Source organism: Novosphingobium clariflavum (assembly GCF_026420865.1).
GTDB lineage: Bacteria > Pseudomonadota > Alphaproteobacteria > Sphingomonadales > Sphingomonadaceae > Novosphingobium > Novosphingobium clariflavum.
In genome coordinates this window covers 1-109,531 of the sequence record NZ_JAPCWC010000009.1, presented here as the reverse complement: position 1 = coordinate 109,531, position 109,531 = coordinate 1, and the positions used below count along the sequence as shown (strand labels likewise).

Here is a 109,531-nt window from a genome sequence, read left to right as displayed (position 1 = left end):
CCGAGTGGCGCACCGCGCCGTCGGCTTCGAGCAGTTCGAAGAACGGGGTGTCCTTCAGCAGCGGCACGCGCACTTCGGCGTAGAGTTCGTCGGTGTTGTAGGAGCCCGAGGCCGCCTGTGCGGGAATGTCGGCGCCGAGACCCGCCTGGATGACCGGGTCGGGCGTGAACGAGCCGTGCTGGTAGCGGTGCTCGTAGCCCATCGCGAAGCCGACCGGCCCCGCGGGCAGGTCGAACAGGTCGCCGGTGAGGTTGGCGGTGTAGTCCTGCATGCTCTGGCTCGAACGGTCATGCTCGGTGAACGAGATGTAGTCGAGCATGGCCTGGGTGATCGAACCGGCGCCGCCGAAGATGTTGAGCGGCACGCAGTCGCCGGTGCAGTTCGCCAGCGGGCCGAGCGCCTGGGCCACCCGGGCGGCGTTGACGTTGCCGGTGAAGGTCAGCTTGGCGTCGTTCCAGCCGAAGGCGGCGTTGACGTCCCAGTAGAACTTGCGGCTGCCGACATGGAAGCTGCCGTCGAGCGAGGCATTGGCGGTCATCGTGTCGACGTGCTGCGTATAAGTGCGCTGCCCGGCCTCGACGAGGCGGCGGCCGATGAAGCTGTAGGTCGCCGGCTGGCCGTTGGTGCCCGAGTTGAGCGTGATGCCGAAGGGGTTGTAGGGGTTCGTCACGTCGATCGAGACGGTGTCGAGCAGGTTGCCGTTGCCCGCGTCGGGGCCGATGAACAGCGGCAGGAACGCCGCCTGGTTCTGCGAGTTGCGGCGGTTGTAGACGAGCTTGGCGCGGAACGTGACGTTCGAGCCCAGTTCCTGCTTGGCGCTGCCCCAGAAGCCGTAGCGTTCGGACGGCGTCAGGAAGTAGTTGTAGGGCGAGAAGTTGAAACGGTCGGCCGCGGTGAAGGCGCGGAAATCGCCGCCCGTCAGCGTCGGATCATAAGTGCCCTGGCCCATGAGCGGGGCGTTGCGCACGGTCACGCTGCCGCCGGCGGGCAGCGAGGGGTTGCCCGGATTGAACACGATGCGCCCGTTCACCGCCGCCGAGGAACAGCCGCCGCGCGGATCGAGGCAGCTGGACTGGCCGGGGTTGGGGAACTGCGAGATATCGCGGTCGGCGGTGCTGACCTTGCCCTGCTTGACGTAGCTGGCGCCCAGCACGACCGAGGTGGTCGGCCCCTTGATGCCGTAGCTGACGTTGTAGTCCTGGGTGTGCCCGTCGCCCTGGCGGAAGCTGCCGTACTGGGCGGTGGCGCGCAGGCCGTCCTGCTCGGACTTGGTGATGATGTTGACGACGCCGGCGATGGCGTCCGAACCGTAGAGCGGCGACTGGCCCGATTGCAGGACCTCGATGCGCTCGATCTGGTTGGCGGGAATGGTGTTGAGGTCGACCGTGGAGGGGATGCCGCTCGCCGCCGTGGCGTTCACGTAGCGCATGCCGTCGACCAGCACGAGCGTGCGCTTGGCGAGCAGGTAGCGCAGGTCGATCTCGCTGGTGCCTGCGCCGACGCCGCCGCCGTCCTGCGGGTTGCCGATGTTGCCCGAGTTGTTGACCTTGGTGTTGAGGCCGCCCGCGGCGCTGGGCAGGCGCTGCAGCACGTCGGCGACCGAGGACAGGCCGGTCTTGGCGATCGAGGTGCTGTCGAGCACAACCACCGGGCTGGCGTTGTCGAGCGGGTTCTGGCGGATGCGCGAGCCGGTGACGACGATGGCTTCTCCCGGTGTCGTCGCGGCGGCATCGGCGTCCTGCGCCTGTACGGTGGCGGGCATCACCAGCGCGCCGAGCGTGAGCGCGGCAATGCTGCAATGCAAATGGAAATTCCCCGTCCTCATGTCACGACCCCCAAGAAAAACACCCGATATCGGGCTCTTGGCAACGTCTCCGGCGGGATGATGCTGCGCAACGAAATTCTGCAACATTGCAAAATTTCTGAAACATTCGTGCAATGATGTTGCTATCTCGCAACAATAATATCGTTTGCGTGCCATTTTTTCGAATGGGGGCAACGCAAAATTAGAGCGCCCGGTCAGGAAATTGCGCGCTCTGCCCCTGCCTGCCCCCCACCCACACGAAAACGGGCGGACACCTCCCGGTGCCCGCCCGCTTGCTCGGGGGGATGCTGTCTGTCGTCAGGCCACTTCGAGCGCGGCGACCGGAGCCTCGTTGCGGATCAGGTAGTCGAAGGCGGAAAGCGCGGCGGTCGCGCCTTGGCCCATGGCGATGATGATCTGCTTGTAGGGCACCGTGGTGGCGTCACCGGCCGCGAAAATGCCCGGCAGGCTGGTCGCCGCCTTGTCGTCCACCACGATCTCGCCGCGGGGCGAGAGGGCGATGCCGCTGTCCTTCAGCCACTCGGTATTGGGCACCAGACCGATCTGGACGAACACGCCTTCCAGTTCGACCTTGTGCTCTTCGCCGCTGGTCCGGTCCTTGTAGACCAGGCCGTTCACCTTCTCGCCGTCACCGGTGACCTCAAGGGTCTGGGCGCTGGTGAGGATCTGCACGTTGGCCATCGATTCGAGCTTGCTCACCAGCACCTGGTCGGCGCGCAGCTTGTCGTCGAACTCGATCAGGGTGACATGGCCGACGATCCCGGCAAGGTCGATCGCCGCCTCGACGCCCGAGTTGCCGCCGCCGATCACCGCCACGCGCTTGCCCTTGAACAGCGGGCCGTCGCAGTGCGGGCAATAGGCCACGCCCTTGTTCTTGTACTCGGCCTCACCGGGGACGCCGAGGTTGCGCCAGCGGGCACCGGTCGTCAGCACGAGGCTGCGCGCCTTGAGCGAAGCGCCGTTGGCGAAGACCACCTCGTGATAGCCGCCGAGTTCGCTGGCGGGCACCAGCTTTTCGGCGCGCTGCAGGTTCATCACGTCGATCTCGTATTCCCCGACGTGGGTTTCCAGCGCGGCGGCGAGCTTGGGGCCTTCGGTATAGGGAACCGAGATGAAGTTCTCGATGCCCATGGTGTCCTGCACCTGGCCGCCGAAGCGTTCCGCGGCGATGCCGGTCGAGAAACCCTTGCGTGCGGTGTAGATCGCGGCCGAGGCCCCGGCGGGGCCGCCGCCGACCACCAGCACTTCGAACGGCTTCTTCTCGGCCAGCTTGGCCGCCGCCCTGGCATCGGCGCCGGTGTCGAGCTTGGCGAGGATCTCCTCGACGCTCATCTTGCCCGAACCCCACATCGCGCCGTTCAGGAACACGGCCGGTACGGCCATGACGCCGCGGCCCTCGACTTCGTCCTGGAACGCGCCGCCCTCGATCAGGGTGGCGGAGACATTGGGGTTGTTGAGCGCGATCAGCGTCAGCGCCTGCACCACGTCCGGGCAGTTGTGGCAGGAGAGCGAGAAGTACATCTCGAACTCGTAGCGGCCTTCGAGATTGCGGATCTGCGCCAGCGTCTCGTCGGAGACCTTGGGCGGATGGCCGCCGGTCCACAGCAGGGCGAGGACGAGCGAGGTGAATTCGTGGCCGAGCGGCAGGCCGGCAAAACGCACGGCGGCATCGGCATCGGCAGCGCGGCGGACGAGGAAGCTGGGCTTGCGCGCGTCATCGCCGTCGAAAGTGGCGGTAACCTTGTCCGAGAGCGAGGCGATGGTGGTCAGCAGCTCGCGGGTCTCGGCAGACTTGGCGTCGCCGCCCAGCGAGGCGACGAGCTCGATCGGCTCGCGCAGCATGGCGAGATATTGCGAGAGCTGTTGCTTCAGGGCGGGGTCGAGCATGAGTCACAGGTCCTTATGAAATGCGTGGGGAGAGAAAGGGGCGGCCCGGGGGTCTGCCAGCCGCGAAGCGCACGGGGGTGCGGCTCCGGGGGAGGGATGCCCCGGGCCGCACACCTTCACCGCGCGACCCGGATGGCCTTACGGCCTGGTCGCGTAAGTCTTAGAGCTTGCCGACGAGGTCAAGCGAGGGAGCGAGGGTTTCCGAACCTTCTTCCCACTTGGCCGGGCAGACCTGGCCGGGGTTGGCGCGGACGTACTGGGCAGCCTTGATCTTGCGGACCAGTTCCGAAGCGTTGCGGCCAACGCCCTCGCAGGTGATTTCCATGATCTGGATGACGCCTTCGGGATCGACCACGAAGGTGGCGCGGTCGGCCAGGCCCGAATCTTCGCGCAGGACGCCGAAGGCATTGGTCAGCGCGTGGTTCTGGTCGCCCAGGAACGCGTACTGGATCTTGCCGATCTTGTCCGAGGTGTCGTGCCAGGCCTTGTGGCTGAAGTGGGTGTCGGTCGAGACGCCGAACACTTCCACGCCCATGCCCTGGAGGGCGGCGTACTGCTCACCGAGGTCTTCCAGCTCGGTCGGGCAGACGAAGGTGAAGTCGGCCGGGTAGAAGAAGAACACGGCCCACTTGCCGGCGATGTCGGCGTCGGTGACGTCGAAGAAGTCCTTGCCGGCCTGGAACGCGGTGTTCTTGAACGGCTTGATGGTGCTGCCGATGATACCCATGGATGTAAGCTCCCTCGATTGGGTGTTGAAACTGACAAGAGCGGAGATAGGCCGCTCGTGTGACGATGTGTAGGGCCTTGATCCGATTGGGTTGATCGGATTGATCGATCAGTGGGCGATGGACTGAGCGATTTCGTCGATAAAACCAGCGCACTTGCGAAAATTCGTGCGGCGGTGCGGCAACTGGGGCAGAGGGGAGGCATGAACATGCTCCGACTTGGCCGTTCGGGCCGGCTTGCGCTGCTGCTCGCCGCCTGCACCTCGCTGGCCGCCTGCAACAGCTGGCCCACTTCGCTGGACAACCGCGCGGCGGGTGACATGACCTTCCGCTACCATCACCGGCTCTACGACCAGTGGTCGCTCTGGGCACCGGTGCGCGAGGGCCATGCCGTGATGTTTGCGCACGAACACCGCATCCGCGACATTTCCGGGTTCGAGATCACCGAGGGCGGGCGCACCTATCGTTATGGCACGCGGGCGCTGGCGCCGGTGCAGAGCTTCTGCGCGGGCAGCCAGAGCTGCGTGCTGGTCTATCGCGGCGAGGGTCGGCTGGAGGCCCGCACCGCGCCGCTGGCGGACGCCAAAATGGATTGAGCGGCGGCGAGGACCGGGGCGGGCGTCGATCCGCCCGCGCCCAGCGGCTCTGGTCCAGCGGCCCTGGCTCAGCAGCCCTGTATCAGCCGCACTGGCCGCGGTGCAGCAGCTTGTGATCCGCCAGCACCAGCGCCATCATCGCCTCGACCACGGGCACGCCGCGAATGCCCACGCAAGGGTCGTGGCGGCCCTTGGTGAACAGTTCGGTCGCCTCGCCGTCCCGGTTGATGGTGGGCTGCGGGGTGAGGATCGAACTGGTCGGCTTGAACGCCACGCGCACGACGACCGGCTGGCCGGTCGAGATGCCGCCGGCAATACCGCCTGCGTGGTTGGCGCTGAACTCGGGGCCATGGGAACCCGGATACATCGGGTCGGCATTCTGCTCGCCGGTCAGGCGCGCGGCGGCAAAACCATCACCGATCTCGACGCCCTTCACCGCGTTGATGCCCATCATCGCGGCCGCCAGATCGGCATCGAGCTTGCCATAGAGCGGCGCGCCCCAGCCGGCCGGAACGCCGGTGGCGACGCATTCGACCACCGCGCCGACCGAGGAACCGGCCAGGCGCGCGTCGTCGACGATCTTCTCCCAGCGCTTGGCGGCCTGTGCGTCGGGGCAGAAGAACGGGTTGTTGCCGATCTCGGCCGCATCGAAGCTCGTCCTGTCGATAGCGTCCCCGCCGATCTCGGAGACATAGGCGAGGATCGTCACGTCCGGGATCACCAGCCGCGCCACGCCGCCCGCCGCCACGCGGCTGGCGGTCTCCCGCGCCGAGCTGCGGCCGCCGCCGCGATAGTCGCGCAAGCCGTACTTGGCGTCATAGGCATAGTCGGCATGGCCGGGGCGATAGGCCTTGGCGACGTCCGAATAGTCCTTCGAGCGCTGGTCGACGTTCTCGATCATCAGGCTGATCGGCGTGCCGGTGGTCTTGCCTTCGAACACGCCGGACAGGATGCGGACCTGATCCGGCTCCTGCCGCTGGGTGGTGAACTTCGACTGGCCGGGGCGGCGCGCGTCGAGGAAGGGCTGGATCAGCCCCTCGTCGATGGCAAGGCCCGGCGGGCACCCGTCGACGACGGCGCCGATGGCAGGGCCATGGCTCTCGCCCCAGGTGGTGAATCGCAGAAGGCGGCCGAAAGTGTTCACGCTCATGCCCCGCGCCTTGGCGCGCAATCTTCGGATTGTCCAGCGTTGGCGGTGCGTCACATGCTTGCGGAATGGCCTGCGAAGGGCCATGAGCGCGGCCATGTTCCTGGTAGTCTTCCGCAATCGCAAGCGCGCCGACATCGACGCGGCCGCCTATTCCGCCGATGCCGAGGCGATGGACGCGCTCGCCCGCGCGCAGCCCGGCTTCCTTTCGTTCAAGAGCTACACCAGCGAGGATGGCGAAGTGATCGCGCTGTCCGAATGGGAGGATGAGGCCGCCGCGCTGGCATGGCGGCGCGTCGCCGCCCATGCCGAAGTGCAGGCCAAGGGCCGCGACCACTATTACCAGAGCTACACCGCCTTCGCCTGCAACGAACCGCGGGTGCGCCACTTCGAGAGGGAAAGCGAATCGTGAGCCTTGAATTCTACGGCATCCCCAACTGCGACACCGTGAAGAAGGCGCGCAAATGGCTGGAAGCGCGCGGCAGCGACTACACCTTCCACGACTACAAGAAGGAAGGCGCCGACGCCGCGCGGCTGGAAAAGTGGATCGCCGTGGTGGGCTGGGAAAAGCTGCTGAACCGCGCGGGCACCACGTTCAGGAAGCTGCCGGATGCGGACAAGCAGGACCTCGATGCGGCCAGGGCGGCGGCGATCATGGTCGCGCAGCCCAGCACCATCAAGCGGCCGGTCGTCGAGTATCCGGGCGGCTTGCTGGTGGGTTTCAAGGAGCCGGAATGGGAAGCCGCGCTTGGCTGAATCCTAAGGAATAACGGGGGCGACAATGGATCCGGTAGAATGGGTCGCGGCGGCACTGGGGCTTGCCAATATCGCACTTCTGGTGCGGCGCAGCGTGTGGAACTACCCGTTCGGCATGGCCATGGTGGCGCTCTACTTCGTGGTGTTCTGGCAGGCCAGGCTCTATGGCGAGGCCGGCCTGCAGATCTTCTTCTTCGCGGCGCAAGGCTGGGGCTGGGCGCTCTGGGTGCGCGCGGGCGGGGGTGAGAGCCGGGTGCCGGTGCAGCGGCTGGGCGGTTTCAGCCGCGCGCTCTGGCTGGTGGCGACGGCGGCGCTGGCGCTGAACCTCGGCTGGGTGATGCACAAGTTCACCGATGCCTCGCTGCCCTATGCCGATGCCGCGATCGCCGGGGCTTCCATCGCCGCGCAAGTCCTGCTGGCCTTCCGCCGGATCGAGAACTGGGTGCTGTGGATCGCCATCGATGTCGCCTCGATCGGGGTCTATGCCTACAAGGACCTGTGGCCGACGGCTGCGCTCTATGTGGTGTTTCTGGTGATGTCGGTGCTGGGCCTGATCGAATGGGCGGCGGCCGAGCGGGGCCAGAATCGGGAACTCAAGGCCGCGTGATCACGGTCTGCCTCCACGGCGCGGAAAGCACGGGCAAGTCGGTACTGGCGGCGCGGCTGGGGCTGCCGTGGGTGCCGGAATATGGCCGTGCCTATTGCGAGGAGCGCGGCACCGACCTGACGATGGCGGACCTCATCGCGATTGCCGAAGGGCAGGCGGAGGAGAACCGCAAGGCGATGGCAGCGGCCCCGGCGGTGCTGTTGCTCGATACCGATCAGTTGATGACGGCGGCCTGGGCGCAGATGCTGTTCGGCGAGGTGCCCGAAGTGCTGATGGGTTATCCCAAGGCCGATCACTACCTGCTGTTCTCGCCCGACGTGCCGTGGCGTGATGACGGGACGCGGTTCTTCGGGACCGGTGACGCGCGGGCCCGGTTCGCGGCGCTGGCGGAGGAGATGCTGGTGCGCGCAGCGGTGCCTTTCACGCGGATCGGCGGATCGTGGGACGCGCGTGAGGCGCAGGTTCGCGCGGCGATTCGTGATTTGAAGCAAAGAGGAAGTCCTGAGGCTCTGCGATAAACTCAGGAAATCCCGCAGAGCTGCAAAATGTTCATGCTGCCCCTCGCCATCTGTAGCGCTCTGCTTGCGGTGCAGCCAACAGGTCTCCCGGCAATGCCATTGAGCACGCAGCGGATAGTGCAAGGAACCACGGAGACGGTAATCGGGGTGCAGGGGGTGTTGACCCCCTGCTGTATCCCTTACTTCTTCTTCGCAGCCGTCACGATGAAGTTCAGCGAGAGATCGTCCGACAGGTGCAGCCCCTTCGTGGGCGACCATGCGATGCCCTTGGGCTCGCCCAGCGTCAGGCCGGCGCCTTCGGCCAATTCACGTAGCTCCTCGGGCGTGGCGAACTGGTGCCAGTCGTGCGTGCCGCGCGGCACTTTGCCCAGCCGCTCGGCCGCCTCGACCAGCAGCAGGCGCGAGGCGGGGGTGCGGTTGGGGCAGGACAGGATCATCAGCCCGTCGTCCGCCAGTGCACCGGCAAGCTGGCCGATGAACAGCGCCTTGTCGATCACGTGCTCGATCACTTCCAGCGAGCAGACGAGGTCGTAGGCCGAGAGCCCCAGCGCGCCCAGTTCGCCGTGTCTGTAATCGATGGGAAGCCCCATCGCTTCGGCATGGGCACGGGCCGCCGCAACGTTCTGCGCCGCCGCGTCCACGCCCGTCACCGCCGCGCCGAGGCGGGCGAGCGGTTCGCAGAGCAGCCCGGCACCGCAGCCGGCATCGAGCGCGCGCTTGCCGGCGAGCGGCTTCAAGGCACGGGAATCGCTACCGAAATGCCGGTCGATCTCGGCACGGATGAAGCCGAGGCGCACCGGGTTGAGCTGGTGGAGCATCGCCGAAGTGCCCTTCGGATCCCACCACTCGGCCGCCAGCGCGCCGAAGTGGGCGGCTTCCTTCGGATCGATTGTTGCGCCGGAAGGCGTGTTCGAAGCAGTTGCATTATCCATGACTCCCCCCTAACAGCCCGCCGAACTCTTATCCACACGCGCATCGTTCATGCGCACAATCTCACGGGGAGCAACGGCACCTTGGCACGTATCGTGATGAAATTCGGCGGCACTTCGATGGCCGGGACCGAGCGAATCCGGCGCGTGGCGGGTATCGTCAAACGTCAGCAGGAAGCCGGCCACGAAGTCGCGGTCGTCGTTTCGGCGATGGCGGGCGAGACCGACCGTCTCGTCAACTTCTGCCGTGAGGCCAATGCGCTTTACGATCCCGCCGAATACGATGTCGTCGTCGCATCGGGCGAGCAGGTCACTTCGGGCCTGCTGGCGCTGACGCTGCAGGCCATGGGCTGCAAGGCCCGCTCGTGGCTCGGCTGGCAATTGCCGATCAAGACCGACGATGCCCACGCCAAGGCCCGTATCGAGGACTTCGATTCGGAAGCGTTGCTGGCATCGATGGCGGCGGGCGAGATCGCGGTGATCCCCGGCTTCCAGGGCGTTTCACCGGACAATCGCATCACCACGCTGGGCCGTGGCGGTTCGGACACTTCGGCGGTGGCCGTGGCGGCGGCGGTCAAGGCCGACCGCTGCGACATCTACACCGACGTCGACGGCGTCTACACCACCGACCCGCGCATCGTCGCCAAGGCGCGCAAGCTGCCGCTGGTGACCTATGAAGAAATGCTCGAACTGGCCTCGGTCGGCTCGAAGGTGCTGCAGACCCGCTCGGTCTCCCTCGCGATGAAGGAGAACGTGCGCGTGCAGGTGCTGTCCTCGTTCATCGACGAGAACGCCCCGGCGGCAGACACTCTCCCCGGAACGATGATCGTCAGCGACGAAGAACTTGAAGGAAGCGATATGGAACGCCAGCTGATCACCGGCATCGCCGCTGACAAGAACGAAGCCAAGGTTACCCTTACCCGCGTGCCGGACCGTCCGGGCGCGGTGGCCGCGATCTTCGCGCCGCTGGCCGAGCAGAACATCAACGTCGACATGATCATCCAGAACGTCGCCAAGGACAAGGGCGAGACCGACGTCACCTTCACGGTGCCGCAGGCCGATCTCGTCCGCGCGCAGGCGCTGCTGGAAGAGCGCAAGGAAACGATCGGCTTCTACCGCATGATCGCCGACAGCAATGTCGCCAAGGTCTCGGTCGTCGGCGTCGGCATGCGCAGCCACGCGGGCGTCGCATCGACCATGTTCAAGACGCTGGCCGATCGCGGCATCAACATCATCGCCATCTCGACCAGCGAGATCAAGGTTTCGGTCCTGATCGACACCGACGAGACCGAACTGGCGGTGCGCGTGCTGCACACGGCTTACGGGCTCGACGCGGCGGCCTGACCCTTCGACACGCTCAGGGTGAGCGGTCGAACAGTCTGAGTCAGGGAAAGGCGGCGCGGTGAGCGCCGCCTTTTTCGTATCAGTCTTCCACAGATGGCTGCGCGAGTTCGAAGACGTGATTGCGCACGTCTGCCGGCCATGCCGCCATGGCGGCGGCGAACGCCTCCAGCCTGTCTGCAAAGAGCAGGCGGCTTGCCTCCTCGAAACCGGGCAGGTCTCCGCCGAGCGCGGACATTACGCGGTAGGCGCGTTCGTGGGCGGCGCGTTTCGCGGTGCGGCCGCCGTCCGTCTTGCGCGCCTCGTCGACAAGCCGGCGCAGGGCCTGCGAGGCACCGCCGGGTTGCTGGGCCAGCCAGTCCCACTGGCGGGGCAGCAAGGTCACCTCGCGCGCGGTTACGCCGAGTTTCGGGCGGCCGCGACGGCGCGGTGCTTCGCTTTCTTGCGGAATGGGCGCAAGGCCCCGCCAGTCGAGATCGACAGGCCTGCCGGTGGCGTCGTCGAACACCAGCACGCCTTGTTCCTGCCCTGAAAGAGTGGCGATCAGCTCGGCGGGCGTGCCGTGCGCCAAGCGGGTGGTGCCGAGGAAGGCGGTGCAGGTCTGCGTCATGTAAGGGGTCCTGAAATATTTTTGCCCGGGTAAATTGAAATCGCGGCCAGGTCAATTTATCCGGGTAAAAATTACTTCAGGGACTCGAATCATGGATCGTGCCGATCGCAAGGCGGCCCTCGCCGAATATCGTGAACGCAAACCCGAACCGGGCGTCTACGCGCTGCGCTGTACCGCCAGCGAAGAGGTGTGGGTGGGGCGCGCGCCTAACCTTCCGGCGATCCGCAACCGGATATTCTTCACCTTGCGGCTGGGCTCCACGCCGCAGCGTTCGTTGCAGGAGGCATGGAACACGCACGGGGCAGCGGCCTTCGCTTTCGATGTGCTGGAAGCGGTGGACGCCGAGAAGATCGGCCTCGGCTGGGAGCGCGAACTCAAGAAGCGTCACGCCGACTGGGTGGAGCGTCTGGGCGCGACGGCAATCTGATCGCGCGCGCCAAGGCTTTCCGCTTTCGGTATCAGAGCGCTTTGGCCAGTTCATCGCGGAACTTCGGATCGGCAAGGCCGATCAGCAGTTCCGCCCGCTGGCGCAAGGTCTTGCCGCGCAAGTTGGCGGCGCCGTGCTCGGTGACGATCCAGTGGACGTCGTTGCGCGGGGTCGTCACCGGGCCGTCGAGGCGCGGCACGATGCGGCTGACGGTGCCGCCCTTTGCCGTCGAGCGGCAGGCGATCACCGAGACCCCGCCTGTCGACGCATTGGCCCCGCGCACGAAGTCGAGCTGGCCGCCTGCGGCCGAGTGCTGGTGTCCGCCCATGAATTCGGAATTGCAGGCACCTTGCAGGTCGACCTGGATGGTCGCGTTGACCGAGACCATCTTGTCGTTCCGAGCGATCACGGCGGGATCGTTCACCACGTCGACCGGCATCGAATAGACATGCGGATTGGCGTCCAGCCAGCGGTAGAAGGGATCGTCGCCCATCGCGAAGGAATAGACGCTGAGGCCCGGCTGCGTCGTCTTCAGGCGATTGGTGACCGCCCCTTGCTGCGCCAGACGGGCGAGGGCCGGAGTGAGCAGTTCGGTATGGATGCCCAGGTCGCGCCGGTTCGCGATGCGGCGGCAGACAGCGCCGGGCAGGTTGCCGATGCCCATCTGCAGGCAGGCGCCATCATCGATCATTTCCGCGATCAGCGCGGCGATGGCCTCGTCCTCGGGGGCGGCCTCGGCTTCTGCGAAGCCGAGCAGCGGCGCATGGTTCTCGACCACGGCGGTGACCTGCGAGATGTGCAGCGGCGCCGGGCAGGCGACGCGCGGCATCGCAGGATTGACCTCGACGATCACCGTCTTCGCGCTATGGGCGGCGGCGGAGGTATAGTCGTTGGCGGCGCCGAAGCTGAAATAGCCGTCGGCGTCCATCGGCGAGACCGCAAGCACGCAGGCATCCATGCCCACTTCTGCGCACATCACCCGCGGAGAGCCGCTGAAGGCGGTGGGCACGAAGTCGATCAAGGCCTCGGCGGCAGGGTCGGCCTTGATGAGCGCACGTTCCACCCCGCTCATGAAAAGGCATTGAGGGCGGATGCGGCCAAGCAGGTCGCGCCGCAGGATCGTCGACCCGGCGTGGGCCTGCGAAAGCAGATACCAGACACGCAGGCCGGTGAGCGTTCCCGCTTCGGCCCGGCGGGCAAGCGCGGCAAGCAGGGCAGGGGGTTCGGCCACGACCATGCCCATGGCAAGGTTGCTGTTGCTGGCGATCGCCTCGACCGCTCTGTCGGCGGTGGTCAGGCGGGCGGCGTAGAGAGTTCTGGCATCCATCTCCCCATGGCTCTCACCATGGGGCGGCCAGATCAAGTGCCACCTAAGTCGTAGGGACGAAGGGGCGCAGTGGCCGGCCCGCTCAGGCCGAGCGGGCGGCCGCCATGCGGGTGCTCAGGTCGTTCAGGATGCGGGCGGCCTCTTCGGTTTCGCCCTGCGCCGCGGCATCGCGCGCACGGGCGATGCCCGCCGCGATCGTCTCGCGCATGGGCGCCGGCACGCCTTGCTCGAGCCCGTCGACCGAGCTGGCGAGCGAGGCAAGCTGGGCGGTGGCCAGGGCGCGGTCTTCATGTTTGTCGTCGAGGCGGGTCGCCGTGCGGGCGGCGGAGACCTCGATGTCGAGAAGGGCGCTGCGTGCGCTTTGCGGCAGGGCTGCGAAGCGCAGCGAGGTGTCCTGGGGGACGGCGATCCCGGCTGCCGGGGTGGCGGTTTGCACGCGCTCGATCGCCAGCCAGGCGATCACCAGGCCGGAAACGGCGGCCAACATGAGGAGGAACAGGCTCGAGGGCTGGAGCAGGGTGCTGCGGCGGGAGGCTTTCGACATAGGGGGGGAGTCCGGAGGTTTTGATCGATCAAAAGGCATTATAGACGGGCGCAAGTGGGCGCGGTGCGGGTGCTGCCGCTTGTGCGGCGGCATTCCTCATCCTATGGCGCAGGCTCGTTTATGACTGCGGGCTATGGGAGCATCGATGGCCGCCACCTCTAAGACCGCCGCGCTGATGGCGCGGGGCCGTGAATTTCTTGGCAGCGAATACGCGATCCTGTGCGGCGCCATGTCCTGGGTTTCCGAACGCAATCTGGTTTCGGCGATCAGCAATGCCGGCGGTTTCGGCGTGATCGCTTGCGGGGCGATGAATCCCGAGCTTCTCGACAGGGAGATCGCCGGGACGCGCGCCCTGACCGACAAGCCGTTTGGTGTCAACCTGATCACCATGCACCCGCAGCTGTTCGAGCTGATCGAGGTCTGCGCAAAGCACGGTGTCAGCCATGTCGTGCTGGCAGGCGGCATTCCGCCCAAGGGCAGCGTGGAAGCGATCAAGGAATCGGGCGCCAAGGTGATCTGCTTCGCGCCGACGCTGGCGCTGGGCAAGAAGCTGCTGCGCTCGGGCGCGGATGCGCTGGTGATCGAGGGCATGGAAGCGGGCGGCCACATCGGCCCGGTCTCGACCTCGGTGCTGGCGCAGGAAATCCTGCCGGCGCTGGCCGAGGAGCATCTGGTGTTCGTGGCCGGCGGCATCGGCCGCGGCGAGGCGATGGCCGGTTACCTCGAGATGGGCGCAGCGGGCGTGCAGCTCGGCACCCGGTTCGCCTGTGCCAGCGAATCGATCGCGCACCCGGACTTCAAGAAGGCGTTCTTCCGCGCCAATGCCCGCGATGCCGTGGCCTCGGTCCAGGTCGATCCGCGCCTGCCGGTGATCCCGGTGCGCGCGCTCAAGAACAAGGGCACCGAGGAATTCACCGCCAAGCAGATCGAAGTGGCGCGTCTGCTCGATGCCGGTGAAGTCGACATGGGCGAGGCCCAGCTCAAGATCGAGCACTTCTGGGCGGGCGCACTGCGCCGCGCGGTGATCGAGGGCGATGTCGAGAACGGCTCGATCATGGCCGGCCAGTCGGTCGGCATGGTCAGCAAGGAAGAGCCGGTGGCCGACATCATCGCCGCGCTCATGGCCGAATCCGAAGCGGCCCTCGCCAGCCGCGCGGCCGCCTGAGGCCTGCCGCGATGCCCGAGACGAAGTCGCAGCCGCTGGTCCTCGCGCTGTCCTGCGCCGATCGCCCGGGCATCGTTGCCCGGGTGACCGGATACCTTGCCCAGGCCGGGGGCAACATCATCGAGGCGCAGCAGTTCAACGACCTCGATGAAGACAAGTTCTTCATGCGGGTCGCCTTCGATCCGGGCACCGCCAACCGCGAGGAATTCAGCGAAGGCTTCGGCCCGATCGCGCATGAATACGGCATGGCCTGGTCGATGACCCGCCGCGACCGGCCGCGCCGGGTGCTGCTGCTGGTCAGCAAGTTCGACCATTGCCTGGCCGACCTGCTCTACCGCCAGCGCATCGGCGAGATGCCGATGGAGGTCGTCGGCATCGTCTCCAACCACCCGCGTGAGGCGATCAGTTCGCTGATGATCGGCGACGTGCCGTTCCATCACCTGCCGGTGACGAAGGACACCAAGGCCGCGCAGGAAGCGCAGATCCGCGCGCTGGTGAACGAGACCCGCGCGGAACTCGTCGTGCTGGCCCGCTACATGCAGATCCTGTCGGACGAGATGGCGGCGTTCCTCTCGGGCCGCTGCATCAACATCCACCACTCGTTCCTGCCCGGCTTCAAGGGCGCCAAGCCCTACCATCAGGCCCATGCGCGCGGGGTGAAGATGATCGGGGCAACGGCGCACTACGTCACCGCCGACCTCGACGAAGGGCCGATCATCCATCAGGATGTGGAAGCCGTGACTCACGCCGACACGCCCGAGGACATGGTGCGCAAGGGCCGCGACATCGAGCGGCGCGTGCTGGCCGAGGCGGTGCGGCTGCATCTTGAGGACCGCGTGCTGCTGAACGGCTCGCGCACGGTCGTATTCAGAGGGTAAGAGGGATTTATGGCGGTCAGCGGTATCGATCACGTCAATGTCCTGACCGACGACCTTGAGGCCACGGCCCGTTTCTACGAGGACGTGCTGGGCCTCTCCCGCAGCCCCAACCCGACCGTTGCCGTGCATATCGCCGGGTACTGGATGCGTGACGGCGAGGGCAACGCGGTTGTCCATCTGGTCGACCGCACGACCGCGCGCGGGCGCTACGACGCCTACCGCCCCGGTGAGCCGACCAATGCGCTTCACCATTTTGCGCTGCGCTGCGCGGGCTACGCGCAGATGCGCGCAAGGATCGAGGCGCTCGGCCTGCCGCACCGGGTGAACGAGCATCCTGCCCTGGGCCTTGCGCAGATCTTTCTCGTCGATCCCAATGCGGTGAACATCGAGCTGAACTTCCACGGCGCGCTCTGACGCTGGCTGCTCGGGGCGGGACTGGCCATCCGCCGCGCCGCGGGCTAGCCTAGACGCCTTTCTCGAACCAGCAGCGGACCCGCCCTGTCGATGTGTGACGATTTCACCGCCGAGGCCGAAGAGGCCAACCTTGCCCGCCGCGGGCTGAACCGCCGCGAATTTTCCGCGCTGGGCGCCAGCATGGCCCTGGCGGGCTGCGCCGCCGGGCTGGGCCCCAAGTCCACCGGCAGCGACGTGCAGGAAAAGATGGTCTCGATCACCACCGACGACGGTGTGGCCGATGCCTTTTTCGTGCACCCGGCCAAGGGCGCCCATCCCGGCATCATCATGTGGCCCGACATTGCCGGTCTGCGCGAGGTGAAAAAGATCATGGCGCGCCGGCTCGCGGCGGAAGGCTACGCGGTGCTATGCGTGAACCCCTATTACCGCGGCGGCCCGGCGCCGACCTTCGAGAGCTTCTCGGACTACCGCACGGCGGAAGGCCAGGCCAAGGTCGCGCCGCTGCGCGCGGCGCTGACCCCCGCTGCTATCACCCGCGATGCCCGGGCCTATGTCGCCTTCTTGCGGGGCGATCCAGCGGTTGACGGCAAGCGCGGCATCGGCAGCCATGGCTATTGCATGGGCGGGCCGTTCACCGTGCGCACCGCCGCGGCCGAGCCTTCGCATGTGCACGCCGCCGCATCGCTCCACGGGGCGGGGCTGGTGAGCGATGCGCCGGACAGTCCGCACCGCCTGATCGCCGGGACGCGGGCCGGGTTCCTCTTTGCCATCGCCCGCAACGACGACGCCAGGCAGCCCGACCAGAAGACCGAACTGCAGAAGGCCGCCGCCGCTGCAAGCCGGCCCGCCGAAGTCGAGGTCTATCCTGCCGACCATGGTTGGTGCGTGCCCGATTCTCCCTCGTGGGATCCGGATGCGGCGGACAAGGCGTGGCAGCGGATGCTGGCGCTCTACGAGACGCTCTGAGATTCCGGTTTCCGCGTTTTCCGGGGCCTCGGGTGATCCCACCTGACTGGAAAGCGCTTTAACGGAAGAACCCGCGCCCCCTGAGGAACAGGAAAGTCGCCAGCGCCGATCCGGCCGCCAGCACCGTGGCACCCACGGTGCCGTGGTGGCCGACCAGCGGCAGGTCGCCGGTGTTCATGCCGAAGATGCCGGTCACCAGCGTGGCGGGCAGCATCAGCGCGGTCATGACCGAAAGCAGGTAGAGGTTCTGGTTGACCCGCTGGTTCGACTGGTCGTTGATCTCGTCGCGCACCGAGCGCAACTGGTTGAGCACGCTGATGATGTCGCCGCCCACGCCTTGTACCCGCTGCGAGAGTTTCTCGACCGTGGGCAGCATGTCGGCGGGCAGGTCATCGTCGATCTCGAGCCGGCGGAACACGCTTTTCATGCCGTCGAGCATCCGGTGGAGCTGGGCGAGGCGGCGGCGCACGTCGAGCAGGCGGTGACTGCCGGGCACCGGGCGGTCTTCGACCAGCGCGTCCTCGGCGGCCTGCACTTCGCCCGAGAGGCGGGCGATCACCCGGCCGAAGTTCTCGAGCATCGCGCTCACCATCATGTCGAGCGCGCGCGGCGGCGTCATCGCCATCTCGCTGCCGCTGAGGCGGCGATGGACGATGTCCGCCGAGCCGACCGGATGATGGCGCGCCGAGACGATCAGATTGCCGGTCAGTGCCATGTGCAGCGCGCCGATCCGGCCGGTGTCCTCGCTATCGAAATCGCGCTCGAAATCGTGCAGCACGCAGGCAACGGTGATGGGATCGACCAGCGCGCGCTGGTGGCGGTCCTGCGAGAGCAGGACCTCGCGCGCGGCGGCGGGCAGTTCGGGCGAGGTCTCGACCCACTGGCGGGTGCCGTGATCGGCAAGGTTGAGATGCAGCCAGCGCAGGCGACCGTCATGCGCGCTGTTGCAGTCTTCCACCGCGCGGTTGCCCTCGGGGGTGAATTCGATGCCCCAGATCAGACCGGGGCCGAGAGCGGGTGGTCCCCCTTCACGCGGTTCGCGCATGGTGTTTCCTCAAGCGATTCCAGACATTCTTCTAGTGGATTGATTTTGGCATTGGCATCCCCTGGCGGATGGATGGGTTTGCAAATGTCAGGATCGACCCACTGGCACAGCGATGTTGCATCGCCATTGAAGGAGACTGGAAAGGCGGGCCCCGCCCTCCCATATGCGCGCACAAGGAGACGCCGATGACCGACAAGATCCATCTCACCGACGCGCAGTGGCGCGAGAAGCTGAGCCCCGAGCAGTATCATGTGCTGCGCGAGGCCGGCACCGAGCGCGCCTTCACCGGCAAGTACGACGGCAACAAGCAGGCCGGGCTCTATACTTGTGCAGGCTGCGGGGCGCCGCTGTTCCAGTCGGACGACAAGTTCAATTCAGGCTGCGGCTGGCCGAGCTACACCGCGCCTGCCGAGGCCGGTGCAATCGACGAGCATGTCGATACCTCGCATGGCATGATCCGTACCGAAGTGCGCTGCGCCAGGTGCGAGGGACACCTTGGCCACGTGTTTCCCGATGGCCCCGCACCGACCGGCCTGCGCTACTGCATCAACAGCGCCTCGCTGGACTTCACGCCCGAGGCGGAAGGCTGAGCCCGGACGACGGGCGCACCAGCGCATAAAAAAGGGGCCGGATTTCCGGCCCCTTTTCGTGTGTCCTTATCGTCTGGCCGATCCGGCGTCAGGCGCCCGGGGTGCGTTCCGGAGCCGGGGTGCGGACGGCGCGCGGGGCGTTGGTGTTGGCCGGGTTCTGGCGCGTGCGCTGGCTTTCCTCCGAGGAGGAGCGCCCGGTGGCACGGTTGAGGAAGTCGGGGCTGGCGGCAGGTGGCACGCTGCCGGAGCCGCCGCCACTGCCGCTGCCGCCGTTACTGGGCGTACGCTGGCCGGGCGCCGATGCCGCACCGGGGCCGTAGTCAGGCATCTGCGGGGTACCGGGGCCGGGGCCCGGACCGACGCTGCCATCCTCGTAGCGGGGCTGGTCGTCGCTCTGCTCGCCATTGGTGCCGGGATGGACGACGTTGCCGTTCTCGTCGACGTAGTAATAGTCGTCCGGGCTGCCCTGCAGGGCTTCGTCGTCGGGTTCCAGCTGCCATTCGGGCAGCTTGACTTCGGTCTGGAACTGCTCGACCGGGCGGGTCGAGACGGCAACCTTCATGTAGTCGGCAAAGGCGCGCGCCGGGGCATGGCCGCCGGAGAGCCCGCGGACGGGCTTGGCATCGTCGCGGCCCATCCACACGCCGGTGGTGATGCCGCTGGAGAAGCCGAGGAACCATCCGTCCTTGTTCGAGCTGGTGGTGCCGGTCTTGCCGGCTACAGGGCGCCCGATCTGCGCGGCGCGGCCGGTACCGGTGGCGACCGTTGTCTGCAGCAGGTCGGTGATCTCGGCAGCAACGTTGGGCGGGACGAGCACCTGGCCGCGCGCCGACTTGTGCTGGTAGAGCACTTCGCCCGAGGTGGTGGTGACCTTGACGATGCCGTAGGGCTCGACCGAGGTACCACCCGCGGAGATCGCCGCGAAGGCGCGGGTCATGTCGATCACCCGCACTTCGGATGTGCCCAGCACCATCGCCGGCTTGGTGTTGATCGGGGTGGTGATGCCGAAGCGGCGCGCCATCGAGGCAACCGTGCCGAAGCCCACTTCGTTGCCGAGCTGGGCGGCGACGGTGTTTTTCGAATAGGCAAAGGCGGTGCGGATGTCGATCTGGCCGGCGAAGTTGCGGCCGTCGTTCTGCGGGCTCCACCCGTCGATGGTGACCGGTTCGTCCATCACCCGGTCGTCGGGGGTATAACCGGCTTCGAGCGCCGAGAGATAGACAAACAGCTTCCACGACGAACCGGGTTGGCGCACGGCATTGGTGGCGCGATTGTAGTTCGAGTTCACGTAGTCGGTGCCGCCGACCATGGCGAGCACGGCGCCGTCGCGGTCAAGGCTGACCAGCGCGCCCTGCGCTCCGCTCGGGGCATTGGCGGTGATCGAATTGGTGGCGGCCTGCTGCATCTTCGGGTCGAGCGTGGTCCAGACCTCGATCGGCTCGTTGGTGTCAGGCAGCAGCATGTCGAGCTGCGGCAGCGCCCAGTCGGTGAAGTAGCGGACCGAATTCTGGCCCTTCTCGTGGACCACGGCAACGTCGGCAATGTCGGCCCGGTCGGCGTCTGCCTGCGTGATCGCGCCGTTCTTGACCATCAGGCCCAGCACCACTTCGCCGCGCGACTTGGCGGCGTCGAGGTCTGCCGTGGGCGAGTAGTTCGAAGGGGCCTTCACCAGACCGGCGATGATCGCGGCCTCGGCAGTCGACAGTTCGGTGGCGGGGTGGCCGAAGAACTTGCGGCTGGCCGCGTCGATGCCATAGGCGCCGCCACCGAAATAGACCTTGTTGAGGTAGAGTTCGAGGATCTGGTCCTTGGAGAACTTGCGTTCCAGCGCCAGTGCCAGCACCGCTTCGCGGGCCTTGCGGGTCATCGAGCGGCTGTTGTTGAGGAACACGTTGCGGGCAAGCTGCTGGGTGATCGTCGAGGTGGCCTTGGCGCGGCCACCGGTGGTCAGCGAGACGTAGACCGCGCGGACCAGGCCAAGCGCGTCGACGCCGATATGCTCGCGGAAGCGGCGATCCTCAACCGAGACCATCGCGCCGCGCATGACCGGCGGGATCTCGTTGTAGCTCAGCCACTTGCCATAGCTCGGCCCGAGCGAGACGAGTTCGCTGCCGTCACGCGCACGCACGACGATCATCTGGCCGTTCTGGCTGCTCTTGAGCGCGTCGAAGGCGGGCAACTGGCTCATCGTCACGGCCACCGCGGTGCCGAGGCCGATCGCGGCCAGCAGGACCAGTGCGCCGCCCCAGATGGCCACGCGCCGCGCAAGACGGCCGAGGAACGACGATTGCTGCGGTTTCGAGCGGTTCGGATTCGAGGAGGGCTCGCCGGGCGAGCGGCTCCGGCCGGTATTCTTGGCCATTGTCTAGGTGCAGATCCCTTTTACGGACCAAGCGGTCCGAGCGCTCTCTAGTGGATTGATTTTGACATTTGCATCCCCTGGCGGATGGGATGGGTTTGCACCTGTCAAAATCGCAAAATCCACTAGGATCACATAAATGCTAGTGGCTCGAAAAGATTCTGACATTTGAGCGCGCCCTTTGCGATAGGGTCGCACATGTCAGAATCGAACCACTAGCCCATGGGCGCGGGTTTTGTAACCCGCCCTTAACAGAAAGCGCCGCCATATTGCGGAGAGTGGCAGGGGCGAGACGCGCCATCGCACTGGAAACACCGTGCGCCGACTGGCACAAGGCGGGCATGGCCAAAGACCTTCCGACAAACCTTGCTTCCGCCGATGTTTCCGCCGAACTGGCGATCCGCGCGCGCCGCGCTGCCTTCAACCGGGCGATTGCCGATGGCGATGCGGCTGCGATCGGCCCGATCCTCGCACGCGACTGCGTGATGGTGACGGGCAGCGACAGCGCGGTGATTGCCGGGCGCATGGGGCAGGTGAAAGTCTGGCGCCGCGAGTTCGCGGACAGCGGGCGCATGGTCTATGTCCGTACGCCCGAACGCCTGGAGATTTCGCAGGCCCTGCCGGTCGCCATGGAATACGGCGCCTGGCAGGGCCGCGATGCAGCAGGCACCACTACCGCTTCGGGCAGTTATGTCGCCAAATGGCGCGAGGCGGGCGGCGACTGGGTGATCGAGGCGGAGATCTTCCTGACGCTGGCTTAGAGGCGGGCTGGCACAGCCATGGAAGTGGCCCTGCGGGCATTCATGGATGAGTTGACGGCCTAGCTTGTCGCGTGTTCGGCAGCGGTCACGTCGTCGGCGGCGGCGCGGGCGCGGGCGGCTGCGGCTGCAGCGGCATCGTCGAGCGGGGGAGAGGCAGGCAGGCGCGCAGCGGGTGAGCGAGAGAGCGGCAGGGCTTGCGGTGTCGGTGTGAACTGGCGCTGGCGGAAGGCCGGCGGGGCATAGGCATTGTCGTCCCGGTCGTCGCCAAGATCGTCGCGATCTGCCCAGCCCATCGGGCGGTAACTTCCGTCCGGCCCCCGCAGGACCATCATCTGGTCCGGTGGCGGCGCCTGCTGGAAGGCCGGAGCGCCGGGCGGCGAGGCATAGGCGAAGTCCTCGCCGCTGCCTTCGAGCGGATAGCCCTGTTCGTCGTCGTAGCCGTGACGGTGCAGGCTGCCGCGATCCTGCGCGGTGTCGCCGCCGGCGCCTTCGAAGCGCACGAAGTCGCTGCCTTGCGCCGTGTCATGTTGGCCGAAGCGCTCGGTCCAGTGGCGCAGCGGCCCGGCGGTGAGGCCGCCGGCGACGACACCCAGTCCTGCGCCCGCGCCGAGTCCCGCCACGAGCAGCAGAACCATCCATTTACCTGCACCCATAATCCCTTGCGTCCCGTCTGCGTGCCCTGGTTTCCGGCAGGGCGGGTAGCCCGCCTGCCCTGTCGGTGCGGTGAATGGAAAGGCGCCATGGCAGGCGCGCTTCCCGAACTCCGCATCGTTCCGCATGCCGCCGATAACCGCGCGGCAAGAGGCCTTGTGAAACGATTAAGTTCAATCCGTGAGGGTATTTTAGAAGATGTACACACGGCGCGACAGCTTTGCGATGACACCTTGCTGGTTCAAGGGCGCGCATCAGCCCGAGGGACGGCGACGGCGGGAGGAAGACGGCTCAGTGCTGTGTACCTGCCGGTTTTGCCGCAAGGAGATCCGCTCGCGCGAGGGCAAGACCTGGAGCCTGGCCGAAGGGCTGGACCTCGATGCCCTGGCGGCGGCCTGCCTGTCGAGCCACTTCAGCGTGGTCGATGTCGTCGATGGGCTGGTGATCGCCCGCTACCCGATCGGCGCGGATCTCGGCGAGGACGAGATCGCCGTGCTGCGGGCCCGGATCGCCGAGACACACGGGGTCGACGACGACGGCGATCTCGAAATTCGCCTCGTCTCCCACAAGGCCCTGCTCGACCGGCGGCATTGAAGCGCGTTTTGTCTTTCGGTCCGGCGCCAGGGGACCGACCGGACATGCAAAAAGGCCGCCGTTCCCAGGGGAGCGGCGGCCTTTTTACAATCAGTGGCTACGCTGGCCTGCCCGGCGGGGCGGCAGCGACGCCTCCCCCTTACTGGGTGAGGGCGGCAGCCTGCTCGGCGGCGAGCGCGTTGCGGGCGTCGGCCAGACGGAAGTCGACGTTGCGCGAGTTGTAGGTGCCGGTCACGCGGTTGCCGCTGACGTAGAGGCGGAACGGAACCTGGCCCGAAGCGGTGCCCGAGATCACGGTCACCTTGCCCTTCTGGGCGGTGGTGTAGTTGTAGTGAACGCCGTCATGCGAGAAGCTGCGGGCGTCTTCGGCCTGGGCAGAGGTGGCGAAAACGGCGGCAAGAGCGGCGGCACCGGCAAAGACAGTCTTGAACATGGCAAAATCCTTTTTCTCAAGAAGCGGGAGATTGCCTTGGGGCATCTCTTATCTTGTTGCAGTGCAACATGTGTCGCGGGCCAGTTGTTCGCAATGGCAACAAATGCCACCAGTGTTGAGAAAAGTGCAACTCAAAGGAAAAACTCCGACAAGTTATGCGCTTAGCCTCCGTGGCCGATAAACCGTGTCATTTCGGGAAATTTCGGCCTCGGTGGCGGAGCCGGGGCTGACCGGAGGGCATTCTTGCAGGATGCAGTCACTGCAATCGGAGGGGGCGCCGGCCGGCTCTTGCCGGGGCTTCCGGGCGCCGGTAGGCTGGCAGGATGCCAATGCGATCCGATACTTGGGAGACCCGGCGCCAGGCTGCGGCCGGGCGCTCTATCGCCTGCGTGCTGGTGCTGACGGCGAGTGTTCTGCTGGCGTCATGTCATGACAGCAGCGGTGCCCATGCGGTCCCCGGCGATCGCGACGACCACCGGCCGTGGAACGGCATCGCGGCGGGTGAGGGGGTGCGAATCATCGGCACGGAACCGTTCTGGAACGCCGAGATTCGCGGTGAGGTGCTGACCTATCGCACTCCCGAATCCCCGGATGGCGAACAGGGCCGGGTCAGCCGCTTCGCCGGACGTGGCGGCCTGTCCTACAGCGGCGAGCTGGAAGGCGGCGCAACCGGCGGCGCCCATGATGGGCAAACGGTGCGCTCCTTCACGCTGGCGATCGGGCCGGGGCCGTGCAGCGACGGCATGTCGGACAAGCACTATCCGTTCAGCGCCCTGCTCAAGATCGGAGACGAATTGCGCAAGGGCTGCGCCGCGAGCGACCGTGCACCTGCCAGATAAGGTTGCCGCCCGTTAAGGCGGCGGAAGCATCGGGGGCGGTCCGTCCACGCCGCTCAGGGCGCCAGCGGAATCCGGGCGCTCGGTTCCTGGCGGGCGGCCGTCACTTCGGGTGCGGCGAAGTGTGTCTGGGGCAACTGTGTTTGGGGCAACTGCGTTTGGGCCGGCTCGGCTGTGGCAGCGGCGCCTCTATGGGTCGGGGCGGGCCGGTCGGCGCGGGCGGAAGCGCGATCGGTTCCGGCGGGCAGGACGGCGCCGGTCAGTGCCCCCAGGGTAATGGCGCCTGCCGCAGCGACGACGGCGCCTGCGGTCAGCGAAGTACGGTGTGCCAAGGGCGATCCTCTGTTGGTTGTCCTCCGCTCTCACAACGCCCGGGGCATTCTCCCGTTCCCTGGGGGGCAAGGTCCCCAGGGGCCGGAGTCCCACGCCGGGACGGCTGGCGCCGCCACGGGCGCCGACCGTCCCGCCGGCCTCAGCTTTCCAGCGACTTCTCGAGTGTGATCTCGCAGTCCAGCAGCTTGGAGATCGGACAGTTCTGTTCCGCCTCCTCGGCGATCTTGGCGAAGTCTTCGGCAGAAATGCCCGGGATCGCGCCCTTGAGCACCAGCGCCGACTTCGTGACCGCGAAGCCGCCATCGGCCTGGTCGAGCGTCACCGTGCACTGGGTGTCGAGCGTGCCGTCCGCATAGCCGGCCTTGGCGAGGCCGAAGCTGGTGGCCATCGTGAAACAGGCGGCATGAGCGGCGGCGATCAGTTCTTCGGGATTGGTGCCGGGCTTGCCTTCAAAGCGGGTGCCGAAGCCGTAGGGCTGGTCCGACAGCACGCCCGAGCGGGTGGTGATCGAACCCTTGCCGTCCTTGCCGAGTCCTTCGTAGCGGGCGGAGGCGGAATTGGTGGTCATCGCAAGGTCCTTTTGCTGCTGCGCCGAAAGCCGGAGCCGGAGCCGGCGTGGGTGGGAGGAAGCTCTCACGAAATGCGGCAACTGTCATGACGGTGCCCGGCCGGACCGGTCGAGGATCGGCGGACAGGGCAGGTTTTGCGGCCGGCGGCGGGACCAGGCGCGGCGGTCACTGCTCCGAACGGATGAGGCCGGGCGCGTCTCTCATGGCAAACAGCGCTTTGGAATCGTGCTGCCGGCTGGTATGGTCGCCGCTCAGGACAAGGCGGTCCGCACGAACGGTACCGCCACTGGAAGAGGATGATGTCATGAAGCGATTCCTGGCAGCATTGCAGGTGGGCCTTGTGGCCTTCGCGCTGGCGACAACCATGTCCGTCCAGGCGCGGGACCTGTCTGCCGCAGTGCCGCTGCCGGCCCTGTCCGAAGGGGCGGCCTCGGAGGTGTCCAATCCCGAAACGGCGATGACCGGCGCCTATCTTCTGCGCGATACCCTGGTTCCCCGAGCGGACGATCTCGCCCTCATCCAGCGCAAGCCCACGCTCTACCTGTCGAGCTTCAACGACGACATGGCGACCGTAGCCTATTCGCTGGAAGGGGGGCGGATCGTCTACCGGGTGGTCTCGGGCACCGTGGCTGGCGCCGCGCGTGATGCGATCGATCGGGCGCTGGCACGCATGCAGCGCAGGGTGGCGCTTTAGAGCGTTTTCCGATCTGATTGAATCAGATCGGGCTCTCCAGAGTCTTTGTTTTCCGCGTTTTTCCGGGTCACGGCGTGTTCCGCTCCGTTCGAAAAACGCTCTAGTTTGCAACTCGCGCACCCGGACAACCGGGGCGCCGGGCCGAGGCTTGGGGAGAAGGACAAGGCGCGGCGGAGAAATCCGGCGCGCCTTGTGGCATCCGGGCCTTTCTTTGGGGGGGCGGCGACCGGGGATATGACGGCGTGTCATGCACAGGGCAGGTTGGCGCGCTCTGGACCGCAATGCTGCTGTGCAGCATAAGCCTGCGCCATGGAACTGGTTCACCAATATGAGCGGCTGATCAGCTGGATCGTCAGCCAATGTCCCTCTCCCGACAAGTTCGCGCATACTTATGCAGGGCTGGCCATCTGGTTGCTGGCGGCGATGATCATGCGCCGCAAGCTGAGTACGCCAGCGCCGTTCCTGGTGGTGGCCCTGGCGGAAGGCATCAACGAATATGTCGACCGCCTTGCCCACGGTTCGTGGAATTGGCCCGATACCCTAGGCGATATCGCGGCAACCCTGTTCTGGCCGCTGGTGATCATGATGGCGCTGCGTTTGCGTCCCGCCATTCGCGGCTGAGGGGCCCGCTTGCGGGTGGACAGCGGCGCCGGCACGGGCTCATAATGGCGCGGGGGCGGGTGAGGGCCCGCGAGGCTGCGGGCTTTCCATCGCATGAGGAAACGATCCGATGCAGCATGTGCGGCAGTTGCAGCGCGAATCCCGGAACCGGCGCGGCATGGCAGGGGCGGCCGTGGTGCTCGCGGTGCTGCTCGCCGTGCTGCTGGGCTTCGCGGGGTGCAGCGGCAAGAGTTCCACGCCCGCACCCACAGCTACGCCGTCACCCACACCGGCACCCACACCGGCACCCACACCGGCACCTGCACTGGCACCTGTACAGGCACCTTCGGCCAATGCCGGACCGGATCTCTCGGTCTATGTCGGTCACAGTCCGCTCGACAAGGTCGGGGACCATGCCTTTTTTGACGATCCCGCCGTTGTCTCCGGCGTGGCGGCGGCGGTGGGCGATCCTGCGGTCGCAGCCGCCATCGCGGCGATGAAGGGGCCGGTGGGACCGGTCAAGCGGATCGGCGCGGCCATCGCCGCCTCGCGCTGCGAACTGCACAACTGCGGCGCGCACAATTATGCCGTGCATGTCGATGCGGCGAGCAACCAGGTTTCCGCGGTCTGCTACTACGACGAGAAGGCCGGGCCGATCGCCACCTGGTACAAGGGGGATGGCACGAGGACGAGCGAAGGCGGCGGCTGCTTGGTCGGCTGATCAGGGTTGCGCCGCAGCGCCCGGCGTCTGCCCGGGCGCCCAGCCCGGAGCGGCAAGTTCGAAGCCGCCGAAGTGAAAACCGGGCGAAACCACGCAGCTCACCAGGGCCCAGCCGCCGATCGGTTCGCTGGCCTGCCAGTGGCCGGTCGGCACCAGTGCCTGTCCGGCCTCGCCGTCGAGGACCTGCGGACCCAGCACGGTGCGCGTGACCGGGCCGGAATCGCCGGGGGCGGTCAGCAGCGCGACCGGGGCCCCGGCATGCCAGAACCACAATTCGGCACCGTCCACCCGGTGCCAATGCGAGCGCTGGTGCTCTTCGAGCAGGAAATAGATCGCCGTGGCCGTGGGGCGACCGTCCTGCCCTTCCGTTGCCGCTTCCGCCCGCCAGGTCTGGCGATACCAGCCGCCTTCCGGGTGCGGTTCGAGGCCGAGGCGCGCGATTATTCGGGAGGGGATTTGGGCGGGATCGGACATGCAATCCTTTCATGCGTGCATTGGCTCGCGGGGCACGATATTGGGAAGCATTGCAGTGCACTGCAAGGTTCACAAGTCTTACGGTCCATGAAGGACGAGAGGATCCGATAATGCCCCATCCGCTCGGTATCGAGTCGCGCACGGTCGCCGGAATGGGACCGGTCGAGCATATCCGGCTGGCTGCCGAACTGGGCTGCACGCGGGTCTCGCTGGGGCTGGCGCAGGATGCCGGCAGCAACACGGGCTATCCCGCCTGGTCGCTGCGCGAGGATGCGGCCTTGCGGCGCGCGGTCAGGGCGGCGCTGGCCGAAACCGGGATCTGCATCAAGGTGGGCGAGGGCGTGGCCGCCTCCGATCTGGTCTCCCCCGCCCAGCGTGCGGGGGACTTCGATCTGTTCGCGGAGATCGGCGCCAAGCGCATCTCGGCGCACGACAACGGGCTCGAGCGCGCGCGCGCGCGGGACCAGTTGGGCGAACTGGCCACCATGGCGCAGGAGCGCGGCATGGACCTGTCGATCATCTTCGCCCCAGTGCTGACGATCCGCAGTCTGCCTGAAGCGCTCGAACTCGTGCATGAGATCGGCGAGGACAAGGCCAGCCTCACCATCGATGCGCTGCACTTCTTCCGTACCGGCGGGACCGTGCGCCAGATCGCCGAGCTGGACGCCGCGCTGGTCGGTCATGCCCGCATCTGCGACGGGGCGCTTTCGGGCAATGCCGAAGGCGATTCGCGCAGCCCGCGTCTGATCCCGGGCGAAGGTGACCTGCCGCTGCGCGAATTCGTCGATGCCCTGCCGCGCAGCAAGACGCTGGGCATCGACGTGACGCTGCCGCAGGCCGCGCTCGGTTTCGAGGCGGCGAAGGACTATGTCGGCGAAGTGGTGGCGCGCACCCGGGCCTTGCTGGCCTGAGAGACCGTTTGGAAATTCGCGAAAAGCGAATTTCGCGGGAGCGGCGCGGCATGATCCGCCTTATCGCCGCGCGTCTTCCAGCAGCATCTCGGCGCCCTTTTCGGCGATCATCATCGTCGGCGCATTGGTGTTGCCCGAGGTGATCGTCGGCATCACCGAAGCGTCGATCACCCGCAGGCTGTCGACGCCGCGCACCTTGAGGCGCGGGTCGACGACACGGCCCATCGCCGCAGTGCCGACCGGGTGGAAAATCGTGGTACCGATCATGCCCGCGGCCTGGCGCAAGTCTTCCTCGCTCTGGAAGCCGATGCCGGGGCGCAGCTCTTCGGGCGTGAAGCGGGCCAGCGCCGGCCGGGTGACGATCGCGCGGGTCAGGCGGATTGCCTGGGCGGCGACACGCAGGTCCTCTTCGGTCGAGAGGTAGTTGGGGCGGATTTCCGGGGCCAGCGCCGGATCGGCGCCGGCGATATGGGTCGAGCCCCGGCTTTCCGGTCGCAAGTTGCAGACGCTGGCGGTGAAGGCGGGGAACGGATCGAGCGCGCCGCCGAAGGCCTCGAGGCTGAGCGGCTGGACGTGGTATTCCAGGTTGGGCGTCGCATAGTGCGGATCGCTGCCGGTGAAAACCCCGAGCTGGCTCGGCGCCATCGCCATCGGCCCGCTGCGGCGGAGCATATATTCGAGCCCGATCAGCGCCTTGCCGAATAGCGTCGCGGCGCGCTGGTTGAGCGTGGACACACCGCTGACACGCCAGGCGCAGCGCAGTTGCAGATGGTCCTGCAGGTTGCCGCCGACTTCCGGCCGGTCGAGCAGAGGCACGATGCCCAGGGCGGACAGCCGCGCCGCATCGCCGAGGCCGCTGCGCTCGAGAATCGCCGGAGAGCCGATGGCGCCTGCCGCCAGCACCACTTCGCCGCGCGCGCGCGCCGAGCGGATGGCACCGCCCAGGGTATAGTCCACCGCGACCGCGCGGCCGTGCTCGAACACCACCCGGTCGACCAGCGCGCCGGTCTCGACCTTGAGATTGGCGCGGCTGCGCACCGGTTTCAGGAAGGCGTCCGCCGCGCTCCAGCGCCAGCCGCGCCGCTGGGTGACCTCGAAGAACCCCGCGCCGTTGTTGTCGCCGGTGTTGAAATCCGCGCTCGCCGGAATGCCCTGTTCGAGGCAGGCGGCGCGGAAAGCCTCGAGAATGTCCCAGCGCAGCCGCTGCCGTTCGACCCGGATCTCGCCGCCGCTGCCGTGGAAGCGGTCGGTGCCGCCGAAGTGGTCCTCCGCGCGCTTGAACAGCGGCAGCACGTCGTCCCAGCCCCAGCCGGGATTGCCCGCCTGCCGCCACCCTTCGTAGTCGGCCGCCTGGCCGCGCATGTAGATCATGCCGTTGATCGACGAGCAGCCGCCCAGCACCCGCCCGCGAGGATAGCCGAGCGCGCGGCCGCCGAGATGGCGTTCGGGCTGCGTCGTATAGCACCAGTCGGTGCGCGGATTGCCGATGCAGTGGAGGTAGCCGACCGGGACCTTGATCCAGATGTAATTGTCCCGCCCGCCGGCTTCGAGCAGCAGGACCCGGTTGTTCGGGTCGGCGCTGAGGCGGTTGGCCAGCACGCAGCCGGCACTGCCGCCGCCCACGACGATGTAGTCGAACTCTCCCATGCCCAAGGGCTAGGCCGCGCCTGCCGGACGATCAAGCCAGGCCGCGAAACCCGCCGGGGCGATGCACATTGGGTGCCATTCGGTTCCCGGATTACATTATTTTAACAGGCCGCCCCTCTTGCCCTGTGCGCTCAGAGTTTTAACCAGTGATCAAGGGAGTGTACCTATAGGTCGATCCGCAAAGGATGGCCGGGGTAAACGGTCTCGAACAGAATTTGTCCTAGGGGATGGCGAGAATTCGCCATTTTACCGGGAGCCGTCGGTGCTTGGTCCGTGTGGTCGTCGGGGGGCGATCCGCGCTGGATAAGGTAGAACGAGAACGGGAGGTCGCGCCCGCCTCGCGCCTTCGCCGACGGCTCCTTTTTCCTCCTGCGGCCGATTTCCCAGTCCGATCAGATATTTTTCGCGTTGCTGCACTTGCACAAACGGCCTGCCTGTCGTTTTCTTCCGCCCAGCCCGCAAGGCACGGGCAGACAGGTCGCAACAGGGGGCAATGATGACAAAGTACCGGAACCTTTGGCTGGCGGGCGTCAGCCTGGCTTCGGCCGCGACGATGTCCGCTCCTGCGGCTCTCGCCGCGCCGACCCCGGAACAGGTTGCCGAGGCTGCCTTGCGCGCCGCGCCGGTATGGGACGGGCACAACGACGTTCCCGAACAGCTGCGCGAACGCCGAAAGGACGTGCTGGCGGGTTTCGACTTTCGTGACACCACCAGGACCGCCGATCCCGCGAAGGACGAGCAGGCCATGCACACCGACCTCGCACGGCTGCGCAAGGGCCATGTCGGCGCGCAGTTCTGGTCGGTCTACGTCTCGGCGGCGCTCGACGATCAGCATGCCGTGCAGGCGACGCTGGAGCAGATCGACGTGACCCGGCGGCTGGTCGCGGCCTATCCCGGCGACCTGCAACTCGCCACCAGCGCTGCCGATGTCGAGAAGGCGATGAAAGCGGGCAGGATCGCCTCGCTCATCGGCATGGAGGGCGGCCATTCGATCGGCGGTTCGCTGGGGGTGCTGCGCCAGATGTATGCGCTCGGCGCGCGCTACATGACGCTGACCCACTTCAAGAACACCCCTTGGGCGGACAGCGCCACCGACAAGCCCGAGCACGATGGCCTCACCGATTTCGGCCGTGACGTGGTGCGCGAGATGCAGCGCATCGGCATGCTGGTAGACCTCAGCCACACCAGCGAGGCGACGATGATGGACACGCTGGCCGTGGCCAGGGCGCCGGTGATCTTCAGCCATTCGAATGCCCGCGCGATCAACCACCATACCCGCAATGCCTCGGATACCGTGCTCAAGGCGCTGGCCGCGAACGGCGGCATCATCATGGTCAACGTGTTCCCGACTTACGTGGTCGAGGAGACGCGCCAGTGGAACGCTGTGCGGGCCGGTGAAAAGGCGCGGCTGGAGGCGCTGTACATCGGCGAGCCCGAGGCGGCGGCGAAGGGGCTGAAGGACTGGGAAGCCGCGCATCCGATGCCGCGGGGCGCGATCAAGGACGTGGCCGACAACATCGACCATATCGTGGCCGTGTCAGGGATCGACCATGTCGGCCTCGGCGGCGATTTCGACGGGGTGGGCACGACCGTCGTCGGCATGGAGGATGTCTCGACCTACCCGGCGCTGTTCGCCGAACTGGCGCGGCGCGGCCATTCGCAGGCCGATCTCGAAAAGATCGCCAGCGGCAACATGCTGCGGGTCATGAAAGCGGCCGAAGCCTATGCGGCGGCGCACCGGGCAGACCCGCCGATCGAATCGCCGACCGCCTTCTGAATGCCGCTTTGCCTCAGCTGCCGAGGGCGTGTTCCTCGGCGGTGACCGGCCCGCCCTGGCGCGGCTGGTCGTGGATCGCGCGGGTGATCCAGATCGCCGACATCGCCAGCACCGCCAGCAGCAGGCCGAAGATCAGCATCCAGCGCACGACATGCGGGGTGCTGCCCGAGCGGGCTTCATCGTCATCGAGGTGAACTTCGTCGCCAACGCGTTGCATCATGGCTCTCCCGATGGCCGGCGGACCTGTTTCGGGCCGCGCTTCGCGCATGCAGGGATGGCCACCGGGCCACGCTGCATCACGGGCCAATGCGGGAACGCCGCAGCCAGGCTGCGGGTTCCCGCAAGTTCAGCCGGGCAGCGGGATGGGCAGGTTGAGCAGGTCCAGCGTCAGCGCGTCGCGCCGGCCCTCGCAGAAGACGTCGAGCGCGCGCGAATAGCGATCGCCGCCGCCCGCCGCCTCGAACAGGGTCATCGACGAGCGGAACTTCACGGCGTCCGCTTCGCCCAGGATGGCGGCGGCGCTGCGCTCGCCCGCCCAGCCGAGCATCACGTCGGTGCACTCGTCCAGCCGGGCGCCGAGCAGCAGGTGGGCAAGATAGGCATGGGCTTCGGCGAGCCCGGTGACCGCGTAATGGCGGGCGGTCTCGCTCCGGCCGAGCCCGGTGATCTGGGGGAAGACGTACCACATCCAGTGGCTGGACTTCTCGCCGCGCTCGAGTTCGGCAAGCGCGCCGGGGTATGTGGAGGCTTGGGCGGCGATGAAGCGGTCGAGATCGACCGAGGCCGTGTCCGGGCAGGGAATTTCCATGTCGCAGCTCCCGCAAATGCCAGTGGCTTTCAGCGGGGAAACGCGCAAGGCAGGCGCCGCGTTCCGTGCCGGGCCATACGAAAAGGGCCGGATGCATCGGCATCCGGCCCTTTCGCTCGGCAGTGCCTGTCGGCAGGCCGGATCAGTCGCGCAGCAGCTCGTTGATGCCGGTCTTCGAACGGGTCTGCGCGTCGACGGTCTTGACGATCACCGCGCAGTAGAGCGACGGGCCGGGGGTGCCGTCGGGCAGCGGCTTGCCGGGCAGCGAGCCGGGGACGACGACCGCGTAGGGCGGAACCTTGCCGATGTGGACTTCGCCGGTCGCACGGTCGACGATCTTGGTCGAGGCGCCGAGGAACACGCCCATCGAGATCACCGCGCCTTCGCCCACGACTACGCCTTCGGCCACTTCCGAACGGGCGCCGATGAAGCAGTTGTCCTCGATGATGACCGGGCCGGCCTGCAGCGGCTCAAGCACGCCGCCGATGCCGACGCCGCCCGAGATGTGCACGTTCTTGCCGATCTGCGCGCACGAACCGACGGTCGCCCAGGTGTCGACCATGGTGCCCTCGCCGACATAGGCGCCGATGTTCACGAAGCTCGGCATCAGCACGACGCCCTTCGAGATGTAGGTGCCGCGGCGGGCGACGGCGCCCGGGACCACGCGGAAACCGGCCTGGCGGAAGTCTTCCTCGGCCCAGCCGTCGAACTTCACCGGCACCTTGTCGAAGGCGGGCGCGCCGCCGGCGCCGTGGGCGACGGGGGCATTGTCGTTGAGGCGGAACGAGAGCAGGACCGCCTTCTTCAGCCACTGGTTGACCTTCCAGCCGCCCTGGCCGTCGGGCTCGGCAACGCGGGCCGCGCCCGATTCGATGAGGCCGAGTGCCTGGTCGACGAGCTTGCGCACGTCTTGGCTGGCGGGGGTCACGGTGTCGCGCGCTTCCCAGGCGGCTTCGATCGCGGTTTCGAGTTCGGTCATGTTCGCGTCTCCAGAAAGTCGGCCAAACGGCATGTTTGCAGGCGCGCCTAGAGGGTGGGGACCGGCGCGACAAGCAGGAAGGATGCGGCGGCTATAAGCAGCGCATCGCAAGGGCATGGAAATTCACCTGGTTGAACGGAAAGTGCGCGGATGCGCATTTTCCGTTCGGGTGCCTGTTTGAAAATCCGCACTGGGCGGATTTTGGCGGCGCCGGCCCACTCCCCCACCCGACTGCCCAGATTCTACCCGTAGGGGCAGCCGGGTGGGGGAGTGGGCCGGTGCCGCCTCCGGACGTCAGTCCGGAATCACGGCGCCATCAGTTCGCGCACGAAGCCGATCAGGCCGGTCTGGCGGGCGCGGCGCATGCGTTCGGCGGCGAGGATCTGCTTCACCTTCTCGAAGCACTGGTCGATGTCGTCGTTGACGACGACGTAGTCATAGCCGTCCCAGTGGCTGATTTCCGAGCGGGCGCGTTCCATGCGGGCGGCGATCACGTCCATCGAATCGGTGCCGCGCCCGGTCAGGCGGCGGCGCAGTTCGTCGATGCTGGGCGGCAGCAGGAACACGCGCACGACGTCGCGCTCCAGCTTCTGGTAGAGCTGCTGGGTGCCCTGCCAGTCGATGTCGAACAGATAGTCCTGCCCGTCCTTGAGGCCGGCCTTCACCTGGGCCTTGGGGGTGGCGTAGCTGTTGCCGAACACGGTCGCCCATTCGAGGAACTCGCCTTCGGCGGCCATCCGGTCGAATTCGGCCTGGCTGACGAAGTGGTAGTCCTTGCCGTCGACTTCGCCGGGGCGGGGCTGGCGGGTGGTGCAGGATACCGAGTTGCGGATGTGGGCATCGTGCTCGAGCAGCATGCGCGAGATCGTTGTCTTGCCCGCGCCCGAGGGCGAGGACATGATCAGCATCAGGCCGCGCCGGGCCAGCGTATCAGCGGGGTTTTCGGGAGAGTTGACCATGGGCCCCGATGCCGATGGTTGCGCATCAAATCAAGAGGGCAAATCAGCAGGCAGGCTCGGCCCGATCAGCTTTCGGTGCCGTCCTCGGCCATTTCGGCGAGCTGTCTTTCGCCGCTGGCACGGGCCTTGCGGGCGCGGGAGCGGTCGTAGAGCGTCTTGATCGCCAGCCCGCCGACAACCGCGATGGCGCCGGGGACCGAGTTCAGGGCGACCCGGGCGAGAAGCCCGTGGGCGATCGATTCGCCGAACGAACGGCCGTCGAGAATCGCCTTGGCCTTGCGCGGGGTATAGGCCTTGCCGAGCACCGCCTGCTCCATCGCGCGGCGGGCGATCGCGGCGCCGCCGCGCAGGGCGACGTCGGCAATGATGAGGTTGGTGGCCGAATTGGGGCTGGGGCCGCGGATTTCGGGGGGCTTGGCCTTCGCCTTGAGCTTGTCCCTGACCCGGGCGGCGCGGCTCCGGGGTTTGGCGGCGCCGGGCGCGGGTTTTTCGGATGCCTGTGTGCCGGAGACAGCAAGAGCGGCGGTCCCGGCGATTGCCGCCTGCCGCTCCTGTTCATCGCTGATTGCACGCTGGAACTTGCCCGGGGCCATGCCCTTTACGCTTTCCCGGGCTGACGCTGCCCGCCTACTTCTTTTTCCCGAAGTCGACCGAAACGACGTTCGATCCGTCTTCGCTGGGAGTAATGCGCGAGGCGACGTCGCGTTCCGCGTCGTTGCCGGGCTCCACGATCGGTTCGTCGTCCAGATCGTCGTCGGCGATGGCCTGGAACTGCAGGCCGAAGTCCACCGCCGGGTCGACGAAGGCGGTGATCGCCGAGAACGGGATCACCAGGTTCGAGGGCCGCTGGTTGAAGCTGAGGCTGACCGAGAAGCCCTGTTCGCCCACCGCCAGGTCCCAGAATTTGTTCTGGAGGACGATCGTCATCTCGTCCGGGAAACGGGCGCGCAGTTCGGCGGGAATCGAGACCCCCGGAGCGCCGGTCTTGAAGGTGATGTAGAAATGGTGGCCCCCCGGAAGGGCGCCGCCGGAGGCTTCCACCTGGCCGAGCACGCGGCCAACGACGGCGCGCAGGGCTTCCTGTACGATCTCGTCGTAAGGGATCAGGCTGTCTTGAGGCGTATCGTTCATCGCGCTCTAGGTGCTGATGCAAGACCGGCGGGTCAAGCATGTTCGACCAGAAAATAGCATGACCAGCCGGGTTTTCCCTAGGTCGTTTTGCCTGAATGCGACCAAAGGAGGGTGTGGGAGGGGAGGTTCGCCCACCGAAGATTGCCGGACGGCGGCGCGATACGCACAATTGATTCCACGCGGCATCGGTCTATAGGCCCTTCGCATGCGCACTGCCTCGATCAATCGCAACACCCACGAGACCCGCATCGCGGTTTCGGTCAACCTCGACGGTACCGGGGCTTACGACGTCTCGACCGGGATCGGCTTTCTCGATCACATGATCGAGCAGTTCTCGCGCCATTCGCTGATCGACATCACCTGCCATATCCAGGGCGACCTCCACGTCGACCAGCACCACACGGCCGAGGACAGCGCCATCGCGATCGGCCAGGCGATTGCGCAGGCGCTCGGCGACAAGGCCGGCATCGGCCGCTACGGCGATGTCCACTCGCCGATGGACGAGGCGCTGAGCCGGGTCTCGCTCGACATTTCGGGGCGTCCCTATTTCGTGTGGAAGGCGGGCTTCACGCAGGAGAAGCTGGGCGAGTTCGATACCGAGCTGGTCGAGCACTGGTTCCATTCGATCTCGCAGGCGGTGGGCATCACCCTGCACATGGAACTGCTCTACGGCACCAACAACCACCACATCTGCGAAGGCCTGTTCAAGGGCTTTGCCCGCGCCATGCGCACCGCGGTGGAGCTTGATCCGCGCAAGGGCAGGGCGATCCCCTCGACCAAGGGCATCCTCGGCGGAGACACCCTGTAATGGCCCTCTTCATCATCTCGCTTCGCTACATCGCCCCCGTTGAGCAGGTCGACGCGCTGCTGGACGAGCATGTCGCCTGGCTGCGCACGCACCATGCCGCCGGACGCTTCGTCGCCTGGGGCCGCAAGGTCCCGCGCGAGGGCGGCATCATCCTCGCCCGGGGCGACAGCCGCGAGGCGATGGCCGCGCTGGCGGCAACCGATCCCTTCGTGGCGGGCGTTGTCGCCGAAGTTGAAGTGATCGAGTGGGCGCCCGGTTTCCTCGATGACAGCGTGGCAGGGCTCGCCGGATGACGGGAGGCGGTCAGACTCTGGCGCTGATCGACTACGGCGCGGGCAATCTGCACTCGGTGGCCAACGCCCTGCGCGCCGCCGGTGCCCGGAACGTGGCGATCACCGCCGATCCCGCGGTTGTCCGCGCGGCCGATCGCATCGTGCTGCCCGGCGTCGGCTCGTTCCGGGCCTGCGCTGAAGGGCTCTGGGGTATTGCCGGCATGGTCGAGGCGATGACCGAGCGCGTCCATGTCGGCGGCGCGCCGTTCCTCGGCATTTGCGTCGGCATGCAGCTGCTCGCCACGCGCGGGCTGGAGCACGGCGTGACCAGGGGGCTCGACTGGATCGGCGGCCAGGTGCAGATGATCGAGCGCACCGATCCCGCGATCAAGATCCCGCATATGGGCTGGAACGATGTCTCGCTTGGCCGCAAGGACCCGGCGCAGGGCCTGATCGATGCGGGCGAGGCCTATTTCCTGCACTCCTACCACTTCCAGCCCGACGACGGTGCGCATGTGGCGGCGATGACCGACCACGGCGGCGGCCTGGTCGCGGCGGTGGCCAGGGACAATGTCGTCGGTGTGCAGTTCCACCCGGAAAAGAGCCAGGCTTACGGCCTGGCGCTGTTGGCGCGGTTCCTGGAATGGAAGCCTTGACGGAGCCCTGCCGAGGGGACTTCGACACGCCCGCTGCCCGCCTGCTGCCCATAGGATCTCAGGAACCCAAGCCATGATCGTATTCCCCGCCATCGACCTCAAGCAGGGTCAGGTCGTCCGCCTCGCCGAAGGCGACATGGATCGCGCCACCGTCTACGGGGACAATCCCGCCGCGCAGGCGATGCTGTTCGCCGAGGCCGGTTCGCAGTATCTCCATGTCGTCGATCTCGACGGCTCCTTCGCGGGCAAGGCCGAGAACCGCGAGGCGGTGGAAGCCATCCTCGAGGTGTTCCCCGGCCATGTGCAGCTCGGCGGCGGCATCCGCACCCGCGAGGCGGTGGCGGGCTGGTTCGAGCTGGGCGTGTCGCGCGTGGTGATGGGCACCGCGGCGCTGAAGGACCCGCAGTTCGTCAAGGACATGGCGAAGGAATACCCCGGCGGCATCGTCGTCGCGGTGGACGCGCGTGACGGCATGGTCGCGACCGAGGGCTGGGCCGAAGTCTCCGACGTGTCGATCGTCGACATGGCCCGCCGGTTCGAGGACGCGGGCGTCGCCTCGCTGCTGTTCACCGACATCGGCCGCGACGGCCTGCTCAAGGGCGTCAACATCGATGCCACCGTCGATCTGGCCCGCCGTACCGACCTGCCGGTGATCGCCAGCGGCGGCGTCAAAGGCCTCGACGACATCCGCCTGCTGGCGCTTCATGCGCGGGACGGGATCGAGGGGGTCATCACTGGCCGCGCGCTCTACGACGGCCGGCTCGACCTTGCCGCCGCCATCCAGATGGCCGAGCGCGAGGGATGAACGAGAACCGCCTCATCGCGGTGATGGCGCTGGTGGTGCTGGTGCCGAGCGCGCTCTGGGCGCTGCGCGACTTCCGCGAGGGCAAGGCCAAGCTGCTGCTGTTCAGCCGCGCGCGCTCCACAGTCGAGACCACGCTGGCCGAGCATCCGCGCAAGTTCTGGGGCTATTCGGCGTTCAACCTTGCCGTGTGCCTGACGCTGGGCGCACTGTGCGTGATGCTGTTCTTCAAGCCGGTAGAGTGAAGCCATGCCAGGGATCTTGAAATGACCGTCCGAATCCGCGTCATCCCCTGCCTCGATGTCCGCGACGGGCGCGTGGTGAAGGGCGTCAACTTCGTCGACCTGATCGATGCCGGCGACCCGGTCGAACAGGCCCGCGCCTATGACCTGGCCGGGGCGGACGAACTCTGCTTCCTCGACATTTCCGCCAGCCATGAAGGCCGCGGCACCCTGCTCGACGTGGTGCAGCGCACCGCCGAGGTCTGCTTCATGCCGCTCACCGTGGGCGGCGGGGTGCGCACCGCGGAAGACGCGCGCGCTTTGCTGCTGGCGGGCGCCGACAAGGTGGCGGTCAATTCCGCCGCCGTCTCGCGCCCCGAAGTGGTGGCCGACATTGCCGAGAAGTTCGGCTCGCAGTGCATCGTCGCCTCGGTGGACGCGCGGCGGGTGGCGCCGGGCAAGTGGGAGATCTTCACCCACGGCGGCCGCAAGGCGACCGGGATCGACGCGCTGGAGCACGCGGTGAAGCTGGCGGACTACGGTGCCGGCGAACTGCTCGTCACCTCGATGGACGGCGATGGCACCCAGAACGGCTACGACCTTGCGCTCACCCGCATGATCGCGGAAGCGGTCTCGATCCCGGTGGTTGCCAGCGGCGGTGTCGGCAATCTCGACCACCTCGTGGCGGGCGTGACCGAAGGCAAGGCCAGCGCGGTGCTGGCCGCCTCGATCTTCCACTTCGGCAAGCACTCGATCGCCGAGGCCCATGCCGCCCTGCGCGCCGCGGGATTGCCGGCGCGGGGGTAGAATCGGCCTTCATGGTTAGTTAACGCCATGGCCCGAATCGAGACATTCCCTTATACGTACTTGTAGCATGCCGCTCCCCGGTGAAGATCGGGGCAGACGTGTCGGCAGCTGATTGGAGAGGCCCGTTGCAGCGCTTTCATGGCAACCCGTTACCGATTGCACCCTTGTCGCTGGGGGTTGTCGTCGCGGGCGCCCTGATCCCGCTGCCGGCCTTCGCGGCCGATGCGATCACCCTGCCGGAGCCGAGCGGGATGCTGCTGCTGGGCATCGGCGTGGCCGGTGTCTGGCTCGGCCGGCGCTTTTCGCGCGGCAAGGGCAGCGATTGACGCATCCGCGGGCTTGACCCCGGACATGGCGTTGCCCATGGCTTGCCGCGATGAGCACTTCCGAAACCCTGGCACGCCTTGAGGCGACCATCGCCGAACGCCGCGATGCCGATCCTTCGTCGAGCTATGTGGCCAAGCTTCATGCCAGGGGCATCGGCAAGATCGCGCAGAAGCTGGGCGAGGAAGCCACCGAAACGGTGATCGCCGCGCTGACAGAGGACGACAAGGCGCTGGTCGGCGAGGCTGCGGACCTGATCTTCCACCTCATGGTGCTGCTGGGGACCCGCAATGTCCCCTTCGCCTCGGTCCTCGCCGAGCTCGACCGGCGCGAGGGCGTCTCGGGCATCGCCGAGAAGGCGTCCCGGCCCCGGTCGTGATGCCCGATCCTGACGGCAAGATACTGAAGTAAAGCGGAGATTTCGATGCCGATCGACCCCAGGCAGCCTTACGACGACAGCAACATCTTCGCCCGGATCCTGCGCGGCGAACTGCCTTGCGGCAAAGTCTACGAAGACGAGTTCGCGCTTGCCTTCAACGACATCCGTCCGCAGGCGCCGGTCCATGTGCTGGTCATTCCCAAGGGCCGCTACGTGTCGTGGGACGACTTCACCGCCAAGGCCGATGACGCCGAGATCGCCGGTTTCATGCGCGCGGTGGGCACTGTTACCCGCCAGCTCGAACTCGACGGGCCGGGCTACCGCCTGATGGTCAACATGGGGACCAACGGCCACCAGGAAGTGCCGCATCTGCATGTCCACATCTTCGGCGGGCGGCAGTTCTTCCAGATGATCGCCGACTGAGCGGGATCCTCGAGGAAACCTGAGGAAAACCGGGCTGCCCGCCTCGCGCGGGCGGCATGACGTCGGCATTCTTGCCGTGTGAGCCCCGCGCAGGGTTGCACCGCGCCCCCCTCCCGTTACACAGGCCCCCGGCATGAGTGCACAGACCCCCATCCCCCCCGTGTCATCGCGGGACCCCAGCCCGCAAGGCGGGGTTTTCGACGGTGCCGTCCACCGCTACGCGCTGCGCGTGTTCTACGAGGACACCGATGCGGGCGGGGTGGTCTATCACGCCAATTACATCCGCTGGTTCGAACGCGCGCGCTCCGACCTGCTCGACCTGCTCGGCATCGACCAGCGCGCCGCGCTGGATTCGGGCGCGGGGCTCTACACGGTGGCGGAAGTCCACGTGCGATACCTTTCGCCCGCGCGCCTTGGCGACGCGGTGGTGATCGAGACCCATGCCCTGCAGGTCGGCCGCGTCAGCTGCACCTTGCGCCAGATTGCCCGGCGCGGCGAAATCCGGCTTGCCGAAGCGACGGTAAAGGTCGGGTTCATCAGTCCTGAGGGACGACCGCGCAGACAGCCCGAGGCCTGGCAACAGGCCTTCGCCACCCTACTCGACAGCTCCTCGCAGGACCTCCAGACCGGCCCGGAAGGACAATGATGACCTTTGAAATGCTCGCCTCTGCCATCTCCATCGGCAGCGATTCCAATCACCTCAACCCCATCGAACTGTTCCTGCACGCGGATATCGTGGTGCAGGCGATCATGGGCGGGCTGCTGCTCGCGAGCCTCTGGGTCTGGACGATCATCATCAGCTTCATGCTGCGCATGGGGTCGGTCGCGCGCGCCTCGGACGATTACGAGGACGGTTTCTGGGAGGCCCAGAACTTCGAGGCCTACCAGAAGGACCGCCGCCGCGGCGACGTCCCGATGGGCAAGGTTGCCGGCGCGGGTCTGGCCGAGTGGCGCCGCAATGCCTCGATGAAGCAGATCGACCTCGAAGGCGCGCGTGAGCGCATTGCCATGGCCATGGGTTCGTCGGTCGGCGAGGAGGCGGACAAGCTGTCCTCCCGCCTCAACTTCCTGGCGACGGTGGGGTCGGTAGGTCCCTTTGTGGGCCTGTTCGGCACCGTCTGGGGGATCATGAACAGCTTCTTCCAGATCGGCCAGCAGCAGAACTCCTCGCTCGCGGTCGTTGCTCCCGGCATTTCCGAGGCCCTCTTCGCCACCGCCATCGGCCTGTTCGCGGCAATTCCGGCGGTCATCGCCTACAACCGTTTCTCGCACCGCGTGAACATGTTCGAATCGCGCATGCAGCGCTTTGCCGACAAGCTGCACTCCGCGCTGACCCGCGAGCTGGAGCAGCGCTGATGGCAATGGGTTCTTCGGGGGGGATGTCCGGCGGCGGACGGCGGGGACGTCGCGGTCGTGGCGGCCGTGCTCCGATGGCCGAGATCAACGTGACGCCGCTGGTCGACGTCATGCTGGTGCTGCTGATCATCTTCATGGTCACCGCGCCGCTGCTCAAGGCGGCCGTGCCGATCGACTTGCCCGACAGCCGCGCCAGCGCGACCAACGACGAAAGCGACCAGCTGACCATCTCGATCAAGCGTGATGGCACCGTCTTTTACGAAGAAGACGCGCTGGCCCCCGGCGAGCTGGCCGAACGCCTCGCCGCCGTGCCTGCGGGCGCGGACGGCAAGAAGCCGCAGGTCACGCTGCGCGCCGACAAGGCGCTCGACTATGGCCGGGTGATGGAAGTCATGGGCGAACTCAATCATGCCGGGTTCACCTCGATCGCGCTGGTGACGGGTGTCAGCGGCGGTTCAGGCCGCTGAGCTAGGCTGGACGCAATGGCAACGGTTAGAACCAGGTCCGGACTGAGCAAGGAAGAGGGGCTTGGCCTTGGGGTGGCGCTTGCGCTGCACGCGGGGCTGCTGGTCCTGCTGCGCGCGCAGCCGGGCGAGCCACCGGTGATTGCGCCGCCGCAGCGCATCGAGGTGACGCTGAGCGACGATGTCGCGCCCACCTCGACGTCGCCCAACCCGTTCGAGCAGGCCGCTCCCGACATCGCGCCGACCCTGGGCGAGGCCGTTCCGGCCCCGGCCCCGGCCCCGGCACCCGAACCCGCACCTGCGCCCGAGCCGGTGCCGCCAGCGCCTGCGCCGCGGCCGGTTCCGCCGCAACCCGCGCCGCGACCGGTCCCGGCGCCGAAGCCGGTGCCTAAGCCTGCGCCGGTGCCGCCGCGGCCGATTCCCAAGCCGGCGCCCAAACCGGCCCCGAAACCTGCGCCAAGGCCCGTGGAGCCGGCTCCGAAACCGGCTACCAAGCCCGCTGCGAAGCCGGCCACGCGCACACCGCCGCGCAAGAACCCGATCGACCAGATCCTCACCGGCATCGACCGTTCGGCCAATACCGCCGCAAAGCCCTCGGCCACGCCGAAGAAGGCCGGTGGAAGCCGTGTCGGCTCCGATTTCCTGTCCGGCGTTTCCGGCGCGACCAGCAACCAGGGCAAGGGGACGCCTGCCGCCGCTATAGGCCCGCAAGTGCGCTCGGCGCTGTCGGGGGCGATCACCCGGCAGCTCAAGCCGCACTGGAGCCCGCCGGATGGCGCCGATGCCGATCAGCTGGTGACGATCCTCTCGTTCAATCTCAACCCGGACGGCAGCCTTGCCGGTCGGCCTACCGTCGTGCGCCAGACGGGTATCACCGCCGCCAACCGCGCGCAGGCGCAGCGCCATGCCGAACAGGCGATCCGCGCGGTGCAACTCGCTTCGCCTTTCAATCTTCCCTCGGAATACTACGATGCGTGGAAACGCGTTTCGTCGTTCCGTTTCGACCTGAGGCTCTCGCAATGACTTCTCGTCCGCTTACGCTCGTCCTGTCGTTCGCTCTGGCTTCGACTGCACCGGTCTACGGTGTCTATGCCCAATCGCAGCCGGCACCGGTGCCCGCCCAGTCGGCGCCTGCTCCGGCGGGGCAGGCCGATCAGGGGCTCGAAGCCGACGATGCCGGCCTCACCGGCTCGGTTTCCGCCGACGGCGCCTGGCAGGACCTCGGTATCGCGATCACCAATTTCGCGACCGACAACGACGTGCCGACCCAGACTAATGCCGGCTCGACCGGCGCGCTGGGCCGCGCCCTGTCGCAAGTGGTTGCGTCCGATCTTCGCAACAACGGCCTGTTCAAGCCCTCGGGCCCGGACGGCCTGCCGCAGCCCGCCTATGCCCAGGTGCAGGCGCCTGACTACCCGACCTGGTCGGCACGCGCGGCGAACATGCTGGTGCAGGGCTATGTGCGCGCCGGTGCCGACGGGAACCTGACGATCGGTTGCTATCTCTACGATGTCCAACTCAAGCAGCAGCTGATGAAGGGCGGTTGGCAGGTCGCTCCTTCCGACTGGCGCCGCGCGGCACACAAGTGCGCGGACATGGTCTATTCGCGGCTCTCGGGTGAAAGTCCGTTCTTCGATTCGAAGATCGCCTACATTGCCGAGACCGGTCCCAAGGATCACCGCATGAAGCGGCTGGCGATCATGGATTCGGATGGCGCCAACCACCGCTATCTGACCAGCGGCCAGGCCACCGCGCTCACCCCGCGCTATTCGCCCGACTATTCGAAGATCCTCTATCTGTCGTATCTCAACGGGCAGCCGAGCATCTACATCTACGATCTGGCCAGCGACAGCCAGAAGCTGATCGCCCGCACGGGCAATCCGACGATGGCGCCGCGCTGGTCGCCGGACGGCAAGTGGATCCTTTATTCGATGGCGAGCGGCGGCAATACCGACATCTACCGCATCTCCTCGAGCGGCGGGACGCCGATCCGCCTGACCAACACGCCCGGCATCTCGATCGGCGGTTCCTATTCGCCCAACGGCTCGCAGATCGTGTTCGAGAGCGACCGTTCGGGCACCCAGCAGATCTACGTGATGAACGCGGATGGTTCGAACCAGCACCGCATCAGCTTCTTCGGCGGCCGCGCGGCGACGCCGGAATGGAGCCCGCGCGGCGACCAGATCGCCTTCACCCATATCGCGGGCAATCTGCGCGTCGCGGTGATGAGCCCCAGCGGCGGCGGGTTGCGCTACCTGACCAATTCCTGGCAGGACGAGGCGCCGACCTGGTCGCCGAACGGACGCATCGTCCAGTTCTTCCGCACCGAAAAGACCAGCGGCAAGAGCTCGATCTGGCAGGTTGACCTCACCGGCAAGAACGAACGCAAGCTGCCGACCCCGGTGGGCGCCTCCGATCCGGCCTGGGGGCCGGTTCGCCCCTGACGCCGCGGCCGATTTTGCTGTAACCTGCGCGTTGCCGGCCCCTCGGACGGCAACCGTTCAGGTTGACAGTGTTTACATTTGCACGAACACCTAAACAGACGGGGCCGTTCGACCGGCCGCGCACCACAGGAGATTGCCTCATGCCTGCCCTCATGACCGCCAACCGATCCGTGAAGACCGGTACCACCGTGCTTCTCGTCGCCGGTGCACTGGCCCTTTCGGCTTGCGGCACCAAGGCACCCAAGCAGCTCCCGCCCGAGCCCGGCCCGGCCACCACCACCCAGACCCCCGGTCAGCCCGCCGGTCCGGTCCCCGGCAGCCAGGCCGACTTCCTCGCCCGCATGATGGGTTCGGACACCATCCACTTCGGTCTCGACCAGTACGACATCGACGCCGAAGACCAGGCTGCGCTCGCCAAGCAGGCGCAGTGGCTGATGCAGTACCCCAGCAAGCGCGCCACGATCGAGGGCCACTGCGACGAGCGCGGCACCCGCGAATACAATATCGCGCTGGGTGAGCGCCGCGCCAATGCCGCCAAGAACTACCTCGTCAGCCTTGGCGTCGATGCTTCGCGTCTCAGCACCGTCAGCTTCGGCAAGGAACGTCCGGTCGCACTGGGTTCGGACGAGGCGTCGTGGGCACAGAACCGCCGCGCGGTGACCGTCACGATCGACTGATTGGCGCCGGTTTCCCGGTTTGGCAAAGGCCCGGTTCGCATGCGCGAGCCGGGCCTTTCGGTTTCTGCCTCATTTGTCGCGGGGGCAGTTGGGGCTTGCAATGGTTTCGAGTCGGCAGGTATCGGCGGTCGAATGAGCAGAGCAGGTCGATCCATGGACTGGGGGTTCCCGCGCTGGCGCAGCTATGGCAGCTCGCGCGAGGCAGCGCAGGTGCGCCTGTGCGACCGGCATGGCTGCACCGAGCCGGGCGATTGCCCGGCACCCAAGAGCCCCAACAGCCGCGATCGCTGGTACTTCTGTCAGAAGCATGCCGCCGAATACAACGCGGGCTGGGACTACTTTGCGGGCCTCGATGCCGAGGAAGCCGCGCAGCGCGAGGCTGAAGAGCGTTCCGAGACCGACGGCTACAAGGAATCGGCGCATTACGGCTGGGCGGGCTCGGGCGACGGCAGCCGCAGCCGGGATGAGCTCAACGCCTTGGAGGCGCTTGGGCTCGATCCCGATGCCGACTTCGATGCCGTGCGCAAGGCCTGGCGGATGAAGGCCAAGGAAGTCCACCCGGATGTCCGGCCCGACGATGCCGAGGCCGCCAAGGCCTTTCAGACCTACCAGCTGGCTTACGAAGTCCTGCGCGCGGCGGAAGAGCGCCGTGAGTGGAAGGGCGCGTAAACACACGATTTTTCGAAGCGGCTTGACGATTTGCTGCACCTGCTCAATCCTGCGCGGGTGAGCGAAGCAATCGTCGATCCCGTGCCAACGCGTTCCGGCCCCTCGGTGGTGCTGCCGGCGCGTCCCGAAGCGATCCGGCTCGATGCCGCGACAACCGCGGTGATCGTTGTCGACATGCAGAACGCCTATGCCAGCCAGGGCGGCTATGTGGACGAGGCGGGCTTCGACGTTGGCCCGGCCGCCGGCGTGATTCCCAAGATCGCCGATGTCCTGGACGTGGCGCGCAGGGCGGGCATGCCGGTGGTCTTCCTGCAGAACGGCTGGGATGCGGGCTATGCGGAGGCCGGCACGCCGCTCTCGCCCAACTACCACAAGTCCAATGCGCTGAAGACCATGCGGGCCCGGCCCGAGCTTGTCGGCAAGTTCCTGGCACGGGGCGGGTGGGATTACGAACTGGTGGAGGCGCTGGCACCGCAGGACGATGACCTTCGCGTGCACAAGCCGCGCTATTCGGCGTTCTTCAACTCGCAGCTCGATTCGGTGCTGCGCGCACGCGGCATCCGCACGCTGATCTTCACCGGCATCGCCACCAACGTCTGCGTCGAATCGACCCTGCGCGACGGCTTCCACCTCGAATACTTCGGCGTGCTGCTGGAGGACGCGGTGCACCACCTCGGGCCCGACTTCATCCGCGAGGCCAGCCTCTACAACGTCGAGAAGTTCTTCGGCTGGGTGAGCAGCGTCGCCGATTTCCGCACTGCTGCCGGCCAGCTTCCGCCGCGTGATATGCCTTCTGGGGAGATCTGATGCCTTTCGAACCGATCAATCCGCCGCAGTTTCCCACGCCTATCGCGCCGTATTCGGCCGGGGCCAAGGCGGGCAATGTCGTCTACGTCTCGGGCGTGCTGGCGCTGGGGGAGGGCGGCGCGGTGCTCCATGTCGGCGATGCCGCCGCGCAGACGCGCCATGTGCTGGAGGTCATCAAGACCACGGTAGAGGCCGCCGGCGGGACGATGGCGGACATCGCCATGAACCACATCTTCCTCAAGGACCTGAACGACTACGCCGCCTTCAACGCGGTCTATGCCGAGTATTTCCCGGGCGACAAGCCCGCGCGCTACTGCATCAAGTGCGAGCTGGTGAAGCCGGATTGCCTGGTCGAGATCGCCTCGGTCGCCCATCTTGCCTGAGGCGGGCGGGCTCTACTACGAAATCCATGGCAGCGCGGATGCGCCATGGCTGATCCTGTCGAGCGGCCTTGGCGGGTCGGCAGGCTACTGGGCGCCGAACCTTGCGGCGCTGGCCGCGCATTTCCGCGTCTTCGCCTACGACCATCGCGGCACCGGCCGCAGTGACCGCGCGCTTCCCGAGACCACATCGGTCGCGGATATGGCGGGTGATGTCATCCAGCTGATGGACGCTCTCGGCATCGAGCGGGCGCATTGCATCGGCCATGCGCTGGGCGGCGCCATCGGGATCGAAACCGCCCTCCGCTCCGGCCGGATCGACCGGCTGATCGTCATCAACGGCTGGCGGAGGCTCTCCCCGCATACCCGGCGCTGCTTTGCCGCCCGACTTGCGCTGCTGCACGGAGCGGGCGAGCGCGCCTTCCTCGAAGCGCAGCCGCTGTTCCTCTACCCGCCCGACTGGATCGTCGCGCACGACAGCGATCTTGCGGCAGAGCTCGATCATCACCTTGCCGCGTTCCCGGGCATCGCCACCACCGCCAAGCGCATTGCCGCGGTGCAGGATTACACGCCGGATCCGGCTGGCCTCGCCGCGCTCGACAATCTGCTGGCCATCGCCACGCGCGACGATTTCCTCGTGCCTTTCGCCACCGCGCTCGATCTCGCCGAGCCGGTGGAGCATGCCGACGTCGCCACGTTCGACTGGGGTGGCCACGCCTGCAATGTGACCGATCCGAAAGCTTTCAATCGCCTCGTTCTCGAATTTCTCAGGAGCTGAAGCCCATGCAAGTCGGCGTTTTTGTTCCCATCAACAACAATGGCTGGCTGATCAGCGAGAATGCCCCGCAATACCTGCCCAGCTTCGATCTCAACAAGGAGATCGCCCGGCGGGCCGAGAAGTACGGGCTCGATTTCCTGCTCTCGATGATCAAGCTGCGCGGCTTCGGCGGCAAGACGCAGTTCTGGGAATATGGCCTCGAAAGCTTCACACTGATGGCGGGCCTCGCGGCGGTGACCGAGAAGATCAGGATCTTCGCCACATGCCCCACGCTCATCATCCCGCCCGCCTTTGCTGCGCGCATGTGCAACACCATCGACAGCATCAGCCATGGCCGCTTCGGCCTCAACCTCATCACCGGCTGGCAGCCGCCCGAGTACACCCAGATGGGCCTCTGGCCGGGCGACGAGCATTTTCGCAACCGCTACGATGTGCTGGGTGAATATGCGCAGGTGCTGCGCGAACTGTGGGAGACCGGCCGCTCGGACTTCAAGGGCAAGTACTATGAAATGGACGATTGCCTTGTCCGCCCGCAGCCCGAAGCCGACATGAAGATCATCTGCGCGGGCTCGTCCGACGCGGGCCTCGCCTTCTCGGCGCAGTGGGCGGACTATGCCTTCTGCCTCGGCAAGGGCGTCAACACCCCCACCGCCTTCGCCTCCAACAACGACCGCCTTGCGAAGTTCACCGCGGAAACCGGCCGCGACGTTTCGGTCTTTGTGCTGGTCATGGTGATCGCTGCCGAAACCGACGAGGAAGCCATGGCCAAGTGGCAGAGCTATAACGACGGCGTCGATCTCGAAGCCATCGCCTGGCTCGCCGACCAGGGTGCGAAGGACACGGTCAATACCGACACCAACGTGCGCCAGCTTGCCGCGCCGGAAGGGGCGGTGAATATCAATATGGGCACGCTGGTCGGCAGCTACGAAAGTGTGGCGCGCATGCTCGACGAGATGGCCGAGGTGCCCAACACCGGCGGCGTGCTGCTGACTTTCGACGATTTCCTCGAAGGCGTGGAGGCCTTCGGTACGCGCATCCAACCGCTGATGAAAAGCAGGGCTGCAGCGGTATCTCCTGCCTGAACGGGGACTGCGCTGCGATCATTGGGGGGAGGGCAGCAACTGTCCCTCAGGGCGCGGCGATCCGGCGCAGGGCCAGCACATCGGGCGCATGGCGCAGGCGCTGGGCGGTCTGGCGGTCGCCGGAAGCAGGGCAGTCGAACACGACGTTGAGGCGGTCGCGGCGGCCAAATTCGAGCCACTGGATGGTGAGTCCCGCGTCCCGGGTCGGCAGCGTGCAGGCAAGGCCGGACATGTGCACGCTCGCCTCGCCCGTGGGGCGGTCGGCCTTGAGGCCGGCGGCAAAGGCATTGGCGGCGTTGCGCTTCACCCTGGCCTTGTAGTGCTGGTAGTCCCAGTCGCGCTGCACCGCGTCCCAGTGGCCGAGTTCGATCAGCACTTCGCCGGTCGGGGAGACGGTGATCTTTGTCAGCCGGCATTGGGGGCAGGTTCCCGCCGGTGTGACAGTGAAGACGATCGTCGCGCTGGTATCGGGGAAGATCTGCGGCTTCGGCTTGCGCGGCACGGCGCCGGTCACGAGGATCGGCGCGGATGTCGTCTCGGGCGGCGGGGCGGGCATTCTTGCCGCCGTTCTTGCCGCCGCCGTCGCAGGCTCGGGGGCGACCGGCGGCTTCACGGCTTCGGGCCGTGGCATACTGGAGAGCACCGGCTCGCGCTGTTGGGGAGGCGGCGGGGCTTGCTCTTCGCTGGCTGCCCGCCTTGTACCGAGCGGATCGGCGTGCATCAGCGATCCGGCGCAGCCGCTGGTGGCCAGCAGGACGGCGACCGGTGCGGCCCAGTGCACGGATGCAAGGGGCGGGCGCAGGGAGCGGGGCAGGAAGGGTGTCATTGGAATGAGCAGCGCAGGGCCTCGGGGCGGGGTCCGGGCGGTGTGCCGGGACGTCCTTTTCTGGCGCTGTCATTCCAAGCGCATGTTTCACACGGATTTCCAATCGGGCTCCCGGGGCGCTCGCTCCTTGCAACAATCGGTCTTTTCAGGGCGCCTATTCGATGATGACGCCCACCACCCGCCACCTGCCTTCTTCGCGTTCGAGCGAGACGGTCTCCACCGCACTGGCCTTGTTGGCATAGCGGGTGCGGAACCTGACCACCTGGTAGCCATTGGGCGGGGCGGGGAGTTCCTCCTGGCTGAGCAGCACGCGCGAGAGCACGGCGCCGAGCGGCTCGCGCACTGTTTCGGAGGTTGTGGCCCAGACTTGAGCGGTGTTCAGTTTCCGGAAGGCCGAGCCGGTGTCCCGGTAGCTGTCGTCCCAGCGTCCCTGATCGACCAGCGTGAGCCACTGGCGGGCGGCGTCCACCACTTCGCTGTCGGCTGCGGTGGCCGTGGCCGTGGGTACGCCTGGAGCGCTTGCCTGGGGGAGGGCGGCAAGCACTGCAAGGCCGAGGGTCAATGACATGAGCAGGACTCCGATGATGATCCAGGGCCGGCGACGCACCAGCCCGGCGCCGTCACGCGGCGCATTGTCATGATCGTTCGCGGGGCGATCCGGGTCCTCCCCCATTCGTCTGTCCCCAAGCATTTCGGGGAGCGAGCCTGGCGCGTCGCTTTCCGCCGCCAGCAGCAGGCGCGCGGCTTCGCGGCTGCTCGACACCGCCATCTTGCGGCGGGCGTCGCGCAGCCGCTCGTTGATCGTGTGGACCGAGAGGTCGAGATCGCGCGCGATCGACTTGGCATCGTGGCCGCGCACGATCAGGCGAAGCGTCTGCTTCTCCTTCTCGGTCAACCCCCAGGTGGGATCGCTGGCGGGATCAGGCATCGGCATGTTCATGGTCCCGTGAATCTAGGGCTGGGGCGCGATTCCTCGCTACCCCCAAAAATTTGTAGTCCGGCCTCTCCTGTTTGCCGTTTGGCATGAGTACAGCGGGGGAGTTGATGTCCGGAGAGTACAGCCATGCAAATTCGTGTCGCCACCGAGGCCGATCTTCCCGCGCTGCATTTGGTGATCGAGCGTGCCTATCGCGGCGACAGCGCGCGGGCGGGGTGGACGTTCGAGGCGGACCTGCTGAGCGATGACCGCACCGATCTCGGCGAATTGACGGCCATCGTGCGCAGTGCCTCCGATCGCCTGTTGGTGGCGATTTCCGAGGACGGCGCGCCGATCGGCTGCGTGCAGGTGACCTTCAAGGGGGCGGGACTGGCCTACCTCGGCCTGCTCTGCATCGATCCGGTGCTACAGGCGGGTGGTCTGGGCCGCCAGTTGATCGCGGCCGCCGAGGATCTTGCGCGAGGCGTGTTCGGCGCGCACGCCATGGAAATGACAGTGATCGACCAGCGCCTTGAGCTGATCGCGTATTACGAGCGGCGTGGTTATGGGCAGACGGGCGAGAAGCGCCCCTTCCCGGTCCTGGTCGATCCGCCGCTGGCGATGGTCGTGCTGGAAAAGGCGTTGGCTTGAAAATTCGCCTTAGAGCGTTTTCCAATCAGGTGGAATCACCTGATGACTCGGAAAACGCGTAAAACCAAGATCTTAGAGCGTTTTCCAATCAGGTGGCATCACCTGATGACTCGGAAAACGCGTAAAACCAAATCTTAGAGCAGTTGATCCGATGCAATCGGATCGGAAACCGCTCCAAGCGGTCTTTCGCAGAGCCGGCCCGCTTGCCCACAAGAACCGGCCCCGAACGACAAAGGGCGCGCCTCGCGGCGCGCCCTTTGCGTTAGGCCCGATTCGATGTGCCTTGCTCGCCTTACTTGGGCGAGAGCACCATCAGCATCTGGCGGCCTTCCATGCGCGGATAGGCTTCGATCTTGGCGATGTCAGCGACGTCTTCCTGCACGCGGCGCAGCAGGTTCATGCCCAACTGCTGGTGCGAAAGTTCACGACCGCGGAAGCGCAGGGTGACCTTCACCTTGTCGCCGTCACCGATGAAGCGGACCACGTTACGCATCTTGGTTTCGTAGTCATGGTCATCGATGTTCGGACGCATCTTGATCTCCTTGATCTCCTGCGTCTTCTGGGTCTTGCGCGCGGCATTGGCCTTTTTCTGGGCCTCATACCGGTACTTGCCGACATCGAGGAACTTGCACACCGGCGGATCGGCGTTCGGCGAGACTTCAACCAGGTCGAGACCGACATCGGCCGCCTGTTCGATGGCCGCACGCGTGTACATGACACCCAGGTTCTCGCCATCCTGGTCGATAACCCGGACCTTGTCCGACTGGATCATGTTATTGTAGCGCGGTCCACTCTTGACCGGTGGCGTCATCATGCGCCGGGGTGGGGGTGCTATATGCGTTCTCCTGAATCGCTTCTGTCAAATGGCTGCAAGTTCGGGCGTCATTAATGCGAATCGCCTCGACACGCAAAGGCCGATTTCAAGGAAATCTACAGGACGCCCCGACCGTATGAAACGGTCATGACGCATATAGGTGCTCAGGCGGCTGCTCGCCAGAGGGGATAGCGCAGAAGTTGGTCCTTGGCGGCGACCAGGGCGTCGATCTCGTTGGCGGGCTGGAGCGCCTTGACGATGGCGGGATCGGCTGCGTCCATCCCGCCGGTAAGCGCGCCGAAAGCAGGCAAAATCAGCCGGTTGCCGCCATGGACCACGCAGGGGCGAGCGATCCGGCGACCCCGTGCATGGACGATCAGGCGGGGGTGATAGTGGCCCGAAAGTTCCGCTCCGGTGCAGCCCGGCTTCGCCTCATGGCGCAGGGTGATGCCCGAGACCGCGATTTCCTGCACCTGGGAGCCACCTGCCTCGTGGCCGAGATGGGGATCGTGATTTCCGGTGATCCACACCCAGTCGAGCACGCGGGTAAGTGCGCAGAGCATGCCTGCGCTATGCGGATCAAGCCGCTGTGTCCCGGCGCTGTCGTGAAAATTGTCTCCCAGAGCGAAGACCCGCCGCGCGCCGGTCTGCCGCACCGCGTGGGCGAGGCGCTCCAATGTCTCGCGGCTGTCGTAGGGCGGCAGCATCTGCCCGGTCTGCGCGAAGAAGCTGGCCTTTTCGAGATGCAGGTCCGCCACCAGCAGCGCCTGCTCGCGCGGCCAGTAGAGCGCGCTCCCGCGGGTCGCCGGGGCCGAGGCGGGCGGCGGCACCAGAAAGATCTCCTGCGCGCAGAACGAAAAGGGAACCATGGCTTTCCCTTGCCGTGACCTTCGCGATTTGGCAAGCGCGGCCGCAAGGGGAAAACGAATGACTGACTGGACTGCCCACACCGACCGCGCCCGTCACTGGTTCGAGACGTTGCGCAGTCGCATCTGCGCCGAGTTCGAGGCGATCGAGCGCGAGGCAGGCTCCGCCGCTTCCTTCGAATACGCCCCGTGGAAGCGCGCGGCGGTCGAAGGTGGAGAGGCCGGCGAGACCGGCGGCGGTACCCGCGCGCTGATGAAGGGCGAGGTCTTCGAGAAGGTGGGCGTCAACGTTTCCACCGTTGTCGGTGCACTTTCGAAGGATTTCGCCGGCACGATCAATGGCGCCTCGGCCGAACAGAACGCCTTTTCCGCCACTGGCATCAGCCTCGTCGCACACATGCGCAACCCGCACGTGCCGGCCGTGCACATGAACACCCGTTTCCTCACCACCACCAAGGCCTGGTTCGGCGGCGGTGCCGATCTCAATCCGCCGCTGCCTTATGACGAGGACACCGCCGAGTTCCACGCCGAACTCAAGGCGGCCTGCGACGCTCACGGAGAGCGCTATTACGAGCGCTACAAGGCCTGGGCGGACGAGTATTTCTACATTCCCCACCGCAAGGTTCATCGCGGTGTGGGCGGCATCTTCTACGATCACCTTGAATGCGCCGATGATGCCGCGTGGGAGGCCAATTTCGCCTTCACCCAGGCGGTGGGCGAGGCCTTCCTCGCGGTGTTCCCGCGCCTCGTGCGCCGTCGGATGGGGCTGGCTTTCACGCCCGCCGACAAGGCCCGGCAGCTCGAATGGCGCGGGCGCTACGCCGAGTTCAATCTTGTCTACGACCGGGGCACGCTGTTCGGGCTCAAGACCGGCGGCAACATCGACGCCATCCTGATGAGCCTGCCGCCCGAGGCGACCTGGAGCTAGGCCGTAAACTCATAAACGGCACCAGCGAGGCGCCCAAATGGCGAACATATCGGTGCCTCGCTGGCGTGATTGGAGCGTTTTTCGAACGGAGTGGAACACGCCGTGTTTCGGAAAAACGCGGAAAACAAAGATTCTGGAGAGCCCGATCTGATTCAATCAGATCGGAAAACGCTCTAATGGGTCCGCGCCGCCTAACTCGAAGGTAGTCCCCGCTTTTCTGGAATGGGGCGTGTCGTTTTCGTCGATGGACAGGCGCCAGGGCATTCGCGGATAGAGGAACGGGGTTTCCTTCCAGTGCGAGTATCCGATGCTGCTTTCCCGACGCTTGTTCACGCAGGCCGCGCTTCTTGTGCCTGCGCTTCCCGCTCTTGCCGGCGTGCGCGCACTGGCGGCGCCCGCAGACGGCGCGGCGGGCGACATGGCCCGCTTCATCGCGGCAATGCCCAAGGCGGAATACCACGTCCATCTCGAAGGCACGCTGGAAGCCGAGATGAAGTTCGCGCTTGCCCAGCGTAACGGGGTAAAGCTGCCTTACGCCGATGTCGCGGCGATGAAGCGCAGCTACGTCTACCACGACCTGCCGAGCTTCCTGGCGATCTACTACGACGGCATGAACGTGCTGCTCAAGCAACAGGACTTCTACGACCTGGCCTATGCCTATCTGGCCAAGGCCCATGCGCAGAACGTGCTATATGCCGAGATGTTCTTTGATCCCCAGCAGCATATCGATCGGGGCATCGCGGTCGAGGCGGTGATCGAGGGAATCACGCAGGCGCGTGCCGATGCCCAGGCGAAACTGGGCATCGAATCGCAGTTGATCCTCTGCTTCATGCGGGATCTTACCGCTGACAATGCGATGAAGGCGCTCGATGCCGCGCTGCCCTACAAGGACAGATTGGTCGGTGTCGGCCTCGATTCCGACGAGAAGGACAATCCGCCCGGCAAGTTTGCCGCCCACTTCGCCAAGGCACGCGCGGCCGGCCTGCACGTGACGACGCACTGCGACGTCAACCAGAAGGATACGCTCGGCCATATCCGCGAGGCGCTGCTCGACATCGGGGTCGAGCGGATCGATCACGGCGGCAATATCCTGCAATCGCCCGAACTGATGGCTATCGCGCGCCAACGGGGCATCACCTTCACCGTCTGCCCGACCTTCTCGGGGCAGATCCTCGTGAACGGCAAGCCGGTCGACGTCGTGCGCGGCATGCTCGACAATGGGCTCAAGGTCACGCTCAACTCGGACGATCCCGCCTATATGGGCAGCGAGTACATCAACGAGGTCATGGTCAAGGCGCAGATCCGCAGCAACCTGACCAAGGCCGAACTGCTGCGGATCGAGCGTAACGCCTTCGATGCGGCCTGGATCGCGCCCGAGCGCAAGGCCGCTTTCCAGGCCCGGCTCGATGCCTTTGCCAGGGCGCAGGGCGTCACGGTCTGAGGGGGCGCAGGAGGCTGATGCGCCGCGCGGGCTTCAGGGAAATGTTCAACGCACTGCGGACTTAGAGCGTTTTCCAATCAGGTGGAATCACCTGATGGCTCGCAAACCGCTCTAAGCGTAGCTGACGAGTTCGAACTCGATGCCGTCCCAGTCGAAGAAATAGAAGCGGCGGCCCGGCTCATAGTCGGCATGGTTGAACGGCACGAGGCCTGCCGCGATCACCCGGCGTTCGGCCTCGTCGAGGTCGTCCACCACCAGGCCGACGTGGTTGAGCGGGGCGCCCTTGCCGAAGCGCCTTGTGCCGTCCTTCGCCTGCGTCTTGCGGTCGGTGTAGACCGCGATGTAGCTGAAATCCCCGCCGACATGGATCGTCTCGCCGCCATTGATGGCGGGCCCCCGCCAGCGTTCGTGCCAGCCGAGCAGATCCTGCAGCAGCGCGGAAGAACGGTCGATGTCGCTGACGGTGATGTTGGCATGTTCGAGGCGGCCCTGGGCCATCGGAATGTCTCCTGCATTTTCCGCCGGTCGAATCGCCGGCCTCGCCTTGATGCAACCTCAAGCTAACTTGAGATCAAGCGAAAAAGGCGGCAGAAGTCGCTGATGGTCGAGGATCGCTTCATCTCCATCGGGTATCTCGCCCGCCGCACCGGTGTCGCGGTTTCCGCGATCCGCTTCTATGAGGAGAAGGGGCTGCTTACTTCGCTGCGGTCGAGCGGCAACCAGCGGCGCTTCCTGCGCTCCGACATTCGCCGGGTGAGCTTCGTGCTCATCGCGCAGAAATTGGGCCTCGGCCTTGCCGAGATCGAGCGCGAACTCTCCAGTTTGCCGCAAGGGCGCACGCCGACGATGGAGGATTGGGAACGCATCAGCCTCTCCATGCGCGAGGCGATCGACGCGAGGATCGCGCTGCTGGAACTGACCCGCCGCAAGCTGGATGAATGCATCGGCTGCGGTTGCCTCAGCCTTGCCAAATGCCGCCTGTACAACCGCGATGACGAGGCAGGAGCGCTGGGGCCAGGGCCGCGGTTCGTGCTGAAGTGAATCAGCCGCGCTCTGCCGTCTTGCGTACGGCGCCGAGGATTCGCCTGCGGATCAAGCCGCTGACGGGGCGGATGAGCAGCCAGTAGGGCCGGAAGCGCCGGAAGGATTCGCGATCCGGGCAAAACACGCGGGTCTGCGTCGTCAGGCGATGACCTTTGGGCGTCTGGTGGACATCGAAACCGAGCGCCAACTGGGGGGTGCCCGCTTCGTCGAAAGCCTTGAACGCGTGGCCATCCGTCACAGGGCGAAGTCCGTAATCGGCCTGCCAGAACTGACCGATCAGGCCGTAGACCAGTCCGTTCGGTGTGCGTTCCAACAGTGTGAAATTCGCCATACCGAAGGGTTCCGGTCGTTGCTTGCCGGTGAGCCGCGCAGGCAATTCGCGGAGCGCAATCATGGTGCGAAAGAAAGGATCACTTTCCGGGCGATAGGCCGTCACGGCATCGAGGATGGCGTCAGGGGCGGCCTTCACAGCGGCGGAATGCGTCTCGGAGAATTGGAACTGCGGCAGGTACTCGTCGATCAGGGGCATCATTCCGCCGCCAGCAGTTGCTCTGCACCGACAAGGTCGACGCTGACGAGGCGAGAGACGCCCTTCTCGACCATCGTCACGCCGAACAGGCGGTGCATCCGGCTCATCGTCACCGCATTGTGGGTGACGACAAGATAGCGCGTGTCGGTTTCCTTGGTCATCGCTTCGAGGAGGTCGCAGAAGCGTTCGATATTGGCGTCGTCCAGCGGCGCGTCGACTTCGTCGAGCACGCAGATCGGTGCCGGGTTGGTGAGAAACAGGCCAAAGATCAACGCGACGGCAGTGAGCGCCTGCTCGCCGCCCGAAAGCAGCGTCAGCGACTGCAGCCGCTTGCCCGGCGGCTGGGCGAAGATTTCGAGGCCGGCTTCCAGCGGATCGTCCGAATCGACCAGCGCGAGGTGCGCCTGGCCGCCCTGGAACAGCCGCGTGAACAGGCGGCGGAAGTGGCCGTCGACCGCCTCGAAGGCGGCGCGCAGACGTTCACGGCCCTCGCGGTTGAGATTGCCGATCGAGCCGCGCAGCCGCGCAACCGCTTCGGCCAGCTCGGCCTTTTCGGTGACGCTCACGCCCAGACGTGCCTCAGCCTCGGCCAGTTCGTCGGCGGCGAGCAGGTTGACCGGGCCGATCCGCTCGCGGTCGGCGACCAGGCGGTCCATACCGGAGCCTTCGTTTTCGGCATGGCCGACATCGGCAGGCGCGAAGCCGAAGCGTTCGGCGAGCACCGGCGGCGGGCACTGGAAACGCTCGCCCGAAACGCGCGTTGTCTCGATGCGGCGGGCGTCCTCGTTTTCGGCGCGGGCAGCGGTTCCGGCGCGGTATTCGCGGGCGGAGGCCATGGTTTCCTGCGCGGCGGAGAGCGCCGTGTCGGCTTTGCGCGCGGTTTCGGTCAGGGCGCTGACCGTCGCGTCGGCCTTGGCCAGTTCCTCGGCCAGACGGCTGCGGATCGCCTCGCCCTGTTCGATCTGCTCGATCAACGAGGCGGGCTTGGCTGCGATCACCGCGCGCTCGTTCTCGATCTCTTCCAGCCGTCCGCCCATCTGTGCAAGCCGGTTGGCGGCATCGCCAGCGCGGGCCTGCCAGCCGCGAATGTCACCGGCTTGCGACGTCGAGCGTTCGCGCGCGACGGCCAGCCCCTGATCGTGCGCGGCCAGTGCTGCCGTGGCGGCTTGCAGCCCGATGCGGGCCTCGTCGTTCTTCTGCTTCGCGCCATCGAGCGCGGCGCGGCCGGTTTCGGGATGGGGCAGGGCCGCGCGCTTGGCCTCGGCGGTGGCGACATCCTGCTGGGCGGCTTCGCGCTGCTCGGCGAGTTCCGTTTCGGCGCGGGCGATTTCGGCGCGGCGGGCGGCGTGGCGTTGGCGGGCATCCTCGGCCTGATCGACGCCGCGCAAGGCGGTGCGCTCGGCCGTGGCGGCATCGGCAATGGCCCGCTCGGCGGCGATCACGGCAGTGGAGAGCGCGGCCAGCTGCTGCTGCACTTCAGCCTGCCGTGCCTCGGCAGCGGAAACCGCTGCGCGCAAGGGGGGCAATTGTGCGTCGAGTTCGGCGAAGCGGTTTTCAGCTTCCAGCCGTGCCGCTTCGGCAGCACCTTCGCCGCGCGCGACGAAGCCGTCCCAGCGCCGCAGCACACCGCCGCGCGTGACCAGCCATTCGCCGGGCCCCAGCGCCCGTGCATCGTCCTCGTCGGCGACATGGACGAGCGCAAGGCGAGCGGCGAGTTCCGGCGGGCAGCGGGTGACATGCGCGGCAAGGCTGTCCTTGACTGCAGCGGGCGCTTCGGCGCCGGTCCAGAACCGGCCGTCCGCCTTCGCGACTTCACCCAGAGGCGCGCGGGCATCGCGGCCCAGCACGGCGGCCAGCGCCCGCTCGTAACCGGGCGCGACTTTCACCGCGTCGATGGCGACAGGCAGGCCATGCGCGGCCTTGGCGCCCTTGGCGCGGGCCTCGCGGTCCTTGAGCAGCGCGGCATGTTCGCGCTCGATGCCGGTAAGATCGGCGCGGGCAGCGGCCAGTGCCGAGGCGGCATTGTCACGCTCCGCCTGAAGCTCGCCCTTGCGCGCCTGTTGCGCTTCCAGCCCTTCGCGGGCGGCGGTGAGGGCGGCGCTGGCGGTCTCGGCGCGGGCACGCGCTTCGGCCACGGCGGCATCGAGATCGCCCGCCTGCGCCAAAGCGTCTACTTGTGCAGCAAGGCGGGCCGCTTCGGCGGAAAGGCGATCCAGCCGGGCGCGGGCCTGTGTCAGTTCGGCTTCGGCGATGCGCCATTCGGCCTCGACCCCGGCCTGCGCGGCGGTTGCCTGCGCCAGATCGAGTTCAGCGGCGCGGGAGGCGCGCTCGGCCCCCTCGAGCGCATTGGCAAGGCGCGGGCGGGCCGCTTCGTCGAGTTCGAGTTGGCGGCGGCCGTCGGCCAGTTCCTTTTCAAGCCGGGTGAGCGCCTCGGCTGCATCACGGGTCAGCCGGTCGGCATCGCCGCGATCTTCTTCCAGCCGTTGCTTCTGGCGGTCGAGGTCCTTGAGCCGCTGTTCGGCGGCTTCCAATTGGCTGGTCAGCGTCGCCATGCGGTGACCTTGCGCGCTGGCATCGTCGCGCCGGTCGGCAAGGTCGTCACGGGCGAGGATCAGTGCCTCGGCAGCCTCAGCCTGTTGTTTCTGCGCCTCGGCGGCGAGGTCCTGCGCGGCGGTGACGCGCAGTTCGGCGGCCTGCGCTTCCTTGCGCGCCGCTTCGGCAGCGGCTGCGGCATCACGCCAGCGGGCGAACACCACGCGGGCTTCGGCGAGGCGAATCTGGTCGGTCAGCGCCTTGTAGCGCTCCGCCGCCTTGGCCTGACGGCGCAGCGCGAGGACCTGCTTGTCCAGCCCCGCCATGAGGTCTTCGAGGCGGGCGAGATTGGCTTCGGTGGCGCGCAGCTTGGTTTCTGCGTCCTTGCGGCGGACGTGGAGGCCGGCAATGCCCGCGGCTTCTTCCAGCATGGCGCGGCGTTCGGCGGGCTTGGCGGCGATGACGGTGGCGATACGGCCCTGCGAGACCAGCGCGGGGCTATGCGCGCCGGTGGCGGCGTCGGCGAAGATCAGCGCCACGTCCTTGGCGCGCACGTCGCGGCCATTGACGCGGTAGGCGCTGCCGGCGCCGCGCTCGATCCGGCGGACAACTTCAAGTTCCTCGCGCACGCCTTGGGCGTTCAGCGCGGTTTCGCCGTGGAGCACGACTTCGGCGAAAGCGCGGGGAGGGCGATTGGCCGTCCCCGCGAAGATCACGTCCTCCATCCCGCCGCCGCGCATCGACTTGGCCGAGCTTTCGCCCATGACCCAGCGGATCGCTTCGAGGAGGTTGGACTTGCCGCAGCCGTTGGGGCCGACGACACCGGTCAGCCCGGGTTCGATGCGCAGTTCGGCAGGCTCTACGAAGCTCTTGAATCCGCTGAGCTTGAGCCGCTTGATGCGCATCGATCGAGGTCAGGCCGAGGGCTGGCGGGGCATCAGCGCGCGCCGGCTTCCTGGAGCTTGGCTTCCAGTTCCTTGAACTCCACCGAACCGACGGTGTTGCCGTTGATCAGGAAGGTGGGCGTGCCGGTGATGTTGAGGTCCTTGGTGGCCTTTTCGGTCTGGTCGGCCAGCGCCTGGGCCTTGGCGGCGTCGCCGAGGCACTGGTTTGCCTGATCGCGCGAGATCCCGCGCGAGGTGAAGAACTCGGTCATGCCGCTGACTTCGGAAAGCGCGGCCATCTGCTGGTTCTTGGGCAGGTTCTGGATGCCCTGCAGCTTGGCTTCGCCCGCCGCCTGCAGCTTCTGGAACATGTTGGGCTGCCAGGCCCAGAACTGTTCGGCCAGCGGCAGCACCGCCTCGGTCGAGCCGCAAGTGGCCTGCAGGGTGGCGGCGATGTCGTAGATGTTGAGCATGAAGAAGCGCACTTCATAGCTCACGCGGCCGCTGTTGATGTACGTGTCGCGCAGGGTGCCGAAGCCGTCGTTCGCGAACTTGGCGCAGTGCGAGCACGACAGCGCGCCGTATTCGACCAGCTTGATCGGGGCCTCGGGATTGCCGATGCGGTAGCCGCCTTCGGGCGTCTTTGCGACCACGTCCGACCAGGTCTTGCCGGCAGGCGCGGCGACCTTGGCCACCGGTTCGCCGGCGATGGGCGCCGAAGTGCCGCCGTCGGCCGGGTCCTTCTTGCCGCAGGCGGCAAGGCCGAGCGCGAGCGGGGCCAGGGCGAGGCCGAGAACGATCTTGCGGAAAACGGGACGGGTCATCGATGCGAATCCTCGATTGGAATTGCGAAAGCTAGCCTATGGCCTTTCGCGTTCAAAGCTGGGGGGATGCCCGGAAAGCCTGCTTTCCCACAGGATTTCCGGGGCTTTCGAGTGGTCGGGCGAGGTTAGATGCTGCCCTTGCGCTGGGCGGCCTGCTTGGCGGACAGGGCCTGCGAGAGGCCGGCCCAGTCATGCGCGTCGAGCAGCTTGCCGTCGAGCACGAAGCTGGGCGTGGAGTTGGCGCCGACCGCCTGCACGGTCTTCTGCTGCTGCTCCAGCTTGGCGAAGGCGGCCTTGTCGTTGATGCACTGGTCGGCCTTGGCATGGGTGACGCCCCAGGGCGCGACCATCGAATAGAAGTCGAAGTCGGCTGCAATGGTGCGCATACGGGCCTGAATGTCGCCCTGATACCATAGCTTCTGGCGGTCCTCGCCGATGGTGTTCAGCTTTGCCATCCAGATATCCTGGGTAGCGAGGAAGGCATTGTGGCGCACCACGAAGCGCTTGGGATCGCCGCAGGTCGTCAGCATGGCGATGGTGAGGTCGATCGGGTTGCGCAGCAGGTTGGTGATGGTCAGCGCGACCTGGCCTTTCGCCACCATGCCCTGGCGCAGCGGGGCGTCCGATTCCTTGGTGAAGTGGGCGCAGTGCGGGCAGGTGTAGCTGACGAATTCGGTGACCCGGGTCGCCGCCCTGGGGTTGCCCAGCAGGTGACTGCCGTCGGCCGTGATCGTCACCGTCGCGGCCCAGTTGGCGGTGGTGGGAGCGGGTTTGGCGGCCGGCTTGCGTGCCGGTGCGGCGCCGGTCGCGAGAAGGGCGGTTGCGACAAGCGCGCCGAGCTTTGCAGCGCGCGACTTCGAGATGGTCATCATGTACCCCGTTCGTCCTTTAATGTCTCGTCCTTGGCGGCCAGACTGCGGGCCAGCGATTCCAGCACCGCGCGAAGCTCGGGATCGCCCACGTCGCGCAGCGATTCGCCCAGTTCGAAGGGCACCGGCTTCACGCTTGGCGGCGCGGTCCGCGGTCTTGCAGCAGGTGGCGGCTTAACCTCGCCTTGCCGGATTTTTGCCTTGGCCACAGCCTTGTAGCCGAAGAAGCGGTTCACCCGCTCGATGATCTCGGGCACGACATGCTGGATCATCGGCGCATGGGCGGGGGCAACCACCAGTTGCAGGATGCCGTCGCACTTCTCGCCGGGCGGAAAGCGGATCGATTCGGGTGAGCAGACGCGGGCGTGGCGGGCGCCGACGATCTCCGGCCAGCGGGTCACCACGCTCGACTGCACGAAGCCGAAGCGGCGGAACGCGGTGCGGCCCACTTCGGGCATGAGATCGGCGATCGCGCGCGCCTGTCCGCCGCGTGGGCGCTCGAAGCGCTTCGGCGTCTTTGCGGCATTCTTGCCGGTGTTCTTGGGGCGATCCCGTTCCATTGTCGGCGCTCCAATGCCATAGGGCTGGCATGGACGCCAGCCGCGATACGATCTCCGACCTGCTTCTGGACTGGTACGACCGCAATGCCCGCGTGCTGCCCTGGCGCGCGGCGCCGGGAACCCCGGCACCGGAGCCGTACCGCGTGTGGCTTTCCGAGGTCATGCTGCAGCAGACCACGGTCGCCGCGGTGAAGGACTATTTCGCCAGATTCACCGCGCGCTGGCCGCAGGTGACCGATCTCGCCGCGGCCGCCGACGAGGAGGTCATGGCGGCCTGGGCGGGGCTTGGCTACTATGCCCGTGCCCGCAACCTGCTGGCCTGCGCCCGCGCGGTGGCGGCACGGGGCGGGGCCTTTCCCGATACCGAGGACGAACTGCGCGCGCTGCCGGGGCTGGGGGCCTATACCGCTGCCGCCGTTGCCGCGATTGCCTTCGGGCGGCGCGCGGTGGTGGTGGATGCGAACGTCGAACGCGTCGTCTCGCGCCTGTTCGCGCTGGAGGAGCCGCTGCCCGGTTCGCGCCCGGCAATCCGCGCGCTGGCTGATACGATCACGCCGGACAAGCGCGCGGGCGACTTTGCGCAGGCCATGATGGACCTTGGTGCCACGGTTTGCACTGCGCGCGCGCCGCGTTGCCTGCTCTGTCCGCTGGCTGGTCCCTGCAAGGCACGGGCACAGGGCGAGCCGGAGAGGTTGCCGGTCAAGGCGGCCAAGAAGGCCAAGCCGACGCGGCAGGGCCGGGCGTTCTGGATCGAGCGCGATGACCATGTCTGGTTGGTGCGCCGTCCGGACAAGGGCATGCTGGGCGGGATGCGGGCGCTGCCGGATGACGGCTGGATCGCCCGCAGCGACGGCAGCGGCGAAGGGCCGGTAGCGGGGCCGTGGGAGAGTGCGGGGCGGGTCGGCCACGTCTTTACCCACTTCGCGCTGGAACTCTCGCTTCAGGTGCATGTCGGCAGGTTGGCGGGCGATCCGCCGGGCGAAGGTGAATGGTGGCCGCTCGATCGGATCGACGAGGCCGGGCTGCCGACCCTTTTCGCCAAGGCCGCCCGCCTCGCGCTGGCGGGGGCCGGGGCCGGGGCCGGGGCCGGGGCCGGGGCGGAGGCGGCGTGAGCCTTTCCGCCCTGATCGATCGCCGCCTGATCTTGCGGCTGGGCGCGGTGGCGGGGCTGGGGGCGGCGGTGATGCCGCGTCTGGCATGGGCGGTGGGGCAGCCTGCGGCGCTGCCGAAAGTCTCGGCCCTGGTCGACCGCTGGACCGGCACCGGCAAGTTTCCGGGCATGGTCGCCTCTGTCGGCATGGCGGGGCGCGAGGCCAGTTTCGTCGCGCGCGGCGCGCAGGGCTTCGACGACGGCACGCCGATGGGGCCGGACAGCCTGTTCCGTATCTATTCGATGACCAAGCCGATCACCGGCATCATGGCGATGCAACTGGTGGAGGAAGGTCGCCTGTCGCTCGACCAGCCGCTGGCCGACGTTCTGCCCGCCTGGCGCACGATGCAGGTGCAGGACCGCTATGACGGGGCGCTCGACCGCCTGCATCCCGCGCCGCGCCCGATCACGATGCGCCATCTGGTCACGCATACCTCGGGCATCGGCTATTCCATCGTCCAGACCGGGCCGATCCGCGATGCCTATGTCCGGCAGGGGCTGGTGCCCGGCAGGATCAGCCGGATCGAAGTGCCGGGGCTGACCTATGGGCCGACCGTTCGCGGTCTCGATCATTTTGCCGACCGGCTGGCGACGCTGCCGCTGGTGGCCGATCCGGGTACGCGCTGGTCCTATTCGATGGGGCTGGATGTGATGGGCCGGGTGATCGAGGTGGTGACCGGCAAGAGCTTCGATGCCTATCTGGCCGAAGCGTTGTTCGGACCGGCGGGCATGGCCAGCACCACGTTCACCGTGCCGCGCGCACAGGCACGGCGGCTGACGACCAATTACGGGGCGCTGGGCGGCGTGCTGGTGCCGATCGATCCGCCGGAAAGCTCGGTCTATCTCGACCCTCCGGCCTTTCCCTTTGGCGGCTCCGGCCTGGTCAGCACCCCGCGCGATTACGACCGCTTCCTGCGCCTGCTGGCGCAGGGTGGCGTGATCGACGGGCGGCGCGTGTTGTCGCAGCGGGCAGTGGCGCTGGGTACGTCGAACCTGTTGCCCGATGGTGTGGACCGTTCGCACATGATCGGCGGGCCCGCGGCGTTCGGGGCCGGGGGGCGCATCGGCCTTGGCGCGGAGGCGGGCGTTTTCGGCTGGTCCGGCGCGGCGGGAACGGTGGGCATGGTCGACATGAACCACGCGATCCGCTCGCAGCTGTTTGTCCAGTTCATGCCGAGCGATGCGACGCCGCTCCTGCCCGAGTTCCAGACTGCATTGAAGGCCGATGTCATGGCCCTGTTGGAGAAGCCCGCTTGATCCTGCCCATTGCCTTCTCAGGCGCCCATCTCGACCGCGCCGATCATGTGCGCAACGACCCCGAAGCGCTCGCCGCCTTGCAGGGACCGGATGCGCGCCTGCTGCGCATGGACGGGCTGGACGCGGTCCTGGCCGGAAGCGGGGCGCTGTTGTGGGACGGAATCGACCGCGCGGCGCCGGACAGCGAGCTGATCTTCCTCGGCCTCGACGGCGAGGCGGCCTGCTTTGCCGAAGTGCCCGCCGTCACGCCGCCCGGCGGGCCGCATGCCACGCCGGTCAACTGGCTGACGATGGCGGTCTTGCCGCCTTACGAACTGGCCGCCTATGGCACGGCGCGCAGTCTGGTCAGTTGGCATTGCCGCCACCGTTTCTGCTCCACCTGCGGGTCGGGCACGGTGCTGGCCAAGGGCGGCTGGCAGCGGACCTGCACCAACCCGGATTGCGGTACCGAACATTTCCCGCGCGTCGATCCGGTGACGATCATGCTGGTCGAGCACGAGGGCCGCGCGCTGCTCGGCCGTCAGCCGCGTTTTCCCGAGGGGCGCTATTCCACGCTGGCCGGCTTCGTGGAGCCGGGCGAAACGGTGGAGGAAGCCGTCGCCCGCGAGATCTTCGAGGAAGCGGGCGTCAGGGTGCGCGATGTGCGCTATGTCGCCAGCCAGCCCTGGCCGTTCCCGTCCTCGCTGATGATCGGCTGTTACGCGGTCGCCGAAAGCGACTACCTGACCATCGACACCACCGAGCTGGAAGATGCCCGCTGGTTCACCCGCGAGGAGGTGGCCGATGCTCTTGAAGCCATCGGCCGGAACGAGAACGGCATGGCGTTCGGGGCGCCGCCTGCCCATGCCATCGCGCATGTGCTGATGCGCTGGTGGCTCGATAAGGGCTGATCAGCGCGCCTCGGCAGGCGCCAATAGCAGGTCGCGCAGGGCATGGAGGCTGGGCAGCACTTCGGCGCTGGCGAGCACCATTTCCTCGGTCGGCGGCAGCAGGTCCGGCACCAGCACGGTGGCGATCCCCGCTGCGGACGAGGCGGCGACGCCCGCCGGGCTGTCCTCCACCGCCACGCAATGCGCCGGATCGACGCCGAGGCGGCTGGCGGCCAGCAGGTAGGGCTCCGGGTGCGGCTTGGCGTGGGTCACGTCGCTGCGGGTCACAACGACGTCGAAGTAGGAGAGCAGCCCCGCCTTCTCCAACCGCTGCGCCGCGTAAGGCGCTTCGGTCGAAGTGGCGATGGCGAGCGGTATGCCGGCCCTGGTGAAATGGTCGAGAATTACTTCGGCGCCGGGGCGCAGCGCGATGCCCGCCTCGACCATGGCCTCGAACACCACGTCGCTTTCATCGAAGAAATGATCGAGCGGGAAATCGGCGCCCATGCGCTCCGCCACGAGGCGGCGGCTGCCGCCGCGATGCACGCCGACCATCGAATGGAGCAGATCGTCCGGCAGCGGCAGGCCGAGGGCATGGCCGGTCTCGACAAAGGCACGGCGATGCGCGGCCTCGGTGTCGAGCAGCGTTCCGTCCATGTCGAATATGGCTGCCCGGATCGGATCGGGCAGCACACGCGGCGGTGTCAGTATCGATGTAGCCATGGCCTCAATATGAAGCCGGATCGCGTCGGCACCATTGCAAAACGGGAAACCGCATTTGCAAAAACCGCTTTCAGTACCGTGCCTGATCGAGTTCGGGCAGTTCCAGTTCCCGGCACAGCGCCGCGCGGGCGGCAAGGCATTGCGCCCAGATCGCAGGTTCGGACAAGTCGTCGACCGACAGTTGCTCGGGCCAGAGCCGCGCAACCAGTGCTTCGATGCGGTCCAGCTTGTCGGTCGTGGCGATGAAACGCGGATCGACTGTTGCCGGATCGGCCACGACGCGCAGGCGCAGGCAGGCGGGGCCGCCGCCATTGGCCATCGATTCGCGCAGGTCATGGACGAAGAGCTGTCGGATCGGGCCATTGCCCGAGACCAGTCGCTCCAGCCATGTCCAGACGCTGGGGGACTCGCGGGCCTCGGTCGGCAGGATCAGCGCCATTTCCCCCGAGGGCTGCGTGATCAGTTGGGCGTTGAACAGGTAGGACTGGATTGCATCGAACAAGCTGATCTCGCTGGCCGGGATCTCGATGATCTCGACTTCGGGAAACTTGGCGCGCAGTTCGCCGTAAAAGCCCTCGCGATTGGCGAAGGCGTTCTCATGGGCAAACAGTACCCGCTCGTTGGCGACGGCGACGACATCGTTGTGGAAGGCGCCCGAGGCGATCGCTTCTTCCGATTGGCGGACAAGGATCGTGCGTTCGGGATCAAGGCCGTGGCGGCGCGCGATTGCCGCGCTGGCCTCGCGGTGCTGGCGGGCGGGGTAGGGGCCGGTGCCGAGGTCTCCCGCGCCGGTATGGCCGTAGACGAACACTTCCACGCCCGGCGCGTCGTGGCGGGTGCAGAGGCGCATGTGGTTGGCCGCGCCCTCGTCACCGAACGGGGCCGGGATCGGGGCATGGACCGCGAAGCGTTCGGTGTCGGCAAAGGCAAGGCGAAGCTGGAACAGCGTTTCGCGCCATTCATGGCTGCGGTGCGGCATCGTCATGAGATTGGCGACGGTCAGGTGGCAGCGCCCGTCTGCGGTATCGGCTGCGGGCGAGACGGTGGCGGCATTGGCCGCCCACATTGCCGAAGCCGACATGGCATTGGCGCGAAGGCGCGGCTCGGCCGCCTCGACGGTGGTGCCCAGCTGCTGGAGCCAGCACGTGTCGGGCCGCCGATGCGGTAGGAAAAAGCCTTGAGCCACGCCACGCTCGAGGTTGGCGCGGATCTTTGCCAGCCCCTGCAAGGCCGCCGCGCGTGGCTCCGATACCTTGCCGTAATTGCGGGTGGAGGCGAGATTACCGAGACTGAGGCCCGCGTAGTTGTGGCTGGGTCCGACGATGCCGTCGAAGTTGATCTCGGTGACCATGGGCGATCATGCACTCGCGTAAGTGATTTCGTCGCCCCCCTTCGTTATGTCTAGCAGGGCCGCCGCGGTGGCATCAAGGGTCACGCCGCCCTCGACAATGGTTACTTTCCCCAGGCATGCGCGGAAAGCGGCCAGCCGTCCGGTAGAGACGATATGAGTGGGTTCGCTGCCGTCATCCTCGACAATGGCGACCACCGGGGCGGTGCGGGCTTCCTGCACGGTGCGGATCTGGTCGGTGCGCGCGAGCATGGTCGGGCCGCCGTCGAAGATGTCGACGTAGTTCTGGAACGAGAAGTTCTCGTTCTCCAGCATGCGCATCGCCGGACGCCCCGAATAGTGCGGCTGGCCCATCACCTGGCGCGCGGCTTCGGACAGCAGCGCGCAGTAGATCGGGTGCTTGGGCATGAGGTCGGCGATGAACTGGTTGCCGTGGGTGGCGTTGAACTCGTCGGCGTCGCGGAAGCTCATGTCGAAGAAGCGCCCGGCCAGCCCGTCCCAGAACGGCGAGTTGCCCGCATCGTCGATGGCGCCGCGCAGTTCGGCCAGGGTGGTGTCGCCAAAGCGCGAGCGGTGCGTCTTGATGAAAAGGTAGCGGCTGCGCGCCAGCAGCTTGCCGACACCCGCCGAACGCTCGGTGGCGTCGAGATAGAGCCCGCCCACTTCGCTCGCTCCGTCAAGGTCGGTGCACAGCGTCAGCATCTCGGCCCGGAAGGTGCGGTCCAGTTCCTTGGAGTGCTGGGTGATCCGGCCGATGCGGTAGGAGTAGAACGGATACTCGGTACCGACTTGCGAGAATGCCTGGCAGGTGCCGCGCACTTTGCCGGTGGCGGTGTCCTCGAGAATGAAGGCAAAGAGGTCGTTGGCGATCTCGTCGCTGTCGCACGCGAAGCTTCTGGCGGTGCGTTCCAGCTTGGCCTTCAGAGTCGGCTTGTCGGGCGGCAGGTTGGTGAAGCCGCCGCCGGTACCCTTGGCCATGCGGTAGAGGGCTTCCAGGTCCTTTTCCTGTGCGGTGCGCAGGAGGAATGTCATGTGGGCAGAACTCCGTGGCGGTCCAGTCTATGCAGGACAAGAGCAGTAAGGCGGGCGCGGGCATCCAGCGAATCCGCCAGCAGATATTCGTCCGGCGAATGGATCGAACCGCCCAGCACGCCCATGGTGTCAAGGACCGGCACCCCGCAGGCGGCGATGTTGTTGCCGTCGCAGACGCCGCCGGTGTCCTTCCAGCTCATCGGCTGGCCAAGGTCGGCAGCGGCCTTGCTGACAAGACCGTAGAGCGCCTCGGTCTTGTCCGTTATCGCCTTGGGCGGGCGCGAGACGTGGCCGTGGACATGCAAGTGCACTTCGTGCGCAGCCGAGACCTGGGCGACGGCGGCCGTGATATGGGCCTGGGCTTCGGCAGCGCGTTCGGGGGTGGCGGGGCGCATGTTGAAGTGCAGCACGGCAAGGTCCGGCACGGTGTTGTTGGGAGCGCCGCCCTCGATCTTCGCCGGGTTCACCGAAAGGCCGGGGCGGCGCATCGCGGCAAGCCGCAGGGCAAGGTCGCTGGCGGCAAGCAAGGCGTTGCGGCCGTCCTCGGGGTTGCGCCCGGCATGGGCGGAGCGGCCATGGATAACCACTGCGTAATTGCCCGAGCCGGGCCGAGCGCGCGCCATCTGGCCGCCGGGCAAGGCGGGTTCGTACGTCAGCGCCGCCAGCTTGCCGCGGGCCAGATCGGCGATCAGCGGGGCAGAGGAGAGCGAGCCGGTTTCCTCGTCGCTGTTGACGAGCACGTCGTAACCAAGCGTCGGATCGCCGCGCTCGTAAGCCGCAAGGCCCGCCAGCATCACCGCAAGCCCGCCCTTCATGTCCGCCGTGCCGGGGCCGTGGAGGGTGTTCGCATCCAGCCAGTCGCAGATCTGGAAGGGGTGGTCGAGGGGGTAGACGGTGTCCATGTGTCCGGTCAGGATCACCCGTCGCTCGGCCTCGGGACGCACCGAAAGCACGAGATGGCGTCCATGGACAACCTCGCGGGTCCGGCCCTGGCTGTCCACTTTCTCGACCGGGGCAGGATCGACCAGCCGCACTTCTCCGGGCAGCGCCGCAAAGGCGTCGGCTAGCCGCGTGGCCATGGCCGCCAGCCCGTCGAGGTTGGCGGTGCCGCTGTTGATCGCCGCCCAGTCCAGCGTGTGGGTCAGGATCGGTGCGCGTTCGACCGGGGCGAGCAGGGCCTGTTCCTCGAAGTTCAGTCCGCTCATGCCGAGAGCTTCCCTGCGAGCGCACCGCTGTTGCCGGTGACGCTGGCCGCTTCGAAACTGGCGACCGGGTAGGCGCAGTAATCGGCGGCGTAATAGGCGCTCGGGCGGTGGTTGCCGCTGTCGCCAAGGCCCCCGAAGGGCATCGAACCGGCGGCTCCGGTGGTCGGGCGGTTGCGGTTGACCACGCCTGCGCGGCTTTCCAGCATAAAGCGATCCCACAAGGCGTCGTCCGCGCTGACGAGGCCTGCCGAAAGACCAAAGCGGGTGGCATTGGCGGCAGCGATGGCGGCATCGAAATCGGGGACGCGGGTCACTTGTACGAGGGGGGCGAAAATTTCCTCGTCGGGCACATCCACGCCGGTGACGTCGAGAATGCCGGGGGTGACAAAGGCATCGCTGCGGCCTTCAACGCCTTCGAAGGGGCGGATCACCGCGGCGCCGCGCTCGACAAGCCGGGCAAAGCGAGCCCTGGCGGCCCCGGCGGCATCAGCCGAGATCAGCGGTCCGAACCACGGCTCGGGCGTCTCGTGCCATTCGCCGATGATGATGCGGTCGGCTAGTGCGGCGACGGCATCGACCAGCGCGGTGCCGAACTGGTTGTCCGGCACGATCAGGCGGCGTGCGCAGGAGCAGCGCTGCCCGGTGGTGATGAAGCTCGACTGCACGACGAGCGAGGCGGCCTCGTCCAGATCGCCGTCCCAGACCACCAGCGGGTTGTTGCCGCCGAGTTCCAGCGCGAGGATCACGTCGGGCCGGTCGGCGAAGATACGCCGGAAATGCGCGCCTGCGCCCGCCGAGCCGGTGAACAGCAGGCCGTCGATATGGCCTGCCACCAGCGCTTCGCCGGTGGCGCGGGCGCCGTGGACGATCTGGAACACGCCTTCGGGAAGGCCTGCCTGCGCCCAGGCATCGGCCATGGCCTGCCCGGTCGCCGGGGTCATCTCGGAGGGTTTGAACACCACCGTGTTGCCTGCCAGCAGGGCGGGGACGATATGGCCGTTGGGCAAGTGGCCGGGGAAGTTGAACGGCCCCAATACCGCCATCACCCCGTGCGGGCGGTGGCGCAGCACGGCGGCGCCGAAGGGCATGTCCTGCCGCTTCTCCCCCGCCCGCTCGGCCTGCGCGGTGATCGAGAGGCCGACCTTGCCGATCATCGAGGCGAGTTCGGCGCGAGTTTCCCAGAGCGGCTTGCCGGTCTCGCGCGAAATCACTTCGGCGATCGTGTCCTTGCGGGCCTCCAGCACGGCCTTGTAGCGCAGGACCGCCTCGACCCGCGCGGCGGGCGGAAGCGCGGCCCATGCCGGAAACGCCGCATGGGCGCGCGCCAGCGCGGCATCGACCGCTGCGGCGTTCGCCGCCTCGCCCTCCCAGACCAGTGCGCCGCTGGCCGGGTCGAACGATTGGAGCAGGCTCATGCGCTTCTCGTCACCGCGAAGATGCCGGTGGCATTGCCCGAATCGAAAGTGAGGTCGAGCTTGCCGGTTTCCGGGTCGATGTCGCGGGTGATGAATTCGTAGAACGAGCCGGGCACGTCCAGTTCGACCGCACTGCCGTCGGCTTCGAGGAACGGGCGGGCCACTTTGTCGGCAATGATCGCGGTCTGCCGGACACGGCCGTTCTTGGACACTTCGACCGCGGCCTTCATCGGATAGCCCTCCGCCTTGAGACGGTCGGACAGGGCCATGACGTCGGCGGTGCGGGTGGTCGCGTGGTTGAAGGCATTGCCCTCGGTGGCGATCCAGGCGCCTTCCCCGGTTTCCGGCAGCAGCACTTCGTAGTCGGCCAGTGCGGGCGGCTGATGCTGGCGTTCGAAACAGGCGATCACGCCCTTCAATGCCGTCAGGGCGGTGGCGAAGTCCGCCGTGCCGTCGCTGGCCAGCGTGTCGAGCGCGGCCCATTCGGTTTCACCCAGCGGGTCGCTCGATGCGCCGAAGATGTTTGTACAGGCACCCTGCGCGGCCTCGGCCAGCTGGTCGACATGGAGTTCGGAGACAAAGAACTGCGGGATCGTTTCGGGCAGGTCGCGCTGGGCATAGGCGCGGCCGGTCATCTTCAGCTTGGGCAGCGGGTAGAGGCCCACGACTTCATAACCGAGCGGGGCCAGGAAGCGGCCGAAGGCCATGTGGCCGCGGGGCAGGTCGCCGGTCTCGCCATCGATGGTGCGCAGGGCGCCGTGGTCGAACACGATGGTCTCGCCGGCGCCGCGTACGGCATCGATATAGCGCTGCGCGGTCGGCACGCGGTCGAGCAGGTCGGCGAACAGCGCGGCGTTGAGCGCCATCGCCACTTGCGCGCGGCTGACGGTGTCGCCGGTGCCCGCCAGCGCAGGATCGATGGTCAGCGTGGTGAGCGCCAGGTGCGCCTTGCTTTCGCCGATGGCGGCGGCAAGCAGGCGCGGCAGCGTCTGGTCGGGGTTCGCGAGAGTCTGGGGAGAGGAGGGCATCGTTTTCCCGTCGTTCCTGTTGTTGCGCGTGGCGTCAGACATAGGAAAGCGTGGCAGCCAAGTCCATGGCATGGACGAGGACGGGCTGGTTTTTGTCTAGACTATTTTAGTCGTTCATTTTGTGGACATTTCTGCACGTTTCGAATCGCCTGAGTTGGTAATTTACGGCGACGGCATGCGGCTGGAGAGCAGCGGGGCGCCGCGATCTGTTCGAAATGCACGGTAGGGCGTTCCTGCGGAACACTTTGGCGCGCGGCTACGTTTTTTGCGCAGGCGGGGGGGAAACGCATGGCATGATCCGGGTTTGAGAGAGCGAAATCCCTCCTGTCCCCCAAGGAGCGTGCATGAACTTGTTGTCTCACGACCAGCAACCCGGTTGGCAATCGGGTTCGGACAAGGTGCGTTCGATCTTCTCCGGTGCAAGCATGCCGGAAGAACCGTCGGTGCGCAGGCCCGCGCATATTGCCCTGATCGGGAATTTTGCTCCGCGAAAGTGCGGTATCGCCACGTTCACGAGCGAGATATTCGAAAAGCTGCGTGAACATCATCCTGAAATCACGGTCGATGTGCATGTTCTGGATGATCGCGCGGCGCCGCTGGGCTATGGTCCGGTGGCCGGCACCATTGCCCATGACGATCCGCAGGACTACGCCCGCGCTGCCCGGCAGATCAACGAGAGCGGCGTGGATGCGGTCTGGCTCCAGCACGAATACGGGATCTTCGGCGGCGAGGATGGGGCGATGGTCTGTCCCTTCGTCGACCGGCTGGCGCCGCCGCTGATCCTCACGCTGCACACCGTGCTGTCCGAGCCTTCGCCGCGCCAGCGGGCGATTCTCGACCATCTCGTGACGCGCGCGTCGCGCATCATGGTCATGTCCCGCCATTCCCGGGACTTGCTCGAATGCGAATACGCAGTGCCCGCCGCCATCATCGAGGTGATCGAGCATGGCGCTCCCGACCGGCCATTCGGCCGCCAGCAGGAATTCAAGGCGCGGCTCGGTCTTGCCGGGCGCAAAGTGTTGATGACGTTTGGCCTGCTCGGCCCCGGCAAGGGGCTCGAGCATGCCATCGCCGCATTGCCGGCGATCGCCGCGCGCCATCCCGATGTGCTCTACCGGGTGGTCGGTGCCAGCCATCCCAACCTCGTCGCGCGCGAGGGCGAGGCCTACCGCGAGAAGCTGGAGCGTCTCGCCGCCGATCTCGGCGTGGCGGCGCATCTGGCCTGGGACAATCGTTTCCTCGAAACCGGCGAATTGCTGGACCAGCTCGAGGCCTGCGACATCTACCTGACGCCGTATCCCGGCCTCCAGCAATCGACGTCGGGCACGCTGAGTTATGCGGTGGCGCTGGGCAAGGCGCTGGTATCCACGCCCTACGTCCATGCCCGCGAATTGCTTGGGGACGGAGCGGGTGTCCTGATCGAGCCGGGATCGAGCGAGGCCATTGCCGCTGCCGTCAATGCCCTGCTGGACGACCCCGGCGAGCGGCTGGCCATGCAGCGCCGGGCCTGGGCGCGAGGGCGCGAGACGGTCTGGCCGCGCTTTGCCGACAGCGCGGCGCGGCTTATCGACCACGCCCGTGCGCCTGACTGGCGCTGGGGCCTGCCTGCACCGCCCATCACCGCCACACCCGGGCTTTCCGCGGTTTTCGCGATGAGCGATGCCACCGGCATGCTCCAGCATTCCATCGGCGTCGTGCCTGATCGGCGCCATGGCTATTGCCTCGACGACAACGCCCGCGCGCTCATGCTGATGAATCTGGCTGACGGGCTGCCTGCTGCCGAGCGCATGAAGTGGAGCTTCGCCTACGCCGGCTTTATCCAGTACGCCTGGAATGGCGAGGCGGGACGGTTCCGCAATTTCATGAACTACGACCGCACCTGGTGTGAGGACGAGGGCTCGGAGGATTCGAACGGCCGCGCGCTGTGGGCGCTGGGGCAGACCTATGAGTCAGGCAACGACCCGCTCCTTGCTGCCTGGGCCCTGCAACTCTTCGAGCAGGTCCTGCCCTCGCTCGCCGAGATGGGTTCGCCGCGCGCGATCGCCTTTGCCATGCTGGGTGCCTGCGCGGTGCTGCGCAGCGCGCCGGATCACGCGGCGGCCTGCGCGCAAGTGGAGAGCGGCGGCGCGTTCCTGATGCGGTTGCTCGGCCATGGCCGCCGGCCCGACTGGGGCTGGTTCGAGGCCGTGCTCGGCTATGACAACCCGCGCCTGCCGCAGGCGCTGATCGAGGCGGGTGTGGCGCTGGGGCGGGAGGATTGGATCGGTGACGGGCTCGCCACCCTGGAATGGATCTGCCACCAGCAGGTCTCGGCCCGCGGTGCGTTCCGTCCGATCGGTTCGGAAAGCTTCCACAAGCCTTACAGCTATCTGCCGTTCGACCAGCAGCCCCTCGAGGCTCAGGCGGCCATCGAGGCGGCGCGCTCAGCCTGGCGGGTCACCGGCGGGGCATTCTGGCGTGAGCATGCCCTGGCGGCGTGGCGCTGGTTCTTCGGCAGTAACGATCGCGGCGTGGTGCTGGCCGACATCGCCTCGGGCCGCTGCCATGACGGGGTGACGCCGCGCGGGGTAAACGGCAATTGCGGGGCGGAATCCATTCTCGCTTTCCAGCTTTCGCATTATGCTCTGTGCGAGCTTGCCCGATCGGGGCCGCTCGTTTCGTCCGGCCCGCTCGCATCGGCGGGGGGCTGATGTTCGTTCGGGGGCGGCCAAGGAGGTTTGCGTGAACCGGCCCGAAACAGCCTGGACTGAGCCGCTGCACATTTTCGAGACCCGCCTGCACGCCGATCCGGCGCGGGTGGTCCTGCGACCCTTCCACCTCGGCTGGCAGGCGAAAAACGCCCCCGGCGGCCGGGCGGTGCAACTGGTGGAGGACATCGCCGCGCTCACCGAGGAGCGTGCCGATGCCGAATACGAACGGGTGCTGCGCGACTTCAAGGAACGCCACTGGCAGACCGAGAACATCTTTGCCGAACGCTTTGCAGAAGTGGCGGCCAATCTCGATCTTGATCCGGCGCGGTTTTCCGAGGCGCGCAAACGCCTGATCGGCTCATACTTCTGTCATGAATACACGTTTGCTGCTGCCGCGCTGATGAACCCCTCCATCGTGCCCGCACCCGATCAGTCGGGCATGCAGGATGGATCGGTGCGTTTCATCATGAGCCTGCGCGCGGTGGGCGAGGGGCACATCAGCTCGATCGCCTTTCGCGAAGGCATCGCCGAGGAGGACGGCACGTTCAGCCTCTGGCCGCAGGCAGCCTTCGCGACTTCGGTGGAGCTCGACGACGAGGAGCAGATCGATGCCGAGGACTGCAACGTCTTTGTCCATCGCCAGCCCGATTCGAGCCTGTCGAACACGGTGATCTTCCCGATCACCGAGCAGCAGCGCGGCGGGCTGGAGGATTTGCGCCTCGTCCGCTTCGACCACGGCGGCGGCGACTACGAATGGGTGGGGACTTATACCGCCTATTCGGGCAGCTCGATCCGCTCCGAACTGCTGCGCACCCGTGATTTCCGGGCTTTCGAACTGGAACCGATCCGGGGGCGGGCCGGGCGCAACAAGGGCATGGCGCTGTTTCCCGAAAAGATCGGCGAGCAATTCTGCATGGTCGGGCGCCAGGACGGCAAGAACCTTTTCCTGCTGAAGTCCGACGACCTGGCGGTGTGGGATGATGAAGGGGTGATGCTGATGGGGCCGAAATACCCCTGGGAGTTCATCCAGATCGGCAATTGCGGCAGCCCGATCCCGACCGAACACGGTTGGCTGTTGTTCACCCACGGCGTCGGCGCGATGCGCAAGTACGCGCTGGGCTGCGCGTTGCTCGACCTCAAGGACCCGTCGAAAGTGCTGGCCCGCACCGTGGAGCCGGTGCTGACCGCCGAGAACGCGGACCGCTCGGGCTATGTGCCCAATGTGGTCTACACTTGCGGCGCGCTGAAAGTGGGCGAGCGGCTGCTGATCCCTTACGGTATTTCCGATAGCACCGTGGGTTTCGCGACGTGCGAGATCACGGCGCTGCTGGGCCTGATGGCGTAGCGGCTGCGAGCGCTTACCCCAGCGCCTCGTCCTTGCGCAGCGGCAGCATGATCGAGGCGGTGGTGCCGCTGCCGGGGCGGCTGTCGATGTCGAAGCGGCCGCGGTGGCGCTCGACGATGTGCTTGACGATCGAGAGGCCGAGCCCGGTGCCGCCCACTGCGCGGCTGCGGCTGGTGTCGGCGCGGTAGAAGCGCTCGGTTACGCGGGGCAGGTGTTCGGGAGCGATGCCCTCGCCCTCGTCGCGCACGGTGACGAGGACCCAGCCGGTCGCGGTCGCCTCCAGCGAGACCTCGACGTTGCCGCCCTGCTTGCCGTATTTGATCGAGTTGTCGATCAGGTTGCGCAGCACTTGCGCCAGTTGTCCCCGGTCTCCGGTCACCACTGCACTCTCGCAGTTGGCGTGGACGGTGACGTTCGAGCCCGGCTTCGATTCGCCCGCCATCGTCTGCGCCAGCGAGACCAGTTCCACCTGATCGGAGGGCACTTCGTGCTTCACCGCCTCGATCCGCGAGAGGCTCATGAGGTCGAGGATCAGCGCCTGCATGCGCTGCGCCTCGTGGCGGATGGTGTCGAGGAAGCGGTTGCGCACGCCTTCGTCGCCGCCTGCCTTGGGGTTCATCAGCGTTTCGACATAGCCCATGACATTGGCCAGCGGGGTGCGCAGTTCATGGCTGGCATTGGCCACGAAGTCGGCGTGCGACTTTGCCACGCTGACCCGTTCCGACAAGTCGTAAAGGCTGACCAGGCGGTCCGTCGGCGAGAGCACGCGGCAATCGACTTCCCACACGCTGCCGCCGGTCGAGAGACCGGACACGCGGGCAATGCCGCCTTCCTCGCTGAGGATCGCGGCCACCGCGCGCGGTTCGCGAATGGCGATGCGCACGTCCTGGCCGACGATATGGGCGCCCAGCAGCGCCTTGGCGGCGCCATTGGCGAAGCGCACCTGTCCGCGCGAGACCACCATCGCCGGGGTCTGGAGGTGTTCGAGGAGGTGGACGCCGTCTGCGGCCATGAGACTTTGCTTTCTAAGGTTCTAAACGTCTGACCTGTTTCCATGCATGCACTGGACGACAGGACAAAGACGCTGGGGCAAGGAACTTGCGGAAAATCGCCTCGATAATGGCGGTCCTATACGTATGCACACATTGTATGAGTTCAAATGGTGCAAACGTGGTTGAGGTTTGCCGCGCTCTCGCCTAGCACTGCCGACGCAGTCCATGCTATGCTGCAACCGCGAAGACCAGACGTCCAGCCTGACACCGTTTCATCCTGTTCACATCTTCAGGATCGACGAAATCCCATGGCCGACCCTTTCTTTACCGGTGCATATGGCTGGAATGCTGGAGGAGGAAACCCGCCGGTCCCCGGCGGACATGACGAAGAAGGTGAATAACCCCCAGAAGGTGGACAGCGCCCTGTGACCAATTCTACTACGGCCCAATTCACGTCCGACCGCTTGTTGCTGTTCGGCGCCACGGGCGATCTTTCGCGCCGCATGCTCCTCCCATCGCTTTGCGCGCTCGATGCCGAAGGCTTGCTCGATCCCAAGATCGAGATCATCGGAACCGCCCGTTCCGAACTCGACGATGCGGAATTCCGCAACTTCGCGCGGGCCTCGCTCGAGCAGTTCCTGCCGGCCGACCGGCGCGGCGGCATGGCCCGTTTCCTCAACCGCCTGTCTTACCAGACGCTCGATGCCAACCAGATGGAAGGCTTCAACGCGTTGGCAGCCAAGGTCGGTGAGCCCAAGGACGGGTTGTCGATCTTCCTCTCCACCGCGCCCAGCCTGTTCGAGCCGACCATTCGCGGCCTCCAGGCCAGCGGGCTTGCCGGTGAGAACGTGCGTATCGGCCTCGAAAAGCCGCTGGGCATCGATCTTGCCTCCAGCAAGGTCATCAACGACGCCGTCGCCCGCGCTTTCCCGGAAGACCGGATCTTCCGCATCGACCACTATCTGGGCAAGGAAACCGTCCAGAACCTGCTGGCGCTGCGTTTTGCCAACCTGATGTTCGAGCCGCTGTGGAATGCGGCGCATATCGACCATGTGCAGATCACCGTCGCCGAGACCGTCGGCCTTGAATCGCGCGTCGCCTATTACGACGATTCGGGCGCGCTGCGGGACATGGTGCAGAACCATATGCTCCAGTTGCTCGCGCTCGTCGCGATGGAGCCGCCGGTGAGCTACGATGCCACCAGCGTGCGCGACGAAAAGGTGAAGATCCTGCGCTCCTTGCGCAAGGTTGCCGCCAACGAGACGGTCACCGGGCAGTACCGCGCCGGTGCCATCGGCGGCCAGGCCGTACCGGGCTACGACGATGAGCTCGGCAAGGATTCGAACACCGAGACCTTTGTCGCGATCAAGGCGCATATCGACAACTGGCGCTGGCAGGGCGTGCCCTTCTACCTGCGCACCGGCAAGCGCCTGCCCAAGCGCACGACCGAGATCGTCGTGCAGTTCCGCGACGTACCGCACTCGATCTTCCATGGCCGCGGCGCCAAGACGGTGCCCAACCGCCTGGTCATCGGCATCCAGCCGAGCGAGAACATCACGCTGTCGCTCATGGCCAAGGTGCCCGGCCTCGATCGCAACGGCTTCGGCCTGCGCTCGATCCCACTCGCCATCACCATGCCCGATGCTTTCGCCGGTCCGCAGCGCCGCATCGCTTACGAGCGCCTGCTGCTGGACCTGATCGAAGGCGAGCAGACGCTGTTCGTCCGTCGTGACGAGGTGGAAGCGCAGTGGGACTGGATCGACGCCATCCGGGCCGAGTGGGAGGAACAGGCGCAAGAGCCCAAGACCTACACCGCCGGAAGTTGGGGCCCCTCCGCCGCCATCGCCCTCGCCGAGCGCGATGGCGTCACGTGGCACGAGTAAGCAGGCCAGAACGGGCATGATCGCGCAGCGCACCCTATATACCGGGGTGCGCGCGTATCCCCGTGCCCATTCCTCCGCGAACCGGTGGAAGATAGCTATTGACACCGGTTACCTAAATGCCTTCAAGCCTCGCCCGGGAGATCCCGAGCGCGCGGCTTCGGGAGGCTGAGACAAGACAGACGCCACGACAGAAGTGGCAGACGGACAGAGCAGGAGTAACCCCATGAGCAACCTCAGCCCGGTGGTCGCCCGCGTGACCGATCGTATTATCGAGCGGTCGAAGCCCACCCGCGCACGCTATCTCGCCATGGTCGACCGCGAAGCCGGCCGCCATTCGGATCGTTCGTTCCTTTCCTGCTCCAACCTCGCGCATGGTTTTGCGGCGAGCGGAGAGGACAAGCCCGCCATCGCTACCGGCAAGGCGATCAACGTCGGCATCGTCACTGCCTACAACGACATGCTTTCGGCCCATCAGCCCTATGGCCGCTATCCGGAGCAGATGAAGCTCTATGCCCGCGAAGTGGGCGCGACCGCGCAAGTCGCCGGCGGCGTGCCCGCCATGTGCGACGGCGTGACGCAGGGCTTCGACGGCATGGAACTCTCGCTGTTCAGCCGCGACACCATCGCGCTTTCCACCGCCGTCTCGCTCAGCCACGCGATGTATGACGGCATGACGCTGCTGGGCATCTGCGACAAGATTGTGCCGGGCCTCGTCATGGGCGCGCTGCGCTTCGGCCACCTGCCTGCCGTGTTCATCCCATCGGGTCCGATGCCCAGCGGCATCTCCAACAAGGAAAAGCAGAAGGTCCGCCAGCTCTATGCCGAGGGCAAGGTGGGGCGTGAGGAACTGCTCGCCAGCGAGAGCGCCTCTTATCACTCGGCGGGCACCTGCACGTTCTACGGTACTGCCAACTCCAACCAGATGATGATGGAGATGATGGGCCTGCACATGCCCGGTGCTGCCTTCGTGCCGCCCGGCACCTCGCTGCGCCAGGCCGTGACCCGCGCCGCTGTCCACCGCGTGACAGAGATGACCCGCAAGGGCGACGACTTCCGCCCGATGGCGCATGTCGTGGACGAGAAGGCGATCGTCAACGCCATCGTCGGCCTGCTGGCGACGGGGGGATCGACCAACCATGCGATCCACCTGCCCGCCATGGCCCGCTGCGCCGGCATCCATATCGACTGGCAGGACTTCGACGAGCTTTCCGCCGCCGTGCCGCTGATCACGCGCGTCTATCCCAACGGCTCGGGCGACGTGAACCACTTCCACGCCGCCGGCGGCATGGGCTGGGTGGTGCGCGAACTGCTCGACGCGGGGCTGGCGCATGAGGACATCCTGACTGTCTCCAAGGACGGCATGCGCGCCTATGCGACCGAGCCGACGCTGGACGACGGCGAACTCAAGTGGAAGCCCGCCCCCGCCGTCAGCGGCGACGATGCGATGCTCAGCACGGTGGCAAAACCCTTCCTGCCCGACGGCGGCATGCGTCTCGTCTCCGGCAACCTGGGCCGCGCCACGTTCAAGACCAGCGCGGTCGATCAGGAGCGCTGGACCATCGAGGCGCCTTGCCGCGTGTTCGAAACGCAGGAAGCCGTCATCAATGCCTTCAAGGCGGGTGAACTGGACCGCGACGTCGTGGTGGTCGTGCGCCATCAGGGCCCGCGTGCCAACGGCATGCCCGAACTCCACAAGCTGACCCCGCCGCTGGGCGTGCTTCAGGATCGCGGTTTCAAGGTGGCGCTGGTCACCGACGGGCGCATGTCGGGCGCCTCGGGCAAGGTTCCGGCCGCCATCCATGTCACCCCGGAAGCGCTGGCCGACGGCCCGATCGCCTACCTGCAGGATGGCGATATCGTGCGCCTCTCGGCAGAAGACGGCACGCTCTCGACCACGGCGGACCTGTCCGGCCGCACGCCGGCCCCGCTGCCGGCGCCCGCCGAGGGCATGGGCCGCGAACTCTTCGCGATGTTCCGCATGAATGCGGGCGGCGCCGAGCAGGGCGGTTCCTCGATGCTGGAGGTCGCCGGCCTGTGAGCAGTCACGAGACGACCGAACTCGTCGCCGTCGACATCGGCGGCACCCATGCCCGCTTCGCCCTGGCCTCGGTCGGCGCCGATGGGCAGATCACGCTCGGCGAACCCGTCACCCTCCATACCAGCGAGCATGGCAGCTTCCAGCTTGCCTGGCAGGCCTTCCGCGAGCGCATGGGCGGCACGCTGCCCGATGCCATCTCGATCGCGATCGCCGGCCCGGTCGGCGGCGAGGTGATCCGCTTCACGAACAACCCGTGGATCATTCGCCCGGCGATGATCCCCGAGAAGATGGGGGTGTCGCGCTACACCGTGGTCAACGACTTCGCCGCGGTCGCCTATGCCGTGGCGCTGGCGCCCGACGAGGCGTTCCTCCACCTTGCCGGGCCCGACGTGCCGCTGCCCCGGTCGGGTACGCTGAGCGTGCTCGGGCCGGGTACCGGTCTCGGCGTCGCGCACTTGTGGCGCAACGGGTTGCCGCACGGGCAGGGCGGCTTCTACCACGTGCAGGCGACCGAGGGGGGGCATACCGACTATGCCCCGCTCGACCTCATCGAGGACGCCATTCTCACCCGCCTGCGCAAGCGCCACAACCGCGTCTCGACCGAGCGCGTGGTCTCGGGCCCGGCCATCGTCGACATCTACCAGACGCTGGCCGCCATGGAGAACCGCGCGGTGCATGACCTCACCGACGTCGAGATCTGGACTGCGGGCACCAACCACTCCGACCCGCTGGCCGCCGCCGCCGTCGACCGTTTCTGCCTCGCGCTGGGCAGCGCGGCGGGCGACTGCGCGCTGTCCCACGGCGCCAGCGGCGTCGTGATCGCCGGCGGGCTTGGCTACCGCATCCGCGAAACCATTCTGTCCTCGGGCTTTGCCGAGCGATTCTGCGCCAAGGGCCGCTTTGCCGGCATGATGGCGCAGATGCCGGTCAAGCTCATCACCCATCCGCAGCCCGGCCTGTTCGGCGCGGCTGCCGCCTATGTCAGGGAGCACCATCAATGAGCAGCCCGTCCGAAGCCGTCGAAAAGGTCATGCGTCTGGCCCCGGTGATCCCGGTGCTGGTGATCGAGGATATCGAACACGCCCTGCCGATTGCCGAAGCGCTGGTGGCGGGCGGTCTGCCTGCCCTGGAAGTGACGCTGCGCACCGAATGCGCGATCGAGGCGATCAAGGTGATGAAGCAGGTTCCCGGCGCCGTGGTCGGTGCGGGCACCGTGCTTTCGCCCGACGACCTCAAGCGCTCGATCGATGCGGGCGCCGAGTTCATCGTCTCGCCGGGCCTCACGCCGATGCTGGCCGAGGCCGCCTACAAGACCAAGATCCCGTTCCTGCCCGGCACCGCCAATGCCAGTGACGTGATGTTCGCGCTGGAATGCGGGTTCGACCGCCTGAAGTTCTTCCCCGCCATGGCGGCGGGCGGACCTCCGGCGCTCAAGGCGATCTCGGCCCCGCTGTTCAAGGCCAAGTTCTGCCCGACCGGCGGCGTCACCCCTGAAAACGCGCCCGAGTGGCTGGCGCTGGACGCGGTGCTCTGCGTCGGCGGCAGCTGGATGGTGCCCAAGGGCAAGCCGGACGTCGCCAAAATCGAGGCGGCGGCCCGCGCTGCGGCAGGGCTCGCACGTTGAGCCGGGCGGCGCTGACCACGGTCGAGGATCTCGACCGCCGCCTTCAGGAACTCCATGTCCTGACCGCCCAGACGCCGCTCTACAATCCGGTTTTCCAGCTGGGGCTCGAACTGTCGCGCCAGCTGGAAAACGGCGAAATGGGCCTCGATGCGATCGAGGCCCTCGTCGCCGAGATGGAGTGCGAGGGGCTGCGCACCCGCGCCGCGCGGCTGGACCGCATGCTGGCCCCGATCGCGCCCGCCGAGAACGCGGCGCGGCTCGATGCCGCCGCCAGCGAGGACGACTTCACCGCCTTTGCCGTGCGCTGGCAGCGCCCCGCCGCCCACGTGGTGTTCACCGGGCACCCGACTTTCCTGCTCTCCACCGCCCAGACCGAAGCCGTGACGCAGGCCGCCTCGACCGGCGACCATAGCGAGGCCGCCGTCTGCGTCGCCGCGCCCGACCGTGACACGATCACGCTCGATTACGAGCATGGCAAGGCGATGGATGCCATCGCGCGCGGCCAGAAGGCCCGCGACCGCATCAACGAACGCCTGTTCGACATTGCCGCGGCCCGCTGGCCCAAGCGCTGGAAGGGCCTCAACCCGATGCCGGTGCGCTTCGCATCGTGGGTCGGTTACGACATGGATGGCCGCACCGACATCGGCTGGTCCACCTCGATTCGCTACCGTCTGGAAGAAAAGGCCCAGCGGCTTGCGAGCTATGCCGAAACGCTGGCCCAGGCGGCGCCGGAAACTGCGGCCAAGTTGGCCCGTGCCGCCGCGCACGCCGCCGATATGGCCGCGCGCTTCGCCGCCGACCTCTCCGCGCCCGAGGCGCTGTCAGCGGCTGCCAATGCGCTGACCGCCGAGCATGCCGACAAGCTGGTCAGCCTCGACCCCATCATCAGCGACCTCGAATCCGAGGCGCGCCACGCCGATCAGGATCAGGCCCGCACGCTCCTCGTGGCCGCGGCTGCCATGCGGGCGGACGGCCTCGGCATGGGCTGGATCCACTTCCGCGTGAACGCCTCGCAGCTGCAGAACGCGATCCGCCTGCGCATCGACCCGGAAGGCAGGCTGAACCTTGCCAGCCAGGCGGCGCTGGTGCGCATGCGCGAGTTGCTGGCCGAAGTCACGCCGCTGAAGTCCAACTTCGCCGCGCTCGCGATCGAGAACTCGACCGCCGTGCGCCAGTTCCTGGCAATGGCGCAGATCCTCGGCCATATCGACGCCGATGCGCCGATCCGCATGCTGGTGGCCGAGTGCGAGGAGCCGACCACGATCCTCGCCGCGCTCTATTTTGCGCGCATGTTCGGGATCGACGACAAGGTCGACGTCTCGCCGCTGTTCGAGACCGAGTCGGCGCTTGAGCATGGTGGGCGCTTCCTCGATGCGGTCCTGGCCGAGCCTGCCTACCGTGACTATGCCCACAAGCGCGGCCGCGTCTCGATCCAGACCGGCTTTTCGGATGCGGGGCGCTTCGTCGGGCAGGTTCCCGCCGCGCTCGCGATCGAACGTCTTCAGGGCCGCCTCTCCGAAGCGATGGTCGCCAATGGCCTCACCGACGTCTCGGCGCTGATCTTCAACACCCACGGCGAATCGATGGGACGCGGCGCGCATCCCTCCAGCCTGGAGGACCGCTTCCAGTGGCCGATGAGCCCCTGGGCGCGCCGCCGCTTCCTGCGCGCCGGCATCCGGCTGGAGCCGGAAGTCTCGTTCCAGGGCGGTGACGGCTACCTGTGGTTCGGTTCGGACGAACTGGCGCTTGCCACGCTCACCCGCATGGCCGAGATGCCGCTGTGGGGCGCCGACGCCGATGCGCCGACCGACCTGTTCTATCGCCGCACCGACCTCAGCCTAGACTTCTACCGCGCGATCCGGGGCGTGCAGCACGAGCATCTGGAATCGGCCACCTACAGCCGCGCGATCACCGCATTCGGCCTCGGCCTGCTCAACGACACCGGCAGCCGCAAGTCGCGCCGCCAGTCGGACCTTGCGTCCGACCGCTCGATGAGCCTCAGGCAGATCCGCGCGATCCCGCACAACGCGATCCTCCAGCAGCTCGGCTATCCGGTGAACGTGATCGCCGGGATCGGCACCGCGTCCGACGGCAACCGCGAGGAAGTCGCCGCCCTGCTGCGCGAGAGCGAGCGCGGGCAACAGCTCATGCGCCTTGCTCGGCATGCCAATGCCCTGGCCTCGATCAAGACGGTGGCGGCCTATGGCGAGCTGTTCAACTCGGCCTACTGGGCCAGCCGCCCCTATCGCGGCGACGAGCAGCACATCGCCGGGGCCTGTCTCAAGCTGGCGGAATACCTGACCAAGGACGACCGCACCGGGGTCTATCGCCGCCTCGCCTCGCGCCTGCGGGTCGATGCGATGAAGCTGCACTTCCTGCTCGACCTCTTGCCGGACGAAACCCCGCTGCCGGACCGCGAGCATACCCGCCGCAGCCTCGGCGTGCTGCAAAGCCTGCGCATCGCCCTGTTCAAGCACATGTTCCTGCGCGCCGTCATGGTCCCGCAGTTCAGCCGCGCGAACGACATCAGCCGCGACGACGTGCTGGAGATGTTCTTCACCCTGCGCGTCGAGGACGGCCTGGCCCAGCTTCGCCGCGCCTTCCCGACGAGCTTCCCCTCGATCGACGACTTCACCGTGGACAGACCCAGCGACTACCCGGATTCGAGTGCGACCGGCTATGCGCAGATCCACCGTGAATTCATCGATCCGATCGCGCGCTGCTATGCGCTGTCCTTGCGCATCACCACGGCGCTGGCGAATGAGTTCGGCGCCCACGGGTGATCTGTTCGAACGGAGGCTGCGGTTATCCGCGGCCTCCTTTCGCAAATCCTAGAGCGCTTTCCGATCTGATTGGATCAGATCGGGCTCTCCAGAGTCTTTGTTTTCCGCGTTTTTCCGGGTCACGGCGTGTTCCAGTCCGTTCGAAAAGCGGTCTAGTGGTTCGATTCTGACATTTGCTACCCTATCGGAAAGGGCGCGCTCAAATGTCAGAGTCTTTTCGAACCACTAGCATTTATTTGATCCTAGTGGATTTTACGATTTTGACATTTGCAAACCCATCCCATCCGCCAGGGGAGGCAAATGTCAAAATCAATCCACTAGAAGTCGAGTTCGAAGCGCGTGCCGATGACGTTCGCGCCATAGTCGGTCCGCCCGGAGGGCAGGGCTTTGGCGCCCTTGTAGGCGAGCCGTGCGTAGTTGAGATTGAAGCGCAGGTATTCCACCGGGGTCCAGACCAGCGCGGCGATATAGGCCCGCTGGCTGCCGCCGCGAATGTCGCGGTCGTCAAGGTCGAGCCAGTCGTAGCGCGCGGTGAGCTGGAGCGAGCCGAAGCCGCCACTGCCGAGCGGACGCGCCGGGGCCTTGTTGGTGAAGATACCTTCCTTGTAGCCCCGGCTGTCGCCGGGCGTCAGGAACAGGCCCAGTTCGCCATAAGCGCCCTGGAAGCGCACCGAGCGCGCGTCCACACGGTTCGCCGTGAGCGTGTTGTATTCGGCGGCGGCATGCCAGCGGCCCCGGATCGCTGCCATCTCCACGCCCCAGTTGAATTCGCTGCCGACCTGCATCGCCGGGCTTCCGATCAGGCGCGTGTTGGTTGAGTGGACGAACGGGCGCTGACGGTAGCGGGTATCGCTTTCGGACAAGCGTGCGAGATCGCGCCAGTGGACGGAGCCGCCCAGGTGCAGCTGGGTCTTGCCCAGCCTGGGAGCATAGACCAGCCGCGCATCGGCACCGTGGCTGTCGTTCTCGTCGCCCCCGGTTTCCCCGTCCGCATCGTTGGCGAGCGCGCCGATGTCGTCGCTGAACAGGCCTGCCTGCGCGAGCAGGGCGCCGCGCTGGTATTGCACGGAGGCGCCGAGGCGGCGTTCGAAGTTGAAGGCATCGGTGAAGGCGGCGCGTTCCATCACGCTGCCGCTGGTGTCGCCGGTCAGTTCGTCGAGCGACTGGAACGGGTTCTGGTTGCCCAGCTTCACGGTCCACGGCCCACTGCGATAGCTCACGTAAGTATCGACGAGGTCGACCGCGTTGTCGGAGAGTTCGAGTTCCAGCTTGTAGCCGAAGCCGCCGCCGATCGTCCCTTCCGCGCCGAGGCGGATGCGGCGCATCTCGTTGGAGTAGCCAAGCCCCTTGTCGCCGAGCGAGGCGGGGGCGCCGACATAGTTGGCATCGGCCTGGATGCGTCCCTTGACCTTGAAGGCGCGCTCGCCCTCGGTGATCTGCGGGCTGCCCTTCCAGGCGATTGCGGCGCCGGCCCGGGGTTCCGCCGGGGCGGCCGAGTTGGCTGCCGGAGCGGCGGCGACAACCGCTGGCGGCGGGAGGGCGGAGGCTGCCGCTTGCGCGGTGGGCGCGATACCGGCGGCGGCGAGGCGGGCCTCCATCTGTTCGACTTGCGCCTTGAGCGCGGCGACCTGGGCGCGCAGCGTGGCGGCGTCCTCGGCGGAGATCGCCTGCGCGTGCGCAGCGGCGGGGGACAGCGCGCTCAGCATCACGAGCGGCGGGGCGAACAGGGCTGCAAGCGCCGGGGAAAGGGAAGGGCGGGACATGTTCGCCATTTTAGAGGGCATCGGGCGTCGGTTTCCGGGTTGCAGGGCGATAATCGCAAAGAGGCCCGCAAGCGGGCGCCGACCGGCCGACTATGGCCCTGCCATGACGCTTCCGTGACAATTGTGACGACGGGGCGGGCAGTCATGCTTTGTCATGGAGCAGCCGCAAACGGGCCATAAACTTTCGTAGCAAAATCCGCAGGAAACCGCGCTTTCCGGCGCTTGCGCTATAAAGTGTCATGGAATTGAAACACGCCAGTCATACTGGCGTCGTGTCGCTGCCATCAAAGTTTCATGAAAGGTCGAGCAAGGTGAGGAAACAAAAGGCAATTTTTACGCTGGCGCTGTCCGTGCCGGCACTTGCCATTGCTGCGGGCTGGGCGAATCCGGCTGAGGCGGCATCGTCTTCGTCATCGGATTCGGCTGCGATTCGCCAGGAACTGGAAGCGATGCGCGCGCAGATGAAGGCGATGGCCAGCCGCATCGATTCGCTCGAAGGCCAGTTGGCGAACGCCAATGCCCGCGCCGATGCCGCGACTTCCGCCGCCGCCAGCGCCGCCCAGAGTGCGGCGCAATCGGCCAGCGTCGCCGCTGCCGCTAAGGAAACCGTTACCCAGCAGGCCGCCAAGGCGCCGCCGGTGCAGGTCGCCTGGAAGGGCGCGCCGGAATTCAAGGGCGACAACGGCTGGAGCTTCAAGCCGCGCGGCCGTCTTCAGCTCGATGCGGGCGGTGTCGACGCGCCCTCCGGCCTCGACGAGACGTCCAGCAACCACCTCGGCGTCAGCACCGAACTGCGCCGCGCCTACCTGGGCTTCGACGGCACGATGCCCGGCGGCTTCGGCTACCGCTTCGAGGTCGACCTCGCCAATTCGAGCGTCGCCATCAACGACATGTACCTGACCTACCGGGTCAATCCGAAGATCACCCTGGCGCTCGGCAACCAGAAGCCGAACACCGGCCTCGAGGACCAGACCTCGGACCTGTTCACCAGCTTCATGGAGCGTGCCGCCTTCACCGGTGCCTTCGGCTTCGAGCGCCGCGTCGGCCTCAACGCCCAGTACCTGGGCAAGGACGTGGTGCTGCAGGGCGGCGTGTTCAGCGATGATCCCAATTCGCTCAACAGCGACTACGACAAGTCGTGGAGCGTGGACGGGCGCGCGGTGTACATGCCCAAGCTGGCGGGCGGCACGCTGCACCTGGGCGGATCGGTCCACTGGCGCACGCTCAACGATTCGATCACCACGGTGACCTATCAGAGCCGTCCCTTCGTCCACACCACGGACTTGCGCCTGCTCAGCGGCGGCGTCACCGGAGCGACCAACGAACTCGGGCTCGGGCTGGAAGCGGCATGGATCAAGGGCCGGTTCCACGCCTCGGGCGAAAGCTACTGGCAGAAGGTGCGCCGCACCGGCTTTGCCGATCCGACGTTCAACGGCGGCTACGCGGAAGTGGGCTATATGCTCACCCATGACGAGACCGCCTACAAGAACGGCGTGTTCGAGCGCATCCGTCCGCACGACGGCTTCGACAAGGGCGGCCTCGGCGCGGTCCAGCTCAATGTCCGCTACGACTGGCTGAACCTCAACGATGCCGGGATCGTCGGCGGGCGCGAACAGACCGCGGGCATTTCCGCGATCTGGATGCCGACCGACTACGTGCGCTTCATCCTCAACTACGGTCATATCTGGGTGAAGGATTCGCCGGTGCTGGTGAACGGCACCGATGGCACCTACGGCGTCGATTCGATGGGCATGCGCGCCCAGTTCGACTTCTGAGGCAGGGCTGCGGGAGTGCCCGGAGGGCATTTTCGCAGCGCTTTTGTCGCCGCCGCCATCCCGCATGCGAGCCCGCATGCAAGCCGGCAATTCAGGCCGGGCGGCGGCGATTTTTCGACCAGACCTGCACCAACCGTTTCACCCGGCGGCGGCTTTTCGCCGCCGGGTCTGAAAACGCGCGTCCCGGCGCGCGAAATCCTGCGAAAAACCAGCAATTGCGCCGATTGGCGAACAATGTCACTTCTTTGTCATGGAAGTGTCATTGTAGCCCAATAGGGGCATCTCACACTTGAAGCCCAAGGGGTGACATCATGCGTTCCACCAAGACCTTCCTTATCGTCGCTGCCTCCAGCATGGCGCTTGCCGGTTGCGGCGGCTCGGGCGGCTCCTCCGCCGGTTCGCGCGACTTCGTCCGCGCCGTCGGCTCCTCGACCGTCTATCCCTTCGCCACGGCGGTGGCCGAAGAAGTCGCCAAGGCTGGCGGCAAGTCGCCGGTGATCGAATCGACCGGCACCGGCGCGGGCATGAAGCTGTTCTGCGCCGGCGTCGGCGCCCAGCACCCCGACATCGAAGACGCCTCGCGCCGGATGAAGAAGTCCGAGTACGAGGAATGCCAGAAGAACGGCGTGACCGACATCGTCGAGATCCAGGTCGGCATCGACGGCATCGCCTTCGCCGAGGCCCAGAACGGCCCCGGCATGAAGCTGACGCCGACCGACATCTACAAGGCGCTGGCCGCCAACCCGTTCGGCAAGCCCAACACCGCCAAGACCTGGAAGGACGTCAACCCGTCGCTCCCCGCCGAGCCGATCCTCGTCTACGGCCCGCCCTCGACCTCGGGCACGCGTGACGCGCTCAAGGAACTGATCCTCGAGGCCGGCTGCAAGACCGACGCTGCCACCAAGGCGCTCAAGGAAACCGACAAGGACAAGTACGAGGCGATCTGCCACGACATCCGCGAGGACGGTCCTTACGTCGACGCCGGCGAGAACGACAACCTGATCGTCCAGAAGATCTCGCAGAACCCCAAGGCCATCGGCATCTTCGGCTTCTCGTTCCTCGAAGAGAACGCCAAGACCATCAAGGGCATCCCGATGTCCGACGTGGTGCCGACTTATGCCTCGATCTCGGACTTCTCGTACCCCGGTGCGCGCCCGCTCTACATCTACGTGAAGAAGCAGCACCTCGCGCCGATCAAGGGCCTGCAGGCCTATGTGAACGAGTGGGCGAAGTCGTGGGGCCCGGATGGCTACCTCAAGGCCAAGGGCATGGTGATCTCGCCTGACGCGGTGCGCGCCAAGAGCGCGGACATCATCGCCAAGATGACCCCGCTCAACCCCGCCGACCTCAAGTAATCTCGTCTAGACCGAAAGGCGCCGGAACGGCCTCATGATACTCACGGGAGTTCTCCTGGCCGTTCTCGGCCTCGGCTTCGTCGGCTGGTTTGCCGCACGGGGCCGGGCCCGGCTGCTCCACACGGGGCGCGGCTCGCTTCACTCGATGCCCAGCTACCATGGCTGGCACGTGGTGCTGTGGATCGTGATCCCGGCGCTGCTTGCCTGGGCCGCCTGGTCGGCGATCATGCCGGGGCTCGTCGACGGTGCGGTCATGGCCGATCCGGCCGCCGCGCAGCTTCCTGCCGATGCGATGAGCCGCGCCGCGGTGGTGTCCGAGGCCAAGGCCATCGCCCAGAACCCGGATCAGGCTGCGTTCAATCCGCTGGCGCAGACCCTGGCCGAGCCGGTGCGCGCCGCCCATCAGCGCTTCGGCCTGATCGGCGCCCTGCTGGTGGTGATCGTGGCGCTGGCCGGCGGCGGCTGGGCCTTCACCAAGGTCCGCGCCAACTATCCGGCCCGCACCCGCGTCGAACGGGCGGTGATGGGGGTGTTGCTGCTCGCCTCGCTGATGGCGATCCTGACCACGTTCGGCATCGTCGCCTCGCTGGTGTTCGAGGCGGGCATGTTCTTCAAGGACGTCTCGCCGATCGACTTCCTGCTTGGCACCCACTGGTCGCCCGGTTCGGCGCGCGGCGACAACCTGGGCGAGAGCTTCGGCGCGGTGCCGCTGTTCTGGGGCACGATCTACATCGGCGCGATCATTGCCATGGTCGTCGCCATCCCGCTCGGCCTGATGAGCGCGGTCTACCTCACGCAGTACGCCACGCCGACGATCCGCAAGTGGCTGAAGCCGGTGCTGGAAATCCTCGCAGGGATTCCCACCGTGGTCTACGGCTACTTCGCCGCGCTGACGGTAGCGCCGATCTTCCGCGATTTCGCCGCCTCGCTCGGCATGGCCAATCCCTCCACCGAAAGCGCGCTTGCGGCCGGTGTGGTCATGGGCGTGATGATCATTCCCTTCGTCTCCTCGATGGCCGACGACGCACTCGCCGCCGTGCCCCGCGCGATGAGCGACGGTTCGCTGGCGCTGGGCGCGACCAAGTCGGAGACGATCAAGAAAGTGCTGCTGCCCGCCGCGCTGCCCGGCATCGTCGCCGGCGTGATGCTGGCGATCAGCCGCGCCATCGGCGAGACCATGATCGTGGTCATGGCCGCGGGCGCTGCCGCCAACCTTTCGGCGAACCCCTTCGCCTCGATGACCACGGTCACCTACCAGATCGTCCAGATGCTGACCGGCGACCAGGAGTTCAACAGCCCCAAGACGCTCTCCGCCTTCGCGCTGGGCCTGGTGCTGTTCATCGTCACCCTCGTTCTCAACATCATCGCGCTCCGTGTGGTGAAGCGTTTCCGGGAAGCTTATGAGTAACGCACGTCTCAGTGGCGCCGCCCAAGGCAATGCGCGCTGGCAAACGCCGGAAGCCGCGCGGCGCATCGCGCGCCGCAACGCCGCCGAGCGCCGCTTCAAGCTGATCGGCCTTGGCGCCATCGTCCTCAGCCTCGCCTTCCTGGCGCTGCTGCTGGTGATCATGCTCAAGAACGGCCTCTCCGGGCTCGACTGGTCGTTCCTGACCGGCTCGGACTCGACCGATCCCGACGTCGCCGGCGTCTGGGGCGCGACCAAGGGCTCGTTGCTGACGATGCTGGTCACGCTGCTGCTCTCGTTCCCGATGGGCGTGCTGGCGGCGATCTACCTCGAGGAGTTCGCCCCCAAGGCGCGCTGGATCGAATGGGTCGAAGTCTCGATCAACAACCTCGCGGCAGTGCCCTCAATCATCTTCGGCCTGCTGGGCCTTGCGGTGTTCATCAACACGCTGGGCATGCCGCGTTCGTCGCCGCTGGTCGGCGGGTTGACGCTGGCGCTGATGACGATGCCGGTCATCGTCATCTCGGGCCGCAACGCGATCAAGGCGGTGCCGCCCTCGATCCGCGACGCGGCGCTGGCGATCGGCGCGAGCAAGATGCAGACGGTGTTCCACCACGTCCTGCCGCTTGCGCTGCCGGGCATTCTCACCGGCACGATCATCGGCATGGCCCGCGCGCTGGGTGAAACCGCGCCGCTGCTGATGATCGGCATGCGTGCCTTTGTCGTCACCCCGCCGGGCGGGATCACCGATCCCTCCAGCGTGCTGCCGATGCAGATCTTCCTGTGGTCCGACGAAATCGACAGCGGTTTCGTGCAGAACACATCGGCCGCCATCATCGTCCTGCTGGTCTTCCTGCTGGCGATGAATGGCCTGGCCATCTACCTTCGCAACAAATTCGAGGTCCGCTGGTAAGGACATGAAAGTCGAGACAATGCAGCAGACCAAGCTCACCGCCCGCAACGTCGACGTCTACTATGGCGCGAAAAAGGCCATCAACAACGTGTCGATCGACATCGACAACGGGGTGGTCACGGCTTTCATCGGCCCTTCGGGGTGCGGCAAGTCGACCTTCCTGCGGTCCCTCAACCGCATGAACGACACGATCGCAGACGCCCGCGTCACCGGTGAGATCCTGCTCGACGGCGAGAATATCTACGCGCCCGACATGGACCCGGTGGCCCTGCGGGCCCGCGTCGGCATGGTGTTCCAGAAGCCGAACCCGTTCCCCAAGTCGATCTATGAGAACATCGCCTATGGCCCGCGCATCCACGGCCTGGCGCCGTCGAAGGCGGACATGGACGGGATCATCGAGAGCGCGCTGACCAAGGCGGGCCTGTGGGACGAAGTGAAGGACCGTCTGCATGACGCCGGCACCGCGCTGTCGGGCGGCCAGCAGCAGCGCCTGTGCATCGCCCGCGCCATTGCCGTCAGCCCCGAGGTCATCCTGATGGACGAGCCGTGCTCCGCGCTCGACCCGATCGCCACCGCGCGCATCGAGGAACTGATCGACGAACTGAAGGACACTTACGCCATCGTCATCGTCACCCACTCGATGCAGCAGGCCGCGCGCGTGTCGCAGCGCACGGCGTTCTTCCACCTCGGCAATCTCGTGGAGTATGGCGATACCAGCCAGATCTTCACGACCCCGCGCGAGGAGAAGACCAAGGACTACATCACCGGTCGCTACGGCTGACGGCGAAGACAGGGAAAACAGGACAAGAGCCATGGTTGATCACACCGTAAAGGCCTTCGACAGCGAGATCGGCCAGCTTCGCGGCCTCGTCGCCGAAATGGGCGGCCTCGCCGAAGTCGCGATCCGCGACGCCATCATCGCGCTGACCCAGCATGACGAGGAGCTCGCCGCACAGGTCGTCGCCGCCGACGCCCGCCTCGATGCGCTGGAAGCCGAAGTGGACCGCCTCGCGGTCCGCACCATCGCGCTGCGTGCGCCGATGGCCGACGACCTGCGCGACGTCATCGCCGCGCTCAAGATCTCCGGCGTGATCGAGCGTATCGGCGACTATGCCAAGAACATCGCCAAGCGTGTCAACGCGATGGAGAACCGGGGCAAGATCGAGCCGCTCGAACTCGTGCCGATGATGGCCGAGATCGCCGAGGGCATGGTCCGCGACGTGCTCAATGCCTATGGCTCGCGCGATGCCGCGCTGGCGCAGGAAGTGATCCGCCGCGACGAGAAGCTGGACCAGTTCTACAACACGCTGTTCCGTTCGTTGCTGACCCACATGATGGAGAACCCGGCAACGATCACCAGCGCCGCGCAGCTGCTCTTCATCGCCCGCAACCTCGAACGCATCGGCGACCATGCCACCAACGTGGCCGAGATGGTCTACTATGCGGCCACCGGCGACTACCATGCCGAGCGCGACAGCATGACCAACGACACGAGGAACCTGCCGTGAACCCGTCGGTCCTGGTCGTCGAGGACGACCGTGCGCTCTGCGAGCTGCTGACCTGGAACCTCAGCGCCGAAGGCTATCAGGTGCGCAGCACCGGCGACGGCGAAGAGGCGCTGCTGATGGTGCAGGAACAGGTGCCGGACGCCATCATCCTTGACTGGATGATCGAGCATGTCCCCGGCATCGAGGTCTGCCGCCAGCTGCGCAAGGACAAGGAAACCGCGCAGATCCCGATCCTCATGCTCACCGCCCGCGGCGAGGAGGAGGACATGATCCGCGGCTTCAAGACCGGTGCGGACGACTATGTCACCAAGCCGTTCAGCCCGCGTGAACTGATGGTCCGGGTCGAGGCGCTGCTGCGCCGGGCGCGACCGTCGCTGGCGGGCAATGTTCTCCAGTGGGGCGACATCGAGCTGGACGTCACCAGCCACCGCGTGCGCCGCGGCGGCGAGGCGCTGCATCTCGGCCCCACCGAATTCCGCCTGCTGCGCTATTTCATGGAGCGTCCGAACCGCGTCGTCTCGCGCCAGCAGATCCTCGACGGGGTCTGGGGCATGGATTCGGACATCGACGAGCGTACCGTCGACGTCCACATCCGCCGCCTGCGCAAGGCGATCAACCGCGATGGCGACGTCGACCCGATCCGCACCGTGCGCGCGGCCGGTTACGCGATGGACGTGACCTGATTTTCGGACAGTTTACGGTTTACTTGCAAATCTCTCCTGCGACCGCATCGAGTTCACGGTCGTAGGAGGCCCGCTCGGCAGCGCTGAGAAAGCCCTGCTGGCGGGTGAAGGTGTCGGTGTCCTTGCGCACCTTGTCGACCCGCTTCCACAAATGCCGGGCCTCGCCCCGCGACAATGTGCGCGCCTTGCGGGCCGTGCCGATATCGGCCTGAAGAACATTGGCGCGTACCGAGATGTGCGCTTGCCGGGGATCGGTCACGGTTCCGCCGATCTCCCCTTCGATGGCATGCTGCGCGGTGAGGTCGCAGCTCGGATAGTCGGCCGCCGCTGCCACGTCGGCCGTCGCGAGCGCCGTCAGTAAGGCGAGTGCCGAAATACCTGCATGGGTAAGCCGGTGCTTCATTTGCAATTCTCCGCAAAACGCGCAGCTACGCACGATCACTGCCCGCGCCGTCTAGACAGCCTGGGTGTATCTTGATCAATATGTTCAAGTATTTGTCGGAGACAAGCCATGCGGGTCCGACCGAGTTCCCCGTTACGTTTGGTGATCGCGCTGCAGGGTATGATTGCCGGAGCACCGATGGCTGTGGCAGCGCCCGCAGCGCCGATGGACAGGATCGCCATCATTCCCGCGACGGTCTCTTTCGACACGTCCCTGCAGGAGCGGTGGATCCCGCTTGCCGGGCCGGCGTCAGCACCGCCGATCATCTCGATTCTGGTGAATGGTCAACCCGTGGTTGCGCTGGTCGATACCGGCATGCCGACGACGACGGTGGATAGGAGCTGGGCCCTGCGCCATGCCATTCCGTCACAGCCTTATAAGTCCCTTGGCAGTCTGGGCGGCGGCGTTTCTCCCACGGAGATTGGTTCCCTCGTGGCCCTGCAGATCGGCGGCATGCGGCAGTCGGGCGGCGCGGTTCAGATAGCCGACTTGTCCAGCCTTTCGCGGATCGCAGGGATCACGATCGAGGGCATTGTCGGCGCGGACTTCCTGGCCCGGCATGCCGTGGAGATAGATTTCGACAATCGCCGCATCCGGTTTCGCGCGAGCGGCGCGAAACCGCCACAGGGAGAACGCATCCCGTTGGATCTGCGCGAGCGAGGTGGGCGCCTGTTGACGATGCTTGAAGTGGGCGAGCGGCGGTTCGCGCCGGTATTGATCGACACCGGCGACGACTCCAGTCTGACCATCACGCGGGCAGCATGGCCGGACGCCGCAAGCAGTCTGCGGTTGACCGACATCGCAGCAGTGAACCTGGCCGGCAATATCTACATCACCGAGATCGGTCGTATCGATGGCGTGCATCTTGGCGACCAGAACGTCGATGCGGTGCCGGTGCGCTTCGAGGACAAGCCGCTCGATGCCGGCGATGCCGCCAGGATCGGGGCAGCCCTGCTCAGCCGCTTCAATGTCTTCATGGATGCAGGGCGCGGGGTCATGGTACTCTCCCCGCGGCTGACCTCGCCTTCGCCTGCTGCCGTGTCGATGGCGGGTGTTCAGGGCGTATGGACGGACGAGGGTATCAATATCCTGCATGTCATGCGCGGCTCGCCCGCGCATGACGCCGGGCTGGTCACCGGGGACCGGATATGCACGATCGATGGGCAGAACGCGACTGCGGCTGCGCAGAAAGGGGCTTTGGGGCGATGGTCGCAAGGCCCGGCCGGGAAGCGGGTCGTACTCGTGCTTTGCGATGGGCGGACCCTGACGTTGATTCTAAGGGAATTCTATTGAGATCGGGCTGACCTTGAAATTCGCGTTCCGTTCCGCTATATGGGGCAGGCTACGTCGCTTAATGGCGAGATGATTTTCAGCCCTGGTGTCTTGGAACCTGTGGGTTCCTGAACCGGCTGCACGCTCGATATCCTCTTCAGCTTCCTGGCAATCGTTTCCGGACACGCGTTCGTGTGTCCGGTGTCTGGCAATGCATTTGAGGGTTGAGCGCCGTGGCGAAAGAAGAACTGCTGACGATGGAAGGCTTCATTGAGGAAGTGCTTCCGGACGGACGGTTTGCCGTCCTGCTCGATAATGAGCATCGCATCATTGCCTATACGGCAGGAAAGATGCGCAAGTTCCGGATCCGCACGGTCGCGGGTGACCGAGTCCACGTCGAAATGACGCCGTATGACCTCAGCAAGGGGCGGATCGTCTTCCGCGAACGCTCCCCGGGGCAGGCCGCACCCAGCAAGCAGCGCAGCAATTTCAGAAGATAGAAAGATGCGGCCAGGAGCCGCGATAACAGGACTACATGATCAAGAATATTACGGGCGCATTTGAACGCCCCTTCCACAAGAACGACAACCGCCAGCAGCCGCATTCGAGCCGGCAGGGGATCGGCACCGCCAATGGTTTGCTTCCCCTGCGCGAGCTTCGGCTTCTGGTCGCCGGCATGGTCGACTGACATCGTTCCGGGGCCTTGCGGGCCCGGTCTATTGCAGGAACCAGCATCGTTGCAGCGCCCGGAGACAGGTCCCTGTCTCCGGGCGCTGTGCGTTTGAGCGGGCGCGGCGCCTGAGCGTTCCAAGCGGCGGATGCATCAGCATCACTGCAGCTTGGAATGAGGCTACTTGCCCAGCTTCAGGCCCTTGAGCGCGGCGAAGGCGCCGTTGTCCTCGGGCGTGCCGATCCCGGCGGCCAGCCTGGCGGCGTCGGCATTGGGGCCGGTGAGGAACGGGTCGATGGCGAGCGCAAGGCTCTGCGCCACGGCTTCGCCGATGTCGATGTGGGTGCCGGTGTACTCGATCTCGTCGAGGTCGTCGGCGGTCAGTTCGACTTCCTCGTCGGGGGTGTGGTCGTCGGTTTCGGGCACGAAGCGGAAGAACACCGGTTCCTCGACGCTGACCGGCAGGTCCTCCGCCGAGATCGCGCAGGACTGCACGAAGGCGGCCTTCAGCGTGCCGCGCGCCTCGACCTGGCGGTCGTTGCGGGTGAGGGCGAGATCGGCCGCGAGGCTGTCGATCCGGACAAGGCCGAAGCGCATGGCCAGTGCGGCGCGTTCAGCAGCATTGGCCTCGAAGTGGCCCGGCTTGCTCTCGACCTGCCGGATGTCGAGGCGGCGCGAGAACTCGGGGGCCGCATCGGGGGCGGAATCGGGAGAGGGGGGCAGTGCGCTCATCGGTCTATCCTTGCGGCCAGGAGGGCCTCGTTCGAAGTGGTTTCGAGGGCGGCGGCGAGTGCCTTGACCGGCGCGACCAGCATGGCGGCCTCGGCGCCTTCCCTCAGTGTCATGTTGCGTTCCAGCGCGGCGGCCAGTGCGGCATCGACCTGCACGGCATCGGCCTGTGCGAGGGCATCTCGCAGCGCGCCGATGCGGCCGCCGAGCGCGCTTACCAGCTTGCCCATGTGCTTGCCGACGACAAGGTCGCCGATGCCGGACTGGCGCAACTGGCCGTCCATGTCGGTCACGAACAGTTCGGTCAGCCGCGCGGCGGGGTCGATCAGGTCCTCGCTGCGTTCCATGCGCAGCACCACCAGGGCCATCACCAGCGTGATCGTGTCGAATCGCCCGGCGACGGTATCGGCTATGCCGTGTTCGGCATACCACGGTTTCTCGCGGGCGATCTCGACCACGCGGTGCCACAGCGGGCGGACGGCCTCGCGGCGGGCCTGGGTGCTTTCCGGGTTTCTGCCGGTCAGGCGGCGGAGCAGGTTCACGTGGTTTCGGGCCTTTCCTCTCGCCGCGCGCCGACGGTACTCTTGGTGGAACGGGTGGCGGGGCTTCTTGTTCAGGGGCAATTCAAGCAACCTGCCCCAACGCCCATTGCGCGACAAGCCGCTGGGCCCTAAGGCTCGGTACCGTAGTTTCGGGTCGATATATGGCTCTCGCGCCGGCAGGCAATGCCCGGAGCGGACCAGCCCCGTGAATTGGAGTGGGAAAATGCGCGGTTCTGGTCATGGCTCTGGTCTCAGGGTGAAGACCGCTGGCGTCGTTCTGGCGCTGGCTGCACTGACGGGGGGCTGCACCTCGATCCGCGATCATCGCGGTTACCTGGTCGACCAGACGCTGGTCGATTCGGTCTCGCCGGGCGTTGACAATCGCCAGTCGGTGGAAAGGACCCTCGGGCGTCCGACTTTCGTCAGCCAGTTTGGCGAGAAGGACTACTACTACGTGTCGCAGACCGTGAAGACGCCGCCGTTCGGCCGTCCGCGCACTGCGGAACAGACGATCCTGCGCGTGCGCTTCGATCCGGCGGGCAATGTCGTTGCGGTGGACAAGAAGGGCATCGACGATGTCGCGCGCATCCGCCCCGAGGGCGATACGACGCCGACGCTGGGTCGTCATCGCGGCCTGCTCGAGGACCTGTTCGGCAACATCGGCCAGGTCGGCGCTGCCGGCATGGGCACCGGTACGCAGCCGACCGGCCCCGGTCCGAACGGCAGCTGATCCGGGCGATCACGCTTTCGAAATGCCCGCGCAAGCCGTCTGGCCTGCGCGGGCATTTTCGTTTCGTGCAACCACTTCGCGGCGGCCAGCGCTTGAACCCGCCGTCTGCCGCCATATATTCGCGGCATGGACAATAGCGGGGCGAGCCACGGCCTGATCCAGTGGCACGGAACCACCATCATCGGTGTTAAGAAGGGCGGCAAGACCGTCATCGCCGGCGACGGCCAGGTTTCCATGGGCAATACCGTCATGAAGCCCAACGCGCGCAAGGTGCGCCGGATCGGCGACGGCAAGGTGATCGCGGGCTTCGCGGGTGCCACGGCCGATGCCTTCACCCTGTTCGAACGCCTCGAGCGCAAGCTGGAGCAGCACCGCGGCCAGCTGATGCGCGCGGCGGTCGAACTCGCCAAGGACTGGCGGACCGACAAATACTTGCGCAACCTGGAAGCGCTGATGATCGTCGCCGATGCCGAGACGCTGCTGGTGCTCACCGGCAATGGCGACGTGCTGGAGCCCGAAGGCGGCATCACCGCGATCGGTTCTGGCGGCAACTATGCACTGGCTGCCGGCCGCGCGCTCGACGAGTACGAGGAAGATGCCGAGCGGATCGCCCGGCGCGCCATGGCCGTCGCCGCCGACATCTGCGTCTTCACCAACGACCGCGTCACGGTCGAGACCATCTGAATTTGCAGGACATCATGAAAGACAACCTGACCCCCAAGGCCATCGTCCGCGCGCTCGACGAGCACATCATCGGGCAGGCCGAAGCCAAGAAGGCCGTCGCCGTTGCCCTGCGCAACCGCTGGCGCCGCCAGAAGCTGTCGCTCGACCTGCGCGACGAGGTGACGCCCAAGAACATCCTGATGATCGGGCCGACGGGCTGCGGCAAGACCGAGATCAGCCGCCGCCTCGCCAAGCTGGCCGATGCGCCGTTCGTGAAGGTGGAAGCCACCAAGTTCACCGAAGTCGGCTATGTCGGCCGCGACGTCGAGCAGATCGCCCGCGATCTGGTGGAAGAGGCGATCCGTCTCGAGAAGGACCGCCGCCGCGAATCGGTGCGCGAGGCGGCCAGCAAGGCGGCGATGGAGCGCCTGCTCAACGCGCTTGTCGGCGACGGGGCTTCCGAGGCGACCCGCGCCTCGTTCCACCAGCGCATCACCGAAAACGCGATGAACGAGACCGAAGTCGAGATCGAGGTCGAGGATACCCCCTCGGCGCCGATGGAGATCCCCGGCATGGGCGGCTCGGTCGGCATGATCAACCTGTCGGACATCATGGGCAAGTTCGGCGGACCCAAGCTGACGCGCCGCAAGATGAAGGTGCCGGACGCCTGGGACAAGCTGGTCGACGAAGAGTCGGAAAAGCGCATGGACCAGGACGATGTCGCCCGCACCGCGCTGGCCAATGCCGAGACGAACGGCATCGTCTTCCTCGACGAGATCGACAAGATCGCGGTTTCGGACGTGCGCGGCGGTTCGGTCAGCCGCGAAGGCGTGCAGCGTGACCTGCTGCCGCTGATCGAGGGCACCACGGTTGCCACCAAGTACGGCCCGATGAAGACCGACCACGTGCTGTTCATCGCCAGCGGCGCGTTCCATGTGGCGAAGCCTTCGGACATGCTACCCGAATTGCAGGGCCGCCTGCCGATCCGCGTCGAGCTGAAGGCGCTGACCGAGGAAGACTTCGTGCGCATCCTCTCCGAGACCCGCGCGAATCTGGTGGCGCAGTACAAGGCGCTGCTGGCGACCGAGGAAGTCACGGTGGACGTCACCAGCGGCGCGGTGACCGAGATCGCCAGGATCGCCGCGCAAGTGAACGAGAGCGTCGAGAACATCGGCGCCCGCCGCCTGCAGACGGTGATGGAAAAGCTGCTCGAGGAACTCAGCTTCGAGGCCGAGGACCGCAAGGGGGAGACGGTGACGATCGACGAGGCCTATGTCAGCGCCAAGCTGTCGGGCCTGGCGGGCAATGCCGACCTGTCGAAGTACATCCTCTGATCCTTCGCCTCAGGGCGGGACGCGAAACGGGCGCGGGACTTCGGTCTCGCGCCTTTTTTGTTCCTTGAATGTTCTTTTTATTCGGCTAGATTCGGCGGTGACAAGGAGAATCGTCATGAAGCTAGAAGGGGGGTGCCAGTGCGGCGACGTGCGGTACCGCGTCGAGGGGGAGCCGCTCCACGCCGCATTTTGCCACTGCGCGGACTGCCGCAAGTCGGCGGGCGCGCCGGTGGTCGCCTGGGGGGCATTCAAGCACGATGAATTCGAAGTGCTTCAGGGCGATGCCGCGGTGTTCAATTCCAGCGGCACGGCGATGCGCCACTTCTGCCCGCGCTGCGGGACGGGGCTGTGGTACACCAATGCCGAATATCTGCCGGGCATCGTCGACATCCAGATCGCGACGCTCGACGATCCCGAGGCGCTGCCGCCCGGTGCCCATATCCAGGTGGCCGAAAGGCTGTCGTGGATGAAGGACACCACCCAGGTGCCGGAATTCGAGCGTTATCCGGGTGGGTGACCTTGCCGCGTCGGTGGTTCGCGATGTTTCGGACCTCGATCTCGACCGCGATGGGGCCTGTCTTCATCGCGGTCTGGCGGCGGCGCTGCTGAACGATCTTGCGGTGATCCTGGCGAAATGGCCGGACGGTCATGCGGGCGTGCGGATTTCGGGCGATCCCGATCTGGCGCGTCTGCTGGATGCGGATGGTCCCATCGGCGGGATGGCGGCCAAGGCGCAGGGCTGCGATGTGCGTCCGGTCCGCGCGGTGTTGTTCGACAAGAACGGGCGGACCGATTGGTCGCTCGGCTGGCATCAGGACCGCACGATTGCCGTCCGTGAACAGGCTGAGGTCGCGGGTTTCGGGCCGTGGTCGGTCAAGCAGGGCATCCGCCATGTCGAACCGCCCTTCGCGGTGATCGAGGGCATGGTGACGGTGCGTATTCATCTCGATCCGGTGGATGCGGACAACGCGCCGCTGCTGGTGGCGCTGGGCTCGCACCTGTCGGGACGTATTCCGGTGGGTGAAGTGGATGCGGTGGTAGCTGGCTTGGCAGTTTACACCTGTCTTGCCGATGTAGGCGACGTCTGGTGCTATCGCACGCCGATCCTCCATGCTTCGCATGCGGTGTCCTCCCCGGTAGGAGCAGGGCATCGCAGAAGGCGCGTGCTTCAGGTCGATTATGCTGGCGGGGACTTGCCAGCCCCGCTGGAGTGGCTAGGCGTCTGAATCTCCGAAAACCGAGAGGGATGCCGATGTACCAGACCCCCGAAGACCGCCCGATCTACCGCCTGCTCACCGGAGCGGACGACCGCGCCTTCTGCGAGCGCGTGTCCGAGGCGCTGGCGCAGGGCTGGCGGCTCTACGGCTCCCCCTCGCTGTCGTGGGATACCGCGGAAAACTGCATGAAGGCGGCGCAGGCGGTGGTCTGGCACGAGGCTGATGTCGTGAAGTGACGGAAAATCGCCGTGGATCAGCAGTCCACGGCGCCTTCTGACAGCAGCGGGGCAAGTCGTTTGACGATCATGCGGCCCTCGGCGTCATCGATGCTTTGGCCCATGCGGATCGTCGAGGCGCCGTAGTCGAAAGAGATGCAGCCCATCCGCCGCGTCATGAACGGGCCGCCCCAACCGCGACTGAAGTTGAACGCGAACGGCATCGAGCCGTTGATGCGCATATGCCGCACTTTCGCCAGCGGGTAGGCACGCTCCCGGCTGAAACCGAACATGCGCCAGCCATGGATCAACTGGCCGGAATCCACGCGGATTATTTCCGAGCCGGTCAACTGCCAGAGGATCGTACTGGCAGCGAAGACCCAACCCACAGCCCAGAATACCAGCCAGAGCGCGATGAAGGGCTGCGGCGTCGTTAAAAGGGCCGTCAACGCCGCGACGCCGCCGAGAGACCAGCACGTCAGCCAGAAACACAGGAACACCAGTCCGAACCAGAATTTCCGCGCCGGAATCTGGATTTCCGGCTGACGCACGCCGCCTTCGATCGTGAAACGGGCAGGGCGGAGAGGAGCTTCCTTGATGGCCATGCGCTAGGGCTAGGTCAGGTTTCGAGCAAAAGCGAATTAAATCAAATCGCCCTGCACTTCATTCGGCCGCCTCGATCATGGCTTCGGCCTCGGCGGCCTGACGGGCCCACATTTCGGCGTAGAGGCCGTCGATCCGCAGCAGTTCGCCATGCGTGCCGCTTTCGGCAAGACGGCCCTCGTTCAGCACCAGAATCCGGTCGGCGTCGGCAATCGTGGAGAGCCGGTGCGCGATCGAAAGGCTGGTGCGGTTTTCCGACACGCGGTGGAGTGTCGCCAGGATGTCCTGCTCGGTGCGGGTGTCGAGCGCGGAGGTCGCCTCATCCAGCAGCAGGATCGGCGGGTTCTTCACCAGCGTGCGGGCAATCGCCACGCGCTGCTTCTCGCCGCCCGAAAGCTTGAGGCCGCGTTCGCCCACTTCGGTGGCGTAGCCTTGCGGCAGCCGGTCGATCAGGCCGAGCAGCGCGGCACCGCGGGCGGCGGCCTCGACATCGTCCTGCGTCGCATCGCTGCGGCCGTAGGCGATGTTGTAGCCGATGGTGTCGTTGAACAGCACCGAATCCTGCGGCACGATGCCGATCGCGGCGCGCAGGGATGCCTGAGTCACTTCGGCGATGTCCTGCCCGTCGATCAGGATGCGGCCCTGCTGCGGGTCGTAGAATCGGAACAGCAGCCGCGCGATCGTGGACTTACCCGCGCCCGAAGGCCCGACGATGGCGAAGTTCTGCCCGGCGGGCACTTCGAACGAGAGTCCCTTCAGAATGCCGCGATCCGGTTCATAGCCGAACACCACGTTGTCGAACACGACCGAGGGCTGGCGGATGACCAGTGCCGGGGCGCCGGGCCGGTCGGAGACTTCCTGCGGCTCGTCGAGCAGGCGGAACATCTCCGCCATGTCGATCAGGCCCTGCCGGATGGTGCGGTAGACCATGCCCAGCATGTCGAGCGGGCGGAACAGCTGGGTGAGGTACGTCTGCACGAAGACCAGCTGGCCTGCCGTATACTGGCCCTTGTACCAGCCCCACACGGTGTAGCCGAGCGCGCCTGCCATTAGCAGGTTCACCACTACGCCCTGCGCGATGTTGAGCAGGCCGAGCGAGTTCTCGCTCTTCACCGCCGCATCGGCATAGGCACGGGTCGCCTGGGCATAACGCGCTTTCTCGCGGTGTTCGGCGGAGAAGTACTTCACCGTCTCGTAGTTGAGCAGTGAATCCACCGCGCGGGCCAGCGCCTGGCCGTCGAGCCGGTTCATCTGCTCGCGCAGCTTGGTGCGCCATTCGGTGATCGTGCGCGTCACCCAGATATAGGCGGCGATGGCGACAGCGGTGGCGACGACGAGGCCGGGGCCGAAGTTCACGTAGAAGATCACAGCCACGACCAGCAATTGCAGCACGGTTGGCGCGATGTTGAACAGCATGAAGTAGAGCATCGTGTCGATGCTCTTGGTGCCGCGCTCGATCGTCTTGGTCACTTCACCGGTCCGGCGGGCGAGGTGGAAGCGCAGCGAGAGGTTGTGGAGCTGGCCGAAGACGCTTTCCGCCAGTTCGCGGGTCGCGTCCTGTCCGACACGCTCGAAGACGATGTTGCGCACATTGTCGAACGCGGTCTGGATCAGGCGTCCGGCCGAGTAGCCAAGCACCGTGAGCATCGCCAGTTGCACGAGCCTGGGACCCGTCGCCCCCATGAGGTCGACCGCCCACTTCATCATGTAGGGCAGGGCAAGCTGGGTTGCGGTGGACAGCAGGATGAACAGGCAGGCCCAGACGATCCGCCAGCGCAGCGCCGGATTCTCGCGCGGCCACAGGTAGGGCATGAAGCGCAGCAGCGTGCGCCAGCCATCGTGGCGGGCAGCGGGAGAGTTTACGGCAGTGTCTGGCGGCATTCGCGCTATTTAGGGTGCGCGTCGCTGGAGGCAATCCTCTTGACGAGATCGTTGGGATCGCCGCGCCGTTTCCCGCTCGCGTCCTCCACCGTGACCGGCAGGTCGAACAGCACCTTGTGGGTCGAGAAATCGATCGCGATCCGCTTGAAGACCTTGAGTTCGCGCATGCCGAGGAACAGGGCCGGGCGCCGGTGCAGGCCCAGCTCGTGAAAGGCAGGGGAATCGGCAAAGGCGATGGCGACATTGGTGAGGATCAGCTTCTCCACTTGCAGCTTGTGGGCGATCACCAGTTCGGCCGGAATGTCGTCGCCGGTCACGCCCGCCAGATGCACCAGTCCGGCCACCTGCTTGCGCATGGCCTGTTGCAGCGCGAGATTGCCCACCGCGCTGCTTGCCCCGGTATCGATCACCACGTCGACATGGATGCCGTCGACTTTGGCATCGGCCATGATGAGGCGGCCGAGCCGCTTGCGGGCATGGACAACGATTTCGTAGCCGTTGGCCTGCGCGGAGGGCCTGGTCGGCGCGATGGCGATCGTCTCGTTCTCGAAATCGAGGGTGACGCGCTGGCCTTGCAGACTGTCGGTGCCGATGATGCCGTCCGCGCCGATGTGCCGGGCTTCGAGCAGGGGCACGGTCAGGTCGTTGAACGCGCGTTCGCCGATGGCGATGCTGTCGACCCGTGCGGTGGCGACATCGCTGGCACCGGCCATGCCCAGCACCGTGACCTTGGGGCCAAGCGAGAGGCCAAGCAGGCCGGCAAGGTCGTTCGAGACGACGGTCTGCTGCGATCCGGTGTCGATCAGGAAGTGATAGGGGCCTTTGCCCTGAACCGCGACGCTCACGGTCATGCGCTCGTCGCGATCGGTAGCGGTCTTGAGCGTCTGCTCGCGTTCACCGGTGGTTTGGTCGGTCTTGCCGGCCGATGTCGCAGGTATGGGCGCTGCGCCCGCAGCCGCCGTGTCGGCGAGCAGGAGCGTCAGCGCAAGCGCGCCGCCAATCATGTCATCCTCCCCGCGAAGCTTGAGCTTCGTCGGATATTGTCCGGTCAGGAGAGTATCACGAGTCGGCGGATTTCGCCACGTTTTGCCAGCGTCGCAGGGCAGGCATGCGGGACAGCAGCGGCACGACAAGATGTCGTGCCATTCCAGCAAGATCGTTGCGGGCGGGGTGGCGCAGAACGGTGATTGCCAGCACCCACGCCAGGCCGCCCAGCGCCGCACTGGCGACGAGGCCGCCAAGGCCGAGGGTGTCCGGTCGCCGCCAGAACGTGACGGCCCAGAATGCCGGCAATGCGCTTGCCAGCGCCACCCCGGCGCTCGAGGCATATGTGCGCAGCAGCGCCGGCCAGCGGAAACCCACCAGTCGGTGCATCCATCCGGCATAGATGCAGATCCAGCCAAGCCCGTAAACGATGCGCGAAGCTGCGGCTGCATCCACGCCGATGGCGGCGCCGGCGATCAGGGTGCCTACCGAAAGCGCGGTGTCGGCCAGGTTGAACCAGAACAGTCGGCGCAAGTGGCCCAGCAGGATCGGCAGGTCCATGTGCAGCGGCAGCGCGACGAAACAGCATTCGGCAATCGCGACATAGGCCAGCAGCGGCGCCGCGCCCGCCCAGCCGGGGCCGTAGAGCAGCAGGATCACCGGTTTCGACAGCACTGCCAGCAGCGCCATGGCGGGCCAGACGATGGCGCCGTGGGCGGCGACCACACGCTCGTAATAGGGCCCCAGATCCTTGCCTTCGTCGCGCAGGCGGGCGAACGTCGGATAATAGATCGAGCCGACCGCTCCGGCGACCAGGTAGTGCAACTGCGATGCCAGGGCGACGCCGCGGCTGAACAGACCGGTTGCCGTCATGCCCTGAAGACGCCCGACGATCAGGTCCGGCGTGCGCATGCCGATGCCGCCCGAGAGGTAAAGTAGCGCGCTGCCCGAGCCGAACGAGATGATTTCCCGAAGCTGCGCGCGCTTGAGGCCGAGCCCGGGCCGGGCGGGGCGTAGTGCTTGCGCGACCACCGCGCGCACCGCGGACTGTGCGATCATCGCCCAGGCCAGCGATTCGGCCGAATAGCCGAGTGCAGCCAGACTCAGCGCGCAGATGCTGTTGCTTGCCGCGCCCAGGGCATTGACGAGGAAAGTGCCCCGGAAATCGAGCCGCCGCGAGAGCATCGCGACCGGGACCACACTCCAGGGATTGAGCAGGTAGGAGGCGGCGATCAGGCCGAGGATCGCAAACAGCCGGGGCTCGCCGTAAAAGCGCGCGACCGGCCAGGCGCAGGCCAGGATCAGCGCGGCGAGCAGCACCGAAAACGTGATCGCGATCACCGTGCAGTGGCGCACGGTTTCCTCGTCGGCTGTGGGATGGCGGCCAAGATAGCGGGTCAGGCCGAAATCCTGGATGACCGAGAGGATCATGGCCGTTGCCAGCGCGACCGAGAACAGCCCGATCTCCTCGGGCTTGAGGAAGAAGCGCGAGACCAGCACCGACGTCACGAACTGCAGTGCGAACTGGGAATACTGACTGGCGGCAGCCCAAAGTGCGGCTGTCTTCACGTTACCGCTGCCGCGCCCACTTTCCGTTGGCGGCGTTTCCGGCGGGCTGGGCGGCGTCTCGTTCATCCGCGGTCAGACCAGTGCGGTCATGGAAAGCGTCGCGGCCAGGCGCAGCGCACGCAGCGGTTCCCCGAAGCGGACGAGGCGCATGACCGTGCGCCACATCCCGTCGCGCCGGCCGCCATCGCGCAAGTGGTTGACCAGCAGGTCGAACCCTTCGTTGCGCAGGGCATCTTCCGAATAACGCAGCGCCAGCGCCACTTGCGCACGCACTTCGCGGGACGTGCCGGGACGGTGGAACAGGGTATCCAGACCGTCGATCGGTGGCAGTCGCTCCAGTGTCGCGGTCGGATCGATGCGCCCTGCCCTGCGCTCGTGCCAGGCAAGCCGTGCCACGGCAGTGCCGATCTGCAGTTCGGTTGCGTGGCGCGAGGAGACCTGTCCGGGGTAGCGCCGATAGCGCACCAGTCGTTCGGGCACGTTTCCCATCCGGGTTATGCTGGACAGGCGCAGCCACAAGTCGAGATCCTCGCAGTGGCGAAAGGCAGCGTGATAGCCGCCGACGGAGCGCACGATGTCGCGCCGATACATCGCGGCGGGATGGCAGATAAGCTGCCCGCCGTTTTCGATCGCTCGAACCATTTCCTCGTGGGTGAGGGGATGGTCATCGCCGCCGCGCGAGAGCGGTTCGCCGAATTCGCCGATATCCTCGCTCCAACTGCCGACCACACCATAATCCGGATGCGCCGCGAGGAAGGCGACCTGCTTTTCGAAACGGTCAGGCCGACAGATGTCGTCGGCATCCATGCGCGCGACCAGCGGCGCGCGTGCTTCGTTGAGCATCTGGTTGAGGCTGGCGACGAGTCCGCGATTTTCCCGGATGATCGGACGGATACGGGCATCGCGTGCGGCATGTTCGCGGATGATCGCGGTAGAGGCGTCCTGCGATCCGTCATCGATGATCAGGAACTCGAAATCCGAAAAGCTCTGCGCGAGCACGCTGGCGATGGCTTCGTCGAGATAGCGCTCGCCGTTGTAGACGCTCATGGCAACGCTGATCGCCGGTGTCGGCATGATCCTCAAATTCCGATTCTGTGTTGCGGCCCAAGGCATGCCGTGCTCGGCTTCGGCCTTAGCCTCACGTGGTAAACAAAGGGTGTGGTGGCATCTTGCAGAGCGTTGGGCAAACGATCTGAGTTCTGTGCGCCGCACTATATACCGCCGCCAGGCTGAGTGGAGCGGGAATGCGGTGGCCGGATGGATAGATGAGGCGCATCAAGCCTTCGAAAACCGGCGTTTTTTGGGAAAGTGACGTTTTTTTGAAATTAG

General features: G+C 66.5%; 120 protein-coding genes (1 of these 120 cut by a window edge). 70 read left to right on the top strand and 50 right to left on the bottom strand.

What is annotated here, in order from left to right:
* The 3 genes from OKA11_RS13810 to ahpC all read right to left on the bottom strand — a co-directional run.
* Window positions 1–1,825, bottom strand: partial view of a TonB-dependent receptor domain-containing protein gene (locus OKA11_RS13810; RefSeq protein ID WP_267221216.1) — the 5' portion only. The gene continues 1,058 nt to the left of window position 1, outside the view; only the first 1,825 of its 2,883 coding nucleotides appear in the window; the start codon lies at window positions 1,823–1,825; its stop codon lies beyond the left edge, outside the window.
* Between the two features lie 297 nt (window positions 1,826–2,122).
* Window positions 2,123–3,712, bottom strand: coding sequence for an alkyl hydroperoxide reductase subunit F (gene ahpF / locus OKA11_RS13805; RefSeq protein ID WP_267221215.1), 1,590 nt, complete (start codon window positions 3,710–3,712; stop codon window positions 2,123–2,125).
* Window positions 3,713–3,872: 160 nt separating this feature from the next.
* The gene (gene ahpC / locus OKA11_RS13800) at window positions 3,873–4,439 is read right to left on the bottom strand and encodes an alkyl hydroperoxide reductase subunit C (protein WP_267221213.1); all 567 of its coding nucleotides are present in this window, start codon (window positions 4,437–4,439) and stop codon (window positions 3,873–3,875) included.
* 201 nt (window positions 4,440–4,640) lie between these two features.
* On the opposite strand from ahpC, the gene OKA11_RS13795 reads away from it, so the two are divergent.
* Window positions 4,641–5,033, top strand: coding sequence for a hypothetical protein (locus OKA11_RS13795; protein WP_267221211.1), 393 nt, complete (start codon window positions 4,641–4,643; stop codon window positions 5,031–5,033).
* Between the two features lie 82 nt (window positions 5,034–5,115).
* On the opposite strand, the gene aroC is transcribed toward OKA11_RS13795, so the two are convergent.
* Window positions 5,116–6,183, bottom strand: coding sequence for a chorismate synthase (aroC, locus tag OKA11_RS13790; protein WP_267221209.1), 1,068 nt, complete (start codon window positions 6,181–6,183; stop codon window positions 5,116–5,118).
* 94 nt (window positions 6,184–6,277) lie between these two features.
* On the opposite strand from aroC, the gene OKA11_RS13785 reads away from it, so the two are divergent.
* From OKA11_RS13785 to OKA11_RS13770, 4 genes are read left to right on the top strand one after another with little or no spacing between them, the layout of a single operon-like run.
* Window positions 6,278–6,592: an antibiotic biosynthesis monooxygenase family protein gene (locus OKA11_RS13785; RefSeq protein ID WP_142632065.1), complete on the top strand. Its 315-nt coding sequence runs from the start codon at window positions 6,278–6,280 to the stop codon at window positions 6,590–6,592.
* Complete coding sequence (locus tag OKA11_RS13780) at window positions 6,589–6,936, top strand: ArsC family reductase (protein ID WP_267221207.1); 348 nt, start codon at window positions 6,589–6,591, stop codon at window positions 6,934–6,936. The genes OKA11_RS13785 and OKA11_RS13780 overlap by 4 nt, the downstream gene beginning before the upstream one ends.
* 25 nt (window positions 6,937–6,961) lie before the next feature.
* Entirely contained in the window at window positions 6,962–7,543 is a 582-nt protein-coding gene (gene pnuC / locus OKA11_RS13775; protein ID WP_267221205.1) for a nicotinamide riboside transporter PnuC, read from the top strand.
* On the top strand, window positions 7,540–8,061 hold the full coding sequence (locus tag OKA11_RS13770; protein ID WP_267221203.1) for an ATP-binding protein: 522 nt from the start codon (window positions 7,540–7,542) through the stop codon (window positions 8,059–8,061). Before pnuC ends, OKA11_RS13770 begins: the two co-directional genes overlap by 4 nt.
* Window positions 8,062–8,240: 179 nt before the next feature.
* Here the strand turns inward: OKA11_RS13770 and ubiG are convergent, their stop codons facing one another.
* Complete coding sequence (gene ubiG, locus OKA11_RS13765) at window positions 8,241–8,993, bottom strand: bifunctional 2-polyprenyl-6-hydroxyphenol methylase/3-demethylubiquinol 3-O-methyltransferase UbiG (protein ID WP_267221202.1); 753 nt, start codon at window positions 8,991–8,993, stop codon at window positions 8,241–8,243.
* Between the two features lie 81 nt (window positions 8,994–9,074).
* Here ubiG and OKA11_RS13760 point away from each other — a divergent pair, with 81 nt between their 5' ends.
* Window positions 9,075–10,334 carry an aspartate kinase gene (locus OKA11_RS13760; protein WP_142632070.1) on the top strand — a complete coding sequence of 420 codons (1,260 nt, stop codon included), beginning with the start codon at window positions 9,075–9,077 and terminating at the stop codon, window positions 10,332–10,334.
* A 79-nt stretch (window positions 10,335–10,413) separates the two neighbouring features.
* Here OKA11_RS13760 and OKA11_RS13755 read toward each other — a convergent pair whose 3' ends face one another.
* Window positions 10,414–10,941 carry a DUF2239 family protein gene (locus OKA11_RS13755; protein WP_267221200.1) on the bottom strand — a complete coding sequence of 176 codons (528 nt, stop codon included), beginning with the start codon at window positions 10,939–10,941 and terminating at the stop codon, window positions 10,414–10,416.
* 91 nt (window positions 10,942–11,032) lie between these two features.
* Here OKA11_RS13755 and OKA11_RS13750 point away from each other — a divergent pair, with 91 nt between their 5' ends.
* A complete protein-coding gene (locus OKA11_RS13750) occupies window positions 11,033–11,368 on the top strand; it encodes a GIY-YIG nuclease family protein (protein WP_267221199.1) in 336 nt (111 codons plus the stop codon).
* A 31-nt stretch (window positions 11,369–11,399) separates the two neighbouring features.
* Here the strand turns inward: OKA11_RS13750 and OKA11_RS13745 are convergent, their stop codons facing one another.
* Together OKA11_RS13745 and OKA11_RS13740 are read right to left on the bottom strand one after the other, a co-directional pair.
* Entirely contained in the window at window positions 11,400–12,695 is a 1,296-nt protein-coding gene (locus OKA11_RS13745; protein ID WP_267221197.1) for an acetyl-CoA hydrolase/transferase family protein, read from the bottom strand.
* 82 nt (window positions 12,696–12,777) lie between these two features.
* A complete protein-coding gene (locus OKA11_RS13740; RefSeq protein WP_267221196.1) occupies window positions 12,778–13,239 on the bottom strand; it encodes a polysaccharide deacetylase family protein in 462 nt (153 codons plus the stop codon).
* A gap of 145 nt (window positions 13,240–13,384) precedes the next feature.
* On the opposite strand from OKA11_RS13740, the gene OKA11_RS13735 reads away from it, so the two are divergent.
* From OKA11_RS13735 to OKA11_RS13720, 4 genes are all read left to right on the top strand, one after another.
* Complete coding sequence (locus OKA11_RS13735) at window positions 13,385–14,404, top strand: NAD(P)H-dependent flavin oxidoreductase (protein ID WP_267221194.1); 1,020 nt, start codon at window positions 13,385–13,387, stop codon at window positions 14,402–14,404.
* 11 nt (window positions 14,405–14,415) lie between these two features.
* Entirely contained in the window at window positions 14,416–15,282 is an 867-nt protein-coding gene (gene purU, locus OKA11_RS13730; RefSeq protein WP_267221192.1) for a formyltetrahydrofolate deformylase, read from the top strand.
* A gap of 9 nt (window positions 15,283–15,291) precedes the next feature.
* Complete coding sequence (locus OKA11_RS13725; protein ID WP_267221190.1) at window positions 15,292–15,696, top strand: VOC family protein; 405 nt, start codon at window positions 15,292–15,294, stop codon at window positions 15,694–15,696.
* A gap of 90 nt (window positions 15,697–15,786) precedes the next feature.
* Window positions 15,787–16,662: a dienelactone hydrolase family protein gene (locus OKA11_RS13720; protein WP_267221188.1), complete on the top strand. Its 876-nt coding sequence runs from the start codon at window positions 15,787–15,789 to the stop codon at window positions 16,660–16,662.
* Between the two features lie 58 nt (window positions 16,663–16,720).
* Here OKA11_RS13720 and OKA11_RS13715 read toward each other — a convergent pair whose 3' ends face one another.
* On the bottom strand, window positions 16,721–17,707 hold the full coding sequence (locus OKA11_RS13715; protein ID WP_267221186.1) for a CorA family divalent cation transporter: 987 nt from the start codon (window positions 17,705–17,707) through the stop codon (window positions 16,721–16,723).
* Window positions 17,708–17,892: 185 nt separating this feature from the next.
* Between OKA11_RS13715 and msrB the strand changes: the two genes are divergently transcribed.
* Window positions 17,893–18,297, top strand: a complete 405-nt coding sequence (gene msrB, locus OKA11_RS13710) for a peptide-methionine (R)-S-oxide reductase MsrB (RefSeq protein WP_267221184.1) — start codon at window positions 17,893–17,895, stop codon at window positions 18,295–18,297.
* A gap of 88 nt (window positions 18,298–18,385) precedes the next feature.
* Here the strand turns inward: msrB and OKA11_RS13705 are convergent, their stop codons facing one another.
* Complete coding sequence (locus OKA11_RS13705) at window positions 18,386–20,659, bottom strand: transglycosylase domain-containing protein (RefSeq protein WP_267221182.1); 2,274 nt, start codon at window positions 20,657–20,659, stop codon at window positions 18,386–18,388.
* Between the two features lie 338 nt (window positions 20,660–20,997).
* On the opposite strand from OKA11_RS13705, the gene OKA11_RS13700 reads away from it, so the two are divergent.
* Window positions 20,998–21,417: a DUF4440 domain-containing protein gene (locus OKA11_RS13700; RefSeq protein ID WP_267221180.1), complete on the top strand. Its 420-nt coding sequence runs from the start codon at window positions 20,998–21,000 to the stop codon at window positions 21,415–21,417.
* A 59-nt stretch (window positions 21,418–21,476) separates the two neighbouring features.
* Here the strand turns inward: OKA11_RS13700 and OKA11_RS13695 are convergent, their stop codons facing one another.
* A complete protein-coding gene (locus OKA11_RS13695) occupies window positions 21,477–22,052 on the bottom strand; it encodes a hypothetical protein (protein WP_267221178.1) in 576 nt (191 codons plus the stop codon).
* A gap of 214 nt (window positions 22,053–22,266) precedes the next feature.
* Between OKA11_RS13695 and OKA11_RS13690 the strand changes: the two genes are divergently transcribed.
* On the top strand, window positions 22,267–22,662 hold the full coding sequence (locus OKA11_RS13690; protein ID WP_267221176.1) for a hypothetical protein: 396 nt from the start codon (window positions 22,267–22,269) through the stop codon (window positions 22,660–22,662).
* 139 nt (window positions 22,663–22,801) lie between these two features.
* Here the strand turns inward: OKA11_RS13690 and OKA11_RS13685 are convergent, their stop codons facing one another.
* Complete coding sequence (locus OKA11_RS13685) at window positions 22,802–23,095, bottom strand: hypothetical protein (RefSeq protein ID WP_267221174.1); 294 nt, start codon at window positions 23,093–23,095, stop codon at window positions 22,802–22,804.
* A 329-nt stretch (window positions 23,096–23,424) separates the two neighbouring features.
* Here OKA11_RS13685 and OKA11_RS13680 point away from each other — a divergent pair, with 329 nt between their 5' ends.
* A complete protein-coding gene (locus OKA11_RS13680) occupies window positions 23,425–23,934 on the top strand; it encodes a COG3650 family protein (protein ID WP_267221172.1) in 510 nt (169 codons plus the stop codon).
* Window positions 23,935–23,987: 53 nt separating this feature from the next.
* Here the strand turns inward: OKA11_RS13680 and OKA11_RS13675 are convergent, their stop codons facing one another.
* Together OKA11_RS13675 and OKA11_RS13670 are read right to left on the bottom strand one after the other, a co-directional pair.
* Window positions 23,988–24,263 (bottom strand): hypothetical protein, encoded by a 276-nt coding sequence (locus tag OKA11_RS13675; protein ID WP_267221170.1) that lies wholly within the window; start codon window positions 24,261–24,263, stop codon window positions 23,988–23,990.
* Window positions 24,264–24,403: 140 nt separating this feature from the next.
* Window positions 24,404–24,832 carry an OsmC family protein gene (locus OKA11_RS13670; protein ID WP_267221168.1) on the bottom strand — a complete coding sequence of 143 codons (429 nt, stop codon included), beginning with the start codon at window positions 24,830–24,832 and terminating at the stop codon, window positions 24,404–24,406.
* Between the two features lie 305 nt (window positions 24,833–25,137).
* Between OKA11_RS13670 and OKA11_RS13665 the strand changes: the two genes are divergently transcribed.
* From OKA11_RS13665 to OKA11_RS13655, 3 genes are all read left to right on the top strand, one after another.
* Complete coding sequence (locus OKA11_RS13665; RefSeq protein ID WP_267221166.1) at window positions 25,138–25,527, top strand: hypothetical protein; 390 nt, start codon at window positions 25,138–25,140, stop codon at window positions 25,525–25,527.
* A 309-nt stretch (window positions 25,528–25,836) separates the two neighbouring features.
* Window positions 25,837–26,148: a hypothetical protein gene (locus tag OKA11_RS13660; protein ID WP_267221164.1), complete on the top strand. Its 312-nt coding sequence runs from the start codon at window positions 25,837–25,839 to the stop codon at window positions 26,146–26,148.
* A 109-nt stretch (window positions 26,149–26,257) separates the two neighbouring features.
* The gene (locus OKA11_RS13655) at window positions 26,258–26,848 is read left to right on the top strand and encodes a hypothetical protein (protein WP_267221163.1); all 591 of its coding nucleotides are present in this window, start codon (window positions 26,258–26,260) and stop codon (window positions 26,846–26,848) included.
* Here the strand turns inward: OKA11_RS13655 and OKA11_RS13650 are convergent, their stop codons facing one another.
* Window positions 26,849–27,322, bottom strand: a complete 474-nt coding sequence (locus tag OKA11_RS13650; protein WP_267221161.1) for a cupin domain-containing protein — start codon at window positions 27,320–27,322, stop codon at window positions 26,849–26,851.
* 110 nt (window positions 27,323–27,432) lie between these two features.
* Between OKA11_RS13650 and OKA11_RS13645 the strand changes: the two genes are divergently transcribed.
* Window positions 27,433–28,233, top strand: a complete 801-nt coding sequence (locus OKA11_RS13645; RefSeq protein ID WP_267221159.1) for a sugar phosphate isomerase/epimerase family protein — start codon at window positions 27,433–27,435, stop codon at window positions 28,231–28,233.
* 60 nt (window positions 28,234–28,293) lie between these two features.
* Here OKA11_RS13645 and OKA11_RS13640 read toward each other — a convergent pair whose 3' ends face one another.
* On the bottom strand, window positions 28,294–29,880 hold the full coding sequence (locus OKA11_RS13640) for a GMC family oxidoreductase (RefSeq protein WP_267221156.1): 1,587 nt from the start codon (window positions 29,878–29,880) through the stop codon (window positions 28,294–28,296).
* Between the two features lie 496 nt (window positions 29,881–30,376).
* Between OKA11_RS13640 and OKA11_RS13635 the strand changes: the two genes are divergently transcribed.
* A complete protein-coding gene (locus tag OKA11_RS13635) occupies window positions 30,377–31,657 on the top strand; it encodes a dipeptidase (RefSeq protein WP_267221153.1) in 1,281 nt (426 codons plus the stop codon).
* Between the two features lie 13 nt (window positions 31,658–31,670).
* On the opposite strand, the gene OKA11_RS13630 is transcribed toward OKA11_RS13635, so the two are convergent.
* The 6 genes from OKA11_RS13630 to OKA11_RS13605 all read right to left on the bottom strand — a co-directional run bounded on the left by OKA11_RS13630 (window position 31,671) and on the right by OKA11_RS13605 (window position 35,534).
* Window positions 31,671–31,877: a hypothetical protein gene (locus OKA11_RS13630; RefSeq protein WP_267221151.1), complete on the bottom strand. Its 207-nt coding sequence runs from the start codon at window positions 31,875–31,877 to the stop codon at window positions 31,671–31,673.
* Window positions 31,878–32,003: 126 nt separating this feature from the next.
* Window positions 32,004–32,465, bottom strand: a complete 462-nt coding sequence (locus tag OKA11_RS13625; RefSeq protein ID WP_267221149.1) for a DUF1810 domain-containing protein — start codon at window positions 32,463–32,465, stop codon at window positions 32,004–32,006.
* Window positions 32,466–32,607: 142 nt separating this feature from the next.
* Complete coding sequence (gene dapD / locus OKA11_RS13620) at window positions 32,608–33,444, bottom strand: 2,3,4,5-tetrahydropyridine-2,6-dicarboxylate N-succinyltransferase (RefSeq protein ID WP_267221147.1); 837 nt, start codon at window positions 33,442–33,444, stop codon at window positions 32,608–32,610.
* Between the two features lie 305 nt (window positions 33,445–33,749).
* Window positions 33,750–34,403 (bottom strand): guanylate kinase, encoded by a 654-nt coding sequence (gmk, locus tag OKA11_RS13615; protein WP_267221145.1) that lies wholly within the window; start codon window positions 34,401–34,403, stop codon window positions 33,750–33,752.
* 65 nt (window positions 34,404–34,468) lie between these two features.
* Window positions 34,469–34,996: a hypothetical protein gene (locus tag OKA11_RS13610; RefSeq protein ID WP_267221143.1), complete on the bottom strand. Its 528-nt coding sequence runs from the start codon at window positions 34,994–34,996 to the stop codon at window positions 34,469–34,471.
* Between the two features lie 34 nt (window positions 34,997–35,030).
* Window positions 35,031–35,534 (bottom strand): SspB family protein, encoded by a 504-nt coding sequence (locus OKA11_RS13605; RefSeq protein WP_267221142.1) that lies wholly within the window; start codon window positions 35,532–35,534, stop codon window positions 35,031–35,033.
* A 205-nt stretch (window positions 35,535–35,739) separates the two neighbouring features.
* On the opposite strand from OKA11_RS13605, the gene hisB reads away from it, so the two are divergent.
* The 20 genes from hisB to rutA all read left to right on the top strand — a co-directional run bounded on the left by hisB (window position 35,740) and on the right by rutA (window position 48,883).
* Window positions 35,740–36,342 carry an imidazoleglycerol-phosphate dehydratase HisB gene (gene hisB, locus OKA11_RS13600; RefSeq protein ID WP_267221140.1) on the top strand — a complete coding sequence of 201 codons (603 nt, stop codon included), beginning with the start codon at window positions 35,740–35,742 and terminating at the stop codon, window positions 36,340–36,342.
* A complete protein-coding gene (locus tag OKA11_RS13595) occupies window positions 36,342–36,635 on the top strand; it encodes a YciI family protein (protein ID WP_267221137.1) in 294 nt (97 codons plus the stop codon). Before hisB ends, OKA11_RS13595 begins: the two co-directional genes overlap by 1 nt.
* Window positions 36,632–37,270: an imidazole glycerol phosphate synthase subunit HisH gene (gene hisH, locus OKA11_RS13590; RefSeq protein WP_267221136.1), complete on the top strand. Its 639-nt coding sequence runs from the start codon at window positions 36,632–36,634 to the stop codon at window positions 37,268–37,270. Before OKA11_RS13595 ends, hisH begins: the two co-directional genes overlap by 4 nt.
* Before the next feature lie 73 nt (window positions 37,271–37,343).
* Window positions 37,344–38,075 carry a 1-(5-phosphoribosyl)-5-[(5-phosphoribosylamino)methylideneamino]imidazole-4-carboxamide isomerase gene (hisA, locus tag OKA11_RS13585; RefSeq protein WP_267221133.1) on the top strand — a complete coding sequence of 244 codons (732 nt, stop codon included), beginning with the start codon at window positions 37,344–37,346 and terminating at the stop codon, window positions 38,073–38,075.
* On the top strand, window positions 38,072–38,317 hold the full coding sequence (locus OKA11_RS13580; protein ID WP_267221131.1) for a hypothetical protein: 246 nt from the start codon (window positions 38,072–38,074) through the stop codon (window positions 38,315–38,317). Before hisA ends, OKA11_RS13580 begins: the two co-directional genes overlap by 4 nt.
* Window positions 38,318–38,338: 21 nt before the next feature.
* Window positions 38,339–39,100 (top strand): imidazole glycerol phosphate synthase subunit HisF, encoded by a 762-nt coding sequence (gene hisF, locus OKA11_RS13575; RefSeq protein ID WP_267221130.1) that lies wholly within the window; start codon window positions 38,339–38,341, stop codon window positions 39,098–39,100.
* Between the two features lie 125 nt (window positions 39,101–39,225).
* Window positions 39,226–39,426, top strand: coding sequence for a PEP-CTERM sorting domain-containing protein (locus OKA11_RS13570; RefSeq protein ID WP_267221128.1), 201 nt, complete (start codon window positions 39,226–39,228; stop codon window positions 39,424–39,426).
* Between the two features lie 50 nt (window positions 39,427–39,476).
* The gene (locus tag OKA11_RS13565) at window positions 39,477–39,803 is read left to right on the top strand and encodes a phosphoribosyl-ATP diphosphatase (protein ID WP_267221126.1); all 327 of its coding nucleotides are present in this window, start codon (window positions 39,477–39,479) and stop codon (window positions 39,801–39,803) included.
* 45 nt (window positions 39,804–39,848) lie between these two features.
* Window positions 39,849–40,226, top strand: a complete 378-nt coding sequence (locus OKA11_RS13560) for a histidine triad nucleotide-binding protein (protein WP_267221124.1) — start codon at window positions 39,849–39,851, stop codon at window positions 40,224–40,226.
* Between the two features lie 133 nt (window positions 40,227–40,359).
* Entirely contained in the window at window positions 40,360–40,872 is a 513-nt protein-coding gene (locus tag OKA11_RS13555) for a YbgC/FadM family acyl-CoA thioesterase (RefSeq protein ID WP_267221121.1), read from the top strand.
* Entirely contained in the window at window positions 40,872–41,582 is a 711-nt protein-coding gene (gene tolQ, locus OKA11_RS13550; RefSeq protein WP_267221271.1) for a protein TolQ, read from the top strand. The genes OKA11_RS13555 and tolQ overlap by 1 nt, the downstream gene beginning before the upstream one ends.
* 74 nt (window positions 41,583–41,656) lie before the next feature.
* Window positions 41,657–42,049: an ExbD/TolR family protein gene (locus OKA11_RS13545; RefSeq protein WP_379489420.1), complete on the top strand. Its 393-nt coding sequence runs from the start codon at window positions 41,657–41,659 to the stop codon at window positions 42,047–42,049.
* A 15-nt stretch (window positions 42,050–42,064) separates the two neighbouring features.
* Window positions 42,065–43,069, top strand: a complete 1,005-nt coding sequence (locus OKA11_RS13540) for an energy transducer TonB (protein ID WP_267221118.1) — start codon at window positions 42,065–42,067, stop codon at window positions 43,067–43,069.
* On the top strand, window positions 43,066–44,490 hold the full coding sequence (gene tolB / locus OKA11_RS13535; protein ID WP_267221115.1) for a Tol-Pal system beta propeller repeat protein TolB: 1,425 nt from the start codon (window positions 43,066–43,068) through the stop codon (window positions 44,488–44,490). Before OKA11_RS13540 ends, tolB begins: the two co-directional genes overlap by 4 nt.
* A 140-nt stretch (window positions 44,491–44,630) precedes the next feature.
* Entirely contained in the window at window positions 44,631–45,167 is a 537-nt protein-coding gene (pal, locus tag OKA11_RS13530) for a peptidoglycan-associated lipoprotein Pal (RefSeq protein ID WP_267221113.1), read from the top strand.
* Window positions 45,168–45,299: 132 nt separating this feature from the next.
* Window positions 45,300–45,836: a J domain-containing protein gene (locus OKA11_RS13525; RefSeq protein ID WP_267221111.1), complete on the top strand. Its 537-nt coding sequence runs from the start codon at window positions 45,300–45,302 to the stop codon at window positions 45,834–45,836.
* Between the two features lie 57 nt (window positions 45,837–45,893).
* The gene (locus tag OKA11_RS13520; RefSeq protein WP_267221109.1) at window positions 45,894–46,643 is read left to right on the top strand and encodes an isochorismatase family protein; all 750 of its coding nucleotides are present in this window, start codon (window positions 45,894–45,896) and stop codon (window positions 46,641–46,643) included.
* Complete coding sequence (rutC, locus tag OKA11_RS13515; RefSeq protein WP_207079341.1) at window positions 46,643–47,026, top strand: pyrimidine utilization protein C; 384 nt, start codon at window positions 46,643–46,645, stop codon at window positions 47,024–47,026. The genes OKA11_RS13520 and rutC overlap by 1 nt, the downstream gene beginning before the upstream one ends.
* Entirely contained in the window at window positions 47,019–47,801 is a 783-nt protein-coding gene (gene rutD / locus OKA11_RS13510; RefSeq protein WP_267221105.1) for a pyrimidine utilization protein D, read from the top strand. Before rutC ends, rutD begins: the two co-directional genes overlap by 8 nt.
* Window positions 47,802–47,806: 5 nt before the next feature.
* The gene (rutA, locus tag OKA11_RS13505) at window positions 47,807–48,883 is read left to right on the top strand and encodes a pyrimidine utilization protein A (protein WP_267221103.1); all 1,077 of its coding nucleotides are present in this window, start codon (window positions 47,807–47,809) and stop codon (window positions 48,881–48,883) included.
* A 46-nt stretch (window positions 48,884–48,929) separates the two neighbouring features.
* On the opposite strand, the gene OKA11_RS13500 is transcribed toward rutA, so the two are convergent.
* Together OKA11_RS13500 and OKA11_RS13495 are read right to left on the bottom strand one after the other, a co-directional pair.
* A complete protein-coding gene (locus OKA11_RS13500) occupies window positions 48,930–49,664 on the bottom strand; it encodes a hypothetical protein (protein WP_267221100.1) in 735 nt (244 codons plus the stop codon).
* Window positions 49,665–49,863: 199 nt separating this feature from the next.
* A complete protein-coding gene (locus OKA11_RS13495) occupies window positions 49,864–50,637 on the bottom strand; it encodes a helix-turn-helix domain-containing protein (RefSeq protein WP_267221269.1) in 774 nt (257 codons plus the stop codon).
* Window positions 50,638–50,772: 135 nt separating this feature from the next.
* On the opposite strand from OKA11_RS13495, the gene OKA11_RS13490 reads away from it, so the two are divergent.
* Window positions 50,773–51,276: a GNAT family N-acetyltransferase gene (locus OKA11_RS13490; protein WP_267221098.1), complete on the top strand. Its 504-nt coding sequence runs from the start codon at window positions 50,773–50,775 to the stop codon at window positions 51,274–51,276.
* A 292-nt stretch (window positions 51,277–51,568) separates the two neighbouring features.
* Here the strand turns inward: OKA11_RS13490 and infC are convergent, their stop codons facing one another.
* Both infC and pdeM read right to left on the bottom strand, forming a co-directional pair.
* The gene (gene infC / locus OKA11_RS13485; RefSeq protein WP_142632117.1) at window positions 51,569–52,090 is read right to left on the bottom strand and encodes a translation initiation factor IF-3; all 522 of its coding nucleotides are present in this window, start codon (window positions 52,088–52,090) and stop codon (window positions 51,569–51,571) included.
* A gap of 164 nt (window positions 52,091–52,254) precedes the next feature.
* Window positions 52,255–52,959, bottom strand: coding sequence for a ligase-associated DNA damage response endonuclease PdeM (gene pdeM, locus OKA11_RS13480; RefSeq protein ID WP_267221095.1), 705 nt, complete (start codon window positions 52,957–52,959; stop codon window positions 52,255–52,257).
* A 58-nt stretch (window positions 52,960–53,017) separates the two neighbouring features.
* Between pdeM and hemF the strand changes: the two genes are divergently transcribed.
* Both hemF and add read left to right on the top strand, forming a co-directional pair.
* A complete protein-coding gene (gene hemF, locus OKA11_RS13475; protein ID WP_267221093.1) occupies window positions 53,018–53,884 on the top strand; it encodes an oxygen-dependent coproporphyrinogen oxidase in 867 nt (288 codons plus the stop codon).
* Window positions 53,885–54,191: 307 nt separating this feature from the next.
* The gene (add, locus tag OKA11_RS13470) at window positions 54,192–55,325 is read left to right on the top strand and encodes an adenosine deaminase (protein WP_267221091.1); all 1,134 of its coding nucleotides are present in this window, start codon (window positions 54,192–54,194) and stop codon (window positions 55,323–55,325) included.
* 111 nt (window positions 55,326–55,436) lie between these two features.
* Here add and OKA11_RS13465 read toward each other — a convergent pair whose 3' ends face one another.
* A complete protein-coding gene (locus OKA11_RS13465; protein WP_207079336.1) occupies window positions 55,437–55,823 on the bottom strand; it encodes a VOC family protein in 387 nt (128 codons plus the stop codon).
* 102 nt (window positions 55,824–55,925) lie between these two features.
* Here OKA11_RS13465 and soxR point away from each other — a divergent pair, with 102 nt between their 5' ends.
* On the top strand, window positions 55,926–56,366 hold the full coding sequence (gene soxR / locus OKA11_RS13460) for a redox-sensitive transcriptional activator SoxR (protein ID WP_267221088.1): 441 nt from the start codon (window positions 55,926–55,928) through the stop codon (window positions 56,364–56,366).
* Between the two features lies 1 nt (window position 56,367).
* Here the strand turns inward: soxR and OKA11_RS13455 are convergent, their stop codons facing one another.
* From OKA11_RS13455 to OKA11_RS13435, 5 genes are all read right to left on the bottom strand, one after another.
* Window positions 56,368–56,901 carry a hypothetical protein gene (locus OKA11_RS13455; protein WP_267221086.1) on the bottom strand — a complete coding sequence of 178 codons (534 nt, stop codon included), beginning with the start codon at window positions 56,899–56,901 and terminating at the stop codon, window positions 56,368–56,370.
* Window positions 56,898–60,335: an AAA family ATPase gene (locus tag OKA11_RS13450; protein ID WP_267221084.1), complete on the bottom strand. Its 3,438-nt coding sequence runs from the start codon at window positions 60,333–60,335 to the stop codon at window positions 56,898–56,900. The genes OKA11_RS13455 and OKA11_RS13450 overlap by 4 nt, the downstream gene beginning before the upstream one ends.
* Before the next feature lie 32 nt (window positions 60,336–60,367).
* Window positions 60,368–61,138 (bottom strand): DsbA family protein, encoded by a 771-nt coding sequence (locus OKA11_RS13445; protein WP_267221081.1) that lies wholly within the window; start codon window positions 61,136–61,138, stop codon window positions 60,368–60,370.
* A gap of 125 nt (window positions 61,139–61,263) precedes the next feature.
* Window positions 61,264–62,010, bottom strand: coding sequence for a thioredoxin domain-containing protein (locus OKA11_RS13440; RefSeq protein WP_267221079.1), 747 nt, complete (start codon window positions 62,008–62,010; stop codon window positions 61,264–61,266).
* Window positions 62,007–62,567 (bottom strand): DUF721 domain-containing protein, encoded by a 561-nt coding sequence (locus OKA11_RS13435; protein WP_207079331.1) that lies wholly within the window; start codon window positions 62,565–62,567, stop codon window positions 62,007–62,009. Before OKA11_RS13435 ends, OKA11_RS13440 begins: the two co-directional genes overlap by 4 nt.
* Window positions 62,568–62,596: 29 nt before the next feature.
* Here OKA11_RS13435 and mutY point away from each other — a divergent pair, with 29 nt between their 5' ends.
* Genes mutY through nudC form a run of 3 tightly spaced genes read left to right on the top strand, consistent with a single transcriptional unit; the run spans window position 62,597 to window position 65,864 of the window.
* Window positions 62,597–63,679, top strand: coding sequence for an A/G-specific adenine glycosylase (mutY, locus tag OKA11_RS13430; RefSeq protein ID WP_267221075.1), 1,083 nt, complete (start codon window positions 62,597–62,599; stop codon window positions 63,677–63,679).
* Window positions 63,676–64,974 carry a serine hydrolase domain-containing protein gene (locus OKA11_RS13425; protein WP_267221073.1) on the top strand — a complete coding sequence of 433 codons (1,299 nt, stop codon included), beginning with the start codon at window positions 63,676–63,678 and terminating at the stop codon, window positions 64,972–64,974. Before mutY ends, OKA11_RS13425 begins: the two co-directional genes overlap by 4 nt.
* The gene (gene nudC, locus OKA11_RS13420; RefSeq protein WP_267221071.1) at window positions 64,971–65,864 is read left to right on the top strand and encodes an NAD(+) diphosphatase; all 894 of its coding nucleotides are present in this window, start codon (window positions 64,971–64,973) and stop codon (window positions 65,862–65,864) included. Before OKA11_RS13425 ends, nudC begins: the two co-directional genes overlap by 4 nt.
* Here nudC and OKA11_RS13415 read toward each other — a convergent pair whose 3' ends face one another.
* The 6 genes from OKA11_RS13415 to OKA11_RS13390 form a co-directional block, all read right to left on the bottom strand.
* The gene (locus tag OKA11_RS13415) at window positions 65,865–66,566 is read right to left on the bottom strand and encodes an HAD family hydrolase (RefSeq protein ID WP_267221069.1); all 702 of its coding nucleotides are present in this window, start codon (window positions 66,564–66,566) and stop codon (window positions 65,865–65,867) included.
* Between the two features lie 70 nt (window positions 66,567–66,636).
* Window positions 66,637–67,917 (bottom strand): N-succinylarginine dihydrolase, encoded by a 1,281-nt coding sequence (locus OKA11_RS13410; RefSeq protein WP_267221068.1) that lies wholly within the window; start codon window positions 67,915–67,917, stop codon window positions 66,637–66,639.
* Between the two features lie 6 nt (window positions 67,918–67,923).
* On the bottom strand, window positions 67,924–68,946 hold the full coding sequence (locus OKA11_RS13405; protein WP_267221066.1) for an arginine N-succinyltransferase: 1,023 nt from the start codon (window positions 68,944–68,946) through the stop codon (window positions 67,924–67,926).
* Window positions 68,943–70,151 (bottom strand): hydrolase, encoded by a 1,209-nt coding sequence (locus OKA11_RS13400; RefSeq protein WP_267221064.1) that lies wholly within the window; start codon window positions 70,149–70,151, stop codon window positions 68,943–68,945. The genes OKA11_RS13405 and OKA11_RS13400 overlap by 4 nt, the downstream gene beginning before the upstream one ends.
* A complete protein-coding gene (gene astD, locus OKA11_RS13395) occupies window positions 70,148–71,566 on the bottom strand; it encodes a succinylglutamate-semialdehyde dehydrogenase (protein ID WP_267221062.1) in 1,419 nt (472 codons plus the stop codon). The genes OKA11_RS13400 and astD overlap by 4 nt, the downstream gene beginning before the upstream one ends.
* Window positions 71,563–72,594, bottom strand: a complete 1,032-nt coding sequence (locus OKA11_RS13390) for a 2-oxoadipate dioxygenase/decarboxylase family protein (protein ID WP_267221060.1) — start codon at window positions 72,592–72,594, stop codon at window positions 71,563–71,565. Before OKA11_RS13390 ends, astD begins: the two co-directional genes overlap by 4 nt.
* Window positions 72,595–72,938: 344 nt before the next feature.
* Here OKA11_RS13390 and OKA11_RS13385 point away from each other — a divergent pair, with 344 nt between their 5' ends.
* Window positions 72,939–75,284, top strand: a complete 2,346-nt coding sequence (locus tag OKA11_RS13385) for a glycosyltransferase family 4 protein (protein ID WP_267221058.1) — start codon at window positions 72,939–72,941, stop codon at window positions 75,282–75,284.
* 31 nt (window positions 75,285–75,315) lie between these two features.
* Window positions 75,316–76,629 carry a glycoside hydrolase family 130 protein gene (locus OKA11_RS13380; RefSeq protein ID WP_267221056.1) on the top strand — a complete coding sequence of 438 codons (1,314 nt, stop codon included), beginning with the start codon at window positions 75,316–75,318 and terminating at the stop codon, window positions 76,627–76,629.
* A 13-nt stretch (window positions 76,630–76,642) separates the two neighbouring features.
* On the opposite strand, the gene OKA11_RS13375 is transcribed toward OKA11_RS13380, so the two are convergent.
* Complete coding sequence (locus OKA11_RS13375; RefSeq protein WP_267221054.1) at window positions 76,643–77,641, bottom strand: sensor histidine kinase; 999 nt, start codon at window positions 77,639–77,641, stop codon at window positions 76,643–76,645.
* Window positions 77,642–78,046: 405 nt separating this feature from the next.
* Here OKA11_RS13375 and zwf point away from each other — a divergent pair, with 405 nt between their 5' ends.
* The 5 genes from zwf to OKA11_RS13350 all read left to right on the top strand — a co-directional run bounded on the left by zwf (window position 78,047) and on the right by OKA11_RS13350 (window position 85,949).
* Window positions 78,047–79,504 carry a glucose-6-phosphate dehydrogenase gene (zwf, locus tag OKA11_RS13370; RefSeq protein ID WP_267221053.1) on the top strand — a complete coding sequence of 486 codons (1,458 nt, stop codon included), beginning with the start codon at window positions 78,047–78,049 and terminating at the stop codon, window positions 79,502–79,504.
* Window positions 79,505–79,727: 223 nt separating this feature from the next.
* Entirely contained in the window at window positions 79,728–81,542 is a 1,815-nt protein-coding gene (edd, locus tag OKA11_RS13365; RefSeq protein ID WP_267221051.1) for a phosphogluconate dehydratase, read from the top strand.
* Window positions 81,539–82,543, top strand: coding sequence for a glucokinase (locus OKA11_RS13360; protein ID WP_267221049.1), 1,005 nt, complete (start codon window positions 81,539–81,541; stop codon window positions 82,541–82,543). Before edd ends, OKA11_RS13360 begins: the two co-directional genes overlap by 4 nt.
* Window positions 82,540–83,166, top strand: a complete 627-nt coding sequence (gene eda, locus OKA11_RS13355) for a bifunctional 4-hydroxy-2-oxoglutarate aldolase/2-dehydro-3-deoxy-phosphogluconate aldolase (RefSeq protein ID WP_267221048.1) — start codon at window positions 82,540–82,542, stop codon at window positions 83,164–83,166. Before OKA11_RS13360 ends, eda begins: the two co-directional genes overlap by 4 nt.
* Window positions 83,163–85,949, top strand: a complete 2,787-nt coding sequence (locus tag OKA11_RS13350) for a phosphoenolpyruvate carboxylase (RefSeq protein WP_267221046.1) — start codon at window positions 83,163–83,165, stop codon at window positions 85,947–85,949. Before eda ends, OKA11_RS13350 begins: the two co-directional genes overlap by 4 nt.
* 317 nt (window positions 85,950–86,266) lie before the next feature.
* On the opposite strand, the gene OKA11_RS13345 is transcribed toward OKA11_RS13350, so the two are convergent.
* Both OKA11_RS13345 and OKA11_RS13340 read right to left on the bottom strand, forming a co-directional pair.
* Window positions 86,267–87,712 carry an OprO/OprP family phosphate-selective porin gene (locus tag OKA11_RS13345; RefSeq protein ID WP_267221044.1) on the bottom strand — a complete coding sequence of 482 codons (1,446 nt, stop codon included), beginning with the start codon at window positions 87,710–87,712 and terminating at the stop codon, window positions 86,267–86,269.
* A gap of 292 nt (window positions 87,713–88,004) precedes the next feature.
* Complete coding sequence (locus OKA11_RS13340) at window positions 88,005–88,196, bottom strand: hypothetical protein (RefSeq protein ID WP_267221042.1); 192 nt, start codon at window positions 88,194–88,196, stop codon at window positions 88,005–88,007.
* Here OKA11_RS13340 and OKA11_RS13335 point away from each other — a divergent pair.
* The 7 genes from OKA11_RS13335 to phoB all read left to right on the top strand — a co-directional run bounded on the left by OKA11_RS13335 (window position 88,183) and on the right by phoB (window position 95,351).
* A complete protein-coding gene (locus OKA11_RS13335; protein ID WP_267221040.1) occupies window positions 88,183–89,487 on the top strand; it encodes an OprO/OprP family phosphate-selective porin in 1,305 nt (434 codons plus the stop codon). The two genes, OKA11_RS13340 and OKA11_RS13335, sit on opposite strands and share 14 nt — an antisense overlap.
* A 311-nt stretch (window positions 89,488–89,798) precedes the next feature.
* Window positions 89,799–90,842 (top strand): substrate-binding domain-containing protein, encoded by a 1,044-nt coding sequence (locus OKA11_RS13330; protein ID WP_267221037.1) that lies wholly within the window; start codon window positions 89,799–89,801, stop codon window positions 90,840–90,842.
* 34 nt (window positions 90,843–90,876) lie between these two features.
* A complete protein-coding gene (gene pstC / locus OKA11_RS13325; RefSeq protein WP_267221035.1) occupies window positions 90,877–92,250 on the top strand; it encodes a phosphate ABC transporter permease subunit PstC in 1,374 nt (457 codons plus the stop codon).
* Window positions 92,243–93,160, top strand: a complete 918-nt coding sequence (gene pstA / locus OKA11_RS13320; RefSeq protein WP_142632145.1) for a phosphate ABC transporter permease PstA — start codon at window positions 92,243–92,245, stop codon at window positions 93,158–93,160. Before pstC ends, pstA begins: the two co-directional genes overlap by 8 nt.
* 19 nt (window positions 93,161–93,179) lie before the next feature.
* Window positions 93,180–93,941: a phosphate ABC transporter ATP-binding protein PstB gene (gene pstB, locus OKA11_RS13315; protein WP_267221267.1), complete on the top strand. Its 762-nt coding sequence runs from the start codon at window positions 93,180–93,182 to the stop codon at window positions 93,939–93,941.
* A 31-nt stretch (window positions 93,942–93,972) separates the two neighbouring features.
* The gene (gene phoU, locus OKA11_RS13310) at window positions 93,973–94,668 is read left to right on the top strand and encodes a phosphate signaling complex protein PhoU (RefSeq protein WP_267221031.1); all 696 of its coding nucleotides are present in this window, start codon (window positions 93,973–93,975) and stop codon (window positions 94,666–94,668) included.
* Window positions 94,665–95,351, top strand: a complete 687-nt coding sequence (phoB, locus tag OKA11_RS13305; protein ID WP_142632148.1) for a phosphate regulon transcriptional regulator PhoB — start codon at window positions 94,665–94,667, stop codon at window positions 95,349–95,351. The genes phoU and phoB overlap by 4 nt, the downstream gene beginning before the upstream one ends.
* A 19-nt stretch (window positions 95,352–95,370) precedes the next feature.
* Here phoB and OKA11_RS13300 read toward each other — a convergent pair whose 3' ends face one another.
* Complete coding sequence (locus tag OKA11_RS13300; RefSeq protein ID WP_267221027.1) at window positions 95,371–95,793, bottom strand: hypothetical protein; 423 nt, start codon at window positions 95,791–95,793, stop codon at window positions 95,371–95,373.
* A gap of 102 nt (window positions 95,794–95,895) precedes the next feature.
* Here OKA11_RS13300 and OKA11_RS13295 point away from each other — a divergent pair, with 102 nt between their 5' ends.
* The 3 genes from OKA11_RS13295 to OKA11_RS13285 all read left to right on the top strand — a co-directional run bounded on the left by OKA11_RS13295 (window position 95,896) and on the right by OKA11_RS13285 (window position 97,753).
* Window positions 95,896–97,086 (top strand): aspartyl protease family protein, encoded by a 1,191-nt coding sequence (locus OKA11_RS13295; protein ID WP_267221264.1) that lies wholly within the window; start codon window positions 95,896–95,898, stop codon window positions 97,084–97,086.
* Window positions 97,087–97,298: 212 nt separating this feature from the next.
* Complete coding sequence (gene infA / locus OKA11_RS13290; RefSeq protein WP_142637328.1) at window positions 97,299–97,565, top strand: translation initiation factor IF-1; 267 nt, start codon at window positions 97,299–97,301, stop codon at window positions 97,563–97,565.
* A gap of 35 nt (window positions 97,566–97,600) precedes the next feature.
* Window positions 97,601–97,753, top strand: coding sequence for a hypothetical protein (locus OKA11_RS13285; RefSeq protein ID WP_267221024.1), 153 nt, complete (start codon window positions 97,601–97,603; stop codon window positions 97,751–97,753).
* Between the two features lie 162 nt (window positions 97,754–97,915).
* Here the strand turns inward: OKA11_RS13285 and OKA11_RS13280 are convergent, their stop codons facing one another.
* Together OKA11_RS13280 and OKA11_RS13275 are read right to left on the bottom strand one after the other, a co-directional pair.
* Window positions 97,916–98,467, bottom strand: a complete 552-nt coding sequence (locus OKA11_RS13280; protein WP_267221022.1) for a YceD family protein — start codon at window positions 98,465–98,467, stop codon at window positions 97,916–97,918.
* Window positions 98,464–99,006 carry a ubiquinol-cytochrome C chaperone family protein gene (locus tag OKA11_RS13275; protein ID WP_267221020.1) on the bottom strand — a complete coding sequence of 181 codons (543 nt, stop codon included), beginning with the start codon at window positions 99,004–99,006 and terminating at the stop codon, window positions 98,464–98,466. The genes OKA11_RS13280 and OKA11_RS13275 overlap by 4 nt, the downstream gene beginning before the upstream one ends.
* Before the next feature lie 223 nt (window positions 99,007–99,229).
* Between OKA11_RS13275 and OKA11_RS13270 the strand changes: the two genes are divergently transcribed.
* The 6 genes from OKA11_RS13270 to OKA11_RS13245 all read left to right on the top strand — a co-directional run bounded on the left by OKA11_RS13270 (window position 99,230) and on the right by OKA11_RS13245 (window position 103,186).
* Window positions 99,230–99,736, top strand: coding sequence for an outer membrane protein assembly factor BamE (locus tag OKA11_RS13270; protein ID WP_267221018.1), 507 nt, complete (start codon window positions 99,230–99,232; stop codon window positions 99,734–99,736).
* 126 nt (window positions 99,737–99,862) lie between these two features.
* On the top strand, window positions 99,863–100,420 hold the full coding sequence (hslV, locus tag OKA11_RS13265) for an ATP-dependent protease subunit HslV (protein WP_142632152.1): 558 nt from the start codon (window positions 99,863–99,865) through the stop codon (window positions 100,418–100,420).
* Window positions 100,421–100,434: 14 nt separating this feature from the next.
* Entirely contained in the window at window positions 100,435–101,733 is a 1,299-nt protein-coding gene (gene hslU / locus OKA11_RS13260; protein WP_267221016.1) for an ATP-dependent protease ATPase subunit HslU, read from the top strand.
* Window positions 101,734–101,848: 115 nt separating this feature from the next.
* On the top strand, window positions 101,849–102,250 hold the full coding sequence (locus tag OKA11_RS13255; RefSeq protein WP_267221014.1) for a GFA family protein: 402 nt from the start codon (window positions 101,849–101,851) through the stop codon (window positions 102,248–102,250).
* Window positions 102,243–102,959: a phytanoyl-CoA dioxygenase family protein gene (locus OKA11_RS13250; protein WP_267221011.1), complete on the top strand. Its 717-nt coding sequence runs from the start codon at window positions 102,243–102,245 to the stop codon at window positions 102,957–102,959. Before OKA11_RS13255 ends, OKA11_RS13250 begins: the two co-directional genes overlap by 8 nt.
* A gap of 26 nt (window positions 102,960–102,985) precedes the next feature.
* Entirely contained in the window at window positions 102,986–103,186 is a 201-nt protein-coding gene (locus OKA11_RS13245; protein WP_021235064.1) for a DUF1737 domain-containing protein, read from the top strand.
* Window positions 103,187–103,203: 17 nt separating this feature from the next.
* Here OKA11_RS13245 and OKA11_RS13240 read toward each other — a convergent pair whose 3' ends face one another.
* From OKA11_RS13240 to OKA11_RS13215, 6 genes are all read right to left on the bottom strand, one after another.
* Window positions 103,204–103,770, bottom strand: a complete 567-nt coding sequence (locus tag OKA11_RS13240; protein WP_267221005.1) for a hypothetical protein — start codon at window positions 103,768–103,770, stop codon at window positions 103,204–103,206.
* Between the two features lie 58 nt (window positions 103,771–103,828).
* A complete protein-coding gene (locus tag OKA11_RS13235) occupies window positions 103,829–105,649 on the bottom strand; it encodes an ABCB family ABC transporter ATP-binding protein/permease (protein ID WP_267221003.1) in 1,821 nt (606 codons plus the stop codon).
* A gap of 5 nt (window positions 105,650–105,654) precedes the next feature.
* Complete coding sequence (locus OKA11_RS13230; protein ID WP_267221001.1) at window positions 105,655–106,653, bottom strand: aspartyl protease family protein; 999 nt, start codon at window positions 106,651–106,653, stop codon at window positions 105,655–105,657.
* Window positions 106,654–106,708: 55 nt separating this feature from the next.
* Window positions 106,709–108,202: an oligosaccharide flippase family protein gene (locus OKA11_RS13225; protein WP_267220999.1), complete on the bottom strand. Its 1,494-nt coding sequence runs from the start codon at window positions 108,200–108,202 to the stop codon at window positions 106,709–106,711.
* A 72-nt stretch (window positions 108,203–108,274) separates the two neighbouring features.
* Complete coding sequence (locus tag OKA11_RS13220) at window positions 108,275–109,276, bottom strand: glycosyltransferase (RefSeq protein ID WP_267220997.1); 1,002 nt, start codon at window positions 109,274–109,276, stop codon at window positions 108,275–108,277.
* 64 nt (window positions 109,277–109,340) lie between these two features.
* Window positions 109,341–109,531 (bottom strand): hypothetical protein (locus OKA11_RS13215; RefSeq protein WP_267220995.1); only part of this gene is annotated, 191 nt, incomplete at its 5' end.

Bases quoted from the DNA above. Each gene is read 5' to 3' on its own strand.
- OKA11_RS13680 (WP_267221172.1), top strand. From the start codon at position 23,425: ATGCGATCCGATACTTGGGAGACCCGGCGCCAGGCTGCGGCCGGGCGC.
- OKA11_RS13525 (WP_267221111.1), top strand. From the start codon at position 45,300: ATGAGCAGAGCAGGTCGATCCATGGACTGGGGGTTCCCGCGCTGGCGC.
- gmk (WP_267221145.1), bottom strand. From the start codon at position 34,403: ATGGTCAACTCTCCCGAAAACCCCGCTGATACGCTGGCCCGGCGCGGC.
- OKA11_RS13345 (WP_267221044.1), bottom strand. From the start codon at position 87,712: ATGTCCCGCCCTTCCCTTTCCCCGGCGCTTGCAGCCCTGTTCGCCCCG.
- OKA11_RS13220 (WP_267220997.1), bottom strand. From the start codon at position 109,276: ATGCCGACACCGGCGATCAGCGTTGCCATGAGCGTCTACAACGGCGAG.
- rutA (WP_267221103.1), top strand. From the start codon at position 47,807: ATGCAAGTCGGCGTTTTTGTTCCCATCAACAACAATGGCTGGCTGATC.
- pnuC (WP_267221205.1), top strand. From the start codon at position 6,962: ATGGATCCGGTAGAATGGGTCGCGGCGGCACTGGGGCTTGCCAATATC.
- OKA11_RS13700 (WP_267221180.1), top strand. From the start codon at position 20,998: ATGGCCAAAGACCTTCCGACAAACCTTGCTTCCGCCGATGTTTCCGCC.
- OKA11_RS13750 (WP_267221199.1), top strand. From the start codon at position 11,033: ATGGATCGTGCCGATCGCAAGGCGGCCCTCGCCGAATATCGTGAACGC.
- OKA11_RS13230 (WP_267221001.1), bottom strand. From the start codon at position 106,653: ATGATTGGCGGCGCGCTTGCGCTGACGCTCCTGCTCGCCGACACGGCG.
- dapD (WP_267221147.1), bottom strand. From the start codon at position 33,444: ATGACCGAACTCGAAACCGCGATCGAAGCCGCCTGGGAAGCGCGCGAC.
- OKA11_RS13595 (WP_267221137.1), top strand. From the start codon at position 36,342: ATGGCCCTCTTCATCATCTCGCTTCGCTACATCGCCCCCGTTGAGCAG.
- hslV (WP_142632152.1), top strand. From the start codon at position 99,863: ATGGACAATAGCGGGGCGAGCCACGGCCTGATCCAGTGGCACGGAACC.
- OKA11_RS13245 (WP_021235064.1), top strand. From the start codon at position 102,986: ATGTACCAGACCCCCGAAGACCGCCCGATCTACCGCCTGCTCACCGGA.
- OKA11_RS13495 (WP_267221269.1), bottom strand. From the start codon at position 50,637: ATGCCTGATCCCGCCAGCGATCCCACCTGGGGGTTGACCGAGAAGGAG.
- OKA11_RS13390 (WP_267221060.1), bottom strand. From the start codon at position 72,594: ATGCCCTCCTCTCCCCAGACTCTCGCGAACCCCGACCAGACGCTGCCG.
- OKA11_RS13340 (WP_267221042.1), bottom strand. From the start codon at position 88,196: ATGCGGCTGGCCATCGCCTTCATCTGCGCGCGCATCGCTTCCAGTTCC.
- pal (WP_267221113.1), top strand. From the start codon at position 44,631: ATGCCTGCCCTCATGACCGCCAACCGATCCGTGAAGACCGGTACCACC.
- mutY (WP_267221075.1), top strand. From the start codon at position 62,597: ATGGACGCCAGCCGCGATACGATCTCCGACCTGCTTCTGGACTGGTAC.
- OKA11_RS13240 (WP_267221005.1), bottom strand. From the start codon at position 103,770: ATGGCCATCAAGGAAGCTCCTCTCCGCCCTGCCCGTTTCACGATCGAA.
- OKA11_RS13565 (WP_267221126.1), top strand. From the start codon at position 39,477: ATGAGCACTTCCGAAACCCTGGCACGCCTTGAGGCGACCATCGCCGAA.
- OKA11_RS13450 (WP_267221084.1), bottom strand. From the start codon at position 60,335: ATGCGCATCAAGCGGCTCAAGCTCAGCGGATTCAAGAGCTTCGTAGAG.
- OKA11_RS13740 (WP_267221196.1), bottom strand. From the start codon at position 13,239: ATGTCGAAAGCCTCCCGCCGCAGCACCCTGCTCCAGCCCTCGAGCCTG.
- OKA11_RS13445 (WP_267221081.1), bottom strand. From the start codon at position 61,138: ATGACCCGTCCCGTTTTCCGCAAGATCGTTCTCGGCCTCGCCCTGGCC.
- purU (WP_267221192.1), top strand. From the start codon at position 14,416: ATGCCCGAGACGAAGTCGCAGCCGCTGGTCCTCGCGCTGTCCTGCGCC.
- OKA11_RS13400 (WP_267221064.1), bottom strand. From the start codon at position 70,151: ATGAGCGGACTGAACTTCGAGGAACAGGCCCTGCTCGCCCCGGTCGAA.
- phoU (WP_267221031.1), top strand. From the start codon at position 93,973: ATGGTTGATCACACCGTAAAGGCCTTCGACAGCGAGATCGGCCAGCTT.
- OKA11_RS13655 (WP_267221163.1), top strand. From the start codon at position 26,258: ATGCAGCATGTGCGGCAGTTGCAGCGCGAATCCCGGAACCGGCGCGGC.
- OKA11_RS13415 (WP_267221069.1), bottom strand. From the start codon at position 66,566: ATGGCTACATCGATACTGACACCGCCGCGTGTGCTGCCCGATCCGATC.
- OKA11_RS13385 (WP_267221058.1), top strand. From the start codon at position 72,939: ATGAACTTGTTGTCTCACGACCAGCAACCCGGTTGGCAATCGGGTTCG.
- msrB (WP_267221184.1), top strand. From the start codon at position 17,893: ATGACCGACAAGATCCATCTCACCGACGCGCAGTGGCGCGAGAAGCTG.
- rutC (WP_207079341.1), top strand. From the start codon at position 46,643: ATGCCTTTCGAACCGATCAATCCGCCGCAGTTTCCCACGCCTATCGCG.
- OKA11_RS13715 (WP_267221186.1), bottom strand. From the start codon at position 17,707: ATGCGCGAACCGCGTGAAGGGGGACCACCCGCTCTCGGCCCCGGTCTG.
- hisB (WP_267221140.1), top strand. From the start codon at position 35,740: ATGCGCACTGCCTCGATCAATCGCAACACCCACGAGACCCGCATCGCG.
- OKA11_RS13270 (WP_267221018.1), top strand. From the start codon at position 99,230: ATGCGCGGTTCTGGTCATGGCTCTGGTCTCAGGGTGAAGACCGCTGGC.
- tolB (WP_267221115.1), top strand. From the start codon at position 43,066: ATGACTTCTCGTCCGCTTACGCTCGTCCTGTCGTTCGCTCTGGCTTCG.
- OKA11_RS13405 (WP_267221066.1), bottom strand. From the start codon at position 68,946: ATGACATTCCTCCTGCGCACCGCACAGGAAAAGGACCTGGAAGCCCTC.
- OKA11_RS13665 (WP_267221166.1), top strand. From the start codon at position 25,138: ATGAAGCGATTCCTGGCAGCATTGCAGGTGGGCCTTGTGGCCTTCGCG.
- OKA11_RS13685 (WP_267221174.1), bottom strand. From the start codon at position 23,095: ATGTTCAAGACTGTCTTTGCCGGTGCCGCCGCTCTTGCCGCCGTTTTC.
- OKA11_RS13580 (WP_267221131.1), top strand. From the start codon at position 38,072: ATGAACGAGAACCGCCTCATCGCGGTGATGGCGCTGGTGGTGCTGGTG.
- OKA11_RS13455 (WP_267221086.1), bottom strand. From the start codon at position 56,901: ATGATGCCCCTGATCGACGAGTACCTGCCGCAGTTCCAATTCTCCGAG.
- OKA11_RS13555 (WP_267221121.1), top strand. From the start codon at position 40,360: ATGAGTGCACAGACCCCCATCCCCCCCGTGTCATCGCGGGACCCCAGC.
- OKA11_RS13375 (WP_267221054.1), bottom strand. From the start codon at position 77,641: ATGGCCGCAGACGGCGTCCACCTCCTCGAACACCTCCAGACCCCGGCG.
- OKA11_RS13630 (WP_267221151.1), bottom strand. From the start codon at position 31,877: ATGATGCAACGCGTTGGCGACGAAGTTCACCTCGATGACGATGAAGCC.
- OKA11_RS13755 (WP_267221200.1), bottom strand. From the start codon at position 10,941: ATGACGCAGACCTGCACCGCCTTCCTCGGCACCACCCGCTTGGCGCAC.
- hslU (WP_267221016.1), top strand. From the start codon at position 100,435: ATGAAAGACAACCTGACCCCCAAGGCCATCGTCCGCGCGCTCGACGAG.
- OKA11_RS13640 (WP_267221156.1), bottom strand. From the start codon at position 29,880: ATGGGAGAGTTCGACTACATCGTCGTGGGCGGCGGCAGTGCCGGCTGC.
- hisH (WP_267221136.1), top strand. From the start codon at position 36,632: ATGACGGGAGGCGGTCAGACTCTGGCGCTGATCGACTACGGCGCGGGC.
- OKA11_RS13635 (WP_267221153.1), top strand. From the start codon at position 30,377: ATGACAAAGTACCGGAACCTTTGGCTGGCGGGCGTCAGCCTGGCTTCG.
- OKA11_RS13330 (WP_267221037.1), top strand. From the start codon at position 89,799: ATGCGTTCCACCAAGACCTTCCTTATCGTCGCTGCCTCCAGCATGGCG.
- OKA11_RS13695 (WP_267221178.1), bottom strand. From the start codon at position 22,052: ATGGTTCTGCTGCTCGTGGCGGGACTCGGCGCGGGCGCAGGACTGGGT.
- pdeM (WP_267221095.1), bottom strand. From the start codon at position 52,959: ATGGTTCCCTTTTCGTTCTGCGCGCAGGAGATCTTTCTGGTGCCGCCG.
- OKA11_RS13705 (WP_267221182.1), bottom strand. From the start codon at position 20,659: ATGGCCAAGAATACCGGCCGGAGCCGCTCGCCCGGCGAGCCCTCCTCG.
- OKA11_RS13235 (WP_267221003.1), bottom strand. From the start codon at position 105,649: ATGCCGCCAGACACTGCCGTAAACTCTCCCGCTGCCCGCCACGATGGC.
- OKA11_RS13720 (WP_267221188.1), top strand. From the start codon at position 15,787: ATGTGTGACGATTTCACCGCCGAGGCCGAAGAGGCCAACCTTGCCCGC.
- OKA11_RS13560 (WP_267221124.1), top strand. From the start codon at position 39,849: ATGCCGATCGACCCCAGGCAGCCTTACGACGACAGCAACATCTTCGCC.
- pstC (WP_267221035.1), top strand. From the start codon at position 90,877: ATGATACTCACGGGAGTTCTCCTGGCCGTTCTCGGCCTCGGCTTCGTC.
- eda (WP_267221048.1), top strand. From the start codon at position 82,540: ATGAGCAGCCCGTCCGAAGCCGTCGAAAAGGTCATGCGTCTGGCCCCG.
- OKA11_RS13465 (WP_207079336.1), bottom strand. From the start codon at position 55,823: ATGGCCCAGGGCCGCCTCGAACATGCCAACATCACCGTCAGCGACATC.
- OKA11_RS13670 (WP_267221168.1), bottom strand. From the start codon at position 24,832: ATGACCACCAATTCCGCCTCCGCCCGCTACGAAGGACTCGGCAAGGAC.
- OKA11_RS13540 (WP_267221118.1), top strand. From the start codon at position 42,065: ATGGCAACGGTTAGAACCAGGTCCGGACTGAGCAAGGAAGAGGGGCTT.
- OKA11_RS13645 (WP_267221159.1), top strand. From the start codon at position 27,433: ATGCCCCATCCGCTCGGTATCGAGTCGCGCACGGTCGCCGGAATGGGA.
- soxR (WP_267221088.1), top strand. From the start codon at position 55,926: ATGGTCGAGGATCGCTTCATCTCCATCGGGTATCTCGCCCGCCGCACC.
- hisF (WP_267221130.1), top strand. From the start codon at position 38,339: ATGACCGTCCGAATCCGCGTCATCCCCTGCCTCGATGTCCGCGACGGG.
- add (WP_267221091.1), top strand. From the start codon at position 54,192: ATGCTGCTTTCCCGACGCTTGTTCACGCAGGCCGCGCTTCTTGTGCCT.
- OKA11_RS13490 (WP_267221098.1), top strand. From the start codon at position 50,773: ATGCAAATTCGTGTCGCCACCGAGGCCGATCTTCCCGCGCTGCATTTG.
- OKA11_RS13285 (WP_267221024.1), top strand. From the start codon at position 97,601: ATGATCAAGAATATTACGGGCGCATTTGAACGCCCCTTCCACAAGAAC.
- ahpF (WP_267221215.1), bottom strand. From the start codon at position 3,712: ATGCTCGACCCCGCCCTGAAGCAACAGCTCTCGCAATATCTCGCCATG.
- OKA11_RS13255 (WP_267221014.1), top strand. From the start codon at position 101,849: ATGAAGCTAGAAGGGGGGTGCCAGTGCGGCGACGTGCGGTACCGCGTC.
- OKA11_RS13545 (WP_379489420.1), top strand. From the start codon at position 41,657: ATGGCCGAGATCAACGTGACGCCGCTGGTCGACGTCATGCTGGTGCTG.
- OKA11_RS13440 (WP_267221079.1), bottom strand. From the start codon at position 62,010: ATGATGACCATCTCGAAGTCGCGCGCTGCAAAGCTCGGCGCGCTTGTC.
- OKA11_RS13625 (WP_267221149.1), bottom strand. From the start codon at position 32,465: ATGGAAATTCCCTGCCCGGACACGGCCTCGGTCGATCTCGACCGCTTC.
- OKA11_RS13660 (WP_267221164.1), top strand. From the start codon at position 25,837: ATGGAACTGGTTCACCAATATGAGCGGCTGATCAGCTGGATCGTCAGC.
- pstA (WP_142632145.1), top strand. From the start codon at position 92,243: ATGAGTAACGCACGTCTCAGTGGCGCCGCCCAAGGCAATGCGCGCTGG.
- tolQ (WP_267221271.1), top strand. From the start codon at position 40,872: ATGACCTTTGAAATGCTCGCCTCTGCCATCTCCATCGGCAGCGATTCC.
- OKA11_RS13435 (WP_207079331.1), bottom strand. From the start codon at position 62,567: ATGGAACGGGATCGCCCCAAGAACACCGGCAAGAATGCCGCAAAGACG.
- edd (WP_267221051.1), top strand. From the start codon at position 79,728: ATGAGCAACCTCAGCCCGGTGGTCGCCCGCGTGACCGATCGTATTATC.
- ubiG (WP_267221202.1), bottom strand. From the start codon at position 8,993: ATGGATAATGCAACTGCTTCGAACACGCCTTCCGGCGCAACAATCGAT.
- OKA11_RS13335 (WP_267221040.1), top strand. From the start codon at position 88,183: ATGGCCAGCCGCATCGATTCGCTCGAAGGCCAGTTGGCGAACGCCAAT.
- infC (WP_142632117.1), bottom strand. From the start codon at position 52,090: ATGATGACGCCACCGGTCAAGAGTGGACCGCGCTACAATAACATGATC.
- hisA (WP_267221133.1), top strand. From the start codon at position 37,344: ATGATCGTATTCCCCGCCATCGACCTCAAGCAGGGTCAGGTCGTCCGC.
- OKA11_RS13605 (WP_267221142.1), bottom strand. From the start codon at position 35,534: ATGAACGATACGCCTCAAGACAGCCTGATCCCTTACGACGAGATCGTA.
- aroC (WP_267221209.1), bottom strand. From the start codon at position 6,183: ATGAGCGTGAACACTTTCGGCCGCCTTCTGCGATTCACCACCTGGGGC.
- OKA11_RS13745 (WP_267221197.1), bottom strand. From the start codon at position 12,695: ATGGATGCCAGAACTCTCTACGCCGCCCGCCTGACCACCGCCGACAGA.
- astD (WP_267221062.1), bottom strand. From the start codon at position 71,566: ATGAGCCTGCTCCAATCGTTCGACCCGGCCAGCGGCGCACTGGTCTGG.
- OKA11_RS13795 (WP_267221211.1), top strand. From the start codon at position 4,641: ATGAACATGCTCCGACTTGGCCGTTCGGGCCGGCTTGCGCTGCTGCTC.
- OKA11_RS13410 (WP_267221068.1), bottom strand. From the start codon at position 67,917: ATGGTCACCGAGATCAACTTCGACGGCATCGTCGGACCCAGCCACAAC.
- OKA11_RS13610 (WP_267221143.1), bottom strand. From the start codon at position 34,996: ATGGCCCCGGGCAAGTTCCAGCGTGCAATCAGCGATGAACAGGAGCGG.
- OKA11_RS13650 (WP_267221161.1), bottom strand. From the start codon at position 27,322: ATGTCCGATCCCGCCCAAATCCCCTCCCGAATAATCGCGCGCCTCGGC.
- ahpC (WP_267221213.1), bottom strand. From the start codon at position 4,439: ATGGGTATCATCGGCAGCACCATCAAGCCGTTCAAGAACACCGCGTTC.
- pstB (WP_267221267.1), top strand. From the start codon at position 93,180: ATGCAGCAGACCAAGCTCACCGCCCGCAACGTCGACGTCTACTATGGC.
- OKA11_RS13785 (WP_142632065.1), top strand. From the start codon at position 6,278: ATGTTCCTGGTAGTCTTCCGCAATCGCAAGCGCGCCGACATCGACGCG.
- OKA11_RS13690 (WP_267221176.1), top strand. From the start codon at position 22,267: ATGTACACACGGCGCGACAGCTTTGCGATGACACCTTGCTGGTTCAAG.
- OKA11_RS13725 (WP_267221190.1), top strand. From the start codon at position 15,292: ATGGCGGTCAGCGGTATCGATCACGTCAATGTCCTGACCGACGACCTT.
- OKA11_RS13735 (WP_267221194.1), top strand. From the start codon at position 13,385: ATGGCCGCCACCTCTAAGACCGCCGCGCTGATGGCGCGGGGCCGTGAA.
- hemF (WP_267221093.1), top strand. From the start codon at position 53,018: ATGACTGACTGGACTGCCCACACCGACCGCGCCCGTCACTGGTTCGAG.
- OKA11_RS13280 (WP_267221022.1), bottom strand. From the start codon at position 98,467: ATGAGCGCACTGCCCCCCTCTCCCGATTCCGCCCCCGATGCGGCCCCC.